The sequence below is a fragment of the Aminobacter anthyllidis genome (assembly GCF_018555685.1).
Lineage (GTDB): Bacteria > Pseudomonadota > Alphaproteobacteria > Rhizobiales > Rhizobiaceae > Aminobacter > Aminobacter anthyllidis.
Map to the genome: position 1 here is coordinate 1 of NZ_JAFLWW010000010.1, position 110,759 is coordinate 110,759.

Sequence of the window (110,759 nt, forward strand, 5' to 3'; positions counted from 1 at the left end):
GGTTCAAGCGCTCGACCTTGGCCGCATCGACATCGACGCAGACAACGTCATGCCCGACCTCGGCCAACACCGCTGCCTGAACCAGGCCAACATAGCCAATGCCAAAAACTGTCAGATTCATCCGGTCCAGATCCCGTTCGCGCCGTGCGCTTCGCACGCGCTTGATACAGGAATTTGACGCGGCGCACCAATGCCGGTGCCTGTTGTCAGACGGCTACGGAATGGCGGGCTGTGCCCTGGCCGAGATAGGCGTCGAAATGGGCGGCGATCGATCGAACGAAAGGCTTGCCGCGTTCGGTGACGACAAAACGGTTGCCCGAACGGGCAAAGACGCCATCGCGATCGCCGGCGGCCAGCAGTTCGGCCTCGGCGATGACAGCACGCGCCGCCTCACCGAAGCGGGAAAGCAACTCGCAGCGCGAGAAGGCGAAGTCGCACATCAGCCGTTCGATGACCCAGCCGCGCATCCGGTCGGCATTGGACAACGCGAAGCCGCGCACAGTCGCCAGGCCGCCCGCCAGCACGCGGCGCTCATATTCGCCCGTCGCCGGCATGTTCTGGACATAGCCATGCGGCAGCAGCCCGATCGACGAGGCGCCGAGGCCGATCAGTGCATCGGCCTGGTCGGTGGTGTAGCCCTGAAAGTTGCGCCGCAGCGTGCCCGCGCGGGCGGCCACGGCCAGACTGTCCCCGGGCAAGGCGAAATGATCCATGCCGACGGCCTCGTAGCCGGCCTCGAGGATCAGCCGCATAGCCGCCGCCGACTGCTCCAACCGGGCCGCGGCGTCGGGCAGCAGCGCATCATCGATCATCGTCTGGTGCTTCTTCAGCCACGGCACATGGGCGTAGCCGAACAGCGCGATGCGGTCGGGCCGCAGCGACAGCAGCTTTTCCGTCGTCGCAGCGATGCTGTCGAGCGTCTGGTGCGGCAGGCCGTAGAGCATGTCGAGATTGACCGAGCGCACGCCGCGTGCGCGGACGGCATCGACCACGGCTTTCGTCTGCTCGAAGCTCTGCTCGCGGTTGATGGTCTTTTGAACCCGCTCATCGAAATCCTGCACGCCAAGGCTGGCGCGTGTCATGCCGATCGCGGCCAGCGCATCGAAACGTGGTTCATCCATGTCGTTGGGATCGATCTCGACGCTGATCTCGGCGTCGCGCGCGAAGCTGAATTTCTCGCGCAGCCTGCACCCCAGCAAGATCAAATCATCGGCGGTCAACATTGTCGGCGAACCGCCACCGAAATGCACCGCCTTGATGTTTAGTCGGCTTCCGCATAGGGCAGCGACCGTGGCAATTTCGGCGTTCAGAGCAGTCAGGTATCGAGCGACGGGGTCGTAGCGCCGTGTTTGTTTCGTGTGGCAGGCGCAGAACCAGCACAGCCGATCACAATAGGGGATGTGGACATAGAGCGATGCGGCCGAGCCCTTGGGCAACGCGCGCAGCCAGCTGCCATAAGTCGTGGCCGAGATCGCGGCATTGAAATGCGGCGCAGTCGGGTAGCTGGTGTAGCGCGGCACGGGTGCTGCGTATCTTTCGACGAGGGTACCGTCCATGATCGTCTCCATCAACGATCAGAAGATGCTATAGAGGCTCCGACCTTCGCCTTGACTTGGATCAACCCTTTTCCGGTGCGGACACAATGACACGGTTCCTTTTGCCCACCGTGGTCCCTAGATTGAGCAAATCAGAGTACTGGACGAAGAAATGGCCGTTCGCCAGGACATTCACAATTCAGAGATACCGGTGTTGTGCCGCGCTTGCGAAGCGCGGCATCGCGGCGTCTGCGGCGCGCTAACGCCGGAACAGCTGGTCGAACTCAGCCGTCACACCACCAAGCGCAAGGTTGAAGCAGGCGCGGTGCTGGTTTCTGATAGCGATACGATCGACAGCTACGCCAACGTGCTGGCCGGTGTCGTCAAGCTGACCAAGACATTGCCTGATGGCCGCCAGCAGATCGTCGGGCTGCAGTTCGCCCCAGATTTCATCGGCCGGCCGTTCAAGCGGGAGAGCTCGATCACCGCAGAGGCCGCAACGGCTGTCCGCGTCTGCGCCTTCCCAAAAACCTCGCTCGACCGGATGATCTCACAAGCGCCGGAACTTGGTCATAGGCTGCACCTGCAGGCGCTCAACGAACTCGATGAGGCGCGCGACTGGATGCTGACGCTGGGACGCAAGACCGCGTCCGAGCGCGTTGCCTCCTTCCTGCACCTCATCGCGCGACATGGCGACCCCGAGGCTGAGAGCGATGGCGAGATCAGCTTCGACCTGCCGCTGACCCGCGCCGACATCGCCGACTTTCTGGGCCTGACCATCGAAACCGTCAGCCGTCAGTTGACCAAGTTGCGCAAGGACGGGCTGATCGCGGTTGAGAACAATCGCCACGTCACCGTCTTCGACGTCGGCAAGCTGGAACGCCGCGCCAACATTTGAGCGGCTGATGTCACCCCGGCGGCACAAGATGCGCGACGATACGGTCGCGTTCGAAGGCGACGTGCCGGCGTACCGCGCCGAAATACCCGCGCAGCATGAAGCCAAGCGTCTCGGGGTTATCAGCTACACCGTGCCGGGCGGCAAACCGCAAGGCGTCGCGCAGCTCGGCAGCAGAGCCTTCATCTTCGAGATGCTCGTTCTTCAGCCGCTCGACTGTTTCGGCCGCCTCGACGCTGTGTCCCAGACTCGCGCAAAAATGCGGGAAAATCCGCTGCTCCTCGAAGCGGTGAATCTTCGCCATAGTCTGGCCGAGCGCCCGTGCCGCAAGGATGCAGTTGCGGCGGTCGAGGCCATTGGGCAACGAATCGGCAATCTCTTCGAGACGATCGCATAGAGCGAGTTCGGCCGCATGGGCGCGACGCATCACCTCGACCGCGTCGCGCGCAGCGTCATCGTGCCATCCGGTCTGCGTGTCGTTGAACGCGGTCATGCTGTTTGATGTTCCCCTTTGACGCCAAGGCTGATCCGCCGCGGCCTGCTTGACCTTGATCCAGATCAAGGCGCGGGCAGCTGATGTCGTGGATGTGTCCGGTCTGGCGTCGGCGAGAACCACCGGCGCGCGACCATCGTCGGGGATCGCTCATGAAATACGGAAACGAAATCGTCCTGCTGGCATTGGCGGCCTTTGCTGCCTTGCTCGGCGCCGCCTTCGCGCAGGACAGCCAGTTCGGCGCCCATATGTGGGTGCTGTTTTTCGCCCTGGTCGCTGGCGCCATCGTCCTGTTGCGCACCGGCAACTACGCGCCGGTCGATATCCTCGCCGAGGACAAGTCGCCCTATATGGATGGGCCGATACGCTACGGCGTCATCGCCACCGTGTTCTGGGGTGTCACAGGCTTCCTGGTCGGCGTTATCGTGGCCGCACAGCTGGCCTTCCCCGACCTCAACATCGAGCCCTGGCTGAATTTCGGCCGGCTGCGCCCGCTGCACACCTCGGCCGTGGTCTTCGCCTTCGGCGGCAATGCGCTCATCGCGACCTCGTTCTATGTCGTCCAGCGCACGTCGCGGGCGCGGCTCTTCGGCGGGAATCTCGCCTGGTACGTGTTCTGGGGCTATCAGCTGTTCATCGTCATGGCGGCGACCGGCTACCTGTTGGGCATCACCCAGAGCCGCGAATATGCCGAGCCTGAGTGGTATGTCGACATCTTCCTGACCGTGGTCTGGGTCGCCTATCTCGTCGTCTTCCTCGGCACGATCCTGAACCGCAAGGAGCCGCATATCTATGTGGCCAACTGGTTCTACCTCGCCTTCATCATCACCATCGCCATGCTGCACGTGGTCAACAACCTGGCGGTGCCGGCGTCATTCCTCGGCTCGAAGAGCTACTCGCTGTTCTCGGGCGTGCAGGACGCGCTGACGCAGTGGTGGTACGGCCACAACGCCGTCGGCTTCTTCCTCACCGCGGGCTTCCTCGGCATGATGTATTACTTCGTGCCCAAGCAGGTCGACCGCCCGGTCTATTCCTACCGGCTGTCGATCATCCACTTCTGGTCGCTGATCTTCCTCTACATCTGGGCCGGTCCGCACCACCTGCACTACACCGCTTTGCCCGACTGGGCGCAGACGCTCGGCATGGTGTTTTCGATCATGCTGTGGATGCCGTCCTGGGGCGGCATGATCAACGGCCTGATGACGCTGTCGGGCGCCTGGGACAAGATCCGCACCGATCCGATCGTCCGCATGATGGTCGTGGCCATCGCCTTCTACGGCATGTCGACCTTCGAAGGCCCGATGATGTCGATCAAGGCGGTCAACTCGCTCAGCCACTACACCGAGTGGACGATCGGGCACGTCCATTCCGGCGCGCTCGGCTGGAACGGCATGATCACCTTCGGCGCCATCTATTTCCTGGTGCCGCGCCTGTGGGGCCGCGAACGGCTGTACTCGATGCGCATGGTCACCTGGCACTTCTGGCTCGCCACGCTCGGCATCGTTGTCTACGCCGCCGTGATGTGGGTCGCCGGCATCAGCCAGGGCCTGATGTGGCGTGAATACGACGAGCAGGGTTTCCTGGTCTATTCCTTCGCCGAAAGCGTCGCGGCCATGGTGCCCTACTACGTCGTCCGCACCATTGGCGGCCTGATGTACCTCGCCGGCGCACTGGTGATGGCCTTCAACGTCTTCATGACGATCCGCGGCCACCTGCGCCAGGAAGAGCCGATGCCCGGCACCGTACCAGCCCTCCAGCCTGCGCAGTAAGGAGCCCGACATGGCACTGCTCGACAAACACAAGACAATCGAGAAGAACGCGACGCTGCTGCTGGTCGGCACGCTGCTGGTCGTCAGCATCGGCGGCCTCGTCCAGATCACGCCGCTGTTCTATCTCGAGAACACCATCGAGAAGGTCGAAGGCATGCGGCCCTACTCGCCGCTGGAGCTAGCCGGCCGCAACGTCTACATCCGCGAGGGCTGCTACACTTGCCATAGCCAGATGATCCGGCCGTTCCGCGACGAGGTCGAGCGCTACGGCCACTACAGCCTGGCGGCGGAGTCGATGTACGACCATCCCTTCCAGTGGGGATCGAAGCGTACCGGCCCCGACCTCGCCCGTGTCGGCAACCGCTACTCCAACGAATGGCATGTCCAGCATCTGGTCGAGCCGCGCTCGGTAGTGCCGGAATCGGTCATGCCGAGCTACGCCTTCCTCAAGGAAACACCGCTTGCGGTGAAGAACGTCAGCTACGACCTGATCGCCAACCGTCGCGTCGGTGTGCCCTACAGCGACGAGATGATCGCCAGCGCCGAAGCCGACATGAAGGCGCAGGCCGACCCGAATGCTGACACCTCGGGTGTGCTGGCACGCTATCCCAAGGCCAAGCTCGGCGACTTCGACGGCGATCCGGCGGCGCTGACCGAGATGGATGCGCTGGTCGCCTATCTGCAGATGCTCGGCACGCTGGTCGACTTCTCGACCTACGACCCCGCCACCGGCTACCGCTAGGAGATTTGTCATGGACTACACGACGTTGCGGCATTTCGCCGATAGCTGGGGGCTTCTGGCGATGACCGCCTTCTTCATCGGCGCGGTGATCTTCGCGCTTCGCCCCGGTGGCCGCGAGGCGGCCGAACGGGCTGCGCAAATTCCGCTCAAGGAGGACTGATCTGTGGGCGAAAAGCATATCGACGAATTGTCCGGCGTCGAGACCACCGGACATGAATGGGACGGCATCACCGAGCTCAACAATCCGATGCCGCGTTGGTGGCTGTGGACCTTCTACGCCACCATCGTCTGGGCACTGGCCTACACCATCGCCTATCCAGCCTGGCCATTGATCAGCTCCGCGACCACGGGCGTGCTGGGCTATTCCAGCCGCGCCGACGTGACGAACGAACTCGCCGCGGCCGAAGCAGCCAAGAGCACCTATGTCGAGGCGGTGAAGGCGAAGAGCGTCGGCGAGATCCTTGCCGACGAGAACCTGCGCCAGTTCGCCACCGCTGCCGGCTCCGCGGCCTTCAAGGTCAATTGCATCCAGTGCCACGGTTCCGGTGCGCAAGGGTCGCCCGGTTTTCCCAACCTCAACGACGACGAGTGGCTGTGGGGCGGCAACATCGAGCAGATCTACACGACCATCGCGCACGGCGTCCGCTTCGACGGCGACGAGGCGACGCATGTGTCGGAAATGCCGGCTTTCGCCGAAATCCTCGAACCACAGCAGGTCAACGAGGTTGCCGCCTATGTCGCCAGCCTCTCTGGTCAAGCGGACACGCCTGAACTCGTGCCGGCGGGCGCCAAGGTGTTCGCCGACAATTGCGCCGCCTGCCACGGCGACAATGCCAAAGGCAACAAGGAGATGGGCGCGCCCGACCTGACCGACGCCATCGCGCTTTATGCTTCGGGACAGACCGCGATCGCCCAGCAGGTACGGCACCCCAAGCACGGCGCCATGCCCGCCTGGGGCGACCGACTTGGCGATGTGAAGGTCAAGGAACTTGCGATCTTCGTCCATTCGCTCGGCGGCGGCGAATAACCCTCCATCGCCGGCGGGTGATGGACGAAGGGCGGGGGAGAGGCTCGGCAGCAATGCCGGGCCTCTTTTGCACTCGTCCGGCTTGACCTGAATCAAGGCCGGCCCCCGGCGATTGCGGCAAAGCAATAGCGACGCTGCCGAACGACGGCGTCCAGCAGGAGACGAGAATGCTTGACGACAGGGAAGTGGAGAGGCTCGAGGTCGAAGCGGTCAATTCCGCCAGGACCCGCCAACCGCTCTACACCGCGCGCCAGAAGGTCTTTCCCAAGCGGGCCTCCGGCCGGTTCCGTCAGTTCAAGTGGCTGATCATGCTGATCACGCTCGGCATCTACTATCTGACGCCGTGGCTGCGCTGGGATCGCGGTCCTTACGCGCCTGATCAGGCGGTCCTGCTCGATATCGCCAATCGCCGCTTCTACTTCTTCGCAATCGAGATCTGGCCGCAGGAATTCTTCTATGTCGCCGGCCTCCTGGTCATGGCCGGCATCGGCCTGTTCCTCGTCACCTCCACCGTCGGCCGCGCCTGGTGCGGCTACACCTGCCCGCAGACCGTCTGGGTCGATCTTTTCCTGGTGGTCGAACGCGGCATCGAGGGCGACCGCAACGCTCGCATCAAGCTCGATGGTGCTCCCTGGTCGTTCGACAAACTTTGGAAGCGCACGGCCAAGCACGCGATCTGGCTGGTCATCGCGGTCGCCACCGGCGGCGCCTGGATCTTCTACTTTGCCGACGCGCCCGCGCTGCTCGGCGCCTTCGTCACCGGCCAGGCGGCGCCGGTCGCCTACATCACCGTCGCCATCCTCACCGCCACGACCTACGCCTTCGGCGGGCTGATGCGCGAGCAGGTCTGCACCTACATGTGCCCGTGGCCGCGCATTCAGGCTGCCATGCTCGACGAGAACTCGCTGACCGTCACCTACAATGACTGGCGCGGCGAGCCGCGTTCGCGCCATGCCAAGAAGGCCGCCGCAGAGGGGCTTTCGGTCGGCGATTGTGTCGACTGCAACGCTTGCGTCGCCGTCTGCCCGATGGGCATTGACATCCGCGACGGCCAGCAGCTCGAATGCATCACCTGCGCGCTCTGCATCGATGCCTGCGACAGCGTCATGGACAAGATCGGCAAGGAACGCGGTCTCATCTCCTACGCCACGCTCGCCGACTATCAGTCGAACATGGCGGTCGCCACGGATCCGGTCACTACCGCCATCGATCCGAAGCGGGTGCGCGACGACAAAGGCAAGCTCAACGCCGCCATAGCCCACTTCCGGCTCGGTCGCATCTTTAGGCCGCGTACCTTCGTCTATGCCGGAGCCTGGAGCCTCATCGGCTTTGCCTTGCTTTTTGCGCTGCTGAGCCGCGATCGGCTCGAGGTCAACGTGCTGCATGACCGTAATCCGCAACTTGTCCGCCTCTCGGACGGCTCGATCCGCAATGGCTACACGGTCAAGCTGCTCAACATGGTGCCCGAGCCACGCAACTTTGAACTCAGCATCGAAGGGCTGCCTGGCGCCGCCATGAGCGTCGTCGGCATGGACCTGCCAGAGAGCCGTTCCATCACTGTCGAGGCCGAGCCCGACAAGCTCAAGACCATCAGGGTCTATGTGCGACAGCCGCGCGAAAACCTGGCCGACGGGCAAAGTTTCAAATTCATCGTCGTCGACAAGGCAGGCTCCGAAACGGACTCCTATGTCGCCAAGTTCAACGTTCCGGAGGCAGGCAGATGAACTCTCGCTCCATCCAGACAAGACCGTTCACCGGCTGGCACATGCTGGTCATCATGGTCGCGTTCTTCGGCGTCATCATATCAGTCAATCTGCTCATGGCGACATTGGCCAACACGAGCTGGACCGGCCTTGTCGTGCAGAACACCTATGTCGCCAGCCAGCAGTTCAACGAGCGCATTGCCGAGTCCCGCGCCCAGGCCGCACTTGGCTGGAAGAGCATTCTGACGATCGCCAACGGCGAAGTCAGGTACAGCCTGGCCGATGCAACGGGCTCAACCATTGCCGTCGATGGTGTGACGGCATCCTTCCGTCGTCCGGCCTATGAAGCGGAAGACTGGCAAGTGGCACTGAAGCGAAATGCCGACGGTGCTTTCTCCATCGTCACGCCGGTCCGCGACGGCATCTGGATCGTCAGCACGGAAGCGAAAGTTGCGGCCGGAGAGCCTTATCGCGAGGCACGCCGGATCGTCATTGCCGATGGAGAGCTGAAATGATCTGCTGCGGACCTGGTGCCGATACCGCCCTCAGCCTTCCCACGGCTATTGCAAAGTGGCCGTCGCGCGACGAGCTGACACTGTCGAGCCGTAGCCTGCCTGGTGGCCTGCGCCAGACCGATCTTGCCGTTCCCGGTATCCACTGCGGCGCCTGCATCACCAACATCGAAAAGTCCCTCGCCAACCTTGATGGTGTCGAACAGGCGCGTGTCAATCTGTCGACCAGGCGCGTGTCGGTTCGCTGGCGTAGCGACACGGGTACCCCGCCGCTGTCCGAGGCATTGGCAAAGCTGGGCTATGAGAGCCATCTCTTCGACTATGGCGCCGACGACAAGGACGAGACGCTGGCCGAACTTATCCGCGGCCTTGGCATCGCCGGCTTCGCCGCCGGCAACATCATGCTGCTGTCGGTGTCGGTGTGGTCCGGGGCGACGGATGCCACGCGCGACCTGTTCCACTGGCTTTCCGCGCTGATCGCCCTGCCCGCCCTCGCCTTTTCCGGCCGCACCTTCTTCCGTTCGGCCTGGGGCGCACTGCGCAATGGCCGTACCAACATGGATGTGCCTATCTCCATCGGCATCCTGCTCGCCTACAGCCTCAGCCTCTACGACACGGCCAACAGCGGTCAGCACGCCTATTTCGACGCTTCGGCCTCGCTGCTGTTTTTCCTGCTCATCGGCCGCACGCTCGACCATGTCATGCGCGAGCGCGCCCGCGTTGCCGTAAAAGGGCTGGCCGGGCTCGCAGCCCGCGGCGCAACGGTACTCCGGGCCGACGGCACCCCTGCCTACCTTCCTGTGGCGGAGATCGTCCCCGGCATGCGCATCCTGCTCGCTGCAGGAGACCGCGTGCCCGTCGATGCCAGGGTGATCAAGGGACGTTCCGAACTCGACTGTGCCATCGTTTCAGGCGAAAGCGCTCCCGTTGCCGTTGAGTCAGGTACGGATTTGCGCGCCGGCACGCTCAACCTGACCGGACCGCTGACAATCGAGGCGACGGCAGCGGCCCAGGATTCGTTCCTGGCCGAAATGATGCGCCTGATGGAGGCCGCCGAGAGCGGCCGCGGCGGATATCGCCGCATCGCCGACCGGGCGGCGGCGTTGTACGCCCCCATACTGCACCTGACCGCCTTCCTGACCTTCGTTGGCTGGATGGTCGCGCAAGGCAACTGGCATCAGGCGATCACCATCGCCATCGCCGTGCTCATCATCACCTGCCCCTGCGCCCTTGGCCTTGCCGTGCCGATCGTGCAGGTGGCCGCCGCCAGGCGGCTGTTCGAGAACGGCATCATGGTCAAGGACGGCTCGGCCATGGAGCGTCTGGCCGAGGTCGATACGGTCGTTTTCGACAAGACCGGCACGCTGACGCTCGGTGTGCCCAGGCTGATGAACGCCAACGAAACATCGGCGGAGACGCTGGCCCTTGCGGCCGCGATCGCGCTGCACTCGCGTCACCCAATCTCGCGCGCTCTAGCCGAAGCGCAGGTCGGGAAGCCAGCTAAAGACTGGCGTTTCGACAGCATGGACGAAATCCCCGGCTTCGGCCTCGAGGCACGGCTGGGCGCCGATACCTACCGCCTGGGCCGTGCTGCTTGGGCGCTCGACGATGCTGCCTCCACCGCCGGTACCGTTCTTTCCAGGAACGGTGCCGCACTCGGCATCTTCGCCTTCGAGGATCGGCTGCGCGCCGACGCCGTCGAAGCGGTATCCGAACTGCGCAACAATGGACTTTCGATCGACATCCTCTCCGGCGACCGGCCGGAGGCCGTGGAGGCCGTAGCCAAGGCACTTGGCATAGGCACGACATCCGCCGGCGTGCTGCCGAGCGGCAAGGTCGCGCGCCTCGAAACCCTCAAGGCCGAGGGCCGCAAGGTTCTGATGGTCGGCGACGGGCTCAACGACGCGCCGGCGCTGGCCGCTGCGCATGTGTCGATTGCGCCCGCCAGTGCGGCCGACATCGGCCGCAGCGCCGCCGATTTCGTCTTCCTGCGCGAGAGCCTGGCAGCCATCCCCCTCGCCTTGGCCACTTCGCGCGAGGCCAACAAACTGATCCGGCAGAACCTGGTGCTTGCCATCATCTACAACGCCATCGCCGTGCCGATCGCGCTGTTCGGCTACGTCACGCCGCTCGTTGCGGCGCTGGCGATGTCGCTGTCGTCGGTCATCGTGATTGCCAACGGACTGCGGCTCGGTACCGGCAGGCTTCAGGCGCCGAAGCCGGCGGCGCAGCCGGTCAAGGCGTTCCCGACCACCGAGGCGCTGGCATCATGAGCGGCCTTCTGGTTCTTCTGCCCATCGCCCTGTTTCTCGGCGGGCTCGGCCTCGCTGCATTTCTCTGGTCGCTGCGCAGCGGCCAATATGAGGACATGGACGGCGCTGCCGAACGTATCCTGATCGACGACGACTGATCGCCCTCGCGCCACAGCTCCAAACGCGCGCTGATCCCATACTCACCTACGGCCAGAGGGTCCGCGCTTTTGGCCCGCGCGGACTGCAAGGACAAAAATGCTGCGGCCACCCAAACGCCTGTGCTAACAGAACGGCATGGCTCAAAAGAAAGCTCACGAGGTCGATTCCTGGCTGGCACGCCCCGCCACCGAGGCGGTGATCGTACTGATCTATGGCCCGGATCGCGGCCTCGTTTCCGAGCGCGCCACAGCCTTTGCGGCGAAGACCGGCCTGCCGCTCGACGATCCCTTTTCCGTGGTCAAGATCGATGCCGCCGATATCGAGCGCGACAGTGGTCGCCTCGTCGACGAGGCGCGCACCGTACCGATGTTTTCGCCACGCCGGCTGATCTGGGTCCGTAACGCGGCTGCCCAGAAGAGCCTTGCCGACGACGTAAAGGCGCTTGTTGCCCAGCCGCCGCGGGATGCCATCATCCTGATCGAGGCCCAGGATCTCAAGAAGGGCGCGCCCTTGCGCACCATCGTCGAAGGCGCTTTCGCCGGCATGGCCCTGCCCTGCTATGGCGACGAAGCACGCGACATCGAGGCCGTGATCGACGACGAGTTGCGCGCGGCTGGCCTGACGATGGCGATGGACGCGCGCAACGCGCTTCGCCGCAGCCTTGGCGGCGACCGCCTGGCGACGCGCGGCGAAATCCAGAAGCTGACGCTTTATGCCATGGGTCGCGGCGAAATCAGCCTCGACGACGTCAAGGACATGACCGGCGACGTATCGGCACTGTCGCTGGACGATGCCATCGACGCGGCCCTTGGCGGCAACATCGCCGAGTTCGACGCCGCCTTCACCAAGCAGTGCCAGACAAGCAGCCAGGCAGCGCAACTACTGGCCACGGCCACCCGCCACCTTCAGAACATCCATCTGATGCGTGGCGAAATGGAAAACGGCAGCCGCAATGCCGCCGCCATCATTGCCGCGGCGCGTCCGCCGGTGTTCTTTGCCCGGCGACGGGCGGTCGAGCGGGCATTGTCGAGCTGGAGTGCCGCCGCCCTCACCCGTGCACTGACCAGGCTGCAGTCGACCACCTTGCAGACACGCCGCCGACCCGACCTCGCAGTGGCCTTGGCGCGCCAAGCCATGCTTGGCATCGCGGTCGAAGGTGCGCGTCTTGCCGGCGGCAGGCGCTGAATACAGAAACGCCGGCTGGATCGCCGGCGTTTCCATCACAAGATTCAATAGAATCAATTACATATGATCGTTCTTCAGCCGGCGACATAGGTCGTCGAGCTGCTCCAAGGAACGATAACTGATGCGCAGCTCGCCGCCCTTTTCCTTGTGCGCGATTGAAATCCTCATGCCGACAACATCAGTGAGAAGCTTTTCCAGCGCGATCGTGTCCGGGTCCTTCTCGACAGGGCGCGACGGCTGCTTTTCGACGATCGCATCTGCCGGAAGCTGCGCCAGGGCCTCGGCCTGGCGCACCGACAGGCCTTCTTCGACGATCCGCTGGGCAAGGCCAGCCGGGTCCTGAGCCGTGATCAGCGCGCGGGCATGTCCGGCCGACAACTCGCCATTGATCAGCATGTCGCGAACCACATCCGGCAGCTTGAGCAGCCGCAGCGTGTTGGCCACGTGGCTCCGGCTTTTGCCGATGACCTGGCCGAGATCGGCCTGGGTGTAGCTGTGATCGTCGATCAGCTGCTGGTAGCCCATCGCTTCTTCGATGGCGTTGAGATCGGAGCGCTGGACGTTTTCGATGATGGCGAGTTCGAGAGCCGTGCGATCATTGACGTCGCGCACGATAACGGGGATCTCGTTGACCCCTGCGCGTTGCGCCGCGCGCCAGCGCCGTTCGCCGGCGATGATTTCGTAGCGGCCAGCCTGGGCGGCTGGCCTGACGACAACCGGCTGCACCAGCCCATGCTCGCGGATCGACTGCGCCAGATCGGCGAGTTCGGCTTCGCCAAAGTGCCGGCGCGGGTTGCGCGGGTTCGGGCTGACGAACTCGATAGGCACGCGTCCATCGGCTGGCGCCGCCGGCTTTTCCGGCACAACCGGCTTGTCCATTTCCCCGATCAGGGCAGCAAGTCCTCGGCCTAGGCGCTTTCTGGAAAGGTCTTCGTTCATGTCTAGTCCAGCTTGTTTCGAGTCCGAATCGATTTACGCGGCCCGGAGTTTACGTTCGCGCCTGATGACTTCCGAGGCGAGCTGCAGATAGGCTTGGCTGCCGGAACACTTCAGATCATAAAGGATCGCCGGCTTGCCGTATGATGGTGCTTCAGAGATACGCACATTGCGCGGGATTACCGTGTCGTAGACCTTTTCGCCCATATGGGCGCGGACGTCCTCGACAACCTGGTTGGCCAGATTGTTACGGCCATCAAACATCGTCAGCACGATGCCCTGTATCGTCAGCTCAGGATTGATCGACCTGCGCACCTGATCCACTGTTTCAAGCAACTGGCTCAAACCCTCGAGCGCAAAGAACTCGCACTGCAGCGGCACGAGCACCGAGTCGGCTGCGGCCATCGAGTTCAACGTCAGAAGATTGAGCGACGGCGGGCAATCGATCAGCACATAGCTGTAACCAGCTGCCCGCTCCGACGACGCCCTCAGTGCGTTGCGCAGCTTCAGCACGCGATCCGGTGCCGAGGCAATTTCCATTTCGATTCCAAGCAGATCGAGCGTTGACGGAATGATCGACAGGCCCGGCACGGCCGTCTCCATCGCAGCCTGCTCGATCTCCAGTTCGCCGGTCAGCACGTCGTAGGACGACACGCTGCGGTCCTTGCGGTCGATGCCGAGACCCGTACTGGCATTGCCTTGCGGATCCAGGTCGATGATGAGCACGCGCTCGCCGATGGCAGCGAGAGCGGTCGCCAGATTGATCGCGGTGGTCGTCTTGCCGACTCCGCCTTTCTGATTGGCGACTGTGATGATCCTAGGTGTGATTTTCATGGCTCGACTGCTGTTTTCCGTCTCGTCACATCGCGCCGCAATCAGATGCGGCGCAGGTTCCGAATCTCGAGGATGACTCCCTGCGCGTCGGTCAGGCTTGGGTGTTCTACCAGATCGAATCCCCACTGATGAGCGCTATCTTCGATTTCCTGGCGGTAATCCCGGCCTTTGTGGAAAAGCGCCGTGGTGCCTGCCTGCAGCCAGGGCGCGGACAACTGCAGCAGCAGTGGCAGTGGCGCCAGCGCGCGGGCACTCAAGATCTCCGGCGCGCGAATCGCACCATGAACATCCTCAATTCGCTTGGCATGCACCCGTGCCGGCAGGCGTAGCTCGCCCACGACTGCCTGCAAGAACCCGGCTTTCTTGCGGTTGCTTTCGACCAGATCGATGGAAGCCCCTGCTCGCTCGGCAATCATGGATGCAATGATCAAGCCGGGGAATCCGCCGCCGGAGCCGATGTCGAGCCAGCTTTTGGCGCTGCCACCCAGCCGCAAGATTTGGGCGCTGTCGAGGATGTGACGCTCCCAGGCGTCATCAAGGGTCGACGGCGCGACGAGATTGATGCGCTGCGCCCATTTGCGGAACACAGTTTCGAAGGCAATCAGCTTGTCGAATGTTTCACGTGAAACGGGACCCGCGACCTCTTGCAACCTTGCATAGGCGTCTGTTTTCAAGCGGCGCCCCTGCGTGACCGTGCTTCTGAATTGCGAACATGCGCGAGAATAAGCGCCAACGCCGCCGGTGTCATGCCGTCGATACGCTGTGCTTCGGCCAATGAACGCGGCCGGCGGGCGCGCATCTTCTGGCGCAACTCGTTGGAAAGACCAGGAACCGACTCAAAATCAAGCGCTTCCGGGATGACCCTCTCCTCCTCCTTGAGCATCAGCGCCGCATCGGCCTTCTGACGATTCAGGTAGACGGCATATTTCGCTTCAGTTTCAACGGCTTCTGCCGTCTTGCCGTCAATCGACGCAAGATCTGGCAAGATCTTAACAAGCTGGGTGAGCTCGATATCGGGATAGGCCAGGAGCTCGTAAAGCGTGCGCTTGACGCCATCGAGATTGACCTCGATGCCGTGACGGCGTGCTTCATTGGGCGACAGCGAAACCGACTTGGTCAGCGCACGCGCTGCGTCAATGCGAGCTGTCATTTCTCGGAAACGCCCTTGGCGCTCTGCAGAAGCGATGCCCAGCTCGATCGCCAAAGGCGTCAGCCGCTCATCGGCATTGTCTGCCCGCAGCGAAAGCCTGAATTCGGCGCGAGATGTGAACATGCGGTACGGTTCGCTGATCCCACGGCTCGTCAGGTCGTCGATCATGACGCCGATATAGGCCTGGCTTCTGCTGAGAATCAGTTGCCCACTGTTGCCGGCGAGACGAGCCGCATTGATCCCGGCAAGCAAGCCTTGCGCGCCGGCCTCCTCGTAACCGGTCGTGCCATTGATCTGGCCAGCCAGAAACAGTCCGCGCACCCGGCGGGTTTCGAGCGTCGGCTCCAGCTCGCGTGGATCGATATGGTCGTATTCGATAGCATAACCCGGCTGCAGCATCACAGCTCGCTCGAGACCCGGGATCGACTTCAGGATGTCCAGCTGAACATCCTCGGGCAACGAGGTCGAAATGCCGTTAGGATAGACGGTATGGTCGTCAAGCCCCTCGGGTTCGAGGAAGATCTGGTGACCTTCGCGGTCACCGAACTTGACGATCTTGTCTTCGATCGACGGGCAGTAGCGCGGGCCGACACCCTCGATCGAGCCCGAATACATTGCCGAGCGGCCGAGATTGTCACGGATGATCTGATGCGTGGCCGCCGTCGTCCGCGTGATGCCGCATTCGATCTGCGGATTGGTGATCCTGTCGGTAAGCAGCGAGAATGGAACCGGATTCTCGTCAGCGGCCTGGGTTTCAAGCGACGCCCAGTCGATTGTTCGGCCGTCGAGGCGTGCCGGCGTGCCCGTCTTCAGGCGGCCAAGGCGCAACCCGGCGCGCTTCAACGTTTCAGACAGGCCGATAGACGCCTGCTCGTTCATCCGGCCTGCCGGAAACTTGCGCTCGCCGATGTGAATCAGGCCACGCAGGAAGGTGCCGGTGGTCAAAACCACCGCCGCACAGGAAAGCTGGCTTCCGTCACCGAGGACGACGCCGCTTAGTCGGCCGTTATCTATAATGAAATCAGATACTTCGGCTTCAACGACAGTGAGGTTGGGCTGATCGGCGATGGCGGCTTGCATCGCCAGCCTATAGAGCTTGCGATCGGCCTGGGTGCGCGGGCCGCGGACGGCAGGACCCTTGCGTCGATTGAGCAGGCGAAACTGAATGCCCGCGGCATCAGCCACGCGGCCCATCAGCCCATCCAGCGCGTCGATCTCGCGGACCAGATGCCCTTTGCCAAGGCCGCCAATGGCTGGGTTGCACGACATCACGCCGATTGTGTCGCGACGAAGGGTTACGAGCGCAGTCTTGGCGCCGACCCGAGCCGCAGCGGAAGCTGCTTCGCAGCCGGCATGGCCTCCGCCCACCACGACGACGTCGTAGCTTTCACTCATCACAGTCTCCAGGAAACATTTGGCGAGACAGATGTCCCCATCTCCGCCTCATGTCAAGAGAATCGCTGCGGTGGTGGTTTCACGTGAAACAACTTGGCCGCGCGACGGCGAGTCAATGGCGATGTTTCACGTGAATCCTTGGATTCCACCGCTTAATGTTTCACGTGAATCACTTGCCGATACAGAACTGCGAGAAGATGACGTCGAGCAGGTCCTCGACGTCGACGGCGCCCGACAGCCTGCCGATTCGGTCACTGGCAAGCCGCAGATTCTCGGCCTTCAGTTCCAGCATCCTGTCTGAAGCCGAAAGCGCCGCCCCGAGATAGCTTTGCGCATCTTTGAGCAGCTCGACGTGCCTCAGCCGCGAAGGTAGAATGTCGCCGCGCCGTCCGACTGAGCCGGCCGCCCGTTCGCCAATAATATTGAGCAAGTCGTCGATACCTTGCCCAGTCTCTGTAGAGATCATGAGGTCGTAGTGAACCTGCGCAGAACTTGGCTGATAGCGATCAAGCTTGGTGCCGATCGCGACCGCCGAAACACCAGATGGCGGGTTCAGCTTGCCTGGTTCCGACATGTCCTCAAGGAACAGCACGAGGTCGGCACTCTTGGCGCGCTCTTTGGCCCGCTCGATCCCGATGGCCTCCACTTTGCCGACCGGCTCGCGCAAGCCGGCGGTATCGGTAATGCGAACCTTGAGCCCGTTCAGGTCAAGAACGGCCTCGACCAGATCGCGCGTCGTGCCTGGCTCATCGGTGACAATCGCCGCCTCCCTTTGCAGCAGCGCATTGAGAAGGCTCGATTTTCCAGCGTTTGGCGCACCGAGGATGACGACATCGAAACCGTCGCGGATCATCTCGGCTTTGCTGTAACCATCGACATGGCTATGAATTTCGTCGACGAGCAACCTGACGTCGGCCCACACCTGCGACGACGCCGATCCCGGCACGTCAGCTTCGTCGGCAAAGTCCATCTCGGCCTCAATCATCGCGCGAGCGTGAATCAACCGTTTGCGCCATCCAAGATAAAGCTCGCTTTGTGCCCCACCAGAGTTCATCACGGCGAATTGCCGCTGGGCTTCGGTCTCGGCATTGATCAGATCGGCAAGCGCCTCAGCCTCCAACAGGTCCATCTTGCCGTTGAGAAAGGCCCGCTTGGTGAATTCGCCCGCGTCGGCTTGCCTGAATCCAGGCAGTTTGCCGATCTCGGTCAAAAGCGAAGCCACCACCGCGCGGCCGCCATGCACCTGGAACTCGCCGCAATCCTCGCCCGTGAAGCTCCTTGGCCCCGGAAAGAACAATGTCAGCCCGTGGTCAATCAGCTCGCCGTCGCTCCGATGTAACGCACCATAGTGAGCCTGACGCGGCTTGGGCAGCGTCCCGGAGATCGTTTCGAGTGCGAATCGAACATGCGGTCCGGAAATGCGCACAATCGCCACGCCCGAAGGCAGATGGCCGCTGGAAAGAGCAGCTATTGAATCGGTGAATAGCATTTGCCGGTCTCTCGGAAGCGCCCTAGGTTGAGGCCTGATATCACTGTTCTGGGCAATTGCGCATGCTTCTGCAAGAAAACCTGCTTCGCGACGAGGGCAGCCCCTATCTGCGCCAGCACGGCGACAATCCCGTGCATTGGCGCGCATGGTCGCCCGCGGCGCTGGCCGAAGCAATGCGGCTGGATCGGCCGATTCTGCTTTCGGTCGGTTATGCAGCCTGCCATTGGTGCCACGTCATGGCCCATGAAAGCTTTGAAAATGCCGAGGTCGCCGAGGTCATGAACCGGCTCTTCGTCAATATCAAGGTTGACCGCGAGGAGCGACCCGACATCGACCAGATCTACATGGCGGCACTTGCCAGCATGGGCGAGCAAGGCGGTTGGCCGCTGACGATGTTCCTGACCCCCGATGCCAGGCCGTTCTGGGGCGGGACTTACTTTCCGCGCGAGGCGCGCTATGGGCGGCCGGGTTTCATCCAGGTCCTCAATGCAGTCGACGCCGCCTGGCGCGGCAAGCGCGCCAGCATCCTGCAAAGTGCCGGCGAGCTTGCCGAACACGTCAGCAAGCGCCTAGGAGGCAGCAGCGCGCCTGGGCAGATCTCGATCGAGACGGCCAGAACTTTGGCTTCCGGCATCTACGACATGATCGACCGCGATCTGGGTGGGCTTCGCGGCGCGCCAAAGTTCCCGAATGCGCCTTTCATGCAGACCCTGTGGCTGTCGTGGCTGCGCTCCGACAACCAGGATCATCGCGATGCCGTCACGGACAGCCTGCAGCATATGCTTGCGGGTGGCATTTACGACCATGTTGGCGGCGGCTTAGCGCGCTATTCGACCGATGCCCAATGGCTCGTACCGCATTTCGAAAAGATGCTCTACGACAACGCCCAGTTGGTCCGTCAGGCGAACTGGGCCTATGCCGCAACTGGAAATCAACTGTTTCGGGTACGAATCGAAGATACAATCACCTGGTTGCTGCGCGAAATGCTTCTGCCAGGCGGCACGTTCGCATCCAGCCTCGACGCGGACAGCGAAGGTGAAGAAGGGCTGTTCTACACTTGGACAGCCAGCAGCATACGGGCCTTATTGGGCGCCGATTCTGCCATATTTTTCAAATACTTCACAATCACCAAGCCGGATGGGTGGGAAGGCGATCCGATCATCCACCAGACGGCGGCGCAGGCACAGGAATCGGCTGGCGACCGGGAATTGGTTTCCGGCCTGACAAGGCGCCTGCTCGCAGCACGGGAAAAGCGTATCCGCCCCGGCCGCGATGACAAGGCACTCACAGACTGGAACGGTTTGGCCATCGTCGCACTGGCAGAGGCCGGCCGGAGCCTCGACCGAAACGATTGGGTGGCGGCCGCAGCGGCCGCTTTCGACGCGATTTGCGCCTCTGCGTCCCCTGAAGGCCGGTTGCCCCATTCCAGTCTCGGCGAAAAGCGGCTCTATCCAGCTTTGTCGAGCGATTATGCTGCGATGATCAATGCAGCCATCTCGCTGTTCGAAGCGACAAGGGATGCCAGTTACCTCGATCACGGTGCCCATTTCCTGCAAATGCTCGAAAGCTGGCACGCGGATGCCGGCAATACAGGCCACTATTTGACCGCGTCCGACAGTGCCGACGTGCCGATGCGCATCCGCGGTGACATCGACGAGGCGATTCCTTCGGCAACCAGCCAGATCATAGAAGCCATGGTGCGCCTGGCGAACACCACAGGCGATCTCGCTCTGCAACAGCGCGCCTGGACGATCGCCGAACATGCCGCCGGGCGCATCCAGAGCCAGCAATACGGCCAGGCCGGCATCGTCAATGCCTGCGTCTTGGCCCTTCAACCATCAAAGCTGATTGTCGTCGAAGATCCAGCCAAGCCAAGTCTTGTTTCGGTAGCGAATCGGAACCCCGATCCGCGTCGCGTCGATATCTTTGCGACGCTGGCCGGCGATACCGAGCACGCAAGACTGCCCGGCGACGCGCTGCCAGACACAAAAAAGGCCGGCGCATATCTCTGCACCGGCCTCATCTGTCTGCCTGTGATCAGCGATCCGGCGAAGCTTGAAGAAGCGCTTCGCCGCCGCTGATCCGGCTTTGTCAGGTATTCATCGAATCGAAGAAATCTGCGTTGGTCTTGGTCTGCTTGAGCTTGTCGATGAGGAATTCGATCGCATCGGTCGTTCCCATCGGCGCCAGGATACGGCGCAGCACGAAGATCTTCTGCAGGTCCTGGCGCGCGACGAGCAAATCTTCCTTGCGCGTGCCGGACTTGAGGATATCCATCGCGGGGTAGATGCGCTTGTCGGCGACCTTGCGGTCGAGCACGATTTCCGAGTTGCCGGTGCCCTTGAACTCTTCGAAGATGACTTCGTCCATGCGGCTGCCGGTATCGATCAGCGCCGTGGCGATGATGGTCAGCGAACCACCCTCTTCGATGTTACGCGCGGCACCGAAGAAGCGCTTCGGGCGCTGCAGCGCGTTGGCGTCGACACCACCGGTCAGGACCTTGCCGGATGACGGCACGACGGTGTTGTAGGCGCGGCCGAGACGGGTGATCGAATCGAGCAGGATGACGACGTCGCGGCCGTGTTCGACAAGGCGCTTGGCCTTTTCGATGACCATTTCGGCGACCTGGACATGGCGGACAGCCGGCTCGTCGAAGGTCGAGGACACAACCTCGCCCTTCACCGAGCGCTGCATGTCGGTCACTTCTTCCGGACGTTCGTCGATCAGAAGCACGATCAGGTAGCATTCGGGGTGATTGGTGGTAATCGAGTGCGCGATGTTCTGCAGCAGCACGGTCTTGCCGGTGCGCGGCTGCGCCACGATCAGGGCGCGCTGGCCCTTGCCGAGCGGCGCGACCAGATCGATGACGCGCGGCGAAATATCCTTGGTGGTCGGGTTTTCGACCTCCATCTTGAGCCGCGATGTCGGGTAGAGCGGCGTCAGATTGTCGAAATGGATCTTGTGACGGATCTTTTCGGGATCGTCGAAATTGATCGTGTTGACCTTGAGCAGCGCGAAATAGCGCTCGCCTTCCTTGGGGCTGCGGATCGGTCCTTCGACCGTATCGCCGGTCTTCAGCGAAAAGCGCCGGATCTGCGAGGGCGAAATGTAGATATCGTCCGGACCCGGAAGATAGTTCGCGTTGGCCGAACGCAGGAAGCCAAAGCCGTCCTGGAGCACTTCGACGACACCATCGCCGATAATCTCGATATCCTGGCCGGCCAGCTTCTTGAGGATGGCAAACATCAGTTCCTGCTTGCGCATGACACTGGCGTTTTCGACCTCGAGCGATTCGGCGTAAGCGATCAGCTCCGGCGGCTTCTTGTTCTTGAATTCGGCGAGTTTAGTTTCCTGCATAGACGGACTCTGAGCGTGGGGAAGGATTGGCTATCGGCATTTTGCGATAAGCGCCGGGCGCGGCCAGGGAATGAGAATGGGGCGGCGCATGGCGGGAAGGAAGAAGAGCCTTTTAGCTCTCCCGAAATGAAAGAGCAAGGCGCAGTCCAGCAAATTTAAGATCGTCAGAACGGCTTTACAACCACCAGTATGACGATGACGATCATCAACACCGTCGGAATCTCGTTGACGATGCGCCAGTGCCGCGACGGCTTTTCGTTGCGATCCTCGGCAAAACGCCGAACCGACGCCGAGAGATAGCCATGCACGCCTGAAAGCAACAGCACCGCGGCGAGCTTGGCATGCAGCCAGCCACCGGCGAAATCGAAGCCCTTCCAGGCCAGCCATAGCCCGAACACCCAGGTGACGATCATCGCCGGATTGATGATGGCGCGCAGAAGCCGCCGTTCCATCACCTTGAAGGTCTCGGATTGAACCGACCCCTTCTCGGCCTCGGCGTGATAGACCAGCAGGCGCGGCAGATAGAGCATGCCCGCCATCCACGAGATCACGGCGATGACGTGGATCGCCTTGGCCCAGGGATAGAAACCTTCTGGTGCGGCGAGGAAAAGCAAGGCCGTCAGCGCAACCAGGACAATGATGGCGACGACAGCCCGCTTGGCCGCCATGGCGCCACTCGATGGTCCCACGCCTTGGCTGCTCATTGCCCCGTTGCCTTTCGCACCTGCCGAACCATGGCCTCGACATGTGCCACGGGCGTCTCAGGCGTGATGCCGTGACCGAGATTGAAGATCAACGGACCGGCGCCAAGCGCCTTCAGGATGCCGTCCACGCCGTCTTCAAGAGCCCTGCCGCCGACGACCAGCCTGAGCGGATCGAGGTTGCCCTGAACGGCTCCAGCGCCTTGCAGACGCTGTGCCTGCGACAGCGGCACCGTCCAGTCGAGGCCAAGGCCGGTGACACCAGTGCGCTGCCTGTAGCTGTCGAGCTGAGCGCCAGCACCCTTCGGGAAGCCGATGATCGGAACGTCGGGATAGACCGCGCGCACCTTGCGCACGATGTCGGCCACGGGCTTGACGCAGCATGCCTCGAAAGTCGTCTCGTCGAGCACGCCCGACCAGGAATCGAAGATCTGCACGACATCGGCGCCCGCTTCGATCTGGCGGATGAGATAGGCGGCCGAATGGTCGGCGAGGATCGACAGCAGCCGCGCCATAGCTTCCGGCTCACGATAGGCGAACAGCCGCGCTGGCGCTTGATCAGGCGTGCCGTGGCCGGCGATCATGTAGGTCGCGACCGTCCAGGGCGCGCCGCAGAAGCCGATCAGCGTCGTCTTCTCGGGCAATTCGCGGCGCAACCGGCGCACGGTTTCGTAGACGGGTTCGAGATTCACGTGAAACTTTTCACCATCCAGCGCGGCAACTTCGTCGGCTGTGATCGGCGTCATCAAAGGCCCACGGCCTTCCTCGAAGCGCAGGTCGCGGCCGAGCGCATGCGGAACGACGAGAATGTCCGAGAACAGGATCGAGGCATCGAAGTCGAAGCGCCGGATCGGCTGCAGCGTCACCTCGACGGCGAAATCGGGATTGTAGCAGAGATCAAGGAAGCTCCCGGCCTTCTTCCTGGCCTCGCGATATTCCGGGAGATAGCGGCCTGCCTGGCGCATCATCCAGAGCGGCGGAACCTCCAGGCTCTCGCCTTTCAGCACTTGGAGCAGAGCGCGTTTTACGGGCATCAGGTCTGCCTTTCCTTGAGCCTTCTATAAACAAAAATTTATATCCGAAGGATTCTTCTAATTCTTAGAGTCTGTTGGAATCGAGAATTACGACCTGTCCATAGGCGGCCCGAGATATCCACTTGTCATAGTGACGCGCGGACGTTTTCGCCAGCGGGGAAAACTTCGGGCAAGAAGCGGATTCGTCGATTTGAATCAGGAATCTAGCTGAGCACATACCAGGTGCTGATTCTGTGGACAGCCGGGGACTAAAAAACTATCCCCATAATACTCCCCGTCGCTGAATCGAAACAGACAGCAGGGCGAATTGTGGACAAGTCGGCATCTGATACAGTCGCGCCGACCGCTTCGGGCCTAACCGCCCGTTTATCCACATTTGCCCACAGACCCAGGCGCCCGCTGTGAACAAACCCCAAAGCTTCTTCCATCTGCACCTGATTTCGGACGCCACCGGCGAGACGCTTCTGGCGGCCGGGCGCGCCGCTTCGGCGCAATACAAGGACGCGCGCGCGATCGAGCACATCTACCCGCTGATCCGCACCGAAAAGCAGCTGATGAAGGTGTTCGACGACATCGAGGAAGAGCCGGGCATCGTGCTTTACACCGTCGTGGACCAGCACCTTGCCGGCATCATCGACAGCCGCTGCGCGTCGATGGGGCTGCTCTGCGTTTCGGTGCTCGAGCCGGTGTTGTCAGTGTTCCAATCCTATCTTGGTGCGCCGGCTGGTCGTCGTGTCGGCGCCCAGCACGTACTCGACGCCGAATATTTCCGCCGCATCGACGCGCTCAACTTCACCATGGAGCATGACGACGGCCAACTGCCGGTCGACATGGAACAGGCCGATGTCGTGCTGATCGGCATTTCCCGTACGTCAAAGACGCCGACAAGCATCTATCTCGCCAATCGTGGCATCAAGACCGCCAATATCCCGATCGTGCTGGGCGTTCCCGTCCCAGATAGCCTGGTCAAGGCCGAGAAGCCGCTGGTCGTGGGCTTGATCGCCACCGCCGAGCGCATTTCTCATGTGCGCCAGAACCGCGTGCTCGGAACGACCATGGCATTCGACGCACAAGAGTACATCGACCGCGCAACGATCACCGAAGAGCTGGCCTATGCCCGCAAGATCTGCACCAAGCACAATTGGCCGATGATCGATGTCAGCCGCCGCTCCATCGAGGAAACGGCCGCCGCGATCGTTGCCCTGCGCAACAAGAGCCGCTAGGACCGAAAGCACCCAGCAACGCCGCTCACGCGGTTCGTTTTCAGGCAAAGCCCGTGACCGAAAAACTCATCCTTGCCTCCGGCAGCCCGTTTCGCAAAGCCATGCTGGAACATGCCGGCGTGGCCGTCGATGCAATACCGGCCGATCTCGACGAACGGGCGCTGGAAGCGCCGCTTGCCGAGAGCGGCACGACGCCTGAGGAGGTTGCACTCGTGCTGGCCGAGGCCAAGGCGGTTGCCGTCAGCGAGGAACATCCCGGCCGCCTGGTGCTCGGCTGCGACCAGACGCTGTCGCTTGGCGACGAGGTGTTCCACAAGCCTGATGACATGGAGGGCGCACGCCGCCACTTACTCAAGCTGTCCGGCAAGACCCACCAGCTCAACAGCGCCGTGGTGCTGGTGCGCGACGGCGAAACCTTGTGGCGCCATGTGGCGATTGCGTCGCTGACAATGCGCGAACTCGATCCGGCTTTCATCGGACGCCACCTTGCCCGCGTCGGCAAGAAAGCGCTGTCGAGCGTCGGCGCATACCAGATCGAAGGCGAAGGCATCCAGCTGTTCGAAAAGGTCGAAGGCGACCATTTCACCATCGTCGGCCTGCCGCTGCTGCCGGTACTGGCCAAGTTGCGTGAGCTTGGGGCCATCGATGGCTGAGTTGAAGGCGTTCGTCTGCGGCCACCCGATTGCGCATTCGCGCTCGCCGATGATCCACGGCCATTGGCTGAAGAGCTACGGCATCGACGGCAGCTACACGGCGATCGACGTTGCCCCTGGGGATTTCGCGGCCTTCCTTGCAGGGCTTGCAGCCGCTGGACTGCGCGGCGGCAACGTCACCATCCCCCACAAGGAAGCCGCTTTCGCCGCCGTCCAGCGACGTGACGAGGCCGCCGAACAGATAGGCGCGGTCAATACCGTGTGGCTCGAAGACGGGGTCCTCTGGGGCGGCAACACCGACGCCTATGGTTTTGCCGCCAATCTCGATCATCTCGCGCCCGGCTGGGCTGCCAACGGCGATGTTGCCGTGGTTCTAGGCGCAGGCGGCGCCTCGCGGGCGATCATCCATGCGCTCAAGCAGCGCGGTTTCACCGACATCCGCATCGTCAACCGCACTGTTGCGCGTGCCGAGGAACTTGCCGGCCAGTTCGGAGACGGCGTCAGCGCGCATCCGCAGGCGGCCACCGCCGAACTGCTTGGCGATACATCCCTGCTGGTCAACACGACGGCACTTGGCATGCACGGCAATGAGGGCCTTCCCGCCGATCCCGCGACCCTGCCCGACCATGCCATCGTAACCGACATTGTCTATGTGCCGCTCGAAACCCCTCTGCTTGCGCAAGCTGGAGCGCGTGGGCTGAAGACGGTGGACGGGCTCGGCATGCTGCTGCACCAGGCCGTGCCCGGATTCGAACGCTGGTTCGGCCACAGGCCAGAAGTGACAGCCGCATTGCGCGAGCTGATCGTCGCCGACCTGGATGCCAGGAAATGATCGTTCTGGGGCTGACAGGGTCGATCGGCATGGGCAAGTCGACGACGGCGAAGATGTTCACTGACGCTGGGGTTCCGGTGCACGATTCCGACGAAGCGGTGCATCGCCTCTATGCCGGCGCGGCTGCTCCGTTGATCGAGGCTGCTTTCCCTGGAACGGTGAAGGACGGCGTCGTCGACCGCACCGAGCTTTCCCGCCACGTGCTGGGTAATGCCGCAGCCCTGAAGAAACTCGAAGGCATCATCCATCCGCTGGTCCGGGCTGACGCCAATGCCTTCCTCGAGCGCAACCGCGCTGCTGGGACGCCGATTGCCGTTCTCGATATCCCGTTGCTGTTCGAGACCAACGGTCGAGGTCGCGTCGACAAGGTTGTGGTCGTCACGGCACCGGCCGACGTCCAGCGCCAAAGGGTCTTGGCGCGCCCTGGAATGACCGAGCAGAAATTCGAGGCGATCCTCGGCAAGCAGGTTCCCGACGCTGAAAAGCGCAAGCTCGCCGACTACATCGTCGATACGGGCAACGGCCTGGAGCCGGCGCGGGCCGCAGTTCAGGCCATCATTGCCGATTTGACGGTGGGAAAGCCTTAGGCAGGCGAATCGCCGCACTTGTTCGCCGGCTGCCCGGGAGGGCATGCTGTCGGCCAAGGAGAATCAGCTTTTGCGCGAGATTATTTTCGATACGGAAACCACCGGCCTCGACAACCGCGAGGACCGCGTCATCGAGATCGGCGCGATCGAGATGATCAATCGCTTCCCGACCGGCAACACCTTCCACAAATACATCAACCCGCAAGGGCGGCAGGTCCATCCCGACGCCCAGGATGTGCATGGCATCTCGAATGCCGACCTTGAGGGCAAGCCGACATTCCCCGAGATCATCGACGATTTCATCAATTTCATCGACGGCGCTAAGCTCGTTGCCCACAACGGCAACTTCGACCTCGGTTTCATCAATGCCGAGTTCGCACGGCTCGACCAGCCCCCCATCGATCCCGGCCGCCTGATTGATACTCTGGCGCTGGCCCGCCGCAAGCACCCGATGGGACCGAATTCGCTCGATGCTCTGTGCCGGCGCTACGGCATCGACAACGGCCGCCGCACCAAGCATGGCGCCCTGCTCGACTCGGAGCTTCTGGCCGAGGTCTATATCGAGCTGATCGGCGGCAAGCAGTCGGCACTCGTGCTGGAGAGCTTTTCGTCGGCCAATGGCGGCGGCAATACAAGGCAGATCGAGATCGTCGTCGCCGTGCGGCCCGAGCCTTTGCCGCCTCGCCTGACCGACGCCGAACTTGCAGCGCATGAGAAGCTTGTCGGCGGTCTTGGCGAAAAGGCCCTTTGGGCGAAGCTGCTTTCGCCAGCCGAACCGAACTGAACCCCCACAACGAAAAAGCCCGGCGCTGAGGCCGGGCTTTTGATTGATAACGCTTGAAGGCGTGGGTCTTAGCTGACCTTGACCTTGGACGCGGCCTGTTCCTCGGCGATCTTCTGCTGGAACATCTGCGCGAAATCGATCGGGTCGAGCATCAGCGGCGGGAAGCCGCCGTTGCGGGTCGCTTCGGCGATGATCTGGCGAGCGAACGGGAACAGCAGGCGCGGGCACTCGATGAAGAGCAACGGCAGCATGTGCTCCTGCGGGAAGCCGTCGATGCGGAACACGCCGCCATAGACCAACTCGACGTTGAACAGCACGTCCTTGTCGAAGGCGGCCTTCGCGCTCAACGTCAGGTTGACGTCGAACTGCTTGTCCGTCATCGGGTTTGCATTGACGTTGACGTTGATGTTGATGCCGGGAGCCTTGTCGCGGCCGCGCAGCGAATTCGGCGCGCCGGGGCTTTCGAAGGAGAGATCCTTCACATACTGCGCCAGCACGTTGAGCGTGGGCTGCTGTGCGTTACCGTTGCCGTTGGCGCCTTCCGGCGCTTCATTCGTGGCCATTAGCCCATGTCCTCTTGGCTTGGCCGCGACGCGGCCCGGATTGGAATCCGCGGTTGGCTAGCACGCTCGGCATGCCAAGACAAGGTTTTGCCGGCGTCCGGGCCTTTCGCCTACTCGTCGCGGATCGAGCGCCACGGCGAATTCGGGTCGGGCTGACGCTTAAAGTCGTCCTCGTCGAGGTCGATGGTCTTGCCACCGGCCGGACCGCCGCGTCGGGCAAAGCCGCCGAAATCGGTGCTGAAGCGTACCCGCTTGCTGAGGAAGCGCCAGGCAAGCGCCCGCACCGGCGGCAGGAACAACAGGATGCCGACGATGTCGCTGATGAAGCCTGGGATCAGAAGCAGGATGCCGGCGAGCACGATCATCGCACCGTTGGCGAGTTCCTTGGACGGGTCGCGGCCGGCGTTCATTTCGGCGCGGACCCGGGTCATCACGCCAAACCCCTGGACGCGCAGCAGGATCGAGCCGACGATGCCGCTCAGCAGGATCAGGCCGATGGTCGCAAGCACGCCGATTTCGCTGCCGACCACCACGAAGCCGGCAATCTCGAGCAAAGGCAGGGCAAGGAGCAGGAGGAGGGGCAGCATGAAGAGCGTCGATCCGATCCGGTTTGAGTTGACGTGACAGCCAGATGCGGTCACAGCAGAGCGCATACATCTTTAGATAGGGTGCTGCGCCTTTGATTTGAATGATCGGCGCATGCGTTCTATATGCAAGGCTAACAGGCGCAGTACAGATACGGCGCCGGCGAATGGCACATAAGCTGGCTTCGGCCGCGAACAAGGGACGGATCGGCAGAAGATATGGAATTCTTCGATTTCGGCACGATTTTCTTTCTGATCGCAGCGGTGGTGATCTTTTTCCAGCTGCGCAACGTGCTTGGACGCCGCACAGGCAATGAACGTCCGCCCTTCGATCCCTACACTGCAGCCCGCAACAAGCCGCAGGACGCCAATGGCAAGCCCGAGAACGTGGTGTCGCTGCCGCAGCGCAAGCGCGCGCCCGGTGAGCCGGCTGAAGACGCCTATGTCGCCATCGACGCTTTTGCGAAGCCGGGCACCGACCTGAACAAGGGCCTGCGCGCCATCAAGGACGCCGACGCTTCCTTCGAGCCCAAGGGGTTCGTCGAAGGCGCCAAGATGGCCTATGAGATGATCGTCATGGCCTATGCCGACGGCGACCGCAAAACGCTCAAGAACCTGCTCTCTCGTGAAGTCTTCGACGGCTTTGTCGCCGCCATCGCCGACCGCGAAGGCCGCTCGGAAAAGATCCAGTCCTCCTTCGTCGGCATCGACAAGGCCGATATCGTCTCGGCCGAGATGAAGGGCGGCGAGGCTCACGTCACCCTGCGCATCGTCAGCGAGTTGATCTCTGCGACGCGCGACAAGGCTGGCGAGGTCATTGACGGCGATCCGGAAACCGTGGCCGAGGTCAAGGATGTCTGGACCTTCGCCCGCGACACCCGCTCGCGCGACCCGAACTGGAAACTTGTCGCCACCGAGGAAGAAGACTGACCGCGCGTGGCGGGCGAAGCCCGTGTTGCTCTCGCCCGCATTCACCCCGGTCGGTTTCGCCGACCTGCCCGGCTGGCTGGAAGATGACCAGCTAGCTGCCTTCGGGGCCTTTCGGCGCTCTGCTTTCCACGTCCTGACCAAACCCTATCGCAGCGGCGCCCTTGGCGTCGCTTTTGACGCTTTTGGCCCGGCCTATGCCGAAGCGCGCGAGCGGCCGGCGGGCAGTAACGCCGAAGCCCGCGACTTCTTCGAACGTCATTTTCAGCCTGCCTTGGTCGCGCCGAAAGGCCGGGAACATGGCTTCGTCACCGGTTTCTACGAGCCGGATGTCGAGGCGTCTCCAGTGCGCACGGAGACGTTCCAGGTGCCGCTGCTGGCGCGTCCGGCCGACCTGGTCGACATCGACGACCAAAACCGCCCCGCCGGCATGGACCCTTACCTCGCATTTGCGCGACAGGCGCCCCAGGGGCTGGTCGAGTATTTCGATCGTCCGGCGATCGAATGTGGCGCACTGGCTGGCAAGGGACTGGAGATCGCCTGGCTTGCCGATCCGGTCGATGCGTTCTTCGTCCATGTCCAGGGTGCGGCGCGGCTGAACATGGCCGACGGTTCGTTACGTCGTGTCACCTATGCCGCGAAATCCGGCCAGCGTTTTACCGGTCCGGGCGGTATTCTGGCTCAAATCGGCGAGATTCCGCTCGAAAAGGTGACGATGCAGTCGATCCGCGCCTGGTTCAAAGCCAACCCGCAGCGTGTCGACGAGATCCTGTGGCGCAACCGCTCCTACATTTTCTTCAGGGATGCCGAGGTCGACGACCCGGCGTTGGGGCCGATCGCGGCGGCAAAGGTACCGCTGACACCGGGCCGGTCGGTCGCTGTCGACCGCCTGCTGCACACTTTCGGCACGCCGTTCTTCATCTCCGCCCCTGCCCTCACCACATTTGGCGGCGAGCCTTTTGCCCGACTGATGATTGCGCAGGACACCGGTTCAGCGATCACTGGTCCGGCGCGCGGCGATTTGTTTGCCGGATCGGGCTTCGATGCCGGCGAGGTTGCCGGAGTCGTCCGCAACGATGCCGATTTCTTCGCCTTGCTGCCAAAGCCTCTCTTTGCCGGTAATGCACAATGAGCACACGTCGCGACGGTAAACTGAGCGACGAAGAACGCGTGCTGTGGAACGTCATTGCCCGCACCACCTCGCCGCTCAAGGGCCGGCGCGCGGTCGAAATCCCTGAACCGCCGGCACCTGTAGCCGCCAAGCCGGACCCGACGCCCACCAAGGCGATACCTGCGCAGTTGACGGCGCCGGCTGCTGCGCCCAAGCGCCAGTATGTCGCCCATTCGCTTGATGAGCCGACGCGCGACAAGCTGTCGAAAGGCCGCCTGCCGATCGAAGGGCGGGTCGATCTCCATGGCATGACCCAGGACGAGGCCTATTCGCTGCTGCTTCATTTCCTGGCGCGGGCGCATGCCGGTGGGGTTCGCTACGTGCTTGTCATCACCGGCAAGGGCAATTCCAAGGGCGGCGACGGCGTCCTGAAGCGCATGGTGCCGGCCTGGCTGAGCACGCCGCCGTTCCGCATGCTGGTGTCGAGCCACGACCACGCCGCCCGCCATCATGGCGGCTCGGGCGCGATCTACATCCGGCTGCGGCGGAGGACGGGCCATTGACGCCGCTCGGCGAACGCATCCGCGAACTCAGGCGCGAGCGCGGCGTCAGCCAGAAGGACATGGCAGCCAGCATCGGCGTCAGCGCCGCCTATCTGTCGGCGCTGGAGCATGGCCATCGCGGTGTGCCGACCTGGGCGATGATTCAGAAGATCATCGGCTACTTCAACGTGATATGGGACGATGCAGAGGAACTGCAGAAGCTGGCCGAGGGCTCGCATCCGCGCGTCGTGGTCGACACGGCAGGATTGTCACCGGCAGCGACCGAGCTTGCCAACCTCATGGCCGAAGCGATCGACGAACTGAACGATGTTGAACTGGCGGCACTGAATGCGCAGGTCCGCGAGGCGATCGCGCGCAAGAAGCGCAGGTAGTCCCGCCTAGAACAACGCCTCGAGCTCAGCCAGGCGGTCGTTGACCAGCCAGCCGTAATAGTTTTCTTCGGGCAGTTTTGCCGGTTCGCCGGCGGCCTGGCGCCGCTCGTTTTCGGCTTTCAGCGCATAGGCACGGGCTTCCGGGCTGCCGACATTGTACAGCGTCGCAGTCAGGCCGGGATTGCCGGAGATATCGAAGCCGGCGATGCTCCTATAGGCGTCGATCGACGTCTTCAGTGTCGCAGCCACGTAGGGCAGCGTCAGGTCGGGATCCATGATCGTCTTGTAGACGGCGTTCGGGTCGCGCTCGTCGAGCCTGGGCAGGCCGGAAATCTTGTGGACCTCATCGCTCATCTGCAGCGCGGTCAGCGGATTGAGCTGGCCGATGCCGAAGGTCTGGCCGGCATAGAAGGGCTGGAAGAACGTGGCGCTGAAGCGATCGTTGGGAAAGCTCGTGCCGCCGACAGTCTTGCCGCGGAAATGCTGGTTCCACACCGCCTCGCGGCATTCCCACAGGTCGTAGCTGCCCGACTTGCCGGCGCAATCGGCGAATTCCGGCCGCTTGATGAAGTCGGAGATGTCTTCTCCCTCATAGGCGAAGCGCAGCTTGCTGGAGAGGTAGGAGACCGCCTTGACATAATAGGTCTGCAGCCGGTCGTAGGCGTCGACATTATAGGTGTGCTCGCCGACGATGGCGCCGACGATGTGCATCGGGTCGATTCCGTAGGCGCGCGCCACGGTCTTGATCTTGCCGCGCAACTCGGCGTCGTTCTGCAGCAGCGCGTAGACCTTGCGGTACTTGGCGTCGAAGGTGGTCTTGCCGGCCTTGGTGCGCTTGGACGAGGCGCCGGGCACATCGGGCTGTTCGGCATGGACATTGCCGGCTGCAACAATGGTCGCCGCCGATGCCTGCGGGACGGCGAAAGCCGCCGCCAGAAGAAATGCCGAGAAAAATACGCGTTTCATGTGCTGCTGTGTGCCCAAGCTTTGTCGGGGCAAACTAGGAAATGCCCCCCGCTTAGTCGAGGATATTGTCGCTGCTGGCGGCAAAAGGTGGCCGGATGGTTCCATTCGGCCACATGTCGCGCGGCTGTCACCAGGCGAGGCCGGCCCGTTTGGCGAGCCGGCCAGTGTTAGTGCCTAGAGAATAAAACGCGACAGGTCGGTGTTCCTCGAGATGTCGCCGACATGCTTCTGCACATAGGCGGCGTCAATCTTGACGCTCGTGCCGTTGCGATCCGGCGCGTCGTAGGAGATCTCGTCGAGCACGCGCTCCATCACCGTCTGCAGCCGCCGCGCGCCGATATTCTCGACGCTGGCGTTGAGATCGACCGCGATCCCGGCGAGCGCATCGATGGCGTCGTCGGTGAATTCGAGGGCAACGCCTTCGGTCGCCATCAGCGCGATATACTGCTTGATCAGGCTGGCTTCCGTCTCGGTCAGGATGCGGACGAAGTCGTTCTTCTCCAGCGCCCGCAGCTCGACACGGATCGGCAGGCGGCCCTGAAGCTCTGGCAGAAGATCCGAAGGCTTGGAGACGTGGAAGGCACCCGAAGCGATGAACAGGATGTGGTCGGTCTTCACCTGTCCATATTTGGTCGCAACCGTCGTGCCTTCGACCAGCGGCAAAAGGTCCCGCTGCACGCCCTCACGCGAGGGACCGCCTGAGACGTCGCCGCGAGCGATCTTGTCGATTTCGTCGAGGAAGACGATGCCTTCGTTTTCGGTCACTTCGAGCGCGCGCCGCACCACCTCGTCCTGATCGAGCAGCTTGTCGGACTCATCGCCGATCAGCAGCGCGTAGGATTCCTTGACGGTGGTCTTGCGCGTCTTGGTGCGCTGGCCACCCATCGCCTTCTGCAGCATGTCGTTGATGTTGAGCACGCCGATGTTGCCGCCCGGCATGCCTGGGATGTCGAAGCCGGGCATGCCGCCATTGCCGGTGTCGGCAACGTCGACCTCGATCTCCTTGGCATCTAGCTCGCCGTCGCGCAGCTTCTTGCGGAACGAGTCGCGGGTCGCCGGGCTGGCCGTCTTGCCGACGAGGGCTTCAAGCACGCGTTCCTCGGCGTTGACATGGGCACGCGCCTTGACGTCTTCGCGCATCTTTTCGCGCACCAGGCCGATCGCGATCTCGACAAGATCGCGGATGATCTGCTCGACGTCGCGGCCGACATAGCCGACCTCGGTGAACTTGGTCGCCTCGACCTTGACGAAGGGCGCGCCGGCCAGCTTGGCGAGGCGGCGCGAAATCTCGGTCTTGCCGACGCCGGTGGGTCCGATCATCAGGATGTTCTTGGGCATGACCTCTTCGCGCATCTGGCCTTCCAGCTGCTGCCGGCGCCAGCGGTTGCGCAGGGCAATCGCTACGGCGCGCTTGGCGTCCTTCTGGCCGATGATGAAGCGGTCGAGTTCGGAAACGATCTCACGGGGAGAGAATGTGGACATGTCGATACTCTCGAATACTCAGTTGGGGCTTATGTATGGGCTGGAAGCCGGCGCGCAAGGGCACCCGGCAGCAGGGGCAGAAGCGTCCGGCGCAGCGTATGCCAGCCGGCGCTGAGCAGCAGCACAAGCGCGCCGAGCACCAGCATGGTCAGCGGCACGACGCTGTCGGACAGCCCGGCCTTCACCACAAGGGCGCCAAAGGCGAACCCGGCGTAGGACAGGCCGGATACAAGGATCGCGCGCCTGTCGACGACGAGCGCGACGAGCGCCAGCGCGATGAAGATCGCCAGGATGCTCCAGGCGGAGACCATGTCGGAGCCGCCCTCGCCGACGAGGCCGCTCACCAGCGGGTGCACGATCAGCGGTGCCGCCAGCATGTGCAGCCAAAATGCGATGTCGGTGCGCCGCGTCTGGCGCTGCGGGTCGCTCAGGTCGAAACGCATGGCAAGCGTGAACACGGCAAGACCGCAGGCGAGCAGCAGTGGCTTGGCCGCCTGGATGGCGAAATCCGGCGTGACCATGAAAAGAACCCCGACGGCAGAGGCAACAAGGGCCCCAACGCCGGCTGCGATCGTCACGGGCACCCGGAAACGCCGGTAATGCAACGCGGTTGCACCGGCGGTCACAAGACCGGCGACGACAATCGGCAAGCCGCCGTGGTTGCCGAGGCCCATGCCGAAGCCCGGGCTGGGGTTGAAGGCTTCCGCAACCGCCGAGAAGACCGTTCCCGCATAGACCAGCAGCAGCACGATGCTGGGCAGCGCCATGCGCTGTTTGCGGGTGAAATATTCGGCCAGAAGCCAGCTTGCTACGGCCACGACGGCAAACATGCCGGCATTTCCAATCATGTCGCCGGAGAAATAACCGAGGGCGCCGAGAAACAGTCCAAGGCCGATGGTCACGAAGATGTCGCTGAAACCGCTGATGAAACGGAACTTCTCGTCGTCATGCGGCTCGGCCTCGAGCGCTGGCGTTCTGGCCCGTTCCAGGTCGCGCAGGCCTTGCGCCTGGTCGGCCGTCACCAGCCCGTTCGCCACGGCGGCATGTAGCACATCGGGCGAAATGGCGAGCATTTCTGGCGGTGTCGAAAGTTGGTTCACTACAGGGTCCCCGCCTGCCATTGCCTGACCGTATCGAATGGATGGACAAGCATGATGACGTTGAGCGTCAGGTTGTCACGGATGACGTAACCGACGCCGATTTCAAAGAAGATGGCCAGTGCAACGACGCTCCAGACGGGAAGCCGCGCCGCCATGGCGAAGCCCAGCACCATGGCCAGCGTATCGAACACTGAATTCAGGATGCTGTCGCCGTAATAGTCGAGGGAAATGGTGCCCTCGCGATAGCGGTTGATGATGAAGTCGCTGTTTTCGACAAGCTCCCACGTCACTTCGATGCCGATAGCCACCGCCAGGCGAAAACCCAGCGAGCTTTTGGGCGCAAGCCAGGTCAGCAGCGCGTAGAACAGGAGGCCGTGGATGATGTGCGAGAATGTGTACCAGTCGGAGATATGCTGCGAATTCTCCGAGCTTTGCACCACGCCATGCCACAGCTTGATGGTGCCGCATTCGCAAATCGGGGTCCGGCCCATCCAGTAGAGAGCCGCTGCTTGCCCGGCGATGAGCAGCGCAGCAATCAGCAGCCACCAGCCTACCCGCTCGCGCTGCGCCGACGCGTCCTGCTCCAAGCTCACGCGTCGAAATCCTCCTCGTCGGCATCGCGAGCCATCATCAATGCCGGACCGTATTCGGATGTCCGCGTGTCGAAGGCCACGAAGCCGGCCTTCTCATAGGCGCGGATCGCCCGTTTGTTGTCCGGGTGCGGGTCAATGATCACGCGCGGCACGCCTTCCTCGAACAACTCCTCGACGAACTGCGCGAGGATCGCCGAGCCATGGCCCTTGCCGACCAGCTCAGGCACGCCGATCGTCAGGTCGACGCCGAGCGTGCCGAAGGGCTGGTCCTGGTAGGGATGGTCGTCCTCCATATGCGGATCGTAGCTCTGGAGGTAGCCGATCGGCTTGCCGTTCAGCTCGATGATCAGCGGTTCGACCGAGATGCTGTCGATGTGCTCCTTGATCTGGGCGATCTCGGTTTCGGGATCGTCCCACCATTCGGCGACATGCGGCTGGGCCAACCATGCCTTGATGACAGGCAGGTCGGCCTTGGTGACCGGGCGGAAGTCGTACTGGGCGGCTGCCTCACTCGGCATCGAGCGTTTCAATCACGAAGCTGTGGTTGGTATAGACACAGATGTCGGCGGCGATCTGCATCGCCTTGCGGGCGATCTCCTCGGCGTCCTTGTCGGTGTCCATCAGCGCGCGTGCAGCAGCCAGCGCATAGTTGCCGCCCGAGCCGATGGCCATGACGCCAAACTCCGGCTCAAGCACGTCGCCGGTGCCGGTCAGCGCCAGCGACACGTTCTTGTCGGCGACCAGCATCATCGCTTCCAGGCGGCGCAGGTAGCGGTCGGTGCGCCAGTCCTTGGCGAGCTCGACGCAGGCGCGCGTCAGCTGGTCGGGATACTGCTCGAGCTTGGCTTCGAGGCGTTCGAGAAGCGTGAAGGCGTCGGCGGTGGCGCCGGCAAACCCGGCGATGACATTGCCCTTGCCGAGGCGGCGAACCTTGCGGGCATTGCCCTTCATGATGGTCTGGCCGAGGCTGACCTGGCCGTCGCCGGCGATGACCACCTTGTTGCCCTTGCGCACGGTCACGATCGTCGTGGCGTGCATGCTCTGTTCATTGGACATATGTTGCTCCGATGGCGCGCGGCCCCTCTTTGGCGGCTTGCGCGTTACGAGTGGAAGTTGGCGTCTTATGTATGACGCGGCGCAAGGAATGCAAATCCGCGCGCCTATCGACGAAATGCCGTTTCGCGGCGATTGGCAAGCGGGCGCTCATGCTGTTATTAGGCTGACGTTTTTAAGGACAAGGACCCGCCAATGGCCCCCCGTTCCGCCGAAGTCAGCCGCAAGACCAAGGAAACCGAGATCTCCGTCTCGGTTCACGTCGATGGCACCGGCCGTTCGGAGATGGCAACCGGAGTCGGCTTCTTCGACCACATGCTCGACCAGCTCTCCAGGCATTCGCTGATCGACATGAAAGTGTCGGCCAAAGGCGACCTGCATATCGACGATCACCACACCGTCGAGGATTGCGGCATCGCCATCGGTCAGGCCTTGTCCAAGGCGCTGGGCGAACGCCGCGGCATCATGCGTTATGCCTCGATCGACCTCGCCATGGATGAGACGCTGACGCGTGCGGCGATCGACGTTTCGGGCCGGCCGTTCCTGGTCTGGAACGTCAATTTTTCCGCGCCCAAGATCGGCACCTTCGACACCGAGCTGGTGCGCGAATTCTTCCAGGCACTGGCCCAGAACGCCGGCATCACCCTGCACGTCACCAATCATTACGGCGCCAACAACCACCATATCGCCGAAACCTGCTTCAAGGCCGTGGCGCGCGCGCTGCGCATGGCGCTTGAAAGCGACCCGCGCCAGCCTGACGCAGTACCCTCGACCAAGGGCAGCCTGAAGGGATAGCCATGGCCATCCATGTCGTCATGGAGCCGCCTGCCTCGGCAGGAAAAAACGCTTCGGAAGCTGCCGTCTTCGTTCGCGACGGCTTTTATGTCTTTGGCTTCGTCCTGCCGCTGCTTTGGCTGCTTTGGCATCGCCTCTGGCTTGAGGCCGCGGTGACCCTTGCCGTGACTATGGCGCTTGCAATCGCGAGCGAGGCGGCTGGCCTGACCTTTGCCGCACCGCTGTTGCCGCTGCTGATTTCACTCTATGTCGGCCTCGAAGGCGGTGCCTTGCGCGTCGCCGCCCTTCGCCGCGCGGGCTGGCGTCAGTGGGGCGTGATCGAAGCCGATACCATCGAGGACGCCGAGACGCGCTACCTCTTCGCCGATGACCTGATCGACGACGAAGAGCCCGCACCGACAGTTACGATTTCGCCCGCGACGCCCAGGCCTCAACCGGCTGGTGGAGCGCTCGGCCTGCTGCATTATCCCGGAAGAAACTGACATGCGCGTTGCCATCATCGATTACGGCTCGGGCAATCTGCGCTCGGCAACCAAGGCCTTCGAGCGCGCCGCCCGCGAAGCCGGCATTTCGGCCGAGATAGAGCTTACAGCCGATGCCGAGCGCGTCCTTACCGCCGACCGCATCGTCCTGCCGGGCGTGGGGGCCTATGCCGACTGCGCGCGTGGATTGCGTGCGGTGGAAGGCATGTGGGACGCCGTCGAGGAAGTAGCCATCCGCAAGGCGCATCCTTTCCTCGGCATCTGCGTCGGCATGCAGCTGATGTCGGAACGCGGGCTGGAGAAGACCGTTACCAACGGCTTCGGCTGGATCGCTGGGGACGTCAAGGAGATCACGCCGAGCGATCCGACGCTGAAGATTCCGCAGATCGGCTGGAACACGATTCACGTGAAACATGCCCATCCGGTGTTCGACGGCATCCCGACGGGACCTGATGGCCTGCATGCTTATTTCGTGCATTCCTACCATCTCGACGCAACTGACGAAAAACAGGTTCTTGCGACCGCCGACTATGGCGGCCGGGTCACCGCTGCGGTGGCGCGCGACAATCTTGTCGGCACCCAGTTTCATCCCGAAAAGAGCCAGGCGCTTGGCCTCGGCCTGATTGCCAATTTCCTGAGGTGGAAGCCATGACGACCAAGAAGGCCTACTGGATGGCGATGATCGAGATCACCGACCCCGAGGCCTATCCGGCCTACATCGCGGCCAACCTTGCGGCGATCGCGCCATATGGCGCCAAGCTTCTGGTGCGCGGCGGCCAGTACGACCAGCCGGAAGGCCCGACCGGCAACCGCCACGTCCTGGTCGAATTCGAATCCTACGAACAGGCGATCGCCTGCTACCACTCACCTGCTTACCAGGAGGTGGTGAAGCTTCGCCACGCCGCTTCCGTCGGCAAGTTCGTCATCGTCGAAGGCGTCTGAGCATGATCCTTTTTCCCGCCATCGACCTCAAGGATGGCCAGTGCGTGCGCCTCAAGCTTGGCGACATGGACCAGGCGACGGTCTACAACGACGATCCCGGCGCGCAGGCCAAGGCCTTCGAAGACCAAGGGTTTGAGTGGCTGCACGTGGTCGACCTCAACGGTGCCTTCGCCGGCGAGAGCGTCAATGGTTCGGCCGTCGAGTCGATCCTCAAGGCGACCAAAAACCCGGTCCAGCTCGGCGGCGGCATCCGGTCGCTCGACCATATCGAAAGCTGGCTGTCGAAGGGCCTCGCCCGCGTCATCCTGGGCACCGTCGCCGTGCGTGACCCTGAACTGGTCAAGCAAGCCTGCAAGAAGTTCCCCGGCAAGGTTGCGGTCGGCATCGACGCCAAGGGCGGCAAGGTCGCCGTCGAAGGCTGGGCCGAAGCCTCCAGCCTTGGCGTGGTCGAGCTGGCGAAGAAGTTCGAGGGCGCCGGCGTTGCCGCCATCATCTACACCGACATCGACCGCGACGGCGTGCTGGCCGGCATCAACTGGGATTCGACAATCGATCTCGCTGAGGCCGTCTCGATCCCCGTCATCGCCTCGGGTGGCCTCGCCTCTATCGCCGACATCGTGCGTATGACCATGCCGGACGCGAAAAAGCTTGAAGGCGCCATCTCCGGTCGCGCGCTCTACGACGGCCGCATCGATCCGACTGAGGCGTTGGCGATCCTGCGCGGCACGCTCAAGCCCGAGCCGGGCCTTTTCGAGGAACGGAAATGACCCTCAAGGCCCGCGTCATCCCCTGCCTCGACGTCAAGGACGGCCGCGTCGTCAAGGGTGTCCAGTTCGTCGACCTGATCGACGCCGGCGATCCGGTCGAGGCTGCCAAGGCCTATGACGCCGCCGGTGCCGATGAGCTCTGCTTCCTCGACATCACCGCTTCGTCGGACAATCGCGAGACGATCTTCGACGTCATCGCCCGCACCGCCGAGCAGTGCTTCATGCCGTTGACCGTCGGTGGCGGCGTGCGCCAGGTCGCAGACATCCGCAAGCTGCTTCTGGCCGGCGCCGACAAGGTGTCGATCAACACGGCAGCCGTGAAGAACCCCTCCTTCGTCGCCGAGGCCGCCGACAAGTTCGGCAACCAGTGCATCGTCGTTGCCATGGACGCCAAGAAGGTGTCGGCTCCAAACGAGACCGACCGCTGGGAGATCTTCACCCATGGCGGCCGCGAGCGCACCGGCATCGACGCCGTCGAGTTCGCCCGCAAGGTCGTCGACCTCGGCGCAGGCGAAATCCTGCTGACCTCGATGGACCGCGACGGCACCAAGATCGGCTACGACATCGCGTTGACCCGCGCGGTGGCGGACGCGGTGCGCGCGCCGGTCATCGCTTCGGGCGGCGTCGGCAACCTCGATCACATGGTCGATGGCATCCGCGAGGGCCATGCCACGGCTGTTCTCGCCGCCTCGATCTTCCATTTCGGCACCTACACCATTGCCGAGGCCAAGGCACACATGGCAAAAGCGGGCTTGCCGATGCGGCTCGATCCCATTGGTTGACCTTTGTGCCGAGGCCAAGATGAGCGGATTTTCCCTTTCCGACCTGGAAAAGATCGTCACAGAGCGCGCCCGCTCGGGCGACGCCAATTCATGGACGGCGAAGCTCTACCAGAGCGGCATGGAACGGGCGGCCAAGAAACTCGGCGAAGAGGCGGTCGAAACAGTCATCGCCGCGGTCAAAGGCGACGATAGCGCCCTCGTTTCGGAAAGTGCCGATCTCATTTATCATTGGCTCGTCGTGCTGGCCGTCGCCGGCATTCCGATGGCTGACGTGATGGCCGAGCTGGAGCGGCGCACCTCGCAGTCCGGAATTGCCGAAAAGGCCTCGCGAAAGAACGAGGGCTGACCGCTGGTCAGGTCCCGCAGGGGAGGTTCGATGGATCAACTCGCGCCGACGGAGAAGTATTCTCCATACTGGTTCTTCAAGGCTGAGCATTGGGCCGGCTTCGGCGCCGACATGTCGATGACCTTGACCCAGGACGAGGTTGCGCGGCTGAGCTCGATGTACGAGCCGATCGATCTCGACGAGGTGCGGCGCATCTATCTGTCGTTGTCGCGTCTGCTGTCCGCCCACGTCGAGACCAGCCAGCAGCTGTTCCGTCAGCGCCAGCGTTTCTTCAACTCGGAGAAGAAGGGCACCAAGACACCCTTCATCATCGGCATGGCCGGCTCGGTCGCGGTCGGCAAGTCGACCACGGCGCGCATACTGAAGGAACTGCTGACCCGCTGGCCATCGAGCCCGAAGGTCGATCTCGTCACCACCGACGGCTTCCTCCACCCCAACGAGGTCTTGCGCCGCGACAATCTGATGGAGCGCAAGGGCTTTCCCGACAGCTACGACGTCGGCGCCCTGCTGCGCTTCCTGTCGGCCATCAAGTCGGGCCAACCCAATGTCCGCGCGCCGGTCTATTCGCACCTGACCTATGACGTCATGCCGGGCGAGTTCGTCACCGTCGACCGACCCGACATCCTGATCTTCGAGGGCATCAACGTGCTGCAGCCGCGCGAGCTGCCCAAGGACGGCAACTTCGTGCCGTTCGTCTCCGATTTCTTCGACTTCTCGATCTATATCGACGCCGACGAGCAGATCATCCACGAGTGGTACATCGACCGCTTCATGCGGTTGCGGGAAACGGCGTTCCGCAATCCGCAGTCCTTCTTCCACCGCTATTCGCAGCTGTCGGAAGATGCCGCCCGCGCCATCGCCGAGGGGCTGTGGGCCAACATCAACCTCAAGAACCTGCGCGAGAACATCCTGCCGACGCGGCCGCGCGCCGACTTGATCCTCAAGAAGGGCGCTGGACATCTGGTCGAGGAAGTGGCGATCCGCAAGCTTTGATCGCACTTCCGGGCCGCCGGATTTTCGCACAAGCGCGCGCGTTCGGCCGTCAGGCCGGCCTTGTCACCCGCCTCAGCGTCAGGTTGATCCGTCCGCCCTGCTTCAGCAGCGCAGAAGTCATCGGATAGATGCGGTCGACGCCATGGAAAGCGAGCCGCCCCTCCCCGCCAAGAACCACGACATCACCGCTTTCCAGCCGGAACGATACCGTTCGGTCATCGCGCCTTGTCCCGCCAACGCGAAACAGGCAGGCATCGCCCAGCGATACCGAGACGACAGGAGCTTCGAACTCGCGCTCGTCGCGATCCTGGTGCAGGCCCATCTTGGCCGTGTCGGTGTAGAAATTCACGAGGCAGGCCTCGGGCGGATGCGGATAGCCTGCAACCTCGCGCCACAGCGACAGCAGCATCTTAGGAATCGGCGGCCACGGCGCGCAGGTCACCGGATGGGTCGGCTGGTAGCGATAGCCGCCTTCCTTGTCGGTGACCCAGCCGAGACTGCCGCAATTGGTCATCCGCACGCTCATTTCTTTGCCTGTCTTGGGCATGGCGGGCGTGTAGAGCGGCGCTGCCTTCACCACCTCGCGGATACTCTCGACCAGCCCTTCCTGCACCTCGCGGGACAGGAAGCCGGGCATGTGGCGGACACCTTTGGGCAATACGAGCACGTTTCTGCTGCCTCGTTCGATCTGGCCGTCCAGAATGTCACCTGAAAAGCAGAACGGCGACCCGAAAGCCGCCGCTCGCATGAATAGGGGTGTGCCGGGATCAGGCCGTCGCGATATCGGGGATGCGCAGCACCTGGCCGGGATAGATCTTGTCGGGATGCGTCAGCATCGGCTTGTTGGCCTCGAAGATGACGGTGTATTTCGACGCCTTGCCCTTGCCGTACTGGGCTTCGGCGATCTTCGACAGGTTGTCGCCCTTCTTGACCGTGTAGAACACCGGCACCTTGGCCGGCGTCGCCGCCTTGACCAACTCGGTCATGTCGACCTTGCCGTCGAGCTTCAAGCCCGAATCCGGCGCCACCACCTTCAGCTCGTCGGCCTGTACCTTGGAAACACCAAGCGTGTTGCCGACGGCGATAACAGCCTTTTCGAAGATCGACTGGTCCTTGACCACGCCGGTCAGCACGGCGGTATCGCCCTTGACCACGACCTGCACGTTGTCGGTGCCGAGCTTGTGCGAGTCGAGTTCCTTCTTCAGCGTGTCGGCGCTCGGAGCCTCATCATCGCCGAAACCAAGCTTCTTGCCGACATTCTTGACGAAATCGAACATGCCCATTCGTGGTCTCCCTTGCTGTGGCAGTCGCCGGAGATTGGCACCTGCAAAACCAAATTGGAAGCAGGATCAGTACTTGCGATCTAATCGCCGTCGACCCGCCCGCGCAGCTTCTTGACTGTCGAGCGGCCGGACTTGGTTTTCAGCCTGCGCTCGACCGACCCCTTTGTCGGTCTGGTCTTCTTGCGCGGCGGCGGCGGCGGCTCGGCCGCCTTGGCGACGAGCGCCGTCAGCCTTGCCCGCGCGTCGGCCCGGTTATGCTCCTGCGTCCGGTAGCGCCCGGCCTCGATGACGATGACGCCGTCCTTGGTCGCGCGCTGGCCGGCGAGCTTGATGGTGCGCTCGCGTACCCGTTCGGGCAGCCCCGGCGCGTTCGCCGCGTCGAAGCGCAACTGCACCGCTGTGGCCACCTTGTTGACGTTCTGGCCGCCCGGCCCCGAGGAGCGGATGAAGTTCTCCACGAGGTCATCGGGGTGGATGACCACGTCGTTGGCGATGAAAATCTTGTCGTCGGCGCTCATGCGCCAAGTCATGCCGTGTAGCTGCCGAAAAGAAAAGGCCCGGCGATGAACCGGGCCTTCCGGAAGTGCTTCGGACGATAGTGGTCTCTACTCGGCCGCCTCGCGCACCTGCGGGGCCGCGCCCAGCACTGACGCGTCGACATGGCTTTCGAACTTGCCAAAGTTTTCGACGAACATCGAGACCAGCTTCCTGGCCTGGCGGTCATAGGCAGCGCCGTCGGCCCAGGTCGAACGCGGGTCGAGGATCCTGGCGTCGACGCCGGGCACCGAGACCGGCACGGCGAAGCCGAAATTGGCGTCCGTGCGGAACTCGACCGAATTCAGCGAACCGTCGAGCGCTGCCGACAGCAGCGCGCGTGTCGCCTTGATCGGCATGCGCGAGCCCGTGCCATAGGCGCCGCCGGTCCAGCCGGTGTTGACCAGCCAGCAGTCGACATTGTGCTCGGCGATCAGCTGGCGCAGCAGGTTGCCGTATTCCGAAGGATGGCGCGGCATGAATGGGGCGCCGAAGCAGGTCGAGAACGTCGCTTCCGGCTCGGTCACGCCACGCTCGGTGCCCGCGACCTTGGCCGTGTAGCCCGACAGGAAGTGGTACATCGCCTGCGCCGGGGTCAGCTTGGCGATGGGCGGCATCACGCCGAAGGCATCGGCCGTCAGCATGATGATGTTCTTCGGATGGCTGGCCTGGCCGGTGGCGCTGGCATTCGGGATGAAGTCGAGCGGATAGGCGCAGCGGGTGTTTTCGGTGCGCGAGCCGTCATTGAAGTCGGGAACGCGGTTGTCGTCCAGCACGACGTTTTCGAGCACGGTGCCGAAACGTTGGGTGGTGGCGAAGATTTCCGGTTCGGCCTCGGCCGACAGGCGGATGGTCTTGGCGTAGCAGCCGCCTTCGAAATTGAAGATGCCGTCCGGGCCCCAGCCATGTTCGTCGTCGCCGATCAGCGTGCGCTTGGGGTCGGCCGACAGCGTCGTCTTGCCGGTGCCCGACAGGCCGAAGAACACGGCGGCGTCGCCGTCGGGGCCTTCATTGGCCGAGCAGTGCATCGGCATCACGCCCTTGGCCGGCAGCAGGTAGTTGAGCGCCGTGAACACCGACTTCTTCATCTCGCCGGCATAGGCCGTGCCGCCGATCAAAACGATCATGCGGGTCAGGTCGACGGCGATCACGGTCTCGGTGCGGGTGCCGTGGCGGGCCGGGTCGGCGCAAAACGACGGCAGGTCGATGATCGTCATTTCGGGCACGAAGGCCGCAAGCTCGGCTTCCGTCGGACGGATCAGCAGGTTGCGGATGAACATCGAATGCCAGGCGAATTCGGTGACGACGCGCGTCGGCAGGCACAGCGAGCGGTCTGCGCCGCCGATCAGATCCTGGACATAGAGATCCTTGTCGGCAGCCTGGGCCAGGAAATCGGCATGCAGCGCATCGAACTGCGCACGGCTGATCGGCTTGTTGTTGTCCCACCAGACATGGGCTTCGGTGTTTTCGTCACGCACGACGAACTTGTCCTTGGGCGAGCGGCCGGTGTGCTGGCCGGTTTCGGCGACGAGTGCGCCGTGAGCGGTCAGGCGGGCCTCGCCGCGGCGGATCGCTTCTTCCGTGAGAAATGCAGCGCCAAAGTTGTAGCGGACCGTGCCCGACGTTTTGAGCCCTGCCGTTTCGATCCCGCAGGCGGGATTTCGCTTACCGGTTTCGGTCATCTAGTGAAGCCTCGTAGCTTTGCCGCTGTGTCCGGTCTGCGGGCCGGACGCCGCTGTCCCAACGGGACTGAGGCAGGCAGAAACAGAAAAGATCAGCGATTTCAAATCATTAATCGATTTAAAAATTTTGAAATTTATCTAAATCGTTTAAAAGATGGGGAGCCGCCACGCGGCCCACACAAGATCGGCGGTTTTTTGTTCGAGCTTTGGCACCGCCGCCCCATATAAGGCAGTCACAAGGCATGGCGGTTGCGCTCTCCTCGAACGGAGGCTATGCCACATTTTGTACCTAATTTGTCCTGCACAAGCCCTGCTCGAAGCAGGAAGGGACACCGGCTCATGAGGGAGCAGCAGGAAATGGCAACGATCGCGCTTGTCGACGACGACCGCAACATTTTGACATCGGTTTCGATTGCACTGGAGTCCGAGGGCTATCGCGTCGAGACCTACACGGATGGTGCGTCGGCGCTCGAAGGTCTGGCCGCGCGTCCGCCGAACCTCGCCATCCTCGACATCAAGATGCCGCGCATGGATGGCATGGAGCTTTTGCGCCGGCTGCGCCAGAAGACCGACCTGCCGGTGATCTTCCTGACCTCCAAGGACGACGAGATCGACGAGCTGTTCGGCCTCAAGATGGGCGCCGACGACTTCATCCGCAAGCCGTTCTCGCAACGCCTGCTGGTTGAGCGGGTGCGTGCCGTGTTGCGCCGGGCAAGTGCCCGCGAAGCAGTAACCAAGGCGCCGACGCAGCAGGCCCGCTCGCTCGAGCGTGGCCAACTGGTGATGGACCAGGAGCGCCACACCTGCACCTGGAAGGGCGAGCCGGTCGTGCTCACCGTCACCGAATTCCTGATCCTGCATTCGCTGGCGCAGCGCCCCGGCGTGGTCAAGAGCCGCGACGCTCTGATGGATTCGGCCTATGATGAGCAGGTTTATGTCGATGACCGCACCATCGACAGCCACATCAAGCGTCTGCGCAAGAAGTTCAAGGCTGTCGACGACGACTTCGAGATGATCGAAACCCTCTATGGTGTTGGCTACAGATTCCGCGAAGCGTGATTCCGGCGAGGGCTGAGATCACAATGGCGAGGGAAGCAGAGTTCAGGAAGCACGCGACCGCCTCCAGGCGGCCGCGTGGACGCCTGTTGTTTCTCGACCGGACCAGGATCCGGCTAAGCCGCCTGCTCGGCCATTACTTCTTTTCGAGCCTGACCCGTCGTATCCTGTTCCTCAATCTTGCCGGGCTGGCCGTGCTGGTCGCTGGCATCTTCTATCTCAACGCGTTTCGCGGCGCGCTGATCGAAGCGCGCGTCGAAAGCCTGATGACGCAAGGCGGCATCATTGCCGGCGCCATCGCCTCGTCCGCCACGGTCGAGACCGATGCCATCAGGATCGACCCCGAGAAGCTGCTGGAGCTGCAGGCCGGCGAGAGCCTTGGTCCCGGTACCGACCAGCTCGACAGCCTCGACTTTCCGATCAATCCCGAACGCGTGGCGCCGCTGCTGCGCCGCCTGATCTCGCCGACGCGGACGCGCGCCCGCATCTACGACCGCGACGCCAACCTGTTGCTCGACTCGCGCCACCAGATCCTGCGCTATGACCTGCCGCCGGTCGAGGAAGAAGAGCCGACGCTGATCGAACGGGCGCAGAAGTTCGTCTTCGACTTCTTCGTCGACTCCTCGCTGCCGGTCTACAAGGAGCAGCCCGGTGGCAACGGCGCAGCCTTCCCCGAAGTCGTGCAGGCCCTGACCGGCGGACCAGCGACCATCGTGCGCGTCAGCGAACAGGGCGAGCAGATCGTTTCGGTCGCCGTGCCGATCCAGCGCTTCCGCGCCGTTCTCGGCGTGCTGATGCTGTCGACCGAGGGCGGCGATATCGACAAGATCGTCGCCGCCGAGCAGAAGGCGATCCTGCGCGTCTTCGGCGTCGCTGCCCTGGTCACCGCCATCCTGTCGATGCTGCTGGCATCGACGATCGCGACGCCTTTGCGCCGCCTGTCGGCGGCCGCCAACCGCGTGCGGCGCGGCGGCAAGAACCGCGAGGAGATCCCCGATTTCTCCGACCGCCAGGACGAGATTGGCAACCTGTCGGTTGCCGTCCGCGACATGACCAATGCGCTTTACGCCCGCATCGAGGCGATCGAAAGCTTTGCCGCCGACGTGTCGCATGAGCTCAAGAACCCGCTGACCTCGCTGCGCAGCGCGGTCGAGACCTTGCCGCTCGCCAAGAACGAGAGCTCGCGTGCGCGCCTGATGGAGGTCATCCAGCACGATGTCCGCCGCCTCGACCGGCTGATCACAGACATTTCCGACGCATCACGTCTCGACGCCGAACTCGCAAGGGAAGATGCGAGCAAGGTCGACCTCAGGAAGTTCATCGGCGACCTGGTTGCGGTGTCGCGGGAGACCGGCCGTCACAAGAAGCCGGTCGAGATCGAATTCAACCCGGCCAAGCTGCCGGCCGGCGCGAAGAACTACAATGTTGCCGGCCACGATTTGCGTATCGGCCAGGTCATCACCAACCTGATCGAAAACGCCCGCTCCTTCGTGCCCGACGATCATGGCCACATCGCCATTTCGCTGGCGCGGGTCGGCAAGTTCAACGTCATCACGGTCGAGGACAATGGCCCCGGCATCCGTGCCGAAAACATCGACCGCATCTTCGAGCGCTTTTATACCGACCGACCCGCCGGCGAAGCCTTCGGCCAGAACTCGGGCCTCGGCCTGTCGATCAGCCGTCAGATCGTCGAGGCCCATGGCGGCACGCTGACGGCCGAGAACATCACCGGCACCAAGCCGGGCGATATCAAGGGCGCGCGTTTCATCGTCGCCTTCCCCGCCGAAAGCTGATCCGTGCAGCCGTTCAACATGCATGCAACGGCGATCGTGCTCGGCGAGCGCGGTGTGCTGGTGGCCGGTCCGTCAGGTTCGGGCAAGACCGCGCTGGCCTTGGCGCTGGTTGAAAAGTTCCGCGCGGCCGGCCGTTTCGCCAGGCTCGTGTCGGACGATCAGGTGTTCCTTTCTGCCTATCAAGGAAGGCTCGTCTGCCACGCCCCATCGACGATTGCCGGCCTTGTGGAAGTCCGGGGGTTGGGCCCCGTCCCTGCCGAACATGAGGCTGCGTCCGCAGTCGACCTGCTTGTCAGGCTTGTTCCGTCCAAAGAGGTCGAGCGATTTCCCGAGCCGGCAAGTGAGCTTCTTCTGGGTTGTGGCGTGCCCATGCTGATGCTCGCGGAGCGCGAAACTGCTGCGGCCATGCCCGCCGTCCTCGCCTCGCTTGGTGCCTCGTTCCTGGCCTGAAGCTGCCCAACATTTTTGCTGCATTGCGTCAAAATGGCATGTCGTGCCGTAAATTGGGGCTTGTAAACGCCCTCGCCGTCGACAAGATAGCGCTCCCGCCCCCAAGGAGGCGGCAAAAATACTGCGCGGCTGTGAAAGGGCCATGACGGGAGCCATGACAGAATGATCGGACTCGTGCTTGTGACGCACGGTCAACTGGCTGAGGAGTTCCGCCATGCCGTGGAACACGTCGTCGGACCGCAGGAGAATTTCGAGACCGTCTCAATCGGTGCCGATGACGATATGGCGCAGCGCCGCAGCGACATCATCAATGCCGTTGCCCGTGCCGACACCGGCACCGGCGTTGTCGTGTTGACCGACATGTTCGGCGGTACGCCGTCGAACCTCGCCATCTCGGTGATGGAAGCCGGCCGTGTCGAGGTCATCGCCGGCATGAACCTGCCGATGCTGATCAAGCTGACCAGCGTGCGCAAGGCCGACAACATGCCGGGCGCCCTCGACGAGGCGCAGGCCGCGGGCCGCAAATATATCAATGTGGCAAGCCAGGTGCTGAGCGGCAAATGAGCGGCATGCCCTACTCGCCCGAGAAGGGCCACGTCGTCCGCGACCTCGCCATCGTCAACCAGCGCGGGCTGCACGCGCGCGCTTCGGCCAAGTTTGTCCAGATCGCAGGCGAATTCCAGGCCTCCATCAGCGTCGAGAAAGACGGCATCTCGGTCGGCGGCACGTCGATCATGGGCCTGATGATGCTAGCCGCCAGCCCCGGCTGCACGATCCGGGTGACCGCGAGCGGCCCCGAGGCCGACCAGGCGATGGAAGCGCTTGCGACGCTCGTTGCCGCGCGCTTCGGCGAGGAGTGCTGATCGCCGCGCATCTGCCTGGTGACATGCACGAATAAAGATTTCTTTATGTCCCATTGTCGATGACGGCCTGATCTGGTAGTCAGGCCGATCTTTAGCGCGCCCTTTCAAGCCTCCCGCTCGGCGCGCAGTAAACAGGAATCGGAGCAAGCCATGACGGGTAGCAAGGATTATCTGGTCGCCGACATTTCGCTCGCCGGCTGGGGTCGCAAGGAAATCGAGATCGCCGAAACCGAAATGCCGGGCCTGATGGCCTGCCGCGAGGAGTTCGGTGAAGCAAAGCCGCTCAAGGGCGCGCGCATTTCCGGCTCGCTGCACATGACCATCCAGACCGCCGTGCTGATCGAGACGCTGAAGGAACTCGGCGCCGACATCCGCTGGGCCTCGTGCAACATCTTCTCGACGCAGGACCACGCTGCCGCGGCAATCGCCGAAGCCGGCATCCCGGTCTTCGCCGTCAAGGGCGAGACGCTTGAGGAGTACTGGCAGTACACCGACCAGATATTCCAGTGGACCGACGGCGGTGCCACCAACATGATCCTCGATGATGGCGGCGACGCCACCATGTACATTCTGATCGGCGCCCGCGCCGAAGCTGGCGAGGACGTGCTGTCCAATCCGGGCAGTGAAGAGGAAGAGATCCTGTTCGCCCAGATCAAGAAGCGCATGGCGGAGACACCAGGCTTCTTCGCCAAGCACAAGGCCGCCATCCGTGGCGTCACCGAAGAGACCACGACCGGCGTCAACCGTCTCTATCAGCTGCAGAAGAAGGGCCTGCTGCCCTTCCCTGCGATCAACGTCAACGACTCGGTCACCAAGTCGAAGTTCGACAACAAGTATGGCTGCAAGGAATCGCTGGTCGACGGCATCCGCCGCGGCACCGACGTCATGATGGCCGGCAAGGTTGCCGTCGTCTGCGGTTACGGCGACGTCGGCAAGGGCTCGGCAGCCTCGCTCCAGGGCGCTGGCGCCCGCGTCAAGGTCACCGAAGTCGATCCGATCTGCGCGCTGCAGGCGGCCATGGACGGCTTTGAAGTCGTTACGCTGGAAGACGCTGCTCCCAACGCCGACATCGTCATCACCACGACCGGCAACAAGGACGTCATCACCCTCGACCACATGCGCCTGATGAAGGACATGGTCATCGTCGGCAACATCGGCCACTTCGACAACGAGATCCAGGTCGCGGCTCTGCGCAACCTGAAGTGGACCAACGTCAAGCCGCAGGTCGACATGATCACCTTCCCGGATGGCAAGCGCATGCTGCTGCTGTCGGAAGGCCGTCTGCTCAACCTCGGCAACGCGACCGGCCATCCGAGCTTCGTCATGTCGGCGTCGTTCACCAACCAGACGCTGGCCCAGATCGAACTCTGGACCAAGCCTGGCCAGTACAAGAACGAGGTCTATGTGCTGCCCAAGCACCTCGACGAGAAGGTCGCGCGCCTGCATCTCGACAAGCTCGGTGCCAGGCTGACCACGCTGAGCGACGAACAGGCCTCTTATATCGGCGTTACGCCGAAGGGTCCATTCAAGCCGGAACACTACCGCTATTAACCATAGCGAATAAACATACCACATGTTGAAGCCGGGCGATTGACTTTCGCCCGGCTTCTCTTTTTGAGCAATCGCCTTCTTCACGGCGATTCGCCTACCGGGTATTGTGACGTGATTCGTCACGCGCCCGTCCTCGGCGGGATTTTGGGGCGCTTCAGGGCGGTCTTGCATTCAGGCGGCGGAGAGGAACAAGACATGCCGGGGGAATACCCGCTTCCAGCGGGACAGGCCGTTTCCGGCGGCCACCAGGATTCGCAGATGGCCCGTTCCAGCGGCAGGTGGCAGACCATGCGTCGGCTCGGCGGCCGCGCCGCTGTCGTCCTGCTTGGCGCTACCGCTCTTTGCGCGCCTTTCGGCTTCGCCCATGCCCAGCAGGCGGCCGTTGCCAGCCTGCCCGTGAGCACCGCCGAAGTCATCCAGCTTGCCATGTTCGTCGGCGTCATGGGCGCCGCGCTGATCTCCGCCATCGCGCTGATCCGCGAAAAAGGGCGCATTGGCGCCGAGAACGCCGAACTGCGGGGCCGCGTCGCCGATCTCAATGCATCGCTGCAGCGCTCCGAGGCCCTGCTCAATCTGCGCGACCAGCGCGTCATCGTCTGGGCCAACGAGAACAAGAAGCCGGAGCTTGTCGGTTCGCTGCCGCTCGAGACAGGAGCGCCTGATGACCGCGCCGCCTTCCTCGGCTTCGGCCGCTGGCTGATGCCGCGTTCGGCCGCGGCGCTCGAAAACGCCATCGCCGCGTTGCGCGACAAGGGAACCGCCTTCGAGCTGATCGCCGAGACCCATGCCAACGCCGCGCTCGAGGTCCACGGCCGCAAGAGCGGCGCGCATGTCATTGTCCGCTTCGTTTCGATTTCCGAGGCGCAGCGCGGCCAGGCACGGCTGAAGCTCGAAAACCAGCGCCTCAGCGCTGAATACGAGACGCTGATCGGCCTGATGGATGCCATCGACATGCCGTTCTGGATGCGCGATGGCGACGGCCGCCTGAAATGGGTCAACAAGGCCTTCGCGAAGGCCGTTGAGGCAGTGGACTCATCAGCCGCCATCCGCGACGGCAAGGAGTTCCTCGGCACCCAGTCCCGCGAAGCGATCGCCCAGCAGCATCAGCTGCGGCCTCTGTTCCAGCAGACGCTTTCGACAGTCATCGACGGCGACCGCAAGATGTTTGCCGTCACCGACATTGTCGGCAAGGAAGGCTCCGCCGGCATCGCCGCCGACATGAGTGCCGCCGAAGCCATCCGCGAGGAATATAGCCTGGTCGTGCGCAGCCACGCCGACACGCTCGACCAGGTCGCCACCGCAGTCGCCACCTTCGACGCCGGCCAGAAGCTGCGGTTCTACAACAACGCCTTCCAGAAGCTCTGGGACCTCGACGCCGGCTACATCTCGAGCGCCCCCGACAACGCGCTGCTGCTTGATCGCCTGCGCAGCGAACGCAAGTTGCCCGAGCAGCAGGAATGGCGCCGCTGGAAGGAAAACCTGCTTTCGGCCTATCGCGCCGTCGATCCGCAGGAGCATCTCTGGCACTTGCCAGATGGCCGCACCATCCGAGTCGTTGCCAACCCGCAGCCCAAGGGCGGCGTGACCTGGGTGTTCGAGAACCTGACCGAAAGGATCGATCTCGAAAGCCGCTACACCACCGCCGTGCGGGTGCAGGGCGAAACCCTCGATAATCTCGCCGAAGGCGTCGTCGTCTTCGGACCCGACGGCCGCATCCGCCTGTTCAATCCGGCTTTCGGCCAGTTGTGGGGCGTTTCGCCTGAAGCGCTGCGGCAGAGCACGCATATCTCTGCCATCCGCGCCGAATGCGACACGCGCGCCGACAAAAGTCCGTGGGGGGATTTCGTCTCCGCTGTCACCGGCTTCGATGAGCGCAGCGACCGCCATGGCCAGACTGAGCTCAAGAACGGCTCGGTGCTGCAGCATGCCGTCATTCACCTGCCCAATGGCCAGGTGATGCTGACCTTTGTCGACGTCACCGACAGCGTCAATGTCGAGCGCGCGCTGAAGGACAAGAACGAGGCGCTGCGGCGCGCCGACCAGATCAAGAACGAGTTCGTCCAGCACGTGTCCTACGAGCTGCGCTCGCCGCTGACCAACATCATCGGCTTCACCGAGCTGTTGTCGCTGCCCGGCACCGGACCGCTGTCGCCGCGCCAGCGCGAATATGTCGAACATATCGGCTCGTCGTCGGGCGTGCTGTTGACCATCGTCAACGACATCCTTGACCTCGCCACTGTCGACGCCGGCATCATGCAGCTCGACATATCGGAAGTTCACGTCGACCGCGCCATTGAGGCGGCGGCCGAGCTTGTGGCCGACCGGCTGGAGGAGCACTCGATCAAGCTCGCCATCGAGGTCAAAAGCGCGCCCAAGAGCTTCAACGGCGACGAGACCCGCGTGCGCCAGATCCTCTACAATCTGCTCAGCAATGCCGTGAACTACGCGCCCGCCGCGAGCACCATCACGCTTGCCTGCCGCCAGCTTGCCGAAGGTGTCGAATTCTCCGTCCATGACGACGGTCCCGGCATGCCGCCGGAAGTGCTCGACACGATGTTCCAGCGCTTCGAATCCCGCGTCAATGGCGGCCGCAAGCGCGGCGCCGGCCTCGGCCTGTCGATCGTCAAGAGCTTCGTCGAACTGCATGGCGGTTCGGTCCGCATCGACAGCGGCAAGGACCGCGGCACCACGGTCATCTGCCTCTTCCCTGACGTGCCCGCCGGCGTCCGGGTCGCGGCGGAGTAGGCCCTTTGACGACGGCCAGATCGCTGGAGCTGTTCCTCCCCGACGATGTCGCGACGACGCGGCTGGGCGAGGATCTGGCGCTGGCGCTGAAGGCCGGCGACGTACTTCTGCTCGACGGCGATCTCGGGGCCGGCAAGACCACCTTGGCGCGCGGCCTGATCCGCGCGCTGGCCGGCGACCCCGCCCATGAAGTGCCGAGCCCGACCTTCACGCTGGTGCAGAGCTACGACACGCCGCTGCCCGTCCATCATTTCGATCTCTATCGCCTGTCTTCGCCCGACGAGCTGGAAGAACTCGGCTTCGACGAGGCGATCGGCTCGGGCGTCGCGCTGGTCGAATGGCCGCAACGCGCCGCCGATGCCATGCCTGCTACCAGCTTGCGCATTGCACTCGACCACGAGGGTGAAGGCCGCCGGGTGACGATCACTGGCACGGGTACAACCTTCGACCGTGTCGCACGTTCGCTCGCCATGCGCGAATTTCTCGCTGCTTGTGGCTGGGGCGAGGCCCGCCGCGCCCGTTTCGTCGGCGATGCGTCGGCCCGCGCCTACGAGACTGTCACGCGCGACCGCAGCAAACCGCTGGTGCTGATGAACTCGCCAAGGCTGGTCCTCGGTCCACCAGTGCGCGACGGCAAGCCTTATGCCGAGATCGCTCATACCGCCCAGTCGGTGGTGGCCTTCGTTGGCATCGACCGCGCGCTTGCCGCCGGTGGCGTTTCGGTGCCCGGTATCGTCGCCCAGGATCTCGACCGGGGCTTTCTTCTGCTCGAACATCTCGGCACCGGTGCCTTCCTCGATCCCGATGGCCGGCCTATCGCCGAGCGATATGCAGCCGCCGCCGAGCTCCTGGCAATGATTCACGGGAAACATTGGAACGACCGGCTCGAGGCAGCGCCCGGTGTCGTCCATCACGTCCCGCCCTTCGATCGCGATGCGCTGATGATCGAGGTCGACCTGCTTGTCGACTGGTACGTGCCGGCTGTCACAGGCGCGCCGCCATCCGATGCCCTGCGCGACGGCTACCATGCCGCCTGGAACACTGTTTTTGGTCGCCTCGCCGACAAGCAATATGGCCTCGTCCTGCGCGATTACCATTCGCCCAACATCATCTGGCGCGGTGATCGTCAGGGCCATGACCGGCTCGGCATCGTCGATTTCCAGGACGCGCTGATCGGCCCGGTCGCCTATGACGTGGCGTCGCTTGCCATGGACGCGCGGGTGACGGTGCCGGAAGACATCGAGCGCGGCACTGTCGATGCCTATGTTGCCGCTCGCCATGCCGCAGGCAGCTTCGATGAAGCGGAGTTCCGCGAGGCCTACGCCATCATGGCGGCGCAGCGGAATTCGAAGATTCTCGGCATCTTCGTCCGCCTCGACCGGCGTGACGGCAAGCCGCAATATCTCCAGCACCTGCCGCGCATCCGCGATTATCTCGGCCGTGCGCTCGCCCATCCGGCGCTCGCCGACTTGCGCGATTTCTACCGGAAAAATCGCCTGCTCGAGGAATTCGCATGAGCGCTGCGAACATCCCATCCGCCGCCATGGTTCTGGCCGCCGGCCTCGGCAAGCGCATGCGCCCGATCACCGACACGATCCCCAAGCCTCTGGTGCCCATCGCCGGCAAGACTCTGCTCGACTGGGGCCTCGACAGCCTCGCCGAGGTTGGCGTCGAACAGGCCGTGGTCAACGTCCACTACCTGCCCGACCAGATCGTCGAGCACGTCGCCAGCCGTCACGCGCCAAGCATCGAAATCTCCGACGAGCGTGACGGGCTCCTCGACTCCGCCGGCGGCATCGTCAGGGCGCTGCCCCAGCTAGGCACGGCACCGTTCTACATCATCAACGCCGATACGTTCTGGATCGACGAGGGTGTGCCGAACCTGACCCGCCTCGCCCTTGCCTGGGACGGTGCGCGCATGGATATTCTACTGATGTTGGCGGATCTCAACCAGGCGACAGGCCATTCCGGCAGCACCGATTTTCTCGTCGCGCCAGATGGCCGGCTGAGTCGTGCCAAGGGTGCGCCAGAGGGCCTGATCTACGCGGGTGCTGCGATCATCCACCCACGCATCTTCAAGGACGCGCCGGTTGGACCGGCATCGCTCAACCGCTATTTCGACCAGGCCATTTCGGCCGGGCGCCTGTTCGGCATGCAAATGCACGGCAGCTGGATCACCGTCGGCACGCCGGACGCCATCGCACCCGCAGAGGCCGCGGTCAAAAGGGCATTGGCGAAAGCATCATGAGCGGCCGCGCGTCGCCACGCGTTTTCTCCATCCCGCCCGGCTCTCCCTTTCTGCCGACATTGGCGGGCGCGCTGCTCGACGGCCGGTTGATCCCTGATTTCAGCTATTCCGGCGATCCGCTGGCGCTCGCCGACGTCACCATCTACGTGCCGACCCGCCGTGCGGCCCGCGCCCTGCGCGGTGTCTTCGTCGATGCCGCCGGAGGTGCTTCGGCCATCCTGCCGGTCATCAAGCCGCTCGGCGAGTTCGACGAGGATGAGGCGGCGTTCGAGGACGAGGGTGGCGGTGCGCTCGACCTGGCCCCGCCGGTTTCCGCCACGGACCGCCTGCTCCTGCTGGCGCCCCTTGTGCGCGCCTGGAAGCGTCGTCTGCCCGCCCATGTCGCCGCCCTGTTCGAAGAAGAGATCGTCGTGCCCGCCTCGTCGGCCGATGCTATCTGGCTGGCGCGCGATCTCGCCGGGCTGATGGACGAGATTGAAACGGAAGGTTCCGACTGGTCGCGGCTGGCCGGGCTCGTGTCAGGCGAATTGTCAGGCTGGTGGCAGGTCACGCTTGACTTCCTCTCCATCGTCACCAGTGCCTGGCCCGAAATGCTGAAGGAGTGCGGCCAGTCCAATCCCGCCGCCCACCGCAGCGCGCTGATCCGGTTGGAGGCCGAGCGGCTGAGGCGCAACCCGCCCGCGGGTCCCGTGATCGCCGCAGGCTCCACCGGCTCGATTCCGGCGACCGCCGAACTGCTGGCCGCGATTGCGCGCCTGCCGCGCGGCGCCGTGGTGCTGCCGGGGCTGGACGCCACGCTCGACGAGCGCGCCTACGAGACAATCACTGAAATCGGCGCCAGGGCCTCGGTGCTCGGCCACCCGCAATATGGCCTTGCCAAACTGATCGGCAAGATCGGAATAGTGCGCGGCGACATCGAGGAACTGGCCACACCGCCGCAGGCAATGGTGCGCCGCGCCGCCATCGTCGGGGAAGCAATGCGCCCGGCCGAAACCACTGACGCCTGGGCCGACAAGCGCGGCGAAGCCGATGACGGCGAAATCGCGCAGGCATTGGCCGATGTCACCTTGCTCGAAGCAGCGCATGAGCGCGACGAGGCGGCTGCGATTGCCATCGCCTTGCGCCAGGCCGTCGCCGTGCCGGGCCATCGTGCCGCTTTGGTAACCGGCGACCGCAATCTGGCGCGCCGCGTCGCTTCCGAGCTCCGCCGCTTCGGCATCCAGGCCGACGATTCCGGCGGCATGCCGCTCGCCAACACGCCACCCGCGGCCCTGTTGCGCACCATGCTCGACGCCGCCTTCCGTCCCGGCGATCCGGTTGCGGTTCTGTCGCTGCTCAAGCATCCGCTTTTGCGGCTTGGTCGGGAACGAACGGCGGTTCGGCGCGCGGCCGAGACGATCGAACTCGTCGTGCTCCGCGGTGGCGTCGGCCGGCCCGATATCGCCGAGCTCGCCGAAGGCTTCGACGGCAGGATGACCGACGTCGCTGGCGGCTCGCGAAAGCCGTTCTGGTTCGACCGCATCACCGTGCGCCGCATCGAAGAAGCCCGCGACATCGCGACGAGGCTTGTTGCCGGCCTCGCGCCTCTGTTTGCCTTCCGCGGCGATGCGTCGGTTGAACTTTCAGCGATTGTTCGCGCCACCGTCGAAGCGCTCGAAAATATCGGCCGTGACGAACATGGCGGCCTCGGCACGCTCTATGACGGCGATGCCGGTGCCAAGCTTGCGGAAGCGCTGCGCTCGCTCGTGGCCACCCAGGCGTCGTTCACCTTCGCCGCCGACGAATGGCCTGACGTCATGGACGCCCTGGTGGCGCCTGAGGCAGTCAAGCCAGCGCAGGGCGCCGATCGCGCCATCGCGATCTGGGGTGCGCTCGAAGCCCGCCTTCAGACCGTCGACACGCTGGTCATCGGCGGGCTCAACGAGGGCAGCTGGCCGCGCAAGGCGGAGGCCGACCGCTTCATGTCGCGGGTCATGAAATCGGGCATCGACCTCGAGCCGCCGGAGCGCCGCATCGGCCTCGCCGCACATGATTTCCAGATGGCGATGGGCGCGAAGAACGTCGTTCTGTCGCGCTCGGCGCGTTCGGGCGATGCCCCTGCCGTTCCTTCGCGCTGGCTGCAGCGGCTGCTGACCTATGTCGGACGGGACCATGCCGCGGTCCTGCGCAAGCGCGGCGAAAAGCTGTTGCATTGGGCCCGCGCCCTCGATGCCGGCCAGAAGACCGATTTCGCCGCCCGCCCCGAACCGAAGCCGCCGCTGGCGGCCCGGCCGCGCCGTTTCAGCATCACCGAGATCGAGACGTTGCGTCGCGACCCCTACGCCGTTTATGCCCGGCGCATCCTTGGCCTGTCGGCGATCGATCCGCTGGTGCGCGATCCAGGTGCCGCCGAGCGTGGCACGCTGTTCCACGACATCCTGCATCTGTTTTCTTCGACCATCGTCGACCCGCGCGCGCCCAATGCGCTCGACGCCCTGATCGCCGCCGGCCGCCACTGCTTTGCCGAAGCAGCCTTGCCCGCCGATGTCGAGGCCGTCTGGTGGCCGCGCTTCGCGCGGCTGGCGGTCAATATATTGGAATGGGAACGCAGCCGCGCCGACGCCGTTGCCAGCCGCCACGCTGAAGAAGGGGCCTCGGCCATGGAGGTCGGCCTCACCGGCATAACCCTTTCGGGACGTGCCGACCGCGTCGACGTTCTCGCCGGCGGCATGGCCGACATCCTCGACTACAAGACTGGCTCGTCGCCGTCCAAGGCGCAGGCACATACGCTGATCTCGCCGCAACTGGCGCTCGAAGGCGCCCTTCTCCGCCGCGGCGCCTTCCGCGAACTTGGCAAGCGCGAGCCCTCGCAGCTCGCTTTCGTCAGGCTGAAACCCAATGGCGAGGTGTTCGAGGAATCGATCCTCGAGCATAACAGGAAGCCGAAATCGGCCATCGAACTATCCGAAGAAGCCTGGGAGCGGTTGGAACAGCTTTTGCTGCACTACAATGATCCGACCACCGGTTATCTCTCGCGTGCCCTGCCCTTCCGTGAAGGCGAGACCGACGGCGATTACGATCATCTCGCCCGCGTGCTCGAATGGTCGGCCGGCGGTGACGGCGGCGCGGAGGGCGAGGAATGAAAAAGGCATTCTCCGTCCCGACCGAAACCGCCGAACGCCAGACGCGCGCATCCGATCCCGCAAATTCGGTCTGGGTGTCGGCCAATGCCGGCTCGGGCAAGACGCATGTGCTGTCCCAGCGCGTGATGCGGCTTCTGCTGCGCGGGACCGATCCATCGAAGATCCTGTGCCTGACCTATACGCGCGCTGCCGCCGCCAACATGTCGAACCGCGTCTTCGCCAATCTGTCGGAATGGACAATGCTGCCGGACGCCGAACTGGCCGAGCGCATCACGGCTCTCGACGGCGTCCGACCCGATGCGGCCAAGCTGCGCCGTGCCAGGCGGCTGTTCGCCGAGGCGTTGGAGACGCCCGGCGGGCTGAAGATCCAGACCATCCACGCCTTCTGCGAGTCGGTGCTGCATCAGTTCCCGCTCGAGGCCAACATCGCGGCCCATTTCGAGATGCTCGACTCGCAGATGGAAGCGACGCTGTTCGCCACCGCACGGCGCGATATGGTCACCGGCGCAGGCGAGCATAATCCGGAACTGGCCGAGGCCTTCGCCAAGGTGCTGGAGCGCGGTGGCGAAGCCGGCCTCGATGCGCTGCTCGCCGAGATCGTGCGCAAGCGCGATGGCCTTCGCGCCTTCATCGCCCAGGTCCAGGACTTTTCCTGGCCGTTCGGTGCGCTCTACGAGGAGTTCGGCTTTTCGCCTGACGACAGCGCCGAAGCCATCGCCGCTTCGATCTGGCCGCTATCAGGTTTCGAGCCGGCTTTCTTCAACGCCTTCGCTGCTGCCGCTGAAGCGACCGACGCGCGCAGCGTGCTCAACAACATCCTGCCCTACGCGCGCCTTGCTTACGCCGAAGCCGATCCGATCCGCCGTTTGTCGCTTCTGACCGATGCCTTTCTCAAGGCCGATGGCGACCCCTACAACCCTTCCAGCGCCTTCAAGAAGGCGCTGCTCGACCGGCTGCCCGATCTGCCCGAACGCTACGCGGCGACGGCAACCGCCATCATCGACGCTGCCGACCGGCTCGCCCATTTCCGCATGCTGGAGGCGACCTGTGCTGCCCTCACCATCGCCGACTGGCTGATCGCCCGCTACGAGCGGCTGAAGACCGGCCGCGGCTTCCTCGACTTCAACGACCTGATCACCCGCACCGTCAACCTTTTGGCGCGGCCCGACGCCGGGCCATGGGTGCAATACAAGCTCGACAAGGGCATCGACCACATCCTGCTCGACGAGGCGCAGGACACCAGTCCCAACCAATGGGAAGTGGTGAAGCGGCTGGCCGAAGAATTCTTTTCCGGCTTCAGCGCCCGCGACAACGTCCATCGCACGGTCTTCGCCGTCGGCGACGAAAAGCAGTCGATCTATTCGTTCCAAGGCGCGGCACCCGAATCCTTCGACAACTCCAAGCACGAATTCGCCGGCCGCATCCGTGACGCCAATGCGCGTTTCGAGGACGTCACGCTGACCTGGTCGTTCCGCTCGACCGACGATGTGCTCTCGGCCGTCGACCGCGTCTTCGAGGACACCAGCGTGCGTCGTGGCGTCACCCGCGCGCCCGAACCGCCGAGCCACAAGGCGATCCGCGCCGGTGCTGCAGGTTATGCCGAAGTCTGGCCCTCGGTCGGTGCCGATGCCGTGGACGAGCCCGACGATTGGCGCAAGCCCATCGACCACGCCCATGCGCCCGCCGTGGTCGTCGCCGAACAGGTCGCGGCCACCATCCGCAAATGGCTCGACGAGCGCGAAGTCATCGAAGGCACCGGCAAGCGTCTGCGCGCCGGTGACGTCATGGTTCTGGTGCGCAAGCGCGACCGCTTCGTCCACGCGCTGTCGCGCGCGCTGAAGCGGCGCGACATTCCCGTTGCCGGTGCCGACCGGTTGAGCCTGCCCGGCCATATCGCCGTCAAGGACCTGATCGCGCTCGGACGTTTCCTGATCCAGCCGGAGGATGATCTGTCGCTGGCGGCAGTCCTGCGCAGCCCAGTCTTCGGCCTGTCGGAAGACGCGCTGTTTGCGCTTGCTGCGGGGCGTGGCGCCGGGCGATCGCTGATCGCCTCCCTGCGCGACCACGCGGAAACCGACTCAGGCTTCAAGGCGGTTGCGGACCAGCTTGAAGCCTGGGCGACCGAGGCGGCATTCCGGCCGATCTTCGAGTTCTATTCAGGCGTTTTGTCCGGCGGTCGTGGCCGCGACGGCGTGCGCAAGAAGATGATCTCCCGCCTCGGCCAGGAGGCCGGCGACATCCTCGACGAGTTCCTGAATTTCTGCCTGGTCGAGGAGCGTACCGGCCTGCCCGGCCTGGAATCCTTCCTGTCGACGCTCGAAAACGCCGGCCCCGAGATCAAGCGTGAGATGGACCAGACGCGCGACGAGGTTCGTATCATGACCGTGCACGCGGCCAAGGGCCTCGAGGCGCCGGTGGTGTTCCTGGTTGACAGCGGCTCTGCCCCGTTCAGCGACCAGCACCTGCCGCGCCTGATGCCGTTCGTCCCTCGGGAGCGGCACTGGCAGGGCAAGGGCTATCTCTGGCGCGCCGGCGCCGATGTCGCCAACGCCTTCTCCAAGGGCGCCAGCGCGCTGGCCAAGGACCTCGCTGACGACGAGTACCGCCGGCTGCTTTATGTCGGCATGACGCGCGCCGAGGACCGGTTGATCGTCTGCGGCTATCATGGCAAGCGCCAGCCGGGCCTCAACACCTGGCATTCCATCGTCAGCCGCGCGCTGTCGGTGGCGCCCGAAAGCGAGGAGCGCAGCCATCCCGTCATATCAGACAGGATCGTCCACCGTTTCCGCGTCACCCCATTGCCCCGCACCCCACTCTCGACGGCGGAGGCGGACGCCGGCGAACGATCGGTGGTCGAGCCCTTGCCGGAAAACCTCTACGCCGCGCCGCCGCCCTTCGAGGACCTGCCGCGGCCGCTGTCACCGTCGGGCGCATCTGCTCTTATCGACGAAACGCGCGAACCGTTGATCTCCGGACGCTCGCCGGTGCTCGACACTGAGCTTGAGCCAGGCTTTGCCATCGCGCGCGGCTTGGCGCTTCACCGCCTGCTGCAGATGCTGCCGCGCCTTGTCAGGGAGGATCGCATGGCTGCCGCCGAGCGCTATCTCGCCCGTGTCGGGCAGGACTGGCAGCCGCTCGACCGGTCCGCCGCGGTTGCCTCGGTGCTCGCCATCCTCGACGACCCGTATTTCCAGCCGCTGTTTTCGCCGGCCTCACGGGCCGAAATTTCGGTCATGGGCAGTCTCAACGTGCGTGGCAAGCCGCGCTCGGTGTCGGGCAAGATCGACAGGCTGGCGGTCACCGATAACGAGGTTTTGATCGTCGACTACAAGACCAACAGCACGCCGCCCAAGTCCTTCGAAGAGGTGCCGCAGGCCTATGTCGTGCAGCTTGCGCTCTACCGCGCCCTGCTTCAGCCGCTCTATCCCGGCAAGGCTGTTTCGGCTGCACTTTTGTTCACCGAAGCGCCCAGGCTGATCCCTGTTCCGGTCGAGGCAATGGCGCATGCCCTTGCTCGACTCACCGAGGCGTGACACAAGAACTGCTTGAACCAGGGGCGCCTTACCACCACATATGGCGCGATAGCCAACTCCAAGAGGATCGCATCATGGCCACCGTCAAGATCGACAACAGCAATTTCAAGTCCGGCGTGCTTGAGGCCAAAGAGCCGGTCGTGGTCGATTTCTGGGCCGAATGGTGCGGCCCCTGCAAGATGATCGGCCCGTCGCTCGAAGAGATTTCCAACGAGCTCGCCGGCAAGGTCAAGATCACCAAGGTCAATATCGACGAGAATCCCGAGATCGCCGCCCAGTTCGGCGTGCGCTCGATTCCGACGCTGATGATCTTCAAGGACGGCGAAGTGGCCGACATCAAGGTCGGCGCGCTGCCCAAGACGGCACTGTCGCACTGGATCAGCGGCAACGTCTGATCGTCCGCAATTTCCAAATGAAAAAGCCCGGTTTTGACCGGGCTTTTTTGTATCCAGCTTTTGTCCGCCGCTCAGGTCGGGGGCGTGCCGTTTTCGGCCAGCACGGCGCCGACAAGATAGAGCGATCCGCCAATCAGGATGCGTGGCGCGGTCTCGCCCTCGTCCCAGGTGTCGCGCAGCAGCATCAGCGCGTTGGCGACTGAACTCACCGGCTCGGCCGACAGGCCGGCTTCGGTGGCACGCACCGCCAGCTCCTCATGCGGCACGCCGCTTTCGCTCGTCGTCACCGGCACTGTGTAGACGTGGCGCGCCATGCCGTGGAACGGCTTGAAATAGCCGGTCTGGTCCTTGGTGTTGATCATGCCGGAGATCAGAAACAGCGGCCGCGGAAACTTCTCTTCCTGCTCGGTCAGCGCCTCGGCGATGACGATACCGGCACCAGGATTGTGGCCCCCGTCTATCCAGATTTCGGCCCCCTTCGGTCCGAGCTCGCTCAGCTTGCCCAACGGCATGCGTTGCATGCGTCCGGGCCAGGCAACCTTCGTCATCGCCTTGTCGGCGGTGCGTTCGTTGATCGGGAAACCCGCCGCGCGCACCGCAGCGATTGCCGCGGCCGCATTGGCGAACTGGTGCCGGCCGGGAAGCCTCGGTGGTGACAGGTCCATCAGCCCCGTCTGGTCCTGGTAGACCATGCGGCCGTTTTCCTCGAAGGCGACGAAATCCTGGCCGTAAACCTCGAGCGGACAGTTGAGCCGCTCGGCGGTGTCGATCAGCACCTGCTGGGCTGCCTCGGTTTCCTGCGCGCCGACGACGACCGGGCAGCCGCGCTTGATGATGCCGGCCTTTTCGGCGGCGATCAGCTCGACCTTGTCGCCGAGATAGGCCTCGTGGTCCATCGACACCGGCATGATCACCGAAACCGCTGGGCGCTTGATGACATTGGTCGCGTCGAAGCGCCCGCCAAGCCCGACCTCGATGATGCAGGCATCGGCCGGATGCTCGGAAAACAAGACGAAGGTGACGGCGGTGAGGATTTCGAACACCGTGATCTTCTCGCCGCCATTGGCCTCGCCGACACGGCGCACGGCATCCGCCAGCACGTCGTCGGCGACAAGCTTGCCGCCGCCAGGCGCTGCCAGCCGGTAGCGCTCGTGCCAGTTCACCAGATGCGGCGAGGTATGCACATGCACCAGAAGCCCTTGGGCTTCGAGCAGCGCGCGTGAGAACGCGGCACAGGAGCCCTTGCCGTTGGTGCCGGCGATATGGATCACCGGCGGCATGTGGTCCTGCGGATTGCCGAGCCGTTCGAGCAGCCGCGAGATGCGGTCGAGCGAAAGGTCGAAGCCCTTCGGATGCAGCGCCAAAAGGCGCTCGATTTCGAGATCGGCTTCGAGCGTGGTCATGGCATTCCCTGGGGCGTAAACAGCCGTTTTGGTGCGATCAGGCCTGCGGCCGTCGTTCGGGCACAGGTACCACCGGCGGCAGGATCTCGGCCTCGGCAGCCTTGGCCGCAGCTGGTGCCTTGGTCAGGATCTTGAGCAGGTTGGCGATCGTCGACTTCAACTCCAGCCGCGACACCACCATGTCGACCATCCCGTGGTCCATCAGGTACTCGGAGCGCTGGAAGCCTTCCGGCAGCTTTTCGCGGATCGTCTGCTCGATGACGCGCGGGCCGGCGAAGCCGATAAGTGCACCTGGCTCCGCAATGTGCACGTCGCCCAGCATCGCATAAGAAGCGGTAACGCCGCCGGTCGTCGGGTTCGTCAGAACGACGATGTAGGGCAGGCCGGCTTCCTTGAGCCGGTCGACCGCCACTGTCGTCCTGGGCAACTGCATCAGGGACAAAATGCCTTCCTGCATGCGTGCACCGCCGGAGGCGGCAAACAGGATCAGCGGCCGCTTCTTCTCAAGCGCAACGCTGAAAGCACGGATGATCGCGTCGCCTGCTGCCATGCCGAGCGAGCCGCCCATGAAGGCGAAATCCTGCACTGTGACCACGACAGGCAGGCCTTCGATCGTGCCGGTTCCCGACAGGATCGCGTCTTCCATGCCGGTCTTGGCCTTGGCGTCCTTCAGCCGGTCGACATAACGCTTTTCGTCGCGGAACTTCAGCGGATCGACGATCACCTTGGGATTGTCGATCGGCTCGTAGCGGCCGTCGTCGAAGAAGAAGCGCAGCCGCTCCTTGGCCGAGATCTTCATGTGGTGGCCGGAGGACGGGATGACATACTGGTTTTCCTCAAGGTCCTTGTGGAACACCATCTCGCCGCTCTCGGGATCCTTGATCCAGAGATTGTCCGGTATTTCGCGGCGACCCAGCATCGAGTTGATCTTGGGGCGGACGTAATTGGTAATCCAGTTCATGGCAGCGGTCCTCTTCGTCCCGGGGACATGGGGTATTTATTGGGCGGTAGCAAGGCGGGCGGCGCGAATGCCCTGGGACAAGCCGGTGACCAGCGTTGCCACGGCCTCGGCCGGATCGGCGGTCTTTTCGCCCTTCGGTCCGATGACATTGGCGACAGCATTGACGATCGCCGTGCCGACGACCACGCCGTCGGCCGATGCGCCGATGGTACGTGCTTGCTCGGCGGTCTTGACGCCGAAGCCGACGCAGACCGGCAGGTCAGTGTGCGCCTTGATACGCTGGACCGCTTCGGCAACCTTCGACGTATCGGCGAGTGCCGAGCCGGTGATGCCAGTCATCGAGACATAATAGACGAAGCCGGAGGTGTTCTCGAGCACCTTGGGCAGGCGCTTGTCGTCGGTCGTCGGCGTAGCCAGGCGAATGAAGTTGATGCCGGCCTTGAGTGCGGGGATGCACAGCTCGGTGTCCATTTCCGGTGGCAGGTCGACGACGATCAGCCCGTCGATGCCCGAGGCCACGGCCTCTTCCAGGAATCGGTCGACGCCGTAGATATAGATCGGGTTGTAGTAGCCCATCATGACGATCGGTGTTTCGTCATCGCCGGCGCGGAACTCGCGCGCCATCTGCAACGTCTTGGCCAGCGTCTGGCCGGCCTTCAGCGCGCGTAGGCCGGCAGCCTGGATCGCCGGGCCGTCGGCCATTGGGTCGGAAAATGGCATGCCGAGCTCGATGATGTCGCTGCCGGCCTTGGGCAGCGCCTTCATGATCGACAGCGATGTCTCGTAGTCGGGGTCACCGCCCATGAAGTAGGTCACGAGCGCGGGGCGTCCCTCAGCCTTGAGCTTTGCCATGCGGCGGTCGATGCGGGTGGTCGTCATGATCAGATCTCCATGCCCAGCATCTTGGCCACCGTATGCACGTCCTTGTCGCCGCGGCCGGACAGGTTGACGATCATCACCTTGTCCTTGCCCATCGTCGGCGCGACCTTGACCGCATGCGCGATCGCATGGGCGGATTCGAGCGCCGGGATGATGCCTTCCACCTTGGTGGTGAGCTGGAATGCATCGAGTGCCTCGTCGTCGAGGATCGGCACATATTCGACGCGGCCGCTGTCGCGCAGCCAGCTATGCTCGGGACCGACGCCGGGATAGTCGAGGCCGGCCGAGATCGAATGGCCGTCGAGAATCTGGCCGTCGTCGTTCTGCAAGAGATAGGTGCGGTTGCCATGCAGCACGCCGGGCTTTCCGGCGCTCATCGAGGCGCAATGCTCGATGCCGTCGAGGCCGCGGCCGCCGGCTTCGATGCCGACGATCTTGACGCTGCGGTCGTCGAGGAAGGGATGGAACAGGCCGATCGCATTCGATCCACCACCAACGGCGGCGACGATCATGTCGGGCAGGCGGCCTTCCTGTTCGAGGATCTGGGCGCGCGCCTCGGTGCCGATCACCGACTGGAAGTCGCGCACCAGTTCCGGATAGGGATGCGGGCCGGCGGCGGTGCCGATCAGGTAGTAGGTGTCGTGCACGTTGGTGACCCAGTCGCGCAGCGCCTCGTTCATCGCGTCCTTCAGCGTGCCGTGGCCGGCGCTGACCGGGCGCACTTCAGCGCCCAAGAGCTTCATGCGGAACACGTTGGGCTTCTGCCGCTCGACGTCGGTGGCGCCCATGTAGACGAAACACGGAAAGCCGAAGCGCGCCGCGACGGTGGCTGACGCCACGCCGTGCTGGCCGGCCCCCGTCTCGGCGATGATGCGGGTCTTGCCCATGCGCTTGGCGAGCAGGATCTGGCCGAGGCAGTTGTTGATCTTGTGCGAGCCGGTGTGGTTGAGGTCTTCGCGCTTGAAGTAGATTTTTGCGCCGCCCAGATGCCTGGTCAGGCCTTCGGCGTAATAGAGCTTGGAGGGCCGGCCGGCGTAATGGGTCGACAGGTCGGCAAGTTCCGCCTTGAAGGCCGGATCGTTCTTGGCCTCGTCCCAGTGACGCTGCAACTCGAGGATCAGCGGCATCAGCGTCTCGGCGACGAAGCGGCCGCCGAAAATGCCGAACATGCCCTGTTCGTCGGGTCCGGTGCGGAAGGAATTGGGCTCAGTCGGCTTGTTCACGGCCGATCTCCTTGCGGCTGGAGGCTGGTCAGGCGGCGCTGCGGTCGCTAGCTGCCCGGACGGCCCTGAAGAAATTTTCGATCAGCGCCGCATCCTTGACGCCGGGCGCGCTTTCCACGCCCGAGGAAATATCGATGCCGGGCGGGGCAGCACACCTGAGGGCGTCGCCGATATTGGCGGCGTTCAAGCCACCGGAAAGCATGTAATCGACGGAGGCGTCAAGGCCCGCGAGCAGGCGCCAGTCGAACGAGGCGCCATTGCCTCCGGGCAATTCGGAGCCGGCCGGCGGCTTGGCGTCGAAAAGCAGGCGGTCGGCAACGCCGCGATAAGGCTCGATCGCGTTGAAGTCCTGAGCCTCGCGGATGGAAAAGGCCTTCATCACAGGCAGTCCGTAGTGCGCCTTCACCTCGGCCACGCGCTCGGGCGTTTCCTTGCCGTGCAGCTGCAGCATGTCGGGCTCAACCGCCGCCACGATCGCGTCGAGGAATGCGTCACTGGCGTCGACGGTCACGGCAACTGCTTGCGCCCGGCCTTTTGCGGCCTGACGCAGCCGTCCGGCGATCTCGGGCGAAACATTGCGCGGGCTCTTGGCGAAGAAGATGAAGCCGACATGGCTCGCGCCATTGCCTAGCGCGGCGTCGAACGTTTCGGCGGTGCTGAGGCCGCAGATCTTGATGTCGAGTGCCATGGGCCGGAATTGGCACGAAAAGGCGGCGAAGTCGAGAACAGCTTGCGAAACGCAAGCGTCGGCCAGCGACGCACCGTGCCGGGAAATCGAGAAATGGCCTTGCGGCGTTCATCTGCCGCGATCGCCCGGAAGTGGTCGTAGTCGATCGGCTTGCTGGATGACGGACTTGATGCAGGCAGCTCGGGATGCATGGCCGATCCTCGGTGAACCCATGCCGAGGAATTATCATTTCCGCCATTTCGCATAATCATCTAGTTTGCCGATACATTCATGACTAGAGATCACGAATATGGCTTCCTCGGATGACATGAAGGCGTTTGTGCGCGTCGTCGACCTGGGTTCCTTCGCCAGGGCAGCCGAGGATCTGCGCGTCACGCCGTCGGCGCTCTCGAAGCTTGTGTCGCGGCTCGAGGACAGGCTTGGCGTTCGGCTTCTGACGCGCACGACGCGCCGGCTGGCACTGACATCGGAGGGATCGCTATTCCTCGAGCGGGCACGTGAAGTGCTCGAACTCATCGACCTGGCCGAGGCCGATGTCTCGTCCTCGCGGGCGAAGCCGAAGGGTTTCCTGCGTGTCAATTCCAGCACCGGCTTTGCCAGGCAGACCTTGCTTCATGCGGTGCCGGAGTTCCTCAGGCGCTATCCCGAGGTGTCGGTCGACCTGACCCTGACCGACCGCCTGATCGATCCCGTCGCCGAGCAGGTCGACGTCGTCATCCGCGGCAGCCCGACATCAGGCTCCGACATGGTGGTGCGTCAACTCGCCGAGGGGCGGCGCCTGATCTGTGCTGCACCTTCCTATCTGGCCCGTGCCGGCACGCCGCGCTCGGCAGCCGAACTCTCGGATCACAATTGCATCCCTCTTTCGGGCCAGTCGGCACCGACAACATGGCCGCTGGCAAGCGAAGATGGCGTCGTGCGCTTCCTGCCCTCGGGCAACTTCAGTTGTGACAATGTCGGCATGCTGTTCGACCTGGCGGTCGAGGGCCATGGCATCGTGCGTCTCGCCGACTTCGTCGTTGTCCAGGCGGTGCGCGAGGGGCGGCTGATCGAGATACTCGCCGACATCAACCGTTCAGACTCAATCTCGCTCTGGGCGCTCATGCCCAAAGGACGCTTCCGATCGCCGCGTGTGCAGGCGTTTCTGGATTTCATGGAGGGGTGGTTGGGAGCGAATAGGGAATAGCGAATAGGGAGTAGAGAAGGCCAGTAATTGTTCGGCTCTCCGCCAGGGCACTACCGACAACACCGCCTCGACCTCACTACTCGCTATTCCCTATTCGCTCACTCGAACTGTATCGCCTGCAGTGCCCCGCCATTGCGCTTGAGCCAGGCCTTGCAGCGCTCGGTGTCCGGGCAAAGCTCCTCGCACATTTTCCAGAATTTCGGGCCGTGGTTCATCTCGCGCAGATGCGCCACTTCATGCGCGACGAGGTAGTTGATCACAGGCGTCGGCGCCATCATGATGCGCCAGGAGAACGACAGCACGCCGTCCGAGGTGCATGAGCCCCACCGGCTCGTCGTGTCGCGGAAGCGGATCGCCTTGGCGCGGCGGCCGGCGGCTTGGCAGTGCGTTGCCACCATTGCCTCGATGTCGCGTTTCGCCTCGCGCTTCAAGAAATCGGCGATGCGGCGCGGCAGGTGCGTCCGGTCGCCATGGACCAGCAGTGTCGGCCCGCTCTCGTCCTGCGACTGGCGCACGGTTCCGCGCGTCCCGCCTTCATGGATGATCAGGTGCGGTACCCCGCGAATGGGAATCTTGATGCCGGGGCGCACCTGCGGCCGGTCTGGCACCTTGGCGAGGCGCTGCTCAAGCCAGCCCTGGTGACGGTCGAGGAAGCGGTCGACCTCGCCCTGGCGCAGGCCGGGCGGCACGGTGATGCGCAGGCCGCGTCCGCCGGCGTCGATGCGCAGCGTCAGCCGCCTTGCGCGGTCGTTCTCGACGATGCGCAACGGCAGCGTGCGGCCGGCAACGACATGATCCCGCTCCAGGACGGGTGCCGGCGCTGGCTTGGTCAGCTTGCGGAAGAAGCCAAAGGACATGGGGCGAGACTAGATGATTCGAGTGACATCGACGCGAAAGAAAACGGCGCCGCATGCACGGCGCCGTTGGCGTTCATTGGTTAGGGGCGACCTCAGTCGTCAAGCAGGCCGGCCTTGCCGCCCTTCTTGGGCGTGACGGTCGGTGCCGTCGGCTTGTGGCGGTTGGACATGAAGCGGTCGAAGTCGTCCTGGTCCTTGGCCCGGCGCAGTTCGCGGGCATAGGCGTCGAATTCGTCGCGCATCTCGTCGAGCTTGCGGCGCTCTTCATTGAGGCGCTCGAGTTCCTTCTCGCGCCAATCGTCGAAGGCGACGTTGCCGGTCTGGGCGTTGGCCCGGTAGGAAGCCTTGCGGCAGCCGGCGAAGATGCCGTCGGTTGCCCGGTTTACATCGCGCTTGAAACCGTCAAGCCGGTCGCCCCAGATGATGTAGGCAAGCATGGCGAGGCCGAGCGGCCAGAACACCATGAAGCCGATCACCATCAACGCGATGGTTGCCGGCGTCCAGGCCGGACGGATCAGTGCAGTCGTGTTCATAGTAGATTGCCGTTCCTTTGTTCGAGGCAGCCAGGGAAAAAGCTGCTGCAAACGACATGGGAAAGCAAAAATGGCGATTCAAGACGGTGTCGGCCAAAACCGGACAAAGCCTTGCGAATCCTAGCCTTTTTTGAGGCTCTCAAGCACCAGCACGACAAGCCCGGCGACCAGCCCCCAAAAAGCCGAGCCGACTCCGAGCAGCGTCAGGCCCGAGGCGGTGACCACGAAGGCGATCGTCGCCGCCATGCGGTGGTGCTCGTCCTTGAGCGCGATGGCGAGTGCATTGGCCAGCGACGAAACCAGCCCGAGCCCGGCCACCAGCACGATCAGGCTTGGCGGCAGCACGGCGAACACCGCCACCAGCGACGCGCCGAAGGCGGCGAAGATGACATAGGCAACCGCATAGAACGGCCCGGTCTTCCAGCGCTCCTTCATGTCGGGATGCACGTCCGGGCCGGTGCAGATCGCCGCCGAGATAGCCGCCAGGTTGGTGGTCGAGGCACCGAACGGCGCCGACAGCACCGAAAACAGCCCCGTGACCCCGATCAGCGGACCGGGTTCGGGGTTGTAGCCCGCGGCACGCAACACGGCGAGGCCCGACAGGTTCTGCGAGGCCATGGTGACGAGATAGAGCGGCAGGGCAAGGCCGATCGTGGCGGTCAGTGTGAACTCCGGCGCGATCAGCGTCAGCGTCGACAGTTCCGGCACGGGCAGGGCGCCGACGCGGCCGGTCAGGAACGCCGCCAACCCGCCGCCGACCAGCACCACCAGCACCGACAGTGCCGGGTTGTAGAGCCGGACCAGGAAAAACGCGCCGATCAGCGGCAGGATCAGCCACGGGTCGGAGGGCACCGCCTTGGCGGCATTGATGGCGAAGGTGACGACGATGCCGGCCAGCATGCCCGAGGCCACCGAGGCCGGGATGCGCGAGATCAGCTGCGTCAGCGGCTTGATCAGCCCGGTCAGCACCAGCAGAACGCCGGCGACCAGGAACGCGCCGACGGCCTCGTTGATGGTGAAGCCGCTACTGGCGGCGATCAACGCAGCGCCTGGCGTCGACCAGGCCGATATGACCGGCATCTTCGTTCGCCATGACAGCCAGGCCGTCTCGAACGCCATGGCGAGGCAGATGGCGGTGACCCAGCTTGCCGTCTGGATCTGCGTCGCGCCCACGGCGTCGGCGGCGGCTACGATGATGGCGAGCGTGCTGCCGAAGCCGACGATGGCCGCGACGAAGGCGGAGATTGGGATCGAGATGCGCATCGGCTCAGCCAGCCCGGGCGATGGTTTGGCCGACCGCCCGCGTCAGCAGCTCGAGGTCCTCCGGCCGCGACAGGCGATGATCGCCGTTCGGCACCAGCGACAGCGTCGCGTCGTCGGCGGGCAACAGGCTCATCAGCTTGAGCGCGTGGCTGTGCGGCACGTCGGGATCGGCAAGGCCCTGGATGATGTGCACCGGGCAGTGGGTATGGATCGGCCCTGTCATGACAAGGTTGTTGCGTCCGTCCTCGATCAGCGCGCGTGTATAGATGTAGGGCTCCGGCGAATATTCCGACGGCTCCTCGAAATAGCCTTTCTCGGCCAAATCCTCGCGCTGGGCCTCGGTCAGCTGCGGCTCGACCAACTCGGCGGTGAAGTCGGGCGCCGGCGCAAGCAGCACGAGGCCCGCGACGCGGTCGCCCTCGCCTGCCTTGTTGAGCTCGGCGTTCATCCTGAGAGCGATCCACGCGCCCATCGACGAGCCTACGAGCACTTGCGGCCCGCGTGTGAACTGGCGGAACACGGCAAGGCTCTCGCCAAGCCATTTCGAGATCGTGCCGTCGGCGAAGGCGCCGCCAGACTCGCCATGGCCGGAATAGTCGTGGCGCAGGAAGGCGCGGCCCTCGCTCGCTGCCCAGCTGGCCAGCGTTTCGGCCTTGGTGCCGAGCATGTCGGACTTGTAGCCGCCGAGCCACACGACGCCGGGAGTCGCCCCATCTTGATGCCGAAAGGCAATGCGGGTGTTGTCCACCTCGATGAAGTCCGGCGCGCTTGCAGTCATGTCAAATCCCCTCGGCAGGGACTTGTGACACAGCCGGCCTGATGCGGAAAGTGTCGCAAGAATCGTTCTTTTGGGGCAGTTCGCATGCGCACAAGCAGGTGATTTGTTGCGAGTGCTGTGTTATTGACTTCGCCCGCGCGCTACCCACATTGGCGCGTCAGACATTCAACAACGTCAATGGCTCGAGGAGACCACGACCATTCGCAGACCTTTTAAAGCAGCCGCGCCTACCAAGGACGGCCCGCGTTCCAACCGTGACATCCGGGTTCCCCGGGTCCAGCTGATCGACGTCGACGGTTCCAACCGTGGCGATGTTTCCATCAACGACGCACTCCTGGCCGCCGAAGAGGCAGGCCTCGATCTCGTAGAAATTTCCCCCAACGCCACGCCGCCCGTCGTCAAGATTCTTGACCTCGGCAAGCTGAAATACGCCAACCAGAAGAAGGCGGCCGAGGCGCGCAAGAACCAGAAGGTCATCGAGATCAAGGAGATCAAGATGCGCCCGAACATCGACAGCCATGACTACGAGACCAAGATGAAGGCGGTTCGCCGCTTCTTCGAGGAAGGCGACAAGGTCAAGCTGACGCTTCGCTTCCGTGGCCGCGAAATGGCGCACATGGAACTCGGCATGCAGCTCCTCAACAAGGTTCGTGAGGAAACAGCCACTATCGCCAAGGTCGAAGCCGAGCCCAAGCTCGAAGGCCGCCAGATGATGATGGTGCTCGCGCCGCGTTCATGAGTTGATGCACCGGCCCGAAAGCCGGCAACGGCTCAGTTGGCAACCTTGTCGATCTTGACTGACAAAGCGTCCGTGCGCGCCCTCCTTGGGCGCGCGGCGCTCTGGTGCCCCGGCATTCGCCGGGGCGACATTTCCTGAAGGGCGCCGACGAGTCGAACCGGCCATGCGGGGATGATGCTGGCGGGTTGATGCCATGAGCGAACAAAACAAGGGCGATCTGGGCCGCTACCAGAGCATGCGCCGGCTCGTGCTGGCCGCGATGATCGTTGCGATGTTCGCCGCGCTCCTGTTTGGCCAGTCGACCTTTCCGCCTGACACCACCGTTCACGAAGTCGTCGAGATGGTCGGCATCCTGCTGATCTTTTTGGGCATCGTCGGTCGTCTGTGGTGCACGCTCTATATTGGCGGCCGCAAATCGGGCGAGGTCGTCACCGGCGGACCCTACTCGATCACCCGCAACCCGCTGTATGTCTTTTCGACGCTGGCCGCTGCCGGCGTCGGTGCGCAGATGGGCTCGATCATCGCCACTTTCGGCTTCGCAGCCCTTTGTGCCGCGGCCTTCCACATCGTCATTCTGCGCGAGGAGCGGCACCTCCAAGAGCTGTTCGGTCCCGCATATCGGGCCTATGTGGCGCGGGTGCCGCGGTTCTTCCCGAATCTCTCGCTCTATCAGGAAGGCGAGGCGGGCAGCTTCCGCCCGAAGCTGCTGCTCAACACCTTGCTCAACGGGCTGGTGTTCCTCATTGCGCTGCCGGTGTTCGAGCTGATCGACCACGCCCAGGTCACGGGCGCGCTGCCGGTGCTGTTCCGCATACCCTGAACCCCTGAGATTCATTGCAATTGCAGCCTTTGCGGGTGTTGCGCATTGCGCGGCTTCCGCGTATATAGCCGCGTCCCAGAACCGCCCGGCAGGGCATGCCGTGGCGGTTTCATTTGCTTTTCGGGCTTTGGTCGGCCTGAAAACAACAACATGAAGGGATTTCGCAAGCACCTTAGGGTGCCGAGGAATCCTAAGAACGGAGTAGCAAAATGCCCAAGATGAAGACCAAATCCGCGGCCAAGAAGCGGTTCAAGATCACCGCGACCGGCAAAGTCCTGGCGGCTGCCGCTGGCAAGCGCCATGGCATGATCAAGCGCACCAACAAGTTCATTCGCGATGCCCGTGGCACGATGGTTCTGGCTGAACCGGACGCCAAGAAGGTCATCAAGAATTTTCTGCCGAACGGCCTCTGAGCCCGGCCGGGATAGCGTTTTAAGGAGATCATGACATGGCACGTGTAAAAAGGGGCGTAACGTCCCACGCCAAGCACAAGAAGGTTCTCGAGCAGGCCAAGGGTTTCTACGGTCGCCGCAAGAACACCATCCGCATTGCCAAGCAGGCGGTTGAGAAGTCGAAGCAGTACGCTTACCGCGACCGCAAGAACCGCAAGCGCAACTTCCGCGCCCTGTGGGTCCAGCGTATCAACGCAGCGGTGCGCGAGCACGGCCTGACATATGGCCGCTTCATCGACGGCCTGAACAAGGCCAACATCGAGATCGATCGCAAGATCCTCTCCGACATGGCCATCCACGAGCCCCAGGCATTCGCCGTGCTCGTTGCCAAGGCCAAGGTTGCTCTTGAGTACCTCAAGAACACCACCCCGAATGCTTTTGAAAGCGCTGTTGCTTAACCAGCGCCTTCCCAAGCATCACAGACTTGATTTGGGAAACCCGCGCTGGCACGGCTGGCGCGGGTTTTTCTTTGCAGCAACGAAGGGCCGTTAGGGCCGCAACGGAACTGGACCATGAGCGATCTTGAAACTCTCGAACAATCGCTGCTGAGCGACATCGCTTCCGCCGCCGACGAGCAGGCGATCGAGGCGGTGCGCGTCGCAGCCCTCGGCAAGAAGGGCTCGGTCTCTGAGATGCTGAAGACCCTCGGCGCGATGAGCCCCGAAGAGCGCCAGACCAAGGGCCCTGTCATCAACGGTCTCAAGAACCGCGTCACCGATGCGCTGACCGCCCGCAAGACCGAACTGCGCGACGTCGCCATCAATGCGCGCCTGATCGCCGAAAAGGTCGACGTCACCCTGCCGGTGCGCCAGTCGCCGGCCGAGCGTGGCCGCATCCATCCGATCAGCCAGGTCATCGACGAGATCGCGGCGATCTTTGGCGACCTCGGCTTCGCCATCGCCGAAGGTCCCGATGTCGAGACCGACCACTACAATTTCACCGCGCTGAATTTCCCCGAAGGGCATCCGGCGCGCGAGATGCACGACACATTCTTTTTCCCGCCCGACGCCAATGGCGAGCGCAAGCTTCTGCGCACCCACACCTCGCCGGTGCAGATCCGCACCATGGAGACGCAGAAGCCGCCGATCCGCATCGTCATTCCCGGCAAGACCTACCGCCAGGATTCGGACGCCACCCACTCGCCGATGTTCCATCAGGTCGAGGGTCTGGTGATCGACAAGACCGCCAACGTCGCCAACATGAAGTGGGTGCTGGAGGAGTTCTGCAAGGCGTTCTTCGAGGTCCCCAGCGTCAAGATGCGCTTCCGCCCGTCCTTCTTCCCGTTCACCGAGCCGAGCCTCGAGGTCGACATCCAGTGCGACCGTTCGCGGCCGGGCGAAGTGCGCTTCGGCGAAGGCAACGACTGGATGGAGATCCTCGGCTGCGGCATGGTTCACCCCAACGTACTGCGTCATGGCGGCCTCGATCCCGACGAGTACCAGGGTTTTGCCTGGGGCATGGGCATCGACCGCATCGCCATGCTGAAATACGGCATGCCCGACCTGCGCGCCTTCTTCGACGCCGACGTCCGCTGGCTCCAGCACTACGGCTTTAGGCCGCTCGACATGCCGACGCTGTTCGGTGGGCTGAGCGCATGAGCCCTGCTGCCGACCCATATGCCGATGCGGTGACTTTCGCTTTCGGCGACAGTCCCGAGCTCGCCGACGCGTTGCTGGCGCTGGTGCTGTCGGGTCGCAAGACCGCGACCTGCGGGGCGCTGCGCGATTACGGCGGCGACGAGCCGGTGCCTGAGGTTGGCCGCAGGGATGTCGTGCTCGACGGCCAGGGCCGGCGTGCCGCGGTGATCGAGACCGTCGAGGCGATCCATCGCCGCTTCGACGAGGTCGATGCCGAATTTGCTGCCGCGGAAGGCGAAGGCGACCTGACCTATGAGTACTGGCGTGAGGCCCACGAGGCCTACTTCGCCCGCAACGGCGGCTTTTCGCCTGACATGATTTTGGTTTGTGAGCGGTTCCGGGTCGTGGAAGTGCTCGACCGCAACGACACGAAACGAGTGAACCCATGAAATTCACCCTCTCCTGGCTCAAGGACCATCTCGACACCGACGCCTCGCTCGAGCAGATCGTCGAGCGGCTGACCTCGATCGGCCTCGAAGTCGAGTCGGTCGACGACAAGGCTGCACTCAAGCCCTTCGTCATCGCCAAGGTGCTGACGGCAAGCAGGCACCCCGACGCCGACAAGCTGCAGGTGCTGACCGTGGACACCGGCGACGGCAAGCCCGTCCAGGTCGTCTGCGGCGCGCCCAATGCGCGTGCAGGCCTGGTCGGCGCCTTCGCCGCGCCTGGCGCCTACGTGCCGGGCATCGACGTGACCCTGTCGGTCGGCAAGATCCGCGGCGTCGAGAGCCACGGCATGATGTGCTCCGAGCGCGAGCTGCAGCTGTCGGACGAGCACAACGGCATCATCGACCTGCCGGCCGATGCGCCTGTCGGCACGTCATTCGCCACCTATGCCCATCTCGACGATCCCATGATCGAGATCAACCTGACGCCTAACCGTCCCGACGCCACCAGCGTCCACGGCATCGCCCGCGACCTCGCGGCGTCCGGCCTCGGCACGCTCAAGGGCGATGCTGTCGAGCCGGTCGCCGGCGAAGGCGATTGCCCGGTCAAGGTTTCGATCGAGGCGCCGGAACTCTGCCCGGGCTTCGCGCTGCGCCTCGTGCGCGGCGTCAAGAACGGCCCCTCGCCCAAGTGGATGCAGCAGCGCCTGCTGGCCATCGGCCTGCGCCCCATCAACGCGCTGGTCGACATCACCAACTATGTCACCTTTGATCGCGGCCGGCCGCTCCACGTCTTCGACGCGAAGAAGGTCGCCGGCAATCTCGTCGTGCGCCGTGGCCGCGACGGCGACAAGGTGCTGGCGCTCGACGGGCGTGAGTATTCGCTGACCCCTGAGATGTGCGTCATCGCAGACGACAACGGCGTCGAATCCATTGCCGGCGTCATGGGCGGCGAGCATTCCGGCTGCGACGAGAATACCACTGACGTGCTGATCGAATCGGCGCTGTGGGACCCGATTACCACGGCTCGCACCGGTCGCGCGCTCGGCATCATCACCGATGCGCGCTACCGCTTCGAGCGCGGTGTCGACCCCGAATTCATGGTGCCCGGCGTCGAGCTGGCAACCAGGCTGGTGCTGGAGCTCTGTGGCGGTCAGCCAACGAAGACCGATTTGACAGGTTATGCAGGCCACACGGCCAAGGTCGTCTCCCTGCCTCTCGCCGAGATCAAGCGCCTGACCGGCATCGAGGTCGAAAAGGCCGAGAGCCTCGATATCCTCACCCGCCTCGGCTTCGGCGTGAAGGGCGATGGCGACGTCGTCGACGTCGCCGTGCCCTCCTGGCGTCCCGATGTCGACGGCAAGGCCGACCTGGTCGAAGAGGTGATGCGCATCCACGGCGTCGACAATATCGCGCCGCAGCCGCTGGGCGCGCATGACGCCGTCAACGGCAAGATCCTGACCACGCTGCAGATCCGCACCCGCTCGGCGCGGCGCGCGCTCGCCGTACGCGGCATGATGGAGGCCGTCACCTGGTCGTTCATCCCGGCAAAGCACGCCGAGCTGTTCGGCGGCGGCCATGAAAGCCTCAGGCTGTCGAACCCGATCGCAGCCGACATGTCCGACATGCGGCCTTCGCTGTTGCCCGGCCTGATCGCCGCTGCCCAGCGCAACGCCGACCGTGGCATCGGCGACGTCGCCCTGTTCGAGGTTTCCGGCACCTACGAAAACGACACCGCCGAAGGCCAGCGTCGCGTCGCCGCTGGCGTCCGTCGCGGCACCGCCAAGCTCGAAGGCTCGGGCCGCTACTGGTCGGGCAATGCAGGCAATGTCGGCGTGTTCGACGCCAAGGCCGATGCCATCGCGGCGCTCGAAGCCTGCGGCGCGCCCGTCGACCGGCTGCAGATCGAAACCGGCGCGCCTGATTGGTATCACCCCGGTCGTTCCGGCGTTATCAAGCTCGGCCCCAAGGTCGTGCTCGGCACCTTCGGCGAGTTCCACCCCAGGACGCTCGAAGGCCTCGACGTGTCGGGCCCGCTCTGCGGCTTCGAGGTTTATGTGGACGCCGTGCCCGAGCCGAAGGCCAAGCCGACCAAGACCAAGCCCCGGCTCGATCTGTCGGCCTTCCAGGCGGTCAAGCGCGACTTCGCCTTCGTCGTCGACAAGGCGGTCGAAGCCGGCACGCTGACCCGCGCGGCCCTTGCCGCCGACAAGAAGCTGATATCAGGCGTCTCCGTCTTCGACATCTTCGAGGGCGCGTCGCTCGGCGAAGGCAAGAAGTCGATCGCCATCGAGGTGTCGATCCAGCCGGTCGAAAAGACGCTGACCGACCAGGATTTCGAGGCGCTCGCCGCCCGCATCGTCGAGAACGTCAAGAAGCAGACCGGCGGCGCGCTGCGCAGCTGACGCCACCGGGCGCTTATGAAACAAAGGCCGGGCCAAGCGCCCGGCCTTTTTCGTTTTCGGGAAACATTCGCCCTCCCCGTTCGTTGAAGCCAGCGATGCTGCGCAATACGACCACGCGTTACGGCTGGGCCGCGATCATCCTTCACTGGCTGATCGGCCTGGTCTTCATCGGCCAGTTCGCGCTCGGCTGGACGATGGTGCGCATCGCCAGCCAGCGCACATCCTTCGAGCTGATCCAGTTGCACAAGTCCTTCGGCTTCCTGTTGCTCGGTCTGGTGCTGATCCGCATCGGCTGGCGGCTGGCCAGTTTCAGTCCTGAATTGCCCGAGGAGGTCGGTCCGGTCGAGCGTCGGGCAGCTCCGGCGGTACATCTGGCTCTCTACGCCGCGCAGCTTGTCGTGCCGCTGTCGGGCTGGGCGCTGGTGTCGGTCTCGGTTCTCGAGATCCCGTCGATGCCGTTCAGCCTGTTCGTGATGCCGCATTTGCCGTTTCAGGTTTCCGAACAGGCCGAGAATTTCTGGATCTTTGGCCACAAATGGCTCGCATATGCCGCCATCGCCTTGGTCGTGTTGCACATTCTCGCAGCGTTCAGGCACCATTTCTGGCTGCGCGATGTCGTGCTGGTCAGGATGATTTCGCCCTTTTTCGCAGGCCGGGCGCGCGGGCCGGAATAGCTGCCGGGGCCAATTCGTTGGTCTCGGTGCATGGCTCAGACGGGCCGTGCCATCAGGGAGTATGGTGACATGTCTTTGCGTGTTCTCGGCGTTGCAGCCTTCCTAGCGCTCGACTTGATCGGCGGCACGGCTTCGGCGGTGGCGCTGTCCGATGCTGCCGGGCGCTATGCCATTTCCAGCAGCGGTTCGAGCATCCGCTTTGCCATCGGCAAGATCGGCGGCGGTGGGCTCAACGGCGCCTTCGGCCAATTCAAGGGCACGATCCGCATCGACGGTGGCGACATCGCACGTTCGAAGGTCGACATCACCATCTACCCCGACAGCGTCGGCACCGGCCAGAGCCGCATCGATGCGTTCCTGAAGTCGGACGCGGTCTTCGACGTTGCCAATTCGAGCCAGATCGTCTTCCGCTCGACGAGCGTGCAGCGCACCGGCGAAAATTCGGCAGTTGTCACCGGTCAACTGACCGCGCGCGGTCATACTTCCAGCGAAAAATTCGCAGTCGAGCTGCAGGGCATGAAGGGCGGGCAGATCCGCTTCCATGTCAGCGGCAAGGTTCTGCGCTCGCGCTACCAGATGGACGTCGGCACGCCGATCTATTCCAACATCGTTGCCTTCGACATGCAGTTCACCGGCCGCCGCGGCTGAGCCAAAATCTCCGGGAAAGTTCTGGCGTTTGGCGGCTGCTTCCGCCAAGCTTCGGCAGGTGGCACTGGGCCACGTGCCATTTCCGGAGGCAGACCAGATGTTTCGTTGGGGCGTACTTTCGACAGCCAAGATCGGCCGCGACCAGCTGCTGCCGGCGATCGCCGATTCCGACAATGGCGTGGTGGCGGCGGTCGCCAGCCGTGACATCGGCAAGGCAAAGGCGCTGGCCGACCGCTTCGGCGCACGCCACGCCTTTGGCTCCTATGACGAGCTGCTCGCCTCCGATGCTGTCGACGGCGTCTACATTCCGCTGCCGACATCCCAGCATCTCCAATGGGCGGCCAAGGCGGCCGAGGCGGGCAAGCATGTGCTGGTCGAAAAACCGCTGGCGCTGAAGGCCGAAGACATCGCCCCGCTGATCGCCATCCGCGACCGCAAGAAGGTGGTCGTCGCTGAGGCCTTCATGGTCACCTACCATCCGCAGTGGCTGAAGGTGCGCGACCTGATATCAGCGGGCGCGATCGGCAAGCTGAAGCACGTCCAGGGCGCGTTTTCCTACTACAACGTCGACCCCAACAACATGCGCAACCAGCTCGACCTCGGCGGCGGCGCCCTGCCCGACATCGGCGTCTATCCGACAGTGACGACACGGTTTTCGACCGGCAAGGAGCCGCAGCGTGTGCAGGCGAGCATCGAGCGCGACCCGAAATTCGGCACCGACATCTATTCCAGCGTGCGTGCCGACTTCGGCGACTTCGAGCTGTCCTTCTATCTCTCGACCCAGCTAGCCAACCGCCAGCTGATGGTCTTCCACGGCGACAAGGGCTTCATCGAGATCCATTCGCCGTTCAATGCCGGGCTCTACGACCATCACCGCGTCGAGCTGCACAATGCCGGCCACAACGAGGCGACTGTTTTCCGCTTCCCCGGCGCGCAGCAGTACCGGCTCCAGGTCGAGACTTTTGTGCGCGCGGCACAGGGCGGCAAGGACCATGTCTTTTCGCTCGAGGAGTCGGTGCTCAACCAGAAGGTCATCGACGCGATCTTCTGCGCCGGCGAACATGATGGCTGGGAGCCGGTCTAGGCCTTCGCCCGGCGCTTTGGTCGGCCGGCTAGGGCTTTCGTTCAGGCCGCGCACTGGCTTGTTGAAGCTGTGCGCATCGTGCTTTTCGAAAACCGATTCCGGTTTTCGGGCCGATGCGCTAGGGAGCGCCGCATGATGTCCCATAGCGAAAGCCAGCGCCGATGATTCCCTGGATCGTACTCGATATCGCGAAGATCCCCGGTGGTGGCGAATTGCGCCTCAAGCAGCGCGGCACCGAATTCTCGATCATGCTCGGCTCCAACGAGCTGATGAACAGCCGCCTCAGCGGCTCCGAGGAGGCGCTGGCGAAACTGGCCCATGAGCGCATCGGAGGCCGTTCCAAGCCGAAAATCCTGATCGGCGGCCTCGGCATGGGCTTCACGCTGCGCGCAGCACTTGCCCTGTTCGGCAAGGATGCCCGCATCGTCGTTGCCGAACTGGTGCCCGAAGTCGTTGCCTGGGCGCGCGGGCCGATGGCCGAGCTGTCCGCCGGCGGACTCGACGACCCGCGCGTCGAGGTGGTGGTGGGCGACGTCGGCAAGCTCATCCGCGATGGCGCGGGCGCCTATGACGCGATCCTGCTCGACGTCGACAACGGTCCCGAGGGCCTGTCGCGCGACGCCAATGACAGCCTCTACAACTACACCGGCCTCTACGCGGCGAAGACCGCGCTGAAGCCCGGCGGCGTGCTGACGGTCTGGTCGCAAGGGCCCGACAAGTCGTTCTCGCGGCGCCTGCACGAGAGCGGTTTTGTCACCGACGAGGTCAAGGTCCGCGCCAGCACCAAGGGCAGCGGCGCAAGGCATGTCGTCTGGGTGGCGGCGAACAAAGTGCAGCCAGTAGCGAAGGGCACGCCTGCTGCAAAGGCGGCGCGGCGGTAGGCGCGGTCTTCCCCTCGCCCCGTTTACGGGGAGAGGGTGGCCCGAAGGGCCGGGTGAGGGGCAGCGCCAAGTCTTGCAAGTTCGAGCCGCCCCTCATCCCCCTGCCGCCACCTTCTCCCCGTAAACGGGGCGAAGGGACCAAGCTTATTCACCGCCACGCTCGCTTTCGCGCCTGGCTATTGTCAAAGAGCACTCCTTGCAGGAGGTAGTTCGGGAAGCGGGGCGCGAGGCCGTGCCTTCCGATTGATAGTATGTGGCGCGAACTCGCGCCCCGCCCGGTGTCTGTCCCGAGGTTGGCCGGTCACAGCGCCGCTCCATGTACATTCCATGGACAATCGCCGCGGCTTCTCCGCATCTTCCTGCCGCGCTTGCCTTGTGAGGCTCGCGCCGGAAAACGCCGACCTGTCGTCGGGCCCTCGGAGCCACGGCTACCGTAGCAGTGGCGGGAGGTCACCGCCGCCCTTCCTGATACCCGGTGCGCACCAGGTCCCGTAAGGGCGATGGGGGAATGATACGGCAGGTTTTTCAGGGCGTGGAAAAGCAGGAGCGGCTATCCACGTGGGTTGGTGACAGATGGTGACAGTCGGCGCGGAAGATTGGGTAGCATTGGACCGCAGCAGCAGTTGCCATTTCACGGCATGGATCCCCGGGTCTCCGCACGTCGCTTCGCTCCTGCTCCGCCCGAGGATGACGAAGGCATTGGGGTCCGCGGCCAATCACCGACAGCGGCGCTCGGCAGACAGCTTCAATCTCGCCGTCTGCCAGCGAGTTGTCCGGTATTTCTTGCCAATTGTGACTTCGGAGATTGGCCGAAGCCAACATGGCTTCGTCATCCTCGGGCGGAGCAGGAGCGAAGCGACGTGCGGAGACCCGGGGATCCATGCCGTTGTTGAGGTTCCGCTAGCCAGCGGAGCCGGCAGGCCAGAAGGGGGCGAAGGAACGCGACCTGGGAGATGCTGGGAGAGTTCCAGCGTGGCGGTTGTTGTTCAGAAAAAAACGCCACCCCGTGGAAAACCTCTCCACGCCCGAGCATCAAATCACCACCACACCCCGCCGCGCGTTACCCGGATGCGCGGGCGGCCGCTGTCGGGTGGGTTGATCGAGCTATCGCTGGCCGGTCTGGAATCGTCGGCGAAGTCGGTGTTGGCGGCGTTGATGAAACCGTGCGCGCCTTGCAGATAGGGGCCGGGATGGGGGCGAATCCGCGGGATGATCGACGGGCGCTGCACATGCGGCACGGCAGGTTCGGCGGCCACAACAAGTTCGTCTGGCGTCTCTGCGGTCTTCAGCGCCTTCAGCCGGGCGACGCGGTCGGCGGTAAGCGGGTGGGTGCGCAGCACCGAAGGGTCGGGAATGCGGCCGCTGGGCAAAAGGATGTTTTCCCAGACCCTGCCCTGGGCGCGTTCAAGCTTGGCCAGCGCCGAGGCGAGCCCGTCGGGATCGCCGGTGAGCGAGGCAGCACCCAGATCGGCGTCGAATTCGCGGGTGCGCGACAGCGCCATCTGCAACAGGCCGCCGACGGTGGGTGCGGCCAGCAGCACCAGCACGGCCAGCCACGGCACCTGGGTGCCGAAGCCGCCGGCAAAGCCGAACAGGTTGAAAAACAGCGACACCAGGCCGACAGTCGACATGAACGAGGTGAAGCGCGACACCATGTCGGCGAAGGCCATGACCTTCACGTCCTCATGGGCGATATGGCTGATCTCGTGCGCCAGCACGCCGGCCAGTTCGCGCGGGGTCAGGTTGCGGGCGAGCGCGTCGGTGACGGCGATGGCCGCGTCGTCGCGGCGACCGACGGCAAAGGCGTTCATCATCTTGGACGGGATGACATAGAGCTTCGGCATAGCTGGAAGCTCGGCACGGCGGGTCAATTCCTGGACGATGCGGAAGCCGGCGGGAAAGTCGGCCGCGCTGACCTCCCTTGCCTTGTACATCGACAGCACCATTTGTGGGCTGATGCGCCGCACCGCCCACATCGAGATGGCGCCAAAGACCAGCGCATAAAGCAGTCCGGTGCTGCCGGCGAAGGCCCAGGCAGTGACGGCGAGCAGCAGCAGGCTGCCGGCCCCGAGCAGCCAGGTTTGCAGCATATTCACTGCGCGGTTGCGCCGGTGCTCGAAAAGGTTGATGGAGTGAAGTTCGCTCATGCCAAGAATATGAGCTTGCCACAGGCTTTTGCCGAGTCCCCTGCACGGAAAGTTGCAGAACGCTTGCGCTGCCAGAAGCCTGTTCTTATATACGCCGCAACACCGCTTCGGCCCGGAAAACCGGTATCCGGAGCGGCATTTCGAGTGAACAGGGGCTTTCGTCGGAACGCCTTCATGGGTCCAGAGAGCCTGCTTAGCGGAGAGAAGTAGTAAAATGGCAAAAGTTATCGGCATCGACCTGGGAACGACCAATTCCTGCGTCGCCGTCATGGACGGCAAGGACGCGAAAGTCATCGAGAACGCGGAAGGCGCGCGCACGACCCCTTCCATCGTCGCCTTCAGCGGCGACGGCGAGCGTCTCGTCGGCCAGCCGGCCAAGCGCCAGGCGGTCACCAATCCTGAAAACACCGTCTTTGCGGTCAAGCGCCTGATCGGCCGCCGCTATGACGATCCGGTCACCGCGAAGGACAAGAAGCTTGTCCCCTACGAGATCGTCAATGGCGACAATGGCGACGCGTGGGTCGAGGCCGGCGGCAAGAAGCAGTCGCCCAGCCAGATCTCGGCGATGATCCTGCAGAAGATGAAGGAAACGGCGGAAGCCTATCTCGGCGAGAAGGTCGAAAAGGCCGTCATCACCGTTCCGGCCTATTTCAACGACGCCCAGCGCCAAGCCACCAAGGATGCCGGCAAGATCGCCGGCCTGGAAGTGCTGCGCATCATCAACGAGCCGACTGCTGCGGCCCTCGCCTACGGTCTCGACAAGACCGAAGGCAAGACCATCGCGGTTTATGACCTTGGCGGTGGTACCTTCGATATCTCTGTTCTCGAAATCGGCGACGGCGTGTTCGAGGTCAAGTCGACCAACGGCGACACCTTCCTCGGCGGCGAAGACTTCGACATGCGCCTGGTCGAGTACCTGGCGGCCGAGTTCAAGAAGGAACAGGGCATCGACCTGAAGAACGACAAGCTTGCCCTGCAGCGCCTCAAGGAAGCTGCCGAAAAGGCCAAGATCGAGCTGTCGTCGACGACCCAGACCGAAATCAACCTGCCCTTCATCACCGCTGACGCGACCGGCCCGAAGCACCTGACGCTGAAGCTGTCGCGCGCCAAGTTCGAGCAGCTGGTCGACGACCTCGTCCAGCGCACGATCGAGCCGTGCAAGGCAGCGCTCAAGGATGCCGGCCTCAAGGCAGGCGAGATCGACGAAGTGGTCCTGGTCGGCGGCATGACCCGCATGCCCAAGATCCAGGAAATCGTGAAGCAGTTCTTCGGCAAGGAGCCGCACAAGGGCGTCAACCCCGATGAGGTGGTTGCACTTGGTGCCGCGATCCAGGCCGGCGTGCTGCAGGGCGACGTCAAGGACGTGCTGCTGCTCGACGTGACCCCGCTTTCGCTGGGCATCGAGACGCTGGGCGGCGTGTTCACCCGACTGATCGAACGCAACACCACGATCCCGACCAAGAAGAGCCAGGTGTTCTCGACGGCCGAGGATTCTCAGTCGGCGGTGACCATCCGCGTCTTCCAGGGCGAGCGTGAAATGGCGCAGGACAACAAGATGCTCGGCCAGTTCGACCTCGTCGGCATTCCGCCTGCGCCGCGCGGCGTGCCGCAGATCGAAGTGACCTTCGACATCGACGCCAACGGCATCGTCAATGTCTCGGCCAAGGACAAAGGCACCGGCAAGGAGCACCAGATCCGCATCCAGGCATCTGGCGGCCTGTCCGACGCCGACATCGACAAGATGGTCAAGGACGCCGAGGTCAATGCCGACGCCGACAAGAAGCGCCGTGCGCTTGTCGAGGCACGCAACCAGGCCGAAAGCCTGCTCAACAGCAGCGAGAAGTCGCTGAAGGAGTATGGCGACAAGGTCACGGAAGCTGACCGTACCGCGATTTCGGATGCGATCGCAGCACTCAGGACCGCGACCGAGAGCGACGACGTCGAGGCGATCAACGCCAAGTCGCAGACGCTCGCCGAAGCTTCGATGAAGCTCGGCCAGGCGATGTACGAGGCTTCGCAGAAGGAAGCGGCCGAATCCGATGCCGCGGCCGACGCAGCCAAGGACAGCGACGTGGTCGACGCCGATTTCGAAGAGATCGACGACAACGACGACAAGAAGAAGTCGGCCTGACCAGATCGACATCCAGTCTAATCGGAAAGCCCGGCCATCGTGCCGGGCTTTTCTTTTGCGCCTAATACAAGGGTTTGAGGCGTTTAAGCTTAAGGAAAGAAAGTACAGGCAGGCTGTGGCTGGACCCGGCTGACAATTGACCTCGGCCGCGCGGTGGCGGAGGGCGGCATGCACTTCAGGACACTCGAAGTCTGGCGGCTGGCTGCGGCCCTGACCGTGATGATGTGGCATTTCCTGCGCTATGCGCCGCCCGGACATGAGGCGGTCAGCGACGCGCTCTACCGGCTGATGCCGCTGATGGAAATGTTCTTCATGATCTCCGGCTTCCTGATCATGCTGCGTTATGCCGACACGCTGATGACCGAACCCGGCTCGTTCCGCCGCTTCATCGTGCGCCGTCTCGCCCGGCTCTACCCGCTCTACCTGGTGACGCTGCTGTTCTTCTGCATCGTGGCCGTAGCGCTGCATTTCGGTCTCGTACAGTCGCAGCAGCCCGAGCGTTATGCCTGGACGGCGCTGCCGGCCAACCTGATGCTGGTCCAGGCCTGGGGCCTGACCGACAATCTGACCTTCAACTATGTCAGCTGGACGCTTTCGGCGGAGTGGTTCTGCTATCTCGCCTTGCCGGTCATCGTGCTTGCCTATCGCCGCCACGGCATGTGGGGACTGGCGGTGGTGGCGGCATCGGCCGTCACCGTGCTGGAGTTTGCGGTGATGCTGGGCTGGATCCCGTTTCCGAGCTGGCTCGAGGCCAACACCTTTGGTGCCTATCGCGCCTTTGCCGATTTCGCGCTCGGCGCGATGGTGGCCGTGGCGGTGCGCGACTCCAGGCTCAGGCTGTCGAGCCACCTGCCCGGCTGGCTGGCCTTTGCCCTGGCGATCGCTGCCATGGCGAGCCAGCAGAATGCCTATGTGATCGTGCTTTTGCTGGCGGCGGCGACATTCCTCGCGGCCCTTGCCGAACGCAACAATCCCGACGGTGCGCTTTATCTCAAGCCGCTGCACCCGCTCGGCCGCGTCTCGTTCGGCATCTACATGATCCATCCCGTCATCGAGACGCTGCTGCTGGCCTTGGTGTGGCGCAAGCTGGTCGAACCGCTCGAGGTGGTCGGCTTCTACACCTTCTGGCTGGTGCCGGCGGTGACCGTTCTGGTGGTGGCGCTCGCCTCGGACCGCTACTTTGAAGGGCCGGTGAGCAGCTATCTCAATGCCCGGTTGGGCGCGGAGAAGCCCAAAGTCGCCCGGCGCCGCATCGCCTGAGCGGCCCCAAGGCCACAACGGCTGCAAAATTAGCCGATTTTCTGCCGAAAACTGCGGCTTCCGCTGCCCTGCCTATGGCATAGCGGCGCATGGTTTACTAAATCGGGGCCTATTACCACCGATGGCGCAAACGCGATTGCTCGCGCCGAGGCAGTGACCAGACAGCGGGAAGATATGAAAGCTGATTTCTACGAAACGCTGGGCGTCCAGAAGGGCGCTGACGAGAAGGAGCTGAAGTCTGCCTTCCGCAAGCTTGCCATGCAGTTCCACCCCGACCGCAATCCGGGCGACGACGCATGCGAGCACAAGTTCAAGGAAATCAACGAAGCCTACGAGACGCTGAAGGACCCGCAGAAGCGCGCCGCCTATGACCGCTTCGGCCACGCCGCCTTCGAAAATGGCGGCATGGGCAATGGCGGCGGCCAGGGCTTTGGCGCCGGCGGCTTCGCCGACATCTTCGAGGATATCTTCGGCGACATGATGGGCGGCGGGCGCCGCCGTTCGTCGGGTGGCCGCGAGCGCGGCGCCGACCTGCGCTACAACATGGAAATCACGCTCGAGGAGGCTTTCGCCGGCAAGACCGCGCAGATCCGCGTGCCGACCTCGATCCTGTGTACCGAATGCGCCGGTTCGGGCGCCAAGCCCGGCACCCAGCCGGTGACCTGCTCGATGTGCCAGGGCCACGGCAAGGTGCGCGCCAGCCAGGGCTTCTTCTCGATCGAGCGGACCTGCCCGCAGTGCCAGGGCCGCGGCCAGACGATCAAGGACCCATGCGGCAAATGCGCCGGCCAGGGCCGCGTCACCGAAGAGCGTTCGCTGTCGGTCAACATCCCCTCTGGCATCGAGGACGGCACCCGCATCCGCCTTGCCAATGAAGGCGAAGCCGGCCTGCGCGGCGGCCCGTCGGGCGACCTCTACATCTTCCTGTCGGTCAAGCCGCACGAGTTCTTCCAGCGCGACGGCGCCGACCTCTATTGCAAGGTGCCGATCTCGATGACCACAGCCGCCCTTGGCGGCTCGTTCGAGGTGGCGACGCTCGATGGTACCCAGACGCGCGTGAAAGTGCCTGAAGGCACCCAGAACGGCCGCCAGTTCCGCCTCAAGGGCAAGGGCATGCCGATCCTGCGCCAGCCGCAGATTGGCGATCTCTACATCCAGACCGCCGTCGAAACGCCGCAGAGCCTGACGCGGCGCCAGCGCGAATTGCTGGAAGAGTTCGAAAAGCTGTCCTCGACAGAGAATTCGCCGCAGTCGAGCGGCTTCTTCTCGCGCATGAAGGACTTTTTCGAGTCCTTCGGGGACAAATGAGAATGTTTCTGCCGTAACGGAAATTGAGCCAGCTTTCTGCTTGCGCTGAGCCACTTAGCTGTTATTTCTCCCCCAGCAGCGGTGAGGAGATCGAAGCGATGACACGCGGTTCCGGATTGCGCAAAACGCTTGCGGCCAAGTTCGACGATGAACTGAAGTTCTTCAAGGGCTGGATCGACAAGCCCAAGGCCGTCGGTTCGATCGTGCCGACAAGCTCGGTCACCGCCAAGCGCATGGCCTCGGTGGTCAATACCAAATCGGGCCTGCCGGTCCTGGAAGTCGGGCCCGGCACCGGCGTCATCACCAAGGCGATCCTCGCCCACGGCGTGAAGCCCGAGGATCTCTATACGGTTGAATATTCAGCCGATTTCGTCCAGCACCTGCGTCGCCTCTACCCACGCGTCAATGTCATCGAGGGCGACGCCTTCGACCTCGACAATACGCTCGGCGACAAGAAGGACCTGACTTTCGACTCGGTCATTTCAGGCGTGCCACTGCTCAATTTTCCGGTCACAAGCCGCGTCGCCTATCTCGAAGGCCTGCTCAAGCGCATTCCCGCCGGCCGGCCTGTGATCCAGCTGACCTACGGGCCGAAATCGCCGATCCCGCCGGGCCTGGGCAACTACACCGTCGAGCATTTCGACTTCATCATCCGCAACATTCCCCCGACCCAGCTTTGGGTCTACCGCCGCGCCAAGCACTGAGCGGCGTGCTTGATTTGACCGGCTGATCGCCTATACCGTCGCCACGATGTTGAGTGCGCCTTGCCGGGCGTGCCACAGGATGGATGATGCCGCTCGTTCCCAGAATTCTCGTCTTTGCAGGTTCGACAAGGACCGGCGCCTATAGCGGCCGCACGGCCGACATAGCGCAAAAGGAACTGGCGCTGCAGGGCGCCGACGTGACGCGCATCTCGCTCGCCGACTATCCGCTGCCGATCATGGACGAAGACCTCGAGGAACGCGACGGTGTGCCCGAAAACGCCGTCAAGCTCGCCCGCCTGATCGACATGCACGATGCGGTGCTGATCGCGACGCCCGAATATAACGGCTCGATGCCGCCGCTGCTCAAGAACACCATCGACTGGGTCAGCCGCGTGCGCAATGACGGTGGCAGGCGGCTGCAGCCCTATGCCGGCAAGCTGGTGGCGATCTGCTCGTCCTCCGACGGCCATTTCGCCGGCATCCGCAGCGCCACCCATCTGCGCGCGGTGCTGTCGCACATCCAGATGGAGGTGATTTCGCCGCAGGTTTCGGTGCCGCATGGCGGCGAGGCCTTCGACGACGACGGCGACTTCCGCGAGGAGCGCCTGCGCAAGGGCATGCAGCGGCTCTGCCATGCGCTGGTCGAACGAGCCATCATGATGTCGCGGAGGGTAGAACCATGAGCAGCATAGACACTGTACGCGACCGCCTGATCGTCGGCCTCGACCTGCCGACGGTCAAGGAAGCGGAAAGGGCGGTGCGCGAACTCGAAGGCACCGCGAGCTTCTACAAGATCGGCTACCAGCTGGCCTTTGCCGGCGGGCTCGATTTCGCCCGCGAGCTAGCGAGCGGCGGCACCAAGGTCTTCCTCGACATGAAGCTGCTCGACATCGACAACACGGTGGCCAAGGGCGTCGAGAACATCGTCAAGATGGGCATGACCATGCTGACGCTGCATGCCTATCCCAAGGCGATGAAGGCGGCGGTGGAGGCTGCCAGGGGCAGCGACCTGTGCCTGCTTGCGGTGACGGTGCTGACCTCGATGGACGAAAAGGACATGATCGACGCGGGCTACGAATACGACCCGCACACGCTGGTGCTGCGCCGCGCCGAACAGGCGCTTCAGGCAAAGATGGGCGGCGTCGTCTGCTCGGCCAGCGAAGCTTCGGCGGTCCGCCGCATCGTTGGGCCAAACATGGCCGTGGTGACGCCGGGCATCCGCCCTGCCGGCAGCGACCATGGCGACCAGAAGCGAGTCGTCACCCCGGCTGACGCCATGCGCAACGGCTCGAGCCACCTCGTCGTCGCCCGCCCGATCGTCGGCGCGGTTGACAGGAAGGCTGCTGCCCAGGCTATCCTTGAGGAAATGGCCGCCGCATAGGCGGTCGTGCGTCCTTCGAGGCTCGCCTTTCAGGCTCGCGCCTCAGGATGAGGACCTGAGCAGCTGGCAGAAGCTCCAGCGCCGCGCCTGGCGCTGCCTTCAGCCCTGACGGCGCCCGGCGGCGCCAGCGGTCCTCATCCTGAGGTGCGAGCCCGGCACGCCGCAGACCGGCTGGCTCGACGGCTGGGGGCGAGCCTCGAAGGACGCACTAAAGAGAACTCGGGAGGAAAAAGATGACCAAGGCTTACTGGATCGCTCGCGTCGATGTTCGCGACCCCGAGGGCTACAAGGGCTACGTGGCTGCCGCGAAACCGGCCTTCGAACGCTTCGGCGCGAAGTTCATTGCCCGTGGCGGCGCGCATGAGGCGGTCGAGGGCCCCGGCCGGGCGCGCAACGTCATCATCGAGTTCGCCTCGATGGAAGACGCGCGCAACTGCTACTTCTCAGAGGAATACCAGCACGCCAAGTCGATCCGCCAGCAGTTTGCCGATGGCGAAATCATGCTGGTCGAAGGCATCTAACACCAAAGCAAAGCCCCGAATCGTGCTACCTCGCCGCGCCGAAAGGCCCGGCGGGACGATGGCGCGTGGCCGCAAGACTGATTCGGGGGTTTGCGGCGCTGCACAACGTCAAGACGGCCGATGCTGAGCCGGCGGCGCCATTGGAAACGGTTTTTCAACAGCTTGGACTAAAGAATGACCATGTTTCGCGCCAAGTGAGATATTGCATCGCAGCAGATGTTTGTTAACTTCGCTGCATTGCATGACGGGCCTCCGGCCGGCTCGCCTCCCCGAATGGCCGTATGAGGACATCATGTTTTATCAGCTTTATGAATCGACACATGCTGCGTTGCAGCCGGCGCGCGCCTATGCCGACGCCGTCAAGCTGTTCTATTCCAACCCGCTCAATCCGTTCTCGCACATGCCGGTCGGCCGCTCGGTGGCGGCGATGGCCGAACTCTTCGAGCGCACGACGCGGCGCTATGGCAAGCCGGCCTTCGGCCTCGAAAAGACGACGGTCGACTTCCAGCCGGTGGCGGTGACCGAGAAGGTCACCTGGTCGCGGCCATTCTGCAACCTGATCCATTTCGAGCGCGCCCTGCCCGCCGGCCGCCGTCCCGACCCCAAGCTTCTGGTCGTGGCGCCAATGTCGGGCCACTATGCGACGCTGCTGCGCGGCACCGTCGAGGCGATGCTGCCGCATGCCGACGTCTACATCACCGACTGGACCGACGCCCGCATGGTGCCGGTGACCGAAGGCAAGTTCGATCTCGACGACTACATCGACTATGTCATCGACATGTTCCACGCGCTGGGACCAGACACCCATGTGATGGCGGTGTGCCAGCCGTCGGTGCCGGTGCTGGCTGCGGTGGCGGTGATGGAAGCGCGCGGCGATCGCTTCGTGCCGTCGACGATGACGCTGATGGGCGGGCCGATCGACACAAGGCGCAATCCGACGGCGGTCAACGAGCTCGCCGAGAAGAAGGGCATTGAGTGGTTCCGCGACAACGTCATCATGCAGGTGCCGTGGCCGGCGCCCGGCTTCGCCCGCGAGGTCTATCCGGGCTTCCTGCAGCTGTCGGGCTTCATGACCATGAATCTCGACCGCCACATCACCGCTCACAAGGACTTCTTCATGCACCTTGTGAAGAACGACGGCGACGGTGCCGACAAGCACCGCGAGTTCTATGACGAGTATCTGGCGGTGATGGACCTGACCGCCGAATTCTACCTGCAGACCGTCGACACGGTATTCGTGCGTCACTCGCTGCCCAAGGGCGAGATGACCCATCGCGGCCAGCCGGTCGATACCTCGGCGATCCGCAATGTGGCGCTGTTCACCGTCGAGGGCGAGAACGACGACATTTCCGGCATCGGCCAGACGCAGGCGGCGCACGACCTGTGTCTCAACGTTCCCGATGACATGAAGGCGCATTACATGCAGCCGGCTGTCGGCCATTACGGCGTCTTCAACGGCTCGCGCTTCCGCGCCGAGATCGTGCCGCGCATCGTCGACTTCATGGCCAGCTATGGCGCCTCCGCGCGCAAGGCGGCCAAGCCGCGCCTGGTGCGCAAGGCCTGACGGCCGCCTAGCCAGCCAGCGACAGCTTTTCCACAGGCAAGGCCCGGTGCAAGCGCCGGGCCTTTCTGCGTTGTGGGCGCATCGAGGGACACGGCAGCCTAACTCGTTGAATTCGTGCAGCGCGACTGGAGAAAGCCGGCTCCGGCGGTCGAGCCGCTGTGCCGTGCTTCTGTTGCACAATTATCGCTTGGCCGCCGCCGCGGTAACCATGTCTGCAATCTGCCGCGCGCTTCGATTGACTCTGCCCGGTCAACGATCTTAACGTTTTGTTAACGATGTAAAGGGGCGAGCGGGGCAGATGATTTCCGCGGCAGGCGTACGGCGCGCAGCGGGGCGTGCCGGTGTGTTTTTCGGGCTGATGGCCGGCGCTGTCCTGTCTGCCGGCTCAACCTTGGCCGTGGCGCAGCCGATGGCCACCGGCGGCCTGACCTCGCAGCCGATCGGCCATTATGATTTCTGTCGCCTCAACCCTGCCGAATGCTCGATCAGGGCGCGCGACGCCGGCCCGGTGGAGATGACCGGGGCGTTGTGGCGCAAGATCGTCGCCGTCAACATCGCCGTCAACGCGGCGATCAAGCCGATGAACGACATCGACATCTATGGCCGTGACGAAGTCTGGACCTATCCCGACAATGGCGAAGGCGACTGCGAGGACTATGTTCTCGAAAAGCGTCGCACCTTGACCGGCGAAGGCATTTCACTGTCCGACCTGCTGATCACCGTCGTGCGCAAGCCCGACGGCGAAGGCCATGCGGTGCTGACCGTGCGCACGTCGAAGGGCGACTTCGTGCTCGACAACCTCACCGACGCCGTGCGCCAGTGGGACGAGACCGGCTACAACTATCTCAAGCGCCAGTCGGCTGAGAACACCGGCCGCTGGGTGACGATCCGCGAAGGCCAGACAACGATGGTCGGCTCGGTCAAGTAGCGCCTCTTTCAGACGCTGCGCCGTCGACCATCCCGGGAGCATCGACAAGCGCCAGGACGATGGAGCCCCGCGCGTCAAATCTGCCATCGTCAACCGGGCTCAACGACGCCGATTTCCACCAGCGCTGCGGAAGCGACCGGGCGCTTCCTAGTTGTTCACTTCTGTCGTCGCCGTTCTTCTCCTTTCGCCCTCCTTTCCCAGGCGATGGCCTGAGCCACCGTTGCGTGCTCGCGGTGCTTCGCCGCTCCTAAGCCGCCTGCGCCATGCGCTCGGCGCTGATGCGGTACGAAATCGCCTCGGCGAGATGGATGCGGCCGACGGTTTCGTTGCCGTCGAGATCGGCCAGCGTGCGCGCCACCTTGAGCACGCGGTGATAGGCGCGGGCGGAAAAGCCGAGCTTTTCGCTGGCGTCGCGGAGCAACGAAAGCCCCGCGGCGTCGGGCGCGGCAATGTCCTCGATCAGGCCGGCGGCGCATTGCGCGTTGGTGGTAGCACCTGACACCCCATGGCGTTCGAGGCGCTCGCGCTGGATGGTGCGCGCGCGCGCGACACGCAAGGCGACATCGGCGCTGGCCTCCGAGCGGCTGCCGCGGATGAGGTCGGAGGCCGAGACGGCCGGCACCTCGATGCGCAGGTCGATGCGGTCGAGCAGCGGACCGGAGATGCGCGCCTGGTAGTCGGACTGGCAGCGGGTGCCGCGCAGGCAGCGATAGCCTGGCTCGCCGGCCATGCCGCAACGGCACGGGTTCATCGCCGCGACCAGCTGGATCCGGGCAGGATAGGTGATGCGATGATTGGCGCGCGCGATCATGCATTCGCCCGCTTCGAGCGGCTGGCGCAGCGAATCGAGCACCTGCGGGGTGAATTCGGGGAATTCGTCGAGAAACAGCACGCCGTGATGCGCAAGCGACACTTCGCCCGGCCGGGCGCGCAGGCCGCCGCCGACCATCGCCGCCATCGAGGCCGAATGATGCGGCGCGCGGAACGGTCGCCGGTCGGTGAGCTTGCCCTCGGCGAGTTCGCCAGCGATCGAGGCGATCATCGACACTTCGAGCAGTTCCTTGGGCGACAGCGGCGGCAGGATCGACGGCAGCCGCGCCGCCAACATCGACTTGCCGGCACCGGGCGGACCGACCATCAGCAGATTGTGGCCACCGGCGGCGGCGACTTCGAGCGCGCGCCTGGCGCTTTCCTGGCCCTTGATGTCGGCGAGGTCGGGCAGGTCGCGCGCCGCGGCGCGGATGCCCGGCTCCGGCCGCGACAGCACCTGGGTGCCGCGAAAGTGGTTGGCGATCGCAATCAGGCTGCGCGGCGCCAGGATGTCGATGTCGGCGCCGGCCCAGGCGGCTTCCGGTCCGCTGGCGGCGGGACAGATCAGCCCCTTGCCTTCGGCATTCGCTCCGATTGCCGCCGGCAATGCCCCTGCCACCGCCGAAATCGTGCCGTCGAGTGAAAGCTCGCCAAGCACCACATAGGCGGCGAGCGCATCGCCGGGCAGGGCGCCGAGTGCCGCCATCAGCCCGAGCGCAATGGGCAGGTCGTAGTGGCTGCCTTCCTTGGGCAGGTCGGCGGGGGCGAGATTGACGGTGACCTTCTTGGCCGGCATCGACAGGCCGGAAGCGTGCAGGGCCGCCTGCACCCGCTCGCGGCTTTCTGCCACCGCCTTGTCGGGCAGGCCGACGATCTGCATGCCGACCTTGCCCGGCGCCACCATCACCTGCACGTCGACGGGAACCGCCTCGATGCCCTGGAACGCGACAGTGCGTACGCGCGAAACCATGCTGCCCTCCCTGTAGCGCGGCACGCCCTTGAGGACGCACGGATGCGCTGCGGCAATTCATGCACGTTGGTTCGAAATCAGGCAGGCGGCCCCTCGCCTGCTCAAGGTCGTTGAAGTCCCGACCCAAGACAAGCATAGATTGCAGAAACGCGCAAGAACAATTCAAGAACATATGCCCTAACGCCACCAGAGTTTGGGATGCGTTAACCCTAGCGCTCGGAGACGTGCCGTTGCAGCATTAGAGAGAGGGAATATTAAGCGCTGCGGCGCGAATGTGATGCCGGCAACAGGGGCAACCGATCCACACCATGCGCAGTCCGTCATCGAGACACATGCGGCGGCGGGCCGTTCTCCGGGGACCCGATGCAGCCACGATCGCCGGGCTTGAGGCCAGGCTTGAGGCGCAGGCCGCGTTGATCCGCGAGCAGGCCGCCTCGCTCTCGCAGAGCCAGAAGATCTTCGACCGCGCCTCGGCCGCCGCCCGCATCGGCGTGTGGCAATGCAACCTTGCCGACCAGGCCCTGCAATGGACCGACGTGGTCTACGACCTTTTCGACCTGCCGCGCGACGCACCACTCGATCGGGCGGAGATCGTCAAATGTTATACGCCGGCCTCGGCGGCCGAGCTGCAGGCCAAGCGCAGCAAGGGCATAGCGGAACGTACCGGCTTCGGCCTCGACGCCGAGATCGTGACCGCGAAGGGCAATCGCCGCTGGATCCGCATCACCGCCAGCGTCGAATGCGAGGATGGGGTTGCCGTGCGCATCTTCGGCATGAAGCAGGACATCACCGAAGAGAAGATCCTCGCCGACCAGACCCGTTATCTCGCCGAATACGACGTCATGACCGGGCTCGCCAACCGCAGCCGGTTCCAGTCGAAGCTGGCGGAACTGACGGCTGTGACCTCTGGCCAGCCCGCGCTCGGCGCGCTGCTGCTCGTCGATCTCGACGGCTTCAAGCAGATCAACGACACCTTCGGCCACATCGCCGGCGACGAGTGCCTCAAGGACGTGGCCCGGCGCCTGGAGAGCGCCTGCACCGGCGTCGATCTGGTCTCGCGCATCGGCGGCGACGAATTTGCCGTGCTGGCAGGGCCGCAACTCGATCTTGCGGCGATCTCGGAACTTGCGCGCGATATCATCGACAGTCTCGGCAGACAGGTCGACAATGGCGGTCGCGCTCTCAAGCTCGGCGCCTCGATCGGCATCGCCCGCTACGAAGACTGCACGCCGTCGGAGCTTCTGGTGCGGGCCGACACGGCGCTGTATCAGGCCAAGGCCGGGGGCCGCAACACGTTCCGGATCTTCAAGGCGCCAGAGGCGGCCGGCGTTCGCAACCCGCGCGCCGCCTGAGAACAGGCCAGCTTCCAGCGCCCGGCGGCGCCCTCAAGGGCTCGTCAGCGTCGCACCCTTTCAAGGCTCGGGGTTGTTCCGGTCCAAGCGGGCTGGTACGAAGCCGCGAACATTCATAGTATTCGCGAGACATGAACATGGGCGCAGCCAAGTCCGCAGACAGATAGGCCGCAACAACACCGAGCGTTGTTGCGGCGCCCTGCCCCTCATTCCGAGATCATGGATCAGTCCAGCGCGGCTGCCGGAAATCGCTTCCGGTCTCTGGCCGATGCAGTGGACATGCGAAGTGGCAGATCGCCGCCAGATGAATTCATTTGTGCGGATGAAAAGTCATGCCCAATCGAAACTCCCTCCATAAGTGGAGCTATTCCCTGCCTGCGGCGCTGCTCTTGATGGCGCCTTTCGACATCCTGGCCTCGCTGGCCATGGACATCTATTTGCCGGTGGTGCCGGCGATGCCCGCGATCCTCGGCACGACGCCCGAGATCGTCCAGCTGACGTTGAGTCTCTACATGATCGTGCTCGGGCTCGGGCAGGTGGTGTTCGGCCCGATCTCCGACCGGATCGGCCGGCGGCCGGTGCTGATGTCGGGCGCGGTGCTGTTTGCGGCTGCCTCGTTCCTGCTTTCCGCCACCTCTTCGGCGCCGCTGTTCGTCGCCCTGCGCGTCATCCAGGCGCTGGGCGCGTCGGCGGCGCTCGTCGCCACCTTCGCCACGGTGCGCGACGTCTATGCCGAGCGGCCGGAAAGTGCCGTCATCTACGGCCTGTTCAGCGCCATGCTGGCCTGCGTGCCGGCACTCGGCCCGATCGCCGGCGCGCTGATCGCCCATGGCCTGGGCTGGCGGGCGATCTTCGTGACTCTCGGCATCATGGCCCTGGCGGCGACGCTGAACGCGCTTTGGCGCTGGCATGAGACGCGGCCCGTGGCGACAGCCCGGCAGCGTCCGGCCTTCCGGACGATCCTCAAGAATCCGGCCTTCCGGGTCTATACGCTGGGCTTCAGTGCGGCGATGGGCGCCTTCTTCGTCTTCTTCTCGACGGCGCCGCGCGTGCTCATCGACCGTGCCGGTTTCTCCGAGATCGGCTTCAGCCTCGCCTTCGCCACGGCGGCCGTGGCGATGATCGTCACAACGCGCTTCGCCAAATTGTTCGTCTCGCGCTGGGGCATAGCGGGGAGCCTGGCGAGGGGCATGACGATGCTGCTACTTGGCGCCCTGCTGCTCGCCCTCGGGCAGCTGCTCGCCGAACCGTCGTTCCTCACCTTCGTCGTGCCGATGTGGGGGATCTCCATCGGCATCGTCCTTGCCGGCGCGGTGACGGCGAACGGCGCGCTCAAGGCGTTCGGCGATGCGGCAGGCACTGCTGTTGCGCTCTACTTCTGCGTCCAGAGCCTGATCGTCGGCGTCGTCGGTACGTTGGCGGTGGTCATGCTGGGCGGCGACACCGCCTGGCCACTTGCCGCCTATTGCGCTGCCATGGCTCTGGTGACGCTGGCCGGCCTGGGGTGGCTCAGGGCGCGGTAGCCTGTGCCCGGGGCGCCCGGTCAGGCGCGCTTGTCTTCGCCGCGTCCCGGTTCCCCGGGGCGCGGCGCATGAGGCCGGCACAGTCGTCCTGCGTGCGGCCATACGCGACGGCGGTTTCGAATCGCTATGGAGCCCATGTGATTGTCACGGCGTCGGCCGAACGGTTGGCTGGCCCGTGAAACACCGCTTCGATGTTGTTGCCGTCCGGGTCGAACAGGAAGGCCGCATAGTAGCCGGGGTGGTAGGCGCGCTCGCCGGGCCCGCCATTGTCCCTGCCGCCGGCGGCCAGCCCGGCCGCGTGAAACCGGTCGACCATGGCGCGATCGGCAGCCTGGAAAGCGACGTGGACGCGGCTTGGCTGCTCGCCCACGTCGACCCAGAGTTCGTCGGCGTAAAAATGCTCGCCGCCGTCGGTGACCTCTATGCCTAGGACGCCGAGCACCGCCATATAGAAGCGCTTGCTTGCCGCAAGATCGCGCGTGCGCAAATGCAAATGGTCGATGAGACGACCGCGTTTCAGTTCCATGGTCCTGCCTCCTTTGAACAATTGCTCTTCTCACCGCGTGCCAGAACAACGCCACGATTGGTGACGCCGCCGGACTTGCCGGTCGGCGAGGTCAAGTTGATCTCGGTGACTTTCTCTCAAGATGCTTAGTCTTGACTTTTAGAACAAATAGTGAACGAATGCAAGTTCGTTGTGACCACCCCCAACGGTGCTGGATCAGACTCCACAACACAATCGAAGTCTGATCCAATCAGCCAGCACTCTTGGGGGGATGAAATGGAAATACAGATACCTTTTAGGGTCGAATACAAGACTGCTGGGGCCGTCCCAATACCAGAGATAGTTGGCAGCCTCTTGGCTCTTCAACGAGTATTAGAGGAGGCCGGGAAAAACCTTGAAAACTTCATCCCGGGTCTAACTGTCGAAAAGGTTGATGTTAGAGTTGAGGAGATTTCTCACGGTAGCTTGAAAGAGCTTCTGGTAGTGGGGCTTTTTGCCTTGTTTCAGGACGAGCTGCGAGAGGAGCTGCCCACTTTGGTGGAGCAATATACAGGCCACAGCGTTCCAGAAAGCGCCGAAACGCTTTTGGTCATACTTGCCCTTGTTGCCATAGTCTATGGTGCTGATTTTGTTCAGAAACTGGCGCTTGGCAAAGTGCACGATACGCCCACGAAGATTTTCAAGAAGGCCCTCATTAGAGACCTAGCCGAACGAACTGGAAAGCCAGAGGCAGAAGTTAAGAAAATTCTCGACGAGCGTTATGGGGCCAAGACACGGATAAAGCAGCTAGGGGACAGTGCAGTTAAGTTCTTTCTACCTAGCAAGCGGCAATCGAATGCGCCCATTAAGGTCAACGATGTAACAATAGATAGTCGAACGGTGGCTGACGCGCCGAGTGACTATGTCTACGAAGGCACCATAGGAACAGAAAAATCCCAGCACCATGACGCTGTGCAATTGGAAATTCATGCACAAGACCGAGATCGCGACGCGAGTGGTTGGGCAGCGATTCCACGCGGACTGCACCACAAGCGACTTAGGATGAAGCTAATGGATGCAGCGTCGCCTGAGCAACTGTGGGGTCACAATCTTGTCGTAGGAGATATTGTCCTGCTCTCCAAACGAGTTGGGTTGGACTTCGAGCCAGTCGAAATTCATCTGGTTCGAATACACGACAGAAACTAGTTGATCAGTTCCGCTTGCTCTCCACCGCGTCCCAGAACAGTGCGGCGATGTCGGCGCCGCCGAACTTCTTGACCTCGCGGATGCCGGTCGGCGAGGTGACGTTGATCTCGGTCATGTAGTCGCCGATGACGTCGATGCCGACGAGGATGAAGCCGCGCTCGCGCAGCGACGGGCCGATGCGGGCGCAGATCTCGCGCTCGCGCTCGGTCAGCTCGGTCTTTTCGGCGCGGCCGCCGGCATGCATGTTGGAACGGGCGTCGTGCTCGGCCGGCACTCGGTTGATGGCGCCGACGGGTTCGCCGTCGATCAGGATGATGCGCTTGTCGCCTTTGCGCACGTCCTTGAGGTAGCGCTGGACGATGTAGGGCTCGCGGAACAGCTGGCCGAACATTTCGAGCAGCGACGACAGGTTCCTGTCGGCCTCGTGCAGGTGGAAGATGCCGGCGCCGCCATTGCCGTAGAGCGGCTTGACGATGATGTCGCCGAACTCCTTGCGGAAGGCCGCGACTTCCTGCGGGTCCTTGGTGATCACCGTTTCCGGCATCAGGTCGGCGAATTCGGTGACGAAGATCTTTTCCGGGCTGTTGCGCACCCAGGCCGGGTCGTTGACCACGAGCGTCTTCGGGTGGATGCGCTCCAGAATGTGGGTGGTGGTGATGTAGTTCATGTCGAAGGGCGGATCCTGGCGCAGCAGGATCACGTCCATTTCCGACAGGTCGGTGCGAATGGGCTCGCCCAAGGTGAAGTGGTCACCCTTGACGTCGCGCACCTCGAGTTTCTCGATACGCGCGAAAACCTTGCCGTCGCGCATCGACAGCCGGTCGGGCGTGTAGTGATAGAGCTCGTGGCCGCGCCGTTGCGCTTCCAGCGACAGCGCAAACGACGTGTCGCCGGCGATGTTGACGGTTGCGATGTGGTCCATCTGGACGGCGATCTTGAGGGCCATGGAGGTCTCCGGCGCGGCTGGCGGTGGTCTTGTCGCGCGGGCCGGGCTCCGGTCGCACGTTGCGGTGACGAGGATGTAGCAATTTGCCGGCCTTATGCAATGGCGGCACGCGAACAGGTTCGTCCGATCAGACCGCCGGCCGTTCCTATGCCCCGGCTTGCCCTGTCGCGTGGCGGCCGCCGATCATGTCGATGAACAGGTCGACCGCTTCGGCCATTGCCTGCCCGGCCGGCTTGTCGACATGCCATTCGGCGAAATGGCCGTCGATCCACATGCGGCACAGGCCGTAGATGAAGGCGCGGGCCGACAACATCAGGGCATCCGGCGCAAGCGTCCGGGCGATCCGGCCGCTCGCCTGGCCGCGGGCGATCAGGTCGAGCATGACCAGGCGGATCGCCTCGGTTTCGCCGGTGAGCTTCGGCGAGCCGTGGAAGTCGATGAGCGTGCGCGAGGCGATGACGTCGAAATGCGTCGGATTGGCCAGCGCCCAGGCGAGATAGCCTCGGGCGATGGCGCGCAGTCCCTCCACCGGGTCGGCGTCCCCGGTCTCCGACAGCTCCTGCTGCACCGACAAGGTCAGGCGCCCCATGGCCTGCTCGGCCACCGCCGTCATCAGTGCCGTCTTGTTGGCGAAGTGGCGAAAGGGGGCCGCAGGCGAAACGCCGGCGCGCTTGGCCGCTTCCCGCACCGAGACGGCGTCGACGCCCTTTTCCTCGATAAGCCCGATAGTGGCGGCGATGAGCTCCTCGACGAGGTTGCCGTGATGATAGGCCGCGCGGGTGCCGGGAGATTTCGTCATGGCTCCTTACTAGCGGTCGGCCGGCCGAAATGTAAACGCCGTAAACATCCGCTTGACAGTTCTCCGCGATCAAATGTAAGCAGTGATTACATCGGAGGACAAATCATGCATGCATTACCCGAAAGTGCTTCGACCTGGCCACCGAACGGCTGGAGGGTGACTGCCTGGCTCGGCGTCGGCGTGCTGGCGGCGTGCGCTGCTGCAGCCGGCCTCGCGGGCGATCCGGTCGACGGTACGCGCATGGTGATCCGGCTGACCGCGCGCACCTCGCTCGTCCTGTTCGTGCTCGCCTTCACCGCCTCGAGCCTGGCGCAGCTCTGGCCCTCGGCAATGACGCGGTGGATCAGGGCGAACCGCCGCTATTTCGGCCTGGCATTCGCCTTTTCGCATGGCGTCCATGCCGCCGCCATCATCGCGCTGTCGCAGCTCGATCCGGTGCTGTTTGACGAGCTGACGGCGCCCGCCGCCTTCATCGCCGGCGGCACCGGCTATCTCGCCATCGTGCTTATGGCCGCGACATCGTTCGACCGGACGGCCGCCGCGATCGGGCCGAGAGCCTGGCGCATCATCCATACCGGCGGTGCCTGGTTCCTGGCCGTCTTCTTCGTCGTCAATTTCGGGCGCCGGGCCGTGCTGATGCCGGAGATGTACTGGCCCTACATGGCGCTGATCCTCGCCGCGATCGCGCTCCGCCTGGTCGGCCAATTCCGCAGCCGCAAGCGCGATGCGGCCAGGCAAGGCGCCTAGCCACTGCCTTGCCTGCTTCAAGGGCACCGGGTTCTGGAATTCCGCATCCGGCGGCACCAAATGGCCGGCGCTGAAACCGGTTTCGACGCGGTTGTCGAAATACGGACGGCAAGCTGATCGAATACAATTCCTAAACGCTTTGCTGGCACTGTGCTGCAACAGTTTCAAATATTAGCAGAACAGAGACAAAGCATGCCCATCGGCGTCAGCCATTCGGACAGGGAAACGGCGGACCTGGCCTTCACCGACACCTTGACCGGGCTCGGCAACCAGCGGCGTTTCTTCGACAAGGTCGAACGGCTGATCGGCGACCGCGCCGAGGACCCCGCGCCCTTCACCGTCGGCATCCTCGATCTCGATGGCTTCAAGCCGATAAACGACCTGTTTGGCCACCGCGCCGGCGACGACATCCTGATCCAGGTGGCGATGCGCCTGCGCGCGGCATGCGACGGCTATTCGGCGGTGGCGCGCATCGGCGCCGACGAGTTCGCTTTCCTCTACCCGCTGGTGTTTTCCGAGGATGCGGCGGCTGAAAAGGCGCGCATGCTGATCGAAATCCTGTCGGCGCCCTATGACGTCGGCGAGCGCACGGCGCGCCTGTCGGCGTCGGTCGGCTGCTCGTTGTTCCATTCGAGCGACGACACCACCGAGACGCTGGTGCGCAAGGCCGAGACCGCACTCTACCACGCCAAGCGCTCGGGCCGCGGCCGCGTCGTGGTCTACACTCGCGAGATGGAAGAGGCGGCCAAGCGCGTCACCCGCATCGAGCAGGCGCTGCGCCGCGCCGTTGCCGCCGGCGATGTCGCGCCGCATTTCCAGCCGATCGTCGATCTCAACAGCCGCCGTACCATCGGCTTCGAGGCACTGGCGCGCTGGACCGACCGCGACCTCGGCTTCGTTTCGCCTGCCGTCTTCATTCCGATCGCCGAGGAGCGTGGCATCATCGGCCCGCTGTCGCAGCTGGTGCTGCGCAAGGCGGCGGAAGCTGCGCGTAGCTGGCCGAAGGACATGTTCCTGTCGTTCAACCTGTCGCCGTCGCAGCTCGTCGACCAGAACACCGGCCTGCACATCCTGTCGATCCTCGAGCGCACCGGCTTCGACCCGCGCCGCCTCGAGATCGAGATCACCGAAACCGGCCTGATGACCGATCCCGCCTCGGCGGAAAAGATCGTCGAGGATTTGCGCCGCGTCGGCATCCGCGTCTCGCTCGACGATTTCGGCACCGGCCAGTCGTCGCTAGGGCGCCTGCGCGAGTTCCGCTTCGACAAGCTCAAGATCGACCGTGCATTCGTCGCTTCGATCCTCGAGGACCGGCCGTCCGAGCACATCATCCGCGCCATCCTGGCGATGTGCGAGGGCCTCGGCATGGACGTCGTCGCCGAAGGCATCGAGATGGAAGCGCAGGCAGAACGGTTGACGCAGTTCGGTTGCGCCGGCGGGCAGGGCTACCTGTTTGGCCGCCCGGCCGACGCCGATGCGACGCTTGGCTATCTCCGCGAATCCCATCGCGGCGCTGCTTTCGCCCGGGCGGTCTGAACGCCGGTTCCTGATGTTGCGCTGGCGTCTTGCGGGCCGTGTGCCGCACCCGCAGCGAAGCAAGATCGGGGTGCCGGGCCGCCGGATTTGGGCGATCGCCTGTCCCTGTGCGGGGCCTCGGATTAACGCTCCGATTTTTCCGTGAGCGAACGCGATCTTTTCCGAAAACCGGTTCCCACTTTTCGCGATCTTGCTCTATGACGGAGGGCATGTCCGGCTTTGGGGGAAGCTGGCGAGGCGAGGGGAAAGATCATGATGCCATCGGCACGATTTCCTGATCTCGAGGGCCAGTCGGTGCTGATCACCGGCGGCGGAACCGGCATCGGTGCGTCGCTGACCGAAGCCTTTGCCCGGCAGGGCGCCAAGGTTGCCTTCATCGACATCGCGCTCAAGCCGAGCCAGGAGCTGTGCGACGAGATCGAGCAGGCGACCGGCAACCGGCCGCTCTATCTGCGCGCCGATTTGCGCGATATCGCCGAGCTGCGCCGCGCCGTCGGCCGCGCCGAGGAGGAGCACGGCCCGGTGACGGTGCTGGTCAACAACGCCGCCAACGACGTGCGCCACGAGGTGGCTGACGTCACGCCCGAAAGCTGGGACGAAAACCAGGCCATCAACCTCAAGCCGCATTTCTTCACCATCCAGGCGGTGGCCCCAGGCATGGTCAGGGCCGGCGGCGGCTCGATCATCAATTTCAGCTCGACCTCCTACATGCTCAACATCGGCGCCATGCCGGCCTATACGGCGGCGAAGGCGGCGATCGTCGGCCTGACCAAGGGGCTTGCCGGCCGCTACGGCCCCGACAACATCAGGGTCAATGCGGTTGCCCCCGGCTGGGTCATCACCGAGCGACAACGTGAACTGTGGGTCAGCGAGAAGTCGCTCAAGGCGCATGTCTCGCGCCAGTGCATCAAGCGGATGATGCTGCCGGAGGACATGGTCGGGCCGGTGCTGTTCTTGGCGTCCGACGCTTCGAAAATGCTGACGGCGCAAACCCTGATCGTCGATGGAGGAATTCTGTGAGCGCTGTGCCGACTATTGCGGCCATCGATTGGGGCACGACAAGACTGCGCGTCTGGCTGCTTGATGCCGGCGGCGCCGTGGTCGACGAGCGCCGCAGCGACGAGGGTCTCCTGACAGCGCAGCACAAGGGTTTTGCGACGGTGCTCGACCGGCACCTGCGGGACATGGCGGCACCTGAAAACCTGCCGGCCATCGTTTGCGGCATGGCTGGCGCCCGCCAAGGCTGGGTCGAGGCGCCTTATGTCGAGGTGCCGGCGTCGCTGGGCGACATTCTGGGTAGCGCCGTGTCGGTTCCAGGTGTCGGGCGCGACATCCGCATCGTGCCGGGCCTCGCCCAGCGCAATCCACGCGCGCCCGACGTCATGCGTGGCGAGGAGACCCAGCTTGCCGGGATCACCAAGCTGATCGGGTCGGGCAGCCATCTCGTCTGCATGCCCGGAACGCATTCCAAATGGGTCATCGCCGAGGGCGGCGCCATCCAGGGCTTCGGCACCTGGCCGACCGGCGAGATGTTTTCGGTGCTGTCGCAGCATTCGATCCTGCGCCACTCGATCGGCGACAAGCCTGCGGCGGTGTCGCCCGACAGCCAGGTGTTCCGCGACTGGTGCCAGGAGGCGCTGTTCGACGGCGACATCGGCGCAAGGCTGTTCAGCATCCGCGCCGCCGGCCTGCTTTCGGGGCTCGGCCAGGACGATGCGGCGGCAGCCCTTTCAGGGCTGCTGATCGGCGCCGAGGTGGCCTCGGCGATCAGGCGCTTCGCCCGGCGCGAGGCGCCTGTCGTGCTCGTCGTCTCCGGCGCGCTCGGTGCGCTCTATGCCGAGGCGATGCGCCTCGACGGCATCGCTGTGACGATCGCCGACGCCGATGAAGCGGTGCTGGCCGGGCTGGTTGCAGCCGCCCGCCGTAACGGGATGCTGGCTGAAGGAATGGTGAAATGAGCGTGACTGCACCGTTCCCCGAGCTTGGCCGAGGGCTGGTCGCCATCCTGCGCGGGCTGAAGCCGGAGGAGGCGCTGGCTGTCGGCCGTGCCGTGTTCGATGCCGGCATCGAGGCGATCGAGGTGCCGCTCAATTCGCCCGACCCGTTCCGCTCGATCGAGATCCTGGCCAGGGCGCTGCCCGCGGCACTCGTCGGCGGCGGCACGGTGGTGTGGGCCAAGGATGTCGACCGGCTCAACGACGCCGGCGGGCGGCTGCTGGTCAGCCCCAACATCGACCCCGAGGTGATGGGCCGTGCCGGCGCGCACAAGATGGTGACGATGCCTGGGGTGTTCACCCCGACCGATGCTTTCCTGGCGCTGCGCCTCGGCGCCTCGGCGCTGAAGTTTTTCCCCGCGAGCGTCCTCGGACCGGGCGGCATTTCGGCGATCCGCGCCGTGCTGCCCAAGGAGACGCAGGTCGGCGTCGTCGGCGGCGTGTCGGAGGTCGATTTCGCCGCCTATGCCAAGGTCGGCGTGCAGCTGTTCGGCCTGGGGTCGAGCCTCTACAAGCCCGGCATGAGTGCTGCCGATGTCGGCGAACGCGCCCGGGCGGCGGTGGCCGGCTGGGATGCCATCGGCAAGGACGCCTGACATGGCAGCCACCATCCTGTCCGACGAGGCCTGCGAGCTGGGCGAGGGCCCGACCTACGATCCCGCCACCGACACGCTGTACTGGTTCGACATACTGAACAGCCGGATGCTGGAAAAGAAGCTGTCGGGCGGGCAAACGCGCATTCACCAGCTTGGCGAGATGGCGAGCGCCATTGCCACGATCGACGGCGAGCGCCAGCTGCTGCTGACCGAAACCGGGCTGCACATCCGCGATTCCACGACGGGCAAGCTGACGCTTCATATGTCGGTCGAAGCAGCCAATGCCGCCACCCGCTCCAACGACGCGCGCGTGCACCCGTGCGGCGCGCTGTGGTTCGGCACCATGGGCAAGAAAGCCGAGGCGGGCGCCGGCGCCATCTACTGGTATTTCCGCGGCGAGCTCAGGCTGCTTTTCCCGGCCATCAGCATCCCCAATTCGATCTGCTTCAGCCCCGACGGCAAGACCGCCTATTACACCGACACGGCGGTCAACCTGCTCTATCGCCTCGACTGCGATGCCGACACCGGCCTGCCGCTCGGCGAGCCGAAGCTGTTCGTCGACCGTCGCGGCGGCAGGGGCGACATCGACGGCTCGGTCGTCGACCGCGATGGGGTGTTGTGGAACGCCAGCTGGGGCGGCGGCCGCGTCGACGCCTATGCGCCCGACGGCAAGCTGGTGCGCAGCGTGCCGGTGCCGGCGGTGCAGACATCGTGCCCGGCATTCGTAGGTGCTGAGGCCGACCGGATGGTGGTGACGTCGGCGGCCGAAGGCATGAGCGCCAAGGCGCGGAGGGCAGACCCGCATGCCGGCAAGACCTTCCTGCTCGACATCAAGGTCAACGGCCGGCATGAGCCGAATGTCCTGATCTGAGGCGCTGCCAAGCACAGGCCCCAGCCGGCGGTCTCTTGTCGCCGGGGCGATGGCAACAGGTCGGTTTTCCAGCAAGCCTGTCGCAACGGGGATGCCATTGTCGGCCACCGGCGAAGTGCTTCTGCTCCGCCCACATGCAGGAAGAAGTGCCCGATGGCCGGACAAAGACCGATGCTCATTCTCGTCCACGAGCCGGAGCGCGCCTGTTCCGAGCGATTGCTCGCCGATGGCTTCTCGCGCCAGGCGGCGATGGAGATCTCGTCCTACCTGGCGCAGTCGACCGATCTGGCGCCGGAGTTTGGTGCGCTCGCCGAGGCCTGCGCGCAACGCGGTTTCGACTTTCGCGCCGTCGAGCTGGACGATGCGGCAACGGTGCTGGCATCCGCGGACCGTCGCACCAGCCTGGTGTGGACGCTGACCGACGGCATCGCCTATTTCCGCGGTGGTGCTGCACCAGCACTTGCCCGGCTCAACGGGTTGGCGACCATCGGCGCCGACGACTCGCTGTTTGCGCTGTGCCAGGACAAGTTCCGTGCAGGCGCCGTGCTTTCAGCACTCGGCATGCCGGTGCCGGCCGCAGGCCTGGCTCGCGGCGGCGAATGGCTGGTCGAGCCGCCGGCGTCTTCGTCGGGCTATTTCGTCAAGCCGAACCGGCTCGGCGCCAAGATCGGCATCTGGGCGGATTCGCGCATCGGTAAATCAGGCGATGCGCTGGCGCTCGGGCGCAGGGTGTTCGATGCCTATCGCGACGACGTCATCGTCCAGCCCTATGTCGCCGGCCGCAATGTGCGGGCGAGCTTCCTGGCAATGGACCCCGATGCCGGACCTGAGGCGCTCGGCATCGTCTTTGTCGATTCAGGCGGCGATTTCCAGACCATGGCCGACAGCATGGCGCTCTACGGCGACACCGGTACCGCTGCCAGGGAAGCGGGGAAGTACAGCGAGCCGGAACTGGTTCAGGTGGCATCGGTCCAGCCGCAGGCCGCCGAAAAGATCAAGCAGGTCGCGGCGAAGCTGATGGTCGGGCTCGGCCTGCGCGACGTCTTTTCGCTCGACTTCCGCGTCGAGGCCGATGACAGCGTGCACCTCATCGAGTTCGAGGTCTGCCCGGGCCTGCCGTGTTTCGATTTCCGCGCCTATTGCCGCGCCGAATGGCAGCTCAGCCTCGTCGAGGCGATGGCCGAGACGGCGGCGCGCCGGCTGTCGAGACAGGCCCTGACGGCTTAGCCCTGGCGTTCCATGCACACGGACGTATGTCCGGACTTGATGAAGCCGATCTGCTGGGCGGCACCCTTGGACAGGTCGAGCACGCGGCCCTTGATGAACGGGCCGCGGTCGTTGATGCGCACGATCACGCTCTTGCCGTTCTTCTGGTTGGTGACCCGGAGTTTGGTGCCGAAGGGAAGCGAGCGGTGCGCTGCGGTCATGGCCGATGGATTCATGCGTTCGCCCGAAGCGGTCTTCGAGGTCAGCGCGTACCAGGATGCGCCGCCGCATTGGGCCGAGGCGGTTCCGGTGAAGGCAATCATCATGCTGGCGGCGAGGGTGGCCGCTACGATCGCGGGCTTGGCGCTGGTCTTCATCTTCTGGTTAATGCTCCGTTGATGCACACACGGAGCGGTTTCAACCTAAATGTGGCAGCGAATGGGGCAAGCTTCGGGCAGTTCCGTGGCGAGCGCACACGTTTGGAGTCTCAAGGTAACAGTTTGTCAGGCCTGTCCGGGCCGCAAAGAAGGAATATCTTCATATTTGCGGAGCGGGCACCGAGATCATTGGCAAATCGCCGGAATCGATGCTGTCGAAAGAGAGCTTGAGAGTACTTTCAGGAAAAAAGAAATATCAAGAAGCAGGCGAACGTTGTGAAGATAATCGAAAAGGAGGTGTTGTCGAGATGAAGTTATTGGCAAACATCGTGGCGGCGCTCGCGGTCGTCGTCGGCGCCGTCTGGATCCTGCAAGGTGCTGGGCTGCTCGGCGGCAGCTTCATGACCGGGCGCACGGAGTGGTTCTGGATCGGAATCGTGATCGCATTGGCTGGTTGTGCCGCGTTGTTGTGGCTGAGGTGGAGGTGACGGCGACAAGCGCCGGCTCCCATGCCCGTGTGCCCTGAAATGGCGCGCCTGCGTGGCAGCCCCGGACTGGCTGAGATGTAGGCCGCTGCTGGCCACACGCTCCTGTGCATTGAACTTATTGCATTTTTTTGCGATAATGGCGGCAGTGCGAGAACGCCCGACTGAGGAGTTCGACTGGCACGCAAATAGTCCTCACGGGCGCTCGAGCTTAACTCGAACGTAGACTAAGAGGATTTTTCATCATGGCAACGCTTAACGTAATGGAGCCCCTGGGGCTCACCACGCATCGGCGCTGGGAGGACATCGTGTCGATGATCCTCGGCGCAGCAATCATCGTGTCTCCGATGTGGTTCGGTGTAACCGACATGCCGACAATGATGGCGGTTACCGCGCTCGTTGGCGCCGCGATCGTCGTGCTATCCGGACTTGAGCAGATCTTCCTGCGGCGCTGGGAGGAAATCCTGCTGCTGTTCGGTGGCGTCTGGATGGTC

General features: G+C 63.9%; 111 protein-coding genes (1 of these 111 running past the window's edge). 73 read left to right on the plus strand and 38 right to left on the minus strand.

What is annotated here, in order from left to right; genetic code table 11:
- Both J1C56_RS26195 and hemN read right to left on the minus strand, forming a co-directional pair.
- On the minus strand, window positions 1-121 hold a 121-nt coding region (locus J1C56_RS26195), incomplete at its 3' end, for a hypothetical protein (RefSeq protein WP_214392927.1).
- A gap of 85 nt (window positions 122-206) precedes the next feature.
- Window positions 207-1,556: an oxygen-independent coproporphyrinogen III oxidase gene (gene hemN, locus J1C56_RS26200; RefSeq protein WP_214392947.1), complete on the minus strand. Its 1,350-nt coding sequence runs from the start codon at window positions 1,554-1,556 to the stop codon at window positions 207-209.
- A 151-nt stretch (window positions 1,557-1,707) separates the two neighbouring features.
- Between hemN and J1C56_RS26205 the strand changes: the two genes are divergently transcribed.
- Entirely contained in the window at window positions 1,708-2,433 is a 726-nt protein-coding gene (locus J1C56_RS26205) for a Crp/Fnr family transcriptional regulator (RefSeq protein WP_214392948.1), read from the plus strand.
- 10 nt (window positions 2,434-2,443) lie between these two features.
- On the opposite strand, the gene J1C56_RS26210 is transcribed toward J1C56_RS26205, so the two are convergent.
- Window positions 2,444-2,923, minus strand: coding sequence for a hemerythrin domain-containing protein (locus tag J1C56_RS26210; protein WP_214392949.1), 480 nt, complete (start codon window positions 2,921-2,923; stop codon window positions 2,444-2,446).
- A 152-nt stretch (window positions 2,924-3,075) separates the two neighbouring features.
- On the opposite strand from J1C56_RS26210, the gene ccoN reads away from it, so the two are divergent.
- The 9 genes from ccoN to holA all read left to right on the plus strand — a co-directional run bounded on the left by ccoN (window position 3,076) and on the right by holA (window position 12,272).
- Window positions 3,076-4,692, plus strand: a complete 1,617-nt coding sequence (gene ccoN, locus J1C56_RS26215; RefSeq protein ID WP_214392950.1) for a cytochrome-c oxidase, cbb3-type subunit I — start codon at window positions 3,076-3,078, stop codon at window positions 4,690-4,692.
- Between the two features lie 10 nt (window positions 4,693-4,702).
- A complete protein-coding gene (ccoO, locus tag J1C56_RS26220; RefSeq protein WP_214392951.1) occupies window positions 4,703-5,434 on the plus strand; it encodes a cytochrome-c oxidase, cbb3-type subunit II in 732 nt (243 codons plus the stop codon).
- 10 nt (window positions 5,435-5,444) lie between these two features.
- Window positions 5,445-5,594, plus strand: a complete 150-nt coding sequence (locus tag J1C56_RS26225; RefSeq protein ID WP_214392952.1) for a cbb3-type cytochrome c oxidase subunit 3 — start codon at window positions 5,445-5,447, stop codon at window positions 5,592-5,594.
- A 3-nt stretch (window positions 5,595-5,597) separates the two neighbouring features.
- Entirely contained in the window at window positions 5,598-6,461 is an 864-nt protein-coding gene (ccoP, locus tag J1C56_RS26230; RefSeq protein ID WP_214392953.1) for a cytochrome-c oxidase, cbb3-type subunit III, read from the plus strand.
- Window positions 6,462-6,628: 167 nt separating this feature from the next.
- Window positions 6,629-8,185, plus strand: coding sequence for a cytochrome c oxidase accessory protein CcoG (ccoG, locus tag J1C56_RS26235; protein ID WP_214392954.1), 1,557 nt, complete (start codon window positions 6,629-6,631; stop codon window positions 8,183-8,185).
- Window positions 8,182-8,679 (plus strand): FixH family protein, encoded by a 498-nt coding sequence (locus J1C56_RS26240; RefSeq protein WP_214392955.1) that lies wholly within the window; start codon window positions 8,182-8,184, stop codon window positions 8,677-8,679. Before ccoG ends, J1C56_RS26240 begins: the two co-directional genes overlap by 4 nt.
- Window positions 8,676-10,949 carry a cation-translocating P-type ATPase gene (locus J1C56_RS26245; RefSeq protein WP_214392956.1) on the plus strand — a complete coding sequence of 758 codons (2,274 nt, stop codon included), beginning with the start codon at window positions 8,676-8,678 and terminating at the stop codon, window positions 10,947-10,949. Before J1C56_RS26240 ends, J1C56_RS26245 begins: the two co-directional genes overlap by 4 nt.
- Complete coding sequence (gene ccoS, locus J1C56_RS26250) at window positions 10,946-11,086, plus strand: cbb3-type cytochrome oxidase assembly protein CcoS (RefSeq protein ID WP_214392957.1); 141 nt, start codon at window positions 10,946-10,948, stop codon at window positions 11,084-11,086. The genes J1C56_RS26245 and ccoS overlap by 4 nt, the downstream gene beginning before the upstream one ends.
- A gap of 136 nt (window positions 11,087-11,222) precedes the next feature.
- Window positions 11,223-12,272 (plus strand): DNA polymerase III subunit delta, encoded by a 1,050-nt coding sequence (holA, locus tag J1C56_RS26255; protein WP_214392958.1) that lies wholly within the window; start codon window positions 11,223-11,225, stop codon window positions 12,270-12,272.
- A 57-nt stretch (window positions 12,273-12,329) separates the two neighbouring features.
- On the opposite strand, the gene J1C56_RS26260 is transcribed toward holA, so the two are convergent.
- From J1C56_RS26260 to mnmE, 5 genes are all read right to left on the minus strand, one after another.
- Window positions 12,330-13,211: a ParB/RepB/Spo0J family partition protein gene (locus tag J1C56_RS26260; protein WP_214392959.1), complete on the minus strand. Its 882-nt coding sequence runs from the start codon at window positions 13,209-13,211 to the stop codon at window positions 12,330-12,332.
- A gap of 33 nt (window positions 13,212-13,244) precedes the next feature.
- A complete protein-coding gene (locus J1C56_RS26265; RefSeq protein WP_184768387.1) occupies window positions 13,245-14,042 on the minus strand; it encodes a ParA family protein in 798 nt (265 codons plus the stop codon).
- A 41-nt stretch (window positions 14,043-14,083) separates the two neighbouring features.
- Window positions 14,084-14,716, minus strand: a complete 633-nt coding sequence (gene rsmG, locus J1C56_RS26270; protein WP_214392960.1) for a 16S rRNA (guanine(527)-N(7))-methyltransferase RsmG — start codon at window positions 14,714-14,716, stop codon at window positions 14,084-14,086.
- Window positions 14,713-16,587, minus strand: coding sequence for a tRNA uridine-5-carboxymethylaminomethyl(34) synthesis enzyme MnmG (gene mnmG, locus J1C56_RS26275; protein WP_214392961.1), 1,875 nt, complete (start codon window positions 16,585-16,587; stop codon window positions 14,713-14,715). The genes rsmG and mnmG overlap by 4 nt, the downstream gene beginning before the upstream one ends.
- 169 nt (window positions 16,588-16,756) lie before the next feature.
- Window positions 16,757-18,076, minus strand: coding sequence for a tRNA uridine-5-carboxymethylaminomethyl(34) synthesis GTPase MnmE (gene mnmE / locus J1C56_RS26280; protein WP_214392962.1), 1,320 nt, complete (start codon window positions 18,074-18,076; stop codon window positions 16,757-16,759).
- A gap of 62 nt (window positions 18,077-18,138) precedes the next feature.
- Here mnmE and J1C56_RS26285 point away from each other — a divergent pair, with 62 nt between their 5' ends.
- Complete coding sequence (locus J1C56_RS26285) at window positions 18,139-20,157, plus strand: thioredoxin domain-containing protein (protein ID WP_214392963.1); 2,019 nt, start codon at window positions 18,139-18,141, stop codon at window positions 20,155-20,157.
- Window positions 20,158-20,167: 10 nt separating this feature from the next.
- Here the strand turns inward: J1C56_RS26285 and rho are convergent, their stop codons facing one another.
- The 3 genes from rho to hemE form a co-directional block, all read right to left on the minus strand.
- Window positions 20,168-21,433 (minus strand): transcription termination factor Rho, encoded by a 1,266-nt coding sequence (gene rho / locus J1C56_RS26290; RefSeq protein ID WP_115730026.1) that lies wholly within the window; start codon window positions 21,431-21,433, stop codon window positions 20,168-20,170.
- A gap of 164 nt (window positions 21,434-21,597) precedes the next feature.
- Window positions 21,598-22,137 carry a protoporphyrinogen oxidase HemJ gene (hemJ, locus tag J1C56_RS26295; protein WP_214392964.1) on the minus strand — a complete coding sequence of 180 codons (540 nt, stop codon included), beginning with the start codon at window positions 22,135-22,137 and terminating at the stop codon, window positions 21,598-21,600.
- On the minus strand, window positions 22,134-23,168 hold the full coding sequence (hemE, locus tag J1C56_RS26300) for a uroporphyrinogen decarboxylase (RefSeq protein ID WP_214392965.1): 1,035 nt from the start codon (window positions 23,166-23,168) through the stop codon (window positions 22,134-22,136). The genes hemJ and hemE overlap by 4 nt, the downstream gene beginning before the upstream one ends.
- Before the next feature lie 401 nt (window positions 23,169-23,569).
- On the opposite strand from hemE, the gene J1C56_RS26305 reads away from it, so the two are divergent.
- The 5 genes from J1C56_RS26305 (at window position 23,570) to dnaQ (ending at window position 27,247) form a co-directional block, all read left to right on the plus strand.
- Entirely contained in the window at window positions 23,570-24,391 is an 822-nt protein-coding gene (locus J1C56_RS26305) for a pyruvate, water dikinase regulatory protein (RefSeq protein WP_214392966.1), read from the plus strand.
- 53 nt (window positions 24,392-24,444) lie between these two features.
- Complete coding sequence (locus J1C56_RS26310; protein WP_214392967.1) at window positions 24,445-25,044, plus strand: Maf-like protein; 600 nt, start codon at window positions 24,445-24,447, stop codon at window positions 25,042-25,044.
- On the plus strand, window positions 25,037-25,876 hold the full coding sequence (locus J1C56_RS26315; protein ID WP_214392968.1) for a shikimate dehydrogenase: 840 nt from the start codon (window positions 25,037-25,039) through the stop codon (window positions 25,874-25,876). Before J1C56_RS26310 ends, J1C56_RS26315 begins: the two co-directional genes overlap by 8 nt.
- Window positions 25,873-26,463 carry a dephospho-CoA kinase gene (gene coaE, locus J1C56_RS26320; RefSeq protein WP_214392969.1) on the plus strand — a complete coding sequence of 197 codons (591 nt, stop codon included), beginning with the start codon at window positions 25,873-25,875 and terminating at the stop codon, window positions 26,461-26,463. The genes J1C56_RS26315 and coaE overlap by 4 nt, the downstream gene beginning before the upstream one ends.
- Before the next feature lie 70 nt (window positions 26,464-26,533).
- Window positions 26,534-27,247, plus strand: a complete 714-nt coding sequence (dnaQ, locus tag J1C56_RS26325) for a DNA polymerase III subunit epsilon (RefSeq protein ID WP_214392970.1) — start codon at window positions 26,534-26,536, stop codon at window positions 27,245-27,247.
- Between the two features lie 68 nt (window positions 27,248-27,315).
- Here the strand turns inward: dnaQ and secB are convergent, their stop codons facing one another.
- Entirely contained in the window at window positions 27,316-27,810 is a 495-nt protein-coding gene (gene secB, locus J1C56_RS26330) for a protein-export chaperone SecB (RefSeq protein WP_067955790.1), read from the minus strand.
- A gap of 110 nt (window positions 27,811-27,920) precedes the next feature.
- Entirely contained in the window at window positions 27,921-28,397 is a 477-nt protein-coding gene (locus J1C56_RS26335) for an FxsA family protein (protein ID WP_214392971.1), read from the minus strand.
- Between the two features lie 216 nt (window positions 28,398-28,613).
- Between J1C56_RS26335 and J1C56_RS26340 the strand changes: the two genes are divergently transcribed.
- From J1C56_RS26340 to J1C56_RS26355, 4 genes are read left to right on the plus strand one after another with little or no spacing between them, the layout of a single operon-like run.
- A complete protein-coding gene (locus J1C56_RS26340; protein ID WP_214392972.1) occupies window positions 28,614-29,324 on the plus strand; it encodes a Tim44/TimA family putative adaptor protein in 711 nt (236 codons plus the stop codon).
- Window positions 29,325-29,346: 22 nt separating this feature from the next.
- Complete coding sequence (gene mltA, locus J1C56_RS26345) at window positions 29,347-30,453, plus strand: murein transglycosylase A (RefSeq protein ID WP_280225048.1); 1,107 nt, start codon at window positions 29,347-29,349, stop codon at window positions 30,451-30,453.
- Entirely contained in the window at window positions 30,450-30,995 is a 546-nt protein-coding gene (locus J1C56_RS26350; protein WP_214392974.1) for a Smr/MutS family protein, read from the plus strand. Before mltA ends, J1C56_RS26350 begins: the two co-directional genes overlap by 4 nt.
- A complete protein-coding gene (locus J1C56_RS26355) occupies window positions 30,992-31,366 on the plus strand; it encodes a helix-turn-helix domain-containing protein (protein WP_067955783.1) in 375 nt (124 codons plus the stop codon). Before J1C56_RS26350 ends, J1C56_RS26355 begins: the two co-directional genes overlap by 4 nt.
- A gap of 6 nt (window positions 31,367-31,372) precedes the next feature.
- Here the strand turns inward: J1C56_RS26355 and J1C56_RS26360 are convergent, their stop codons facing one another.
- The 6 genes from J1C56_RS26360 to hslV form a co-directional block, all read right to left on the minus strand.
- On the minus strand, window positions 31,373-32,332 hold the full coding sequence (locus tag J1C56_RS26360; RefSeq protein WP_214392975.1) for a DUF1402 family protein: 960 nt from the start codon (window positions 32,330-32,332) through the stop codon (window positions 31,373-31,375).
- 174 nt (window positions 32,333-32,506) lie between these two features.
- Window positions 32,507-33,814: an ATP-dependent protease ATPase subunit HslU gene (hslU, locus tag J1C56_RS26365; protein WP_214392976.1), complete on the minus strand. Its 1,308-nt coding sequence runs from the start codon at window positions 33,812-33,814 to the stop codon at window positions 32,507-32,509.
- Window positions 33,815-33,843: 29 nt separating this feature from the next.
- Entirely contained in the window at window positions 33,844-34,914 is a 1,071-nt protein-coding gene (locus J1C56_RS26370) for a hypothetical protein (RefSeq protein ID WP_338001507.1), read from the minus strand.
- A complete protein-coding gene (locus J1C56_RS26375) occupies window positions 34,914-35,507 on the minus strand; it encodes a DUF2585 domain-containing protein (RefSeq protein ID WP_214392978.1) in 594 nt (197 codons plus the stop codon). The genes J1C56_RS26370 and J1C56_RS26375 overlap by 1 nt, the downstream gene beginning before the upstream one ends.
- Entirely contained in the window at window positions 35,504-36,025 is a 522-nt protein-coding gene (locus tag J1C56_RS26380) for a GNAT family N-acetyltransferase (protein ID WP_214392979.1), read from the minus strand. Before J1C56_RS26380 ends, J1C56_RS26375 begins: the two co-directional genes overlap by 4 nt.
- A complete protein-coding gene (hslV, locus tag J1C56_RS26385; protein ID WP_184768408.1) occupies window positions 36,015-36,563 on the minus strand; it encodes an ATP-dependent protease subunit HslV in 549 nt (182 codons plus the stop codon). Before hslV ends, J1C56_RS26380 begins: the two co-directional genes overlap by 11 nt.
- 192 nt (window positions 36,564-36,755) lie before the next feature.
- Here hslV and hisB point away from each other — a divergent pair, with 192 nt between their 5' ends.
- From hisB to coaA, 8 genes are read left to right on the plus strand one after another with little or no spacing between them, the layout of a single operon-like run.
- Window positions 36,756-37,355 carry an imidazoleglycerol-phosphate dehydratase HisB gene (gene hisB / locus J1C56_RS26390; RefSeq protein WP_018430533.1) on the plus strand — a complete coding sequence of 200 codons (600 nt, stop codon included), beginning with the start codon at window positions 36,756-36,758 and terminating at the stop codon, window positions 37,353-37,355.
- A gap of 2 nt (window positions 37,356-37,357) precedes the next feature.
- Window positions 37,358-37,837: a DUF2628 domain-containing protein gene (locus J1C56_RS26395; protein WP_214392980.1), complete on the plus strand. Its 480-nt coding sequence runs from the start codon at window positions 37,358-37,360 to the stop codon at window positions 37,835-37,837.
- 1 nt (window position 37,838) lies between these two features.
- Window positions 37,839-38,489 (plus strand): imidazole glycerol phosphate synthase subunit HisH, encoded by a 651-nt coding sequence (gene hisH / locus J1C56_RS26400; protein ID WP_214392981.1) that lies wholly within the window; start codon window positions 37,839-37,841, stop codon window positions 38,487-38,489.
- Window positions 38,486-38,779, plus strand: coding sequence for a DUF1330 domain-containing protein (locus J1C56_RS26405; protein WP_182576156.1), 294 nt, complete (start codon window positions 38,486-38,488; stop codon window positions 38,777-38,779). Before hisH ends, J1C56_RS26405 begins: the two co-directional genes overlap by 4 nt.
- 2 nt (window positions 38,780-38,781) lie before the next feature.
- Window positions 38,782-39,546: a 1-(5-phosphoribosyl)-5-[(5-phosphoribosylamino)methylideneamino]imidazole-4-carboxamide isomerase gene (gene hisA / locus J1C56_RS26410; RefSeq protein WP_214392982.1), complete on the plus strand. Its 765-nt coding sequence runs from the start codon at window positions 38,782-38,784 to the stop codon at window positions 39,544-39,546.
- Window positions 39,543-40,328, plus strand: coding sequence for an imidazole glycerol phosphate synthase subunit HisF (gene hisF / locus J1C56_RS26415; RefSeq protein ID WP_214392983.1), 786 nt, complete (start codon window positions 39,543-39,545; stop codon window positions 40,326-40,328). The genes hisA and hisF overlap by 4 nt, the downstream gene beginning before the upstream one ends.
- A gap of 19 nt (window positions 40,329-40,347) precedes the next feature.
- Window positions 40,348-40,674: a phosphoribosyl-ATP diphosphatase gene (locus J1C56_RS26420; RefSeq protein WP_214392984.1), complete on the plus strand. Its 327-nt coding sequence runs from the start codon at window positions 40,348-40,350 to the stop codon at window positions 40,672-40,674.
- Window positions 40,675-40,704: 30 nt separating this feature from the next.
- Complete coding sequence (gene coaA, locus J1C56_RS26425) at window positions 40,705-41,667, plus strand: type I pantothenate kinase (protein ID WP_214392985.1); 963 nt, start codon at window positions 40,705-40,707, stop codon at window positions 41,665-41,667.
- A 49-nt stretch (window positions 41,668-41,716) separates the two neighbouring features.
- Here the strand turns inward: coaA and J1C56_RS26430 are convergent, their stop codons facing one another.
- From J1C56_RS26430 to J1C56_RS26445, 4 genes are all read right to left on the minus strand, one after another.
- On the minus strand, window positions 41,717-42,334 hold the full coding sequence (locus J1C56_RS26430) for an alpha-ketoglutarate-dependent dioxygenase AlkB family protein (protein ID WP_214392986.1): 618 nt from the start codon (window positions 42,332-42,334) through the stop codon (window positions 41,717-41,719).
- A gap of 100 nt (window positions 42,335-42,434) precedes the next feature.
- Complete coding sequence (gene lysM / locus J1C56_RS26435) at window positions 42,435-42,950, minus strand: peptidoglycan-binding protein LysM (RefSeq protein ID WP_214392987.1); 516 nt, start codon at window positions 42,948-42,950, stop codon at window positions 42,435-42,437.
- Between the two features lie 80 nt (window positions 42,951-43,030).
- Entirely contained in the window at window positions 43,031-43,468 is a 438-nt protein-coding gene (arfB, locus tag J1C56_RS26440) for an alternative ribosome rescue aminoacyl-tRNA hydrolase ArfB (protein ID WP_214392988.1), read from the minus strand.
- Window positions 43,469-43,555: 87 nt separating this feature from the next.
- Window positions 43,556-45,166 (minus strand): phosphoenolpyruvate carboxykinase, encoded by a 1,611-nt coding sequence (locus tag J1C56_RS26445; protein WP_214392989.1) that lies wholly within the window; start codon window positions 45,164-45,166, stop codon window positions 43,556-43,558.
- A gap of 357 nt (window positions 45,167-45,523) precedes the next feature.
- Between J1C56_RS26445 and J1C56_RS26450 the strand changes: the two genes are divergently transcribed.
- The 12 genes from J1C56_RS26450 to trxA all read left to right on the plus strand — a co-directional run bounded on the left by J1C56_RS26450 (window position 45,524) and on the right by trxA (window position 62,922).
- Window positions 45,524-46,225 carry a response regulator transcription factor gene (locus J1C56_RS26450; RefSeq protein ID WP_214392990.1) on the plus strand — a complete coding sequence of 234 codons (702 nt, stop codon included), beginning with the start codon at window positions 45,524-45,526 and terminating at the stop codon, window positions 46,223-46,225.
- 23 nt (window positions 46,226-46,248) lie between these two features.
- Window positions 46,249-48,015 carry a sensor histidine kinase gene (locus tag J1C56_RS26455; protein WP_214392991.1) on the plus strand — a complete coding sequence of 589 codons (1,767 nt, stop codon included), beginning with the start codon at window positions 46,249-46,251 and terminating at the stop codon, window positions 48,013-48,015.
- A gap of 3 nt (window positions 48,016-48,018) precedes the next feature.
- On the plus strand, window positions 48,019-48,465 hold the full coding sequence (locus tag J1C56_RS26460) for an HPr kinase/phosphorylase (RefSeq protein ID WP_338001508.1): 447 nt from the start codon (window positions 48,019-48,021) through the stop codon (window positions 48,463-48,465).
- Between the two features lie 162 nt (window positions 48,466-48,627).
- A complete protein-coding gene (locus J1C56_RS26465; protein WP_115729998.1) occupies window positions 48,628-49,029 on the plus strand; it encodes a PTS sugar transporter subunit IIA in 402 nt (133 codons plus the stop codon).
- Complete coding sequence (locus J1C56_RS26470; protein WP_214392992.1) at window positions 49,026-49,328, plus strand: HPr family phosphocarrier protein; 303 nt, start codon at window positions 49,026-49,028, stop codon at window positions 49,326-49,328. The genes J1C56_RS26465 and J1C56_RS26470 overlap by 4 nt, the downstream gene beginning before the upstream one ends.
- Before the next feature lie 150 nt (window positions 49,329-49,478).
- Entirely contained in the window at window positions 49,479-50,879 is a 1,401-nt protein-coding gene (ahcY, locus tag J1C56_RS26475; RefSeq protein WP_214392993.1) for an adenosylhomocysteinase, read from the plus strand.
- A gap of 195 nt (window positions 50,880-51,074) precedes the next feature.
- Window positions 51,075-53,624, plus strand: a complete 2,550-nt coding sequence (locus J1C56_RS26480) for an ATP-binding protein (protein WP_214392994.1) — start codon at window positions 51,075-51,077, stop codon at window positions 53,622-53,624.
- A gap of 5 nt (window positions 53,625-53,629) precedes the next feature.
- A complete protein-coding gene (gene tsaE / locus J1C56_RS26485) occupies window positions 53,630-55,141 on the plus strand; it encodes a tRNA (adenosine(37)-N6)-threonylcarbamoyltransferase complex ATPase subunit type 1 TsaE (protein WP_214392995.1) in 1,512 nt (503 codons plus the stop codon).
- Window positions 55,138-55,872: a nucleotidyltransferase family protein gene (locus J1C56_RS26490; RefSeq protein ID WP_246591975.1), complete on the plus strand. Its 735-nt coding sequence runs from the start codon at window positions 55,138-55,140 to the stop codon at window positions 55,870-55,872. The genes tsaE and J1C56_RS26490 overlap by 4 nt, the downstream gene beginning before the upstream one ends.
- The gene (gene addB, locus J1C56_RS26495; RefSeq protein WP_214392996.1) at window positions 55,869-58,994 is read left to right on the plus strand and encodes a double-strand break repair protein AddB; all 3,126 of its coding nucleotides are present in this window, start codon (window positions 55,869-55,871) and stop codon (window positions 58,992-58,994) included. Before J1C56_RS26490 ends, addB begins: the two co-directional genes overlap by 4 nt.
- Window positions 58,991-62,527 (plus strand): double-strand break repair helicase AddA, encoded by a 3,537-nt coding sequence (gene addA, locus J1C56_RS26500; protein ID WP_214392997.1) that lies wholly within the window; start codon window positions 58,991-58,993, stop codon window positions 62,525-62,527. Before addB ends, addA begins: the two co-directional genes overlap by 4 nt.
- 74 nt (window positions 62,528-62,601) lie before the next feature.
- On the plus strand, window positions 62,602-62,922 hold the full coding sequence (gene trxA, locus J1C56_RS26505; RefSeq protein WP_067955731.1) for a thioredoxin: 321 nt from the start codon (window positions 62,602-62,604) through the stop codon (window positions 62,920-62,922).
- A gap of 71 nt (window positions 62,923-62,993) precedes the next feature.
- On the opposite strand, the gene J1C56_RS26510 is transcribed toward trxA, so the two are convergent.
- From J1C56_RS26510 to J1C56_RS26530, 5 genes are read right to left on the minus strand one after another with little or no spacing between them, the layout of a single operon-like run.
- Window positions 62,994-64,325 carry a bifunctional folylpolyglutamate synthase/dihydrofolate synthase gene (locus J1C56_RS26510; protein WP_214392998.1) on the minus strand — a complete coding sequence of 444 codons (1,332 nt, stop codon included), beginning with the start codon at window positions 64,323-64,325 and terminating at the stop codon, window positions 62,994-62,996.
- A gap of 37 nt (window positions 64,326-64,362) precedes the next feature.
- Complete coding sequence (accD, locus tag J1C56_RS26515) at window positions 64,363-65,286, minus strand: acetyl-CoA carboxylase, carboxyltransferase subunit beta (RefSeq protein WP_214392999.1); 924 nt, start codon at window positions 65,284-65,286, stop codon at window positions 64,363-64,365.
- A gap of 36 nt (window positions 65,287-65,322) precedes the next feature.
- Window positions 65,323-66,165, minus strand: coding sequence for a tryptophan synthase subunit alpha (gene trpA / locus J1C56_RS26520; RefSeq protein ID WP_214393000.1), 843 nt, complete (start codon window positions 66,163-66,165; stop codon window positions 65,323-65,325).
- A 2-nt stretch (window positions 66,166-66,167) separates the two neighbouring features.
- Window positions 66,168-67,388 carry a tryptophan synthase subunit beta gene (gene trpB, locus J1C56_RS26525; protein WP_214393001.1) on the minus strand — a complete coding sequence of 407 codons (1,221 nt, stop codon included), beginning with the start codon at window positions 67,386-67,388 and terminating at the stop codon, window positions 66,168-66,170.
- A 28-nt stretch (window positions 67,389-67,416) separates the two neighbouring features.
- A complete protein-coding gene (locus J1C56_RS26530) occupies window positions 67,417-68,076 on the minus strand; it encodes a phosphoribosylanthranilate isomerase (RefSeq protein WP_214393002.1) in 660 nt (219 codons plus the stop codon).
- 289 nt (window positions 68,077-68,365) lie between these two features.
- Between J1C56_RS26530 and J1C56_RS26535 the strand changes: the two genes are divergently transcribed.
- Window positions 68,366-69,262: a LysR family transcriptional regulator gene (locus J1C56_RS26535; protein WP_246591977.1), complete on the plus strand. Its 897-nt coding sequence runs from the start codon at window positions 68,366-68,368 to the stop codon at window positions 69,260-69,262.
- Window positions 69,263-69,360: 98 nt separating this feature from the next.
- Here J1C56_RS26535 and J1C56_RS26540 read toward each other — a convergent pair whose 3' ends face one another.
- The 4 genes from J1C56_RS26540 to J1C56_RS26555 form a co-directional block, all read right to left on the minus strand.
- On the minus strand, window positions 69,361-70,119 hold the full coding sequence (locus J1C56_RS26540; RefSeq protein WP_214393003.1) for a M48 family metallopeptidase: 759 nt from the start codon (window positions 70,117-70,119) through the stop codon (window positions 69,361-69,363).
- Window positions 70,120-70,211: 92 nt separating this feature from the next.
- A complete protein-coding gene (locus J1C56_RS26545; protein ID WP_214393004.1) occupies window positions 70,212-70,652 on the minus strand; it encodes a DUF2852 domain-containing protein in 441 nt (146 codons plus the stop codon).
- A 120-nt stretch (window positions 70,653-70,772) separates the two neighbouring features.
- Window positions 70,773-71,915, minus strand: a complete 1,143-nt coding sequence (locus tag J1C56_RS26550) for a benzoate/H(+) symporter BenE family transporter (protein WP_214393005.1) — start codon at window positions 71,913-71,915, stop codon at window positions 70,773-70,775.
- A gap of 4 nt (window positions 71,916-71,919) precedes the next feature.
- Complete coding sequence (locus J1C56_RS26555) at window positions 71,920-72,693, minus strand: alpha/beta hydrolase (RefSeq protein ID WP_214393006.1); 774 nt, start codon at window positions 72,691-72,693, stop codon at window positions 71,920-71,922.
- A 199-nt stretch (window positions 72,694-72,892) separates the two neighbouring features.
- On the opposite strand from J1C56_RS26555, the gene infC reads away from it, so the two are divergent.
- The 11 genes from infC (at window position 72,893) to J1C56_RS26610 (ending at window position 82,419) form a co-directional block, all read left to right on the plus strand.
- Window positions 72,893-73,432, plus strand: coding sequence for a translation initiation factor IF-3 (infC, locus tag J1C56_RS26560; protein ID WP_214393132.1), 540 nt, complete (start codon window positions 72,893-72,895; stop codon window positions 73,430-73,432).
- Window positions 73,433-73,625: 193 nt separating this feature from the next.
- The gene (locus J1C56_RS26565; RefSeq protein WP_214393007.1) at window positions 73,626-74,252 is read left to right on the plus strand and encodes a methyltransferase family protein; all 627 of its coding nucleotides are present in this window, start codon (window positions 73,626-73,628) and stop codon (window positions 74,250-74,252) included.
- Window positions 74,253-74,461: 209 nt separating this feature from the next.
- Window positions 74,462-74,665 (plus strand): 50S ribosomal protein L35, encoded by a 204-nt coding sequence (gene rpmI / locus J1C56_RS26570; RefSeq protein WP_184768437.1) that lies wholly within the window; start codon window positions 74,462-74,464, stop codon window positions 74,663-74,665.
- A 35-nt stretch (window positions 74,666-74,700) separates the two neighbouring features.
- The gene (rplT, locus tag J1C56_RS26575) at window positions 74,701-75,102 is read left to right on the plus strand and encodes a 50S ribosomal protein L20 (protein ID WP_214393008.1); all 402 of its coding nucleotides are present in this window, start codon (window positions 74,701-74,703) and stop codon (window positions 75,100-75,102) included.
- A 114-nt stretch (window positions 75,103-75,216) separates the two neighbouring features.
- Complete coding sequence (gene pheS, locus J1C56_RS26580) at window positions 75,217-76,302, plus strand: phenylalanine--tRNA ligase subunit alpha (RefSeq protein ID WP_214393009.1); 1,086 nt, start codon at window positions 75,217-75,219, stop codon at window positions 76,300-76,302.
- Window positions 76,299-76,730, plus strand: coding sequence for an ASCH domain-containing protein (locus tag J1C56_RS26585; protein WP_214393010.1), 432 nt, complete (start codon window positions 76,299-76,301; stop codon window positions 76,728-76,730). The genes pheS and J1C56_RS26585 overlap by 4 nt, the downstream gene beginning before the upstream one ends.
- Window positions 76,727-79,132 carry a phenylalanine--tRNA ligase subunit beta gene (pheT, locus tag J1C56_RS26590; protein ID WP_214393011.1) on the plus strand — a complete coding sequence of 802 codons (2,406 nt, stop codon included), beginning with the start codon at window positions 76,727-76,729 and terminating at the stop codon, window positions 79,130-79,132. The genes J1C56_RS26585 and pheT overlap by 4 nt, the downstream gene beginning before the upstream one ends.
- 95 nt (window positions 79,133-79,227) lie before the next feature.
- The gene (locus J1C56_RS26595; protein ID WP_214393012.1) at window positions 79,228-79,806 is read left to right on the plus strand and encodes a cytochrome b; all 579 of its coding nucleotides are present in this window, start codon (window positions 79,228-79,230) and stop codon (window positions 79,804-79,806) included.
- A gap of 69 nt (window positions 79,807-79,875) precedes the next feature.
- A complete protein-coding gene (locus J1C56_RS26600; protein WP_214393013.1) occupies window positions 79,876-80,454 on the plus strand; it encodes a YceI family protein in 579 nt (192 codons plus the stop codon).
- Window positions 80,455-80,551: 97 nt separating this feature from the next.
- The gene (locus J1C56_RS26605; RefSeq protein WP_214393014.1) at window positions 80,552-81,538 is read left to right on the plus strand and encodes a Gfo/Idh/MocA family protein; all 987 of its coding nucleotides are present in this window, start codon (window positions 80,552-80,554) and stop codon (window positions 81,536-81,538) included.
- A gap of 161 nt (window positions 81,539-81,699) precedes the next feature.
- Window positions 81,700-82,419, plus strand: coding sequence for a spermidine synthase (locus J1C56_RS26610; RefSeq protein ID WP_214393015.1), 720 nt, complete (start codon window positions 81,700-81,702; stop codon window positions 82,417-82,419).
- Between the two features lie 1,037 nt (window positions 82,420-83,456).
- On the opposite strand, the gene J1C56_RS26615 is transcribed toward J1C56_RS26610, so the two are convergent.
- Window positions 83,457-84,509, minus strand: a complete 1,053-nt coding sequence (locus J1C56_RS26615) for a zinc metalloprotease HtpX (protein WP_246591979.1) — start codon at window positions 84,507-84,509, stop codon at window positions 83,457-83,459.
- Between the two features lie 271 nt (window positions 84,510-84,780).
- On the opposite strand from J1C56_RS26615, the gene dnaK reads away from it, so the two are divergent.
- The 9 genes from dnaK to J1C56_RS26660 all read left to right on the plus strand — a co-directional run bounded on the left by dnaK (window position 84,781) and on the right by J1C56_RS26660 (window position 94,363).
- Window positions 84,781-86,697: a molecular chaperone DnaK gene (gene dnaK / locus J1C56_RS26620; RefSeq protein ID WP_214393017.1), complete on the plus strand. Its 1,917-nt coding sequence runs from the start codon at window positions 84,781-84,783 to the stop codon at window positions 86,695-86,697.
- A gap of 168 nt (window positions 86,698-86,865) precedes the next feature.
- Complete coding sequence (locus J1C56_RS26625; RefSeq protein WP_214393018.1) at window positions 86,866-87,957, plus strand: acyltransferase family protein; 1,092 nt, start codon at window positions 86,866-86,868, stop codon at window positions 87,955-87,957.
- Window positions 87,958-88,131: 174 nt separating this feature from the next.
- Window positions 88,132-89,265: a molecular chaperone DnaJ gene (dnaJ, locus tag J1C56_RS26630; protein WP_214393019.1), complete on the plus strand. Its 1,134-nt coding sequence runs from the start codon at window positions 88,132-88,134 to the stop codon at window positions 89,263-89,265.
- Between the two features lie 98 nt (window positions 89,266-89,363).
- On the plus strand, window positions 89,364-89,969 hold the full coding sequence (gene pmtA / locus J1C56_RS26635; RefSeq protein WP_214393020.1) for a phospholipid N-methyltransferase PmtA: 606 nt from the start codon (window positions 89,364-89,366) through the stop codon (window positions 89,967-89,969).
- Window positions 89,970-90,055: 86 nt separating this feature from the next.
- A complete protein-coding gene (locus J1C56_RS26640; RefSeq protein ID WP_214393021.1) occupies window positions 90,056-90,652 on the plus strand; it encodes an NADPH-dependent FMN reductase in 597 nt (198 codons plus the stop codon).
- A complete protein-coding gene (pyrF, locus tag J1C56_RS26645; RefSeq protein WP_214393022.1) occupies window positions 90,649-91,350 on the plus strand; it encodes an orotidine-5'-phosphate decarboxylase in 702 nt (233 codons plus the stop codon). Before J1C56_RS26640 ends, pyrF begins: the two co-directional genes overlap by 4 nt.
- Before the next feature lie 233 nt (window positions 91,351-91,583).
- Window positions 91,584-91,871, plus strand: a complete 288-nt coding sequence (locus J1C56_RS26650) for a DUF1330 domain-containing protein (RefSeq protein ID WP_214393023.1) — start codon at window positions 91,584-91,586, stop codon at window positions 91,869-91,871.
- Window positions 91,872-92,163: 292 nt separating this feature from the next.
- Window positions 92,164-93,435, plus strand: coding sequence for a polyhydroxyalkanoate depolymerase (locus tag J1C56_RS26655; RefSeq protein WP_214393024.1), 1,272 nt, complete (start codon window positions 92,164-92,166; stop codon window positions 93,433-93,435).
- 298 nt (window positions 93,436-93,733) lie between these two features.
- On the plus strand, window positions 93,734-94,363 hold the full coding sequence (locus tag J1C56_RS26660) for a transglutaminase-like cysteine peptidase (protein WP_214393025.1): 630 nt from the start codon (window positions 93,734-93,736) through the stop codon (window positions 94,361-94,363).
- 247 nt (window positions 94,364-94,610) lie between these two features.
- On the opposite strand, the gene J1C56_RS26665 is transcribed toward J1C56_RS26660, so the two are convergent.
- The gene (locus tag J1C56_RS26665; protein WP_214393026.1) at window positions 94,611-96,143 is read right to left on the minus strand and encodes a YifB family Mg chelatase-like AAA ATPase; all 1,533 of its coding nucleotides are present in this window, start codon (window positions 96,141-96,143) and stop codon (window positions 94,611-94,613) included.
- 332 nt (window positions 96,144-96,475) lie between these two features.
- Between J1C56_RS26665 and J1C56_RS26670 the strand changes: the two genes are divergently transcribed.
- Both J1C56_RS26670 and cml read left to right on the plus strand, forming a co-directional pair.
- A complete protein-coding gene (locus tag J1C56_RS26670; RefSeq protein WP_214393027.1) occupies window positions 96,476-97,495 on the plus strand; it encodes a sensor domain-containing diguanylate cyclase in 1,020 nt (339 codons plus the stop codon).
- A gap of 332 nt (window positions 97,496-97,827) precedes the next feature.
- On the plus strand, window positions 97,828-99,018 hold the full coding sequence (gene cml / locus J1C56_RS26675) for a CmlA/FloR family chloramphenicol efflux MFS transporter (RefSeq protein WP_214393028.1): 1,191 nt from the start codon (window positions 97,828-97,830) through the stop codon (window positions 99,016-99,018).
- 124 nt (window positions 99,019-99,142) lie between these two features.
- Here cml and J1C56_RS26680 read toward each other — a convergent pair whose 3' ends face one another.
- Entirely contained in the window at window positions 99,143-99,544 is a 402-nt protein-coding gene (locus J1C56_RS26680) for a VOC family protein (RefSeq protein WP_214393029.1), read from the minus strand.
- Between the two features lie 255 nt (window positions 99,545-99,799).
- Here J1C56_RS26680 and J1C56_RS26685 point away from each other — a divergent pair, with 255 nt between their 5' ends.
- Window positions 99,800-100,708 carry a hypothetical protein gene (locus J1C56_RS26685; protein ID WP_214393030.1) on the plus strand — a complete coding sequence of 303 codons (909 nt, stop codon included), beginning with the start codon at window positions 99,800-99,802 and terminating at the stop codon, window positions 100,706-100,708.
- A gap of 4 nt (window positions 100,709-100,712) precedes the next feature.
- Here J1C56_RS26685 and gshB read toward each other — a convergent pair whose 3' ends face one another.
- Together gshB and J1C56_RS26695 are read right to left on the minus strand one after the other, a co-directional pair.
- Window positions 100,713-101,654, minus strand: coding sequence for a glutathione synthase (gene gshB, locus J1C56_RS26690; protein WP_214393031.1), 942 nt, complete (start codon window positions 101,652-101,654; stop codon window positions 100,713-100,715).
- Window positions 101,655-101,799: 145 nt separating this feature from the next.
- Window positions 101,800-102,453 carry a TetR/AcrR family transcriptional regulator gene (locus tag J1C56_RS26695; RefSeq protein ID WP_214393032.1) on the minus strand — a complete coding sequence of 218 codons (654 nt, stop codon included), beginning with the start codon at window positions 102,451-102,453 and terminating at the stop codon, window positions 101,800-101,802.
- 105 nt (window positions 102,454-102,558) lie between these two features.
- Here J1C56_RS26695 and J1C56_RS26700 point away from each other — a divergent pair, with 105 nt between their 5' ends.
- From J1C56_RS26700 to J1C56_RS26730, 7 genes are all read left to right on the plus strand, one after another.
- Window positions 102,559-103,200, plus strand: coding sequence for a ferric reductase-like transmembrane domain-containing protein (locus J1C56_RS26700; RefSeq protein ID WP_214393033.1), 642 nt, complete (start codon window positions 102,559-102,561; stop codon window positions 103,198-103,200).
- Between the two features lie 192 nt (window positions 103,201-103,392).
- A complete protein-coding gene (locus J1C56_RS26705) occupies window positions 103,393-104,736 on the plus strand; it encodes a putative bifunctional diguanylate cyclase/phosphodiesterase (RefSeq protein WP_214393034.1) in 1,344 nt (447 codons plus the stop codon).
- A gap of 252 nt (window positions 104,737-104,988) precedes the next feature.
- Window positions 104,989-105,756: an SDR family NAD(P)-dependent oxidoreductase gene (locus J1C56_RS26710; protein ID WP_214393035.1), complete on the plus strand. Its 768-nt coding sequence runs from the start codon at window positions 104,989-104,991 to the stop codon at window positions 105,754-105,756.
- Window positions 105,753-106,694, plus strand: a complete 942-nt coding sequence (locus J1C56_RS26715) for a 2-dehydro-3-deoxygalactonokinase (protein ID WP_214393036.1) — start codon at window positions 105,753-105,755, stop codon at window positions 106,692-106,694. The genes J1C56_RS26710 and J1C56_RS26715 overlap by 4 nt, the downstream gene beginning before the upstream one ends.
- Entirely contained in the window at window positions 106,691-107,326 is a 636-nt protein-coding gene (locus J1C56_RS26720) for a 2-dehydro-3-deoxy-6-phosphogalactonate aldolase (protein WP_214393037.1), read from the plus strand. Before J1C56_RS26715 ends, J1C56_RS26720 begins: the two co-directional genes overlap by 4 nt.
- 1 nt (window position 107,327) lies before the next feature.
- Entirely contained in the window at window positions 107,328-108,197 is an 870-nt protein-coding gene (locus J1C56_RS26725) for an SMP-30/gluconolactonase/LRE family protein (protein WP_214393038.1), read from the plus strand.
- A gap of 153 nt (window positions 108,198-108,350) precedes the next feature.
- On the plus strand, window positions 108,351-109,424 hold the full coding sequence (locus tag J1C56_RS26730) for a D-alanine--D-alanine ligase family protein (RefSeq protein WP_214393039.1): 1,074 nt from the start codon (window positions 108,351-108,353) through the stop codon (window positions 109,422-109,424).
- Here J1C56_RS26730 and J1C56_RS26735 read toward each other — a convergent pair.
- A complete protein-coding gene (locus J1C56_RS26735; RefSeq protein WP_214393040.1) occupies window positions 109,421-109,780 on the minus strand; it encodes a septal ring lytic transglycosylase RlpA family protein in 360 nt (119 codons plus the stop codon). The two genes, J1C56_RS26730 and J1C56_RS26735, sit on opposite strands and share 4 nt — an antisense overlap.
- 209 nt (window positions 109,781-109,989) lie before the next feature.
- On the opposite strand from J1C56_RS26735, the gene J1C56_RS33075 reads away from it, so the two are divergent.
- Window positions 109,990-110,268 (plus strand): hypothetical protein, encoded by a 279-nt coding sequence (locus tag J1C56_RS33075; protein WP_246591981.1) that lies wholly within the window; start codon window positions 109,990-109,992, stop codon window positions 110,266-110,268.
- Between the two features lie 242 nt (window positions 110,269-110,510).
- Window positions 110,511-110,759, plus strand: partial view of an SPW repeat domain-containing protein gene (locus J1C56_RS26745; RefSeq protein ID WP_246591983.1) — the 5' portion only. Its footprint extends 126 nt past the window's final position; 249 of the gene's 375 nt are visible here — the first part of the coding sequence; it begins with the start codon at window positions 110,511-110,513; its stop codon lies off the right edge, out of view.

What these genes read in the sequence shown, in the direction of transcription:
- J1C56_RS26395 (WP_214392980.1), top strand. Translation starts at nt 37,358, where the DNA reads ATGGCCATCCATGTCGTCATGGAGCCGCCTGCCTCGGCAGGAAAAAAC.
- J1C56_RS26600 (WP_214393013.1), top strand. Translation starts at nt 79,876, where the DNA reads ATGTCTTTGCGTGTTCTCGGCGTTGCAGCCTTCCTAGCGCTCGACTTG.
- lysM (WP_214392987.1), bottom strand. Translation starts at nt 42,950, where the DNA reads ATGGGCATGTTCGATTTCGTCAAGAATGTCGGCAAGAAGCTTGGTTTC.
- J1C56_RS26265 (WP_184768387.1), bottom strand. Translation starts at nt 14,042, where the DNA reads ATGAAAATCACACCTAGGATCATCACAGTCGCCAATCAGAAAGGCGGA.
- J1C56_RS26655 (WP_214393024.1), top strand. Translation starts at nt 92,164, where the DNA reads ATGTTTTATCAGCTTTATGAATCGACACATGCTGCGTTGCAGCCGGCG.
- J1C56_RS26535 (WP_246591977.1), top strand. Translation starts at nt 68,366, where the DNA reads ATGGCTTCCTCGGATGACATGAAGGCGTTTGTGCGCGTCGTCGACCTG.
- J1C56_RS26665 (WP_214393026.1), bottom strand. Translation starts at nt 96,143, where the DNA reads ATGGTTTCGCGCGTACGCACTGTCGCGTTCCAGGGCATCGAGGCGGTT.
- trxA (WP_067955731.1), top strand. Translation starts at nt 62,602, where the DNA reads ATGGCCACCGTCAAGATCGACAACAGCAATTTCAAGTCCGGCGTGCTT.
- addB (WP_214392996.1), top strand. Translation starts at nt 55,869, where the DNA reads ATGAGCGGCCGCGCGTCGCCACGCGTTTTCTCCATCCCGCCCGGCTCT.
- J1C56_RS26540 (WP_214393003.1), bottom strand. Translation starts at nt 70,119, where the DNA reads ATGTCCTTTGGCTTCTTCCGCAAGCTGACCAAGCCAGCGCCGGCACCC.
- J1C56_RS26730 (WP_214393039.1), top strand. Translation starts at nt 108,351, where the DNA reads ATGGCCGGACAAAGACCGATGCTCATTCTCGTCCACGAGCCGGAGCGC.
- J1C56_RS26695 (WP_214393032.1), bottom strand. Translation starts at nt 102,453, where the DNA reads ATGACGAAATCTCCCGGCACCCGCGCGGCCTATCATCACGGCAACCTC.
- hemE (WP_214392965.1), bottom strand. Translation starts at nt 23,168, where the DNA reads ATGCCCGTAAAACGCGCTCTGCTCCAAGTGCTGAAAGGCGAGAGCCTG.
- J1C56_RS26640 (WP_214393021.1), top strand. Translation starts at nt 90,056, where the DNA reads ATGCCGCTCGTTCCCAGAATTCTCGTCTTTGCAGGTTCGACAAGGACC.
- J1C56_RS26615 (WP_246591979.1), bottom strand. Translation starts at nt 84,509, where the DNA reads ATGCTGCAAACCTGGCTGCTCGGGGCCGGCAGCCTGCTGCTGCTCGCC.
- J1C56_RS26510 (WP_214392998.1), bottom strand. Translation starts at nt 64,325, where the DNA reads ATGACCACGCTCGAAGCCGATCTCGAAATCGAGCGCCTTTTGGCGCTG.
- hslV (WP_184768408.1), bottom strand. Translation starts at nt 36,563, where the DNA reads ATGTCCAATGAACAGAGCATGCACGCCACGACGATCGTGACCGTGCGC.
- J1C56_RS26350 (WP_214392974.1), top strand. Translation starts at nt 30,450, where the DNA reads ATGAGCACACGTCGCGACGGTAAACTGAGCGACGAAGAACGCGTGCTG.
- J1C56_RS26335 (WP_214392971.1), bottom strand. Translation starts at nt 28,397, where the DNA reads ATGCTGCCCCTCCTCCTGCTCCTTGCCCTGCCTTTGCTCGAGATTGCC.
- coaA (WP_214392985.1), top strand. Translation starts at nt 40,705, where the DNA reads ATGGATCAACTCGCGCCGACGGAGAAGTATTCTCCATACTGGTTCTTC.
- J1C56_RS26545 (WP_214393004.1), bottom strand. Translation starts at nt 70,652, where the DNA reads ATGAACACGACTGCACTGATCCGTCCGGCCTGGACGCCGGCAACCATC.
- J1C56_RS26705 (WP_214393034.1), top strand. Translation starts at nt 103,393, where the DNA reads ATGCCCATCGGCGTCAGCCATTCGGACAGGGAAACGGCGGACCTGGCC.
- J1C56_RS26610 (WP_214393015.1), top strand. Translation starts at nt 81,700, where the DNA reads ATGATTCCCTGGATCGTACTCGATATCGCGAAGATCCCCGGTGGTGGC.
- J1C56_RS26710 (WP_214393035.1), top strand. Translation starts at nt 104,989, where the DNA reads ATGATGCCATCGGCACGATTTCCTGATCTCGAGGGCCAGTCGGTGCTG.
- J1C56_RS26530 (WP_214393002.1), bottom strand. Translation starts at nt 68,076, where the DNA reads ATGGCACTCGACATCAAGATCTGCGGCCTCAGCACCGCCGAAACGTTC.
- J1C56_RS26445 (WP_214392989.1), bottom strand. Translation starts at nt 45,166, where the DNA reads ATGACCGAAACCGGTAAGCGAAATCCCGCCTGCGGGATCGAAACGGCA.
- addA (WP_214392997.1), top strand. Translation starts at nt 58,991, where the DNA reads ATGAAAAAGGCATTCTCCGTCCCGACCGAAACCGCCGAACGCCAGACG.
- trpA (WP_214393000.1), bottom strand. Translation starts at nt 66,165, where the DNA reads ATGACGACCACCCGCATCGACCGCCGCATGGCAAAGCTCAAGGCTGAG.
- J1C56_RS26260 (WP_214392959.1), bottom strand. Translation starts at nt 13,211, where the DNA reads ATGAACGAAGACCTTTCCAGAAAGCGCCTAGGCCGAGGACTTGCTGCC.
- hemN (WP_214392947.1), bottom strand. Translation starts at nt 1,556, where the DNA reads ATGGACGGTACCCTCGTCGAAAGATACGCAGCACCCGTGCCGCGCTAC.
- ccoN (WP_214392950.1), top strand. Translation starts at nt 3,076, where the DNA reads ATGAAATACGGAAACGAAATCGTCCTGCTGGCATTGGCGGCCTTTGCT.
- J1C56_RS26405 (WP_182576156.1), top strand. Translation starts at nt 38,486, where the DNA reads ATGACGACCAAGAAGGCCTACTGGATGGCGATGATCGAGATCACCGAC.
- J1C56_RS26625 (WP_214393018.1), top strand. Translation starts at nt 86,866, where the DNA reads ATGCACTTCAGGACACTCGAAGTCTGGCGGCTGGCTGCGGCCCTGACC.
- J1C56_RS26595 (WP_214393012.1), top strand. Translation starts at nt 79,228, where the DNA reads ATGCTGCGCAATACGACCACGCGTTACGGCTGGGCCGCGATCATCCTT.
- hisB (WP_018430533.1), top strand. Translation starts at nt 36,756, where the DNA reads ATGGCCCCCCGTTCCGCCGAAGTCAGCCGCAAGACCAAGGAAACCGAG.
- J1C56_RS26555 (WP_214393006.1), bottom strand. Translation starts at nt 72,693, where the DNA reads ATGACTGCAAGCGCGCCGGACTTCATCGAGGTGGACAACACCCGCATT.
- cml (WP_214393028.1), top strand. Translation starts at nt 97,828, where the DNA reads ATGCCCAATCGAAACTCCCTCCATAAGTGGAGCTATTCCCTGCCTGCG.
- J1C56_RS26735 (WP_214393040.1), bottom strand. Translation starts at nt 109,780, where the DNA reads ATGAAGACCAGCGCCAAGCCCGCGATCGTAGCGGCCACCCTCGCCGCC.
- J1C56_RS26340 (WP_214392972.1), top strand. Translation starts at nt 28,614, where the DNA reads ATGGAATTCTTCGATTTCGGCACGATTTTCTTTCTGATCGCAGCGGTG.
- gshB (WP_214393031.1), bottom strand. Translation starts at nt 101,654, where the DNA reads ATGGCCCTCAAGATCGCCGTCCAGATGGACCACATCGCAACCGTCAAC.
- J1C56_RS26565 (WP_214393007.1), top strand. Translation starts at nt 73,626, where the DNA reads ATGAGCGAACAAAACAAGGGCGATCTGGGCCGCTACCAGAGCATGCGC.
- hisF (WP_214392983.1), top strand. Translation starts at nt 39,543, where the DNA reads ATGACCCTCAAGGCCCGCGTCATCCCCTGCCTCGACGTCAAGGACGGC.
- J1C56_RS26450 (WP_214392990.1), top strand. Translation starts at nt 45,524, where the DNA reads ATGGCAACGATCGCGCTTGTCGACGACGACCGCAACATTTTGACATCG.
- J1C56_RS26245 (WP_214392956.1), top strand. Translation starts at nt 8,676, where the DNA reads ATGATCTGCTGCGGACCTGGTGCCGATACCGCCCTCAGCCTTCCCACG.
- secB (WP_067955790.1), bottom strand. Translation starts at nt 27,810, where the DNA reads ATGGCCACGAATGAAGCGCCGGAAGGCGCCAACGGCAACGGTAACGCA.
- J1C56_RS26360 (WP_214392975.1), bottom strand. Translation starts at nt 32,332, where the DNA reads ATGAAACGCGTATTTTTCTCGGCATTTCTTCTGGCGGCGGCTTTCGCC.
- accD (WP_214392999.1), bottom strand. Translation starts at nt 65,286, where the DNA reads ATGAACTGGATTACCAATTACGTCCGCCCCAAGATCAACTCGATGCTG.
- ccoS (WP_214392957.1), top strand. Translation starts at nt 10,946, where the DNA reads ATGAGCGGCCTTCTGGTTCTTCTGCCCATCGCCCTGTTTCTCGGCGGG.
- J1C56_RS26725 (WP_214393038.1), top strand. Translation starts at nt 107,328, where the DNA reads ATGGCAGCCACCATCCTGTCCGACGAGGCCTGCGAGCTGGGCGAGGGC.
- arfB (WP_214392988.1), bottom strand. Translation starts at nt 43,468, where the DNA reads ATGAGCGCCGACGACAAGATTTTCATCGCCAACGACGTGGTCATCCAC.
- J1C56_RS26465 (WP_115729998.1), top strand. Translation starts at nt 48,628, where the DNA reads ATGATCGGACTCGTGCTTGTGACGCACGGTCAACTGGCTGAGGAGTTC.
- ccoG (WP_214392954.1), top strand. Translation starts at nt 6,629, where the DNA reads ATGCTTGACGACAGGGAAGTGGAGAGGCTCGAGGTCGAAGCGGTCAAT.
- J1C56_RS26240 (WP_214392955.1), top strand. Translation starts at nt 8,182, where the DNA reads ATGAACTCTCGCTCCATCCAGACAAGACCGTTCACCGGCTGGCACATG.
- mnmE (WP_214392962.1), bottom strand. Translation starts at nt 18,076, where the DNA reads ATGCTATTCACCGATTCAATAGCTGCTCTTTCCAGCGGCCATCTGCCT.
- J1C56_RS26455 (WP_214392991.1), top strand. Translation starts at nt 46,249, where the DNA reads ATGGCGAGGGAAGCAGAGTTCAGGAAGCACGCGACCGCCTCCAGGCGG.
- dnaJ (WP_214393019.1), top strand. Translation starts at nt 88,132, where the DNA reads ATGAAAGCTGATTTCTACGAAACGCTGGGCGTCCAGAAGGGCGCTGAC.
- J1C56_RS26585 (WP_214393010.1), top strand. Translation starts at nt 76,299, where the DNA reads ATGAGCCCTGCTGCCGACCCATATGCCGATGCGGTGACTTTCGCTTTC.
- ccoO (WP_214392951.1), top strand. Translation starts at nt 4,703, where the DNA reads ATGGCACTGCTCGACAAACACAAGACAATCGAGAAGAACGCGACGCTG.
- J1C56_RS26480 (WP_214392994.1), top strand. Translation starts at nt 51,075, where the DNA reads ATGCCGGGGGAATACCCGCTTCCAGCGGGACAGGCCGTTTCCGGCGGC.
- J1C56_RS26205 (WP_214392948.1), top strand. Translation starts at nt 1,708, where the DNA reads ATGGCCGTTCGCCAGGACATTCACAATTCAGAGATACCGGTGTTGTGC.
- hemJ (WP_214392964.1), bottom strand. Translation starts at nt 22,137, where the DNA reads ATGAGCAGCCAAGGCGTGGGACCATCGAGTGGCGCCATGGCGGCCAAG.
- J1C56_RS26680 (WP_214393029.1), bottom strand. Translation starts at nt 99,544, where the DNA reads ATGGAACTGAAACGCGGTCGTCTCATCGACCATTTGCATTTGCGCACG.
- pyrF (WP_214393022.1), top strand. Translation starts at nt 90,649, where the DNA reads ATGAGCAGCATAGACACTGTACGCGACCGCCTGATCGTCGGCCTCGAC.
- hisH (WP_214392981.1), top strand. Translation starts at nt 37,839, where the DNA reads ATGCGCGTTGCCATCATCGATTACGGCTCGGGCAATCTGCGCTCGGCA.
- pheS (WP_214393009.1), top strand. Translation starts at nt 75,217, where the DNA reads ATGAGCGATCTTGAAACTCTCGAACAATCGCTGCTGAGCGACATCGCT.
- J1C56_RS26490 (WP_246591975.1), top strand. Translation starts at nt 55,138, where the DNA reads ATGAGCGCTGCGAACATCCCATCCGCCGCCATGGTTCTGGCCGCCGGC.
- rplT (WP_214393008.1), top strand. Translation starts at nt 74,701, where the DNA reads ATGGCACGTGTAAAAAGGGGCGTAACGTCCCACGCCAAGCACAAGAAG.
- holA (WP_214392958.1), top strand. Translation starts at nt 11,223, where the DNA reads ATGGCTCAAAAGAAAGCTCACGAGGTCGATTCCTGGCTGGCACGCCCC.
- rho (WP_115730026.1), bottom strand. Translation starts at nt 21,433, where the DNA reads ATGCAGGAAACTAAACTCGCCGAATTCAAGAACAAGAAGCCGCCGGAG.
- J1C56_RS26380 (WP_214392979.1), bottom strand. Translation starts at nt 36,025, where the DNA reads ATGCCGAGTGAGGCAGCCGCCCAGTACGACTTCCGCCCGGTCACCAAG.
- J1C56_RS26685 (WP_214393030.1), top strand. Translation starts at nt 99,800, where the DNA reads ATGGAAATACAGATACCTTTTAGGGTCGAATACAAGACTGCTGGGGCC.
- J1C56_RS26285 (WP_214392963.1), top strand. Translation starts at nt 18,139, where the DNA reads ATGCTTCTGCAAGAAAACCTGCTTCGCGACGAGGGCAGCCCCTATCTG.
- ahcY (WP_214392993.1), top strand. Translation starts at nt 49,479, where the DNA reads ATGACGGGTAGCAAGGATTATCTGGTCGCCGACATTTCGCTCGCCGGC.
- coaE (WP_214392969.1), top strand. Translation starts at nt 25,873, where the DNA reads ATGATCGTTCTGGGGCTGACAGGGTCGATCGGCATGGGCAAGTCGACG.
- J1C56_RS26470 (WP_214392992.1), top strand. Translation starts at nt 49,026, where the DNA reads ATGAGCGGCATGCCCTACTCGCCCGAGAAGGGCCACGTCGTCCGCGAC.
- rpmI (WP_184768437.1), top strand. Translation starts at nt 74,462, where the DNA reads ATGCCCAAGATGAAGACCAAATCCGCGGCCAAGAAGCGGTTCAAGATC.
- hisA (WP_214392982.1), top strand. Translation starts at nt 38,782, where the DNA reads ATGATCCTTTTTCCCGCCATCGACCTCAAGGATGGCCAGTGCGTGCGC.
- J1C56_RS26720 (WP_214393037.1), top strand. Translation starts at nt 106,691, where the DNA reads ATGAGCGTGACTGCACCGTTCCCCGAGCTTGGCCGAGGGCTGGTCGCC.
- J1C56_RS26700 (WP_214393033.1), top strand. Translation starts at nt 102,559, where the DNA reads ATGCATGCATTACCCGAAAGTGCTTCGACCTGGCCACCGAACGGCTGG.
- J1C56_RS26210 (WP_214392949.1), bottom strand. Translation starts at nt 2,923, where the DNA reads ATGACCGCGTTCAACGACACGCAGACCGGATGGCACGATGACGCTGCG.
- J1C56_RS26420 (WP_214392984.1), top strand. Translation starts at nt 40,348, where the DNA reads ATGAGCGGATTTTCCCTTTCCGACCTGGAAAAGATCGTCACAGAGCGC.
- J1C56_RS26670 (WP_214393027.1), top strand. Translation starts at nt 96,476, where the DNA reads ATGCGGCGGCGGGCCGTTCTCCGGGGACCCGATGCAGCCACGATCGCC.
- J1C56_RS26660 (WP_214393025.1), top strand. Translation starts at nt 93,734, where the DNA reads ATGATTTCCGCGGCAGGCGTACGGCGCGCAGCGGGGCGTGCCGGTGTG.
- J1C56_RS26605 (WP_214393014.1), top strand. Translation starts at nt 80,552, where the DNA reads ATGTTTCGTTGGGGCGTACTTTCGACAGCCAAGATCGGCCGCGACCAG.
- pheT (WP_214393011.1), top strand. Translation starts at nt 76,727, where the DNA reads ATGAAATTCACCCTCTCCTGGCTCAAGGACCATCTCGACACCGACGCC.
- J1C56_RS26225 (WP_214392952.1), top strand. Translation starts at nt 5,445, where the DNA reads ATGGACTACACGACGTTGCGGCATTTCGCCGATAGCTGGGGGCTTCTG.
- J1C56_RS26315 (WP_214392968.1), top strand. Translation starts at nt 25,037, where the DNA reads ATGGCTGAGTTGAAGGCGTTCGTCTGCGGCCACCCGATTGCGCATTCG.
- mnmG (WP_214392961.1), bottom strand. Translation starts at nt 16,587, where the DNA reads ATGAGTGAAAGCTACGACGTCGTCGTGGTGGGCGGAGGCCATGCCGGC.
- dnaK (WP_214393017.1), top strand. Translation starts at nt 84,781, where the DNA reads ATGGCAAAAGTTATCGGCATCGACCTGGGAACGACCAATTCCTGCGTC.
- pmtA (WP_214393020.1), top strand. Translation starts at nt 89,364, where the DNA reads ATGACACGCGGTTCCGGATTGCGCAAAACGCTTGCGGCCAAGTTCGAC.
- J1C56_RS26550 (WP_214393005.1), bottom strand. Translation starts at nt 71,915, where the DNA reads ATGCGCATCTCGATCCCAATCTCCGCCTTCGTCGCGGCCATCGTCGGC.
- J1C56_RS33075 (WP_246591981.1), top strand. Translation starts at nt 109,990, where the DNA reads ATGCTGTCGAAAGAGAGCTTGAGAGTACTTTCAGGAAAAAAGAAATAT.
- hslU (WP_214392976.1), bottom strand. Translation starts at nt 33,814, where the DNA reads ATGTCCACATTCTCTCCCCGTGAGATCGTTTCCGAACTCGACCGCTTC.
- J1C56_RS26650 (WP_214393023.1), top strand. Translation starts at nt 91,584, where the DNA reads ATGACCAAGGCTTACTGGATCGCTCGCGTCGATGTTCGCGACCCCGAG.